At 72.6% G+C, this 111473-nt stretch carries 107 protein-coding genes and 1 pseudogene (2 of these 108 running past the window's edge); 50 read left to right on the plus strand and 58 right to left on the minus strand.

All coding sequences use genetic code 11. From position 1 onward, the window contains the following. From ABT171_RS03230 to ABT171_RS03245, 4 genes are all read right to left on the minus strand, one after another. Window positions 1-236: the beginning of a ketoacyl-ACP synthase III family protein gene (locus tag ABT171_RS03230; RefSeq protein ID WP_351239233.1), read on the minus strand. It extends 808 nt beyond the left edge of the window; only the first 236 of its 1044 coding nucleotides appear in the window; it begins with the start codon at window positions 234-236; the stop codon falls past the left edge of the window. Between the two features lie 25 nt (window positions 237-261). Next, window positions 262-1890, minus strand: a complete 1629-nt coding sequence (cimA, locus tag ABT171_RS03235; RefSeq protein WP_351239235.1) for a citramalate synthase — start codon at window positions 1888-1890, stop codon at window positions 262-264. Window positions 1891-2058: 168 nt separating this feature from the next. Further along, a complete protein-coding gene (locus ABT171_RS03240; protein ID WP_351239237.1) occupies window positions 2059-3810 on the minus strand; it encodes an MFS transporter in 1752 nt (583 codons plus the stop codon). 101 nt (window positions 3811-3911) lie between these two features. Then, window positions 3912-4934 carry a CaiB/BaiF CoA transferase family protein gene (locus ABT171_RS03245; protein ID WP_351239239.1) on the minus strand — a complete coding sequence of 341 codons (1023 nt, stop codon included), beginning with the start codon at window positions 4932-4934 and terminating at the stop codon, window positions 3912-3914. Window positions 4935-5107: 173 nt separating this feature from the next. Between ABT171_RS03245 and ABT171_RS03250 the strand changes: the two genes are divergently transcribed. The 6 genes from ABT171_RS03250 (at window position 5108) to ABT171_RS03275 (ending at window position 11910) form a co-directional block, all read left to right on the plus strand. Further along, entirely contained in the window at window positions 5108-6229 is a 1122-nt protein-coding gene (locus ABT171_RS03250) for an epoxide hydrolase family protein (RefSeq protein WP_351239241.1), read from the plus strand. A gap of 109 nt (window positions 6230-6338) precedes the next feature. Next, window positions 6339-7601: a cytochrome P450 gene (locus ABT171_RS03255; RefSeq protein WP_351239243.1), complete on the plus strand. Its 1263-nt coding sequence runs from the start codon at window positions 6339-6341 to the stop codon at window positions 7599-7601. Next, a complete protein-coding gene (locus ABT171_RS03260; RefSeq protein ID WP_351239246.1) occupies window positions 7598-8626 on the plus strand; it encodes a zinc-binding dehydrogenase in 1029 nt (342 codons plus the stop codon). The genes ABT171_RS03255 and ABT171_RS03260 overlap by 4 nt, the downstream gene beginning before the upstream one ends. Before the next feature lie 39 nt (window positions 8627-8665). Beyond that, window positions 8666-9748: a winged helix DNA-binding domain-containing protein gene (locus ABT171_RS03265; protein WP_351239248.1), complete on the plus strand. Its 1083-nt coding sequence runs from the start codon at window positions 8666-8668 to the stop codon at window positions 9746-9748. 89 nt (window positions 9749-9837) lie between these two features. Continuing rightward, complete coding sequence (locus ABT171_RS03270; protein ID WP_351239250.1) at window positions 9838-10602, plus strand: SDR family NAD(P)-dependent oxidoreductase; 765 nt, start codon at window positions 9838-9840, stop codon at window positions 10600-10602. A 75-nt stretch (window positions 10603-10677) separates the two neighbouring features. Next, on the plus strand, window positions 10678-11910 hold the full coding sequence (locus ABT171_RS03275) for a cytochrome P450 (RefSeq protein WP_351239252.1): 1233 nt from the start codon (window positions 10678-10680) through the stop codon (window positions 11908-11910). 76 nt (window positions 11911-11986) lie between these two features. Here ABT171_RS03275 and ABT171_RS03280 read toward each other — a convergent pair whose 3' ends face one another. After that, entirely contained in the window at window positions 11987-13414 is a 1428-nt protein-coding gene (locus tag ABT171_RS03280) for an alpha/beta fold hydrolase (RefSeq protein ID WP_351239254.1), read from the minus strand. 95 nt (window positions 13415-13509) lie between these two features. After that, window positions 13510-14952, minus strand: a complete 1443-nt coding sequence (locus ABT171_RS03285; RefSeq protein WP_351239256.1) for an MFS transporter — start codon at window positions 14950-14952, stop codon at window positions 13510-13512. 173 nt (window positions 14953-15125) lie between these two features. Here ABT171_RS03285 and ABT171_RS03290 point away from each other — a divergent pair, with 173 nt between their 5' ends. The 5 genes from ABT171_RS03290 to ABT171_RS03310 all read left to right on the plus strand — a co-directional run bounded on the left by ABT171_RS03290 (window position 15126) and on the right by ABT171_RS03310 (window position 18831). Then, window positions 15126-15449 (plus strand): 2Fe-2S iron-sulfur cluster-binding protein, encoded by a 324-nt coding sequence (locus ABT171_RS03290; protein WP_351239258.1) that lies wholly within the window; start codon window positions 15126-15128, stop codon window positions 15447-15449. Beyond that, window positions 15449-16708 (plus strand): NAD(P)/FAD-dependent oxidoreductase, encoded by a 1260-nt coding sequence (locus ABT171_RS03295; RefSeq protein WP_351239260.1) that lies wholly within the window; start codon window positions 15449-15451, stop codon window positions 16706-16708. Before ABT171_RS03290 ends, ABT171_RS03295 begins: the two co-directional genes overlap by 1 nt. 80 nt (window positions 16709-16788) lie before the next feature. After that, a complete protein-coding gene (locus ABT171_RS03300) occupies window positions 16789-17310 on the plus strand; it encodes a hypothetical protein (RefSeq protein ID WP_351239262.1) in 522 nt (173 codons plus the stop codon). A 69-nt stretch (window positions 17311-17379) separates the two neighbouring features. Then, complete coding sequence (locus tag ABT171_RS03305) at window positions 17380-17898, plus strand: hypothetical protein (protein WP_351239264.1); 519 nt, start codon at window positions 17380-17382, stop codon at window positions 17896-17898. A 150-nt stretch (window positions 17899-18048) separates the two neighbouring features. Continuing rightward, complete coding sequence (locus ABT171_RS03310) at window positions 18049-18831, plus strand: VOC family protein (RefSeq protein WP_351239266.1); 783 nt, start codon at window positions 18049-18051, stop codon at window positions 18829-18831. Window positions 18832-18930: 99 nt separating this feature from the next. On the opposite strand, the gene ABT171_RS03315 is transcribed toward ABT171_RS03310, so the two are convergent. The 3 genes from ABT171_RS03315 to ABT171_RS03325 form a co-directional block, all read right to left on the minus strand. Then, window positions 18931-20154, minus strand: coding sequence for a cytochrome P450 (locus ABT171_RS03315; protein ID WP_351239268.1), 1224 nt, complete (start codon window positions 20152-20154; stop codon window positions 18931-18933). A 96-nt stretch (window positions 20155-20250) separates the two neighbouring features. Then, on the minus strand, window positions 20251-21375 hold the full coding sequence (locus ABT171_RS03320) for an acyl-CoA dehydrogenase family protein (protein ID WP_351239270.1): 1125 nt from the start codon (window positions 21373-21375) through the stop codon (window positions 20251-20253). Window positions 21376-21405: 30 nt separating this feature from the next. Then, window positions 21406-21891: an SRPBCC family protein gene (locus tag ABT171_RS03325; protein WP_351239272.1), complete on the minus strand. Its 486-nt coding sequence runs from the start codon at window positions 21889-21891 to the stop codon at window positions 21406-21408. Between the two features lie 259 nt (window positions 21892-22150). Between ABT171_RS03325 and ABT171_RS03330 the strand changes: the two genes are divergently transcribed. The 3 genes from ABT171_RS03330 to ABT171_RS03340 are packed head-to-tail and all read left to right on the plus strand — an operon-like array spanning window position 22151 to window position 24421. Then, window positions 22151-22936 (plus strand): SDR family NAD(P)-dependent oxidoreductase, encoded by a 786-nt coding sequence (locus ABT171_RS03330; protein ID WP_351239274.1) that lies wholly within the window; start codon window positions 22151-22153, stop codon window positions 22934-22936. Between the two features lie 13 nt (window positions 22937-22949). Next, window positions 22950-23507, plus strand: a complete 558-nt coding sequence (locus ABT171_RS03335) for a flavin reductase family protein (RefSeq protein WP_351239276.1) — start codon at window positions 22950-22952, stop codon at window positions 23505-23507. Beyond that, window positions 23504-24421 (plus strand): MBL fold metallo-hydrolase, encoded by a 918-nt coding sequence (locus ABT171_RS03340; RefSeq protein ID WP_351239278.1) that lies wholly within the window; start codon window positions 23504-23506, stop codon window positions 24419-24421. The genes ABT171_RS03335 and ABT171_RS03340 overlap by 4 nt, the downstream gene beginning before the upstream one ends. Before the next feature lie 71 nt (window positions 24422-24492). Here ABT171_RS03340 and ABT171_RS03345 read toward each other — a convergent pair whose 3' ends face one another. Beyond that, entirely contained in the window at window positions 24493-24957 is a 465-nt protein-coding gene (locus tag ABT171_RS03345) for a nuclear transport factor 2 family protein (RefSeq protein ID WP_351239280.1), read from the minus strand. Window positions 24958-25240: 283 nt separating this feature from the next. Between ABT171_RS03345 and ABT171_RS03350 the strand changes: the two are divergent. After that, window positions 25241-25699, plus strand: a pseudogene (locus ABT171_RS03350) (SPFH domain-containing protein); the annotation flags it as partial. A 181-nt stretch (window positions 25700-25880) separates the two neighbouring features. Here the strand turns inward: ABT171_RS03350 and ABT171_RS03355 are convergent. Continuing rightward, a complete protein-coding gene (locus ABT171_RS03355) occupies window positions 25881-27143 on the minus strand; it encodes an MFS transporter (protein ID WP_351239282.1) in 1263 nt (420 codons plus the stop codon). Window positions 27144-27229: 86 nt separating this feature from the next. On the opposite strand from ABT171_RS03355, the gene ABT171_RS03360 reads away from it, so the two are divergent. From ABT171_RS03360 to ABT171_RS03370, 3 genes are all read left to right on the plus strand, one after another. Next, window positions 27230-28204 carry an ArsR/SmtB family transcription factor gene (locus ABT171_RS03360; RefSeq protein WP_351239284.1) on the plus strand — a complete coding sequence of 325 codons (975 nt, stop codon included), beginning with the start codon at window positions 27230-27232 and terminating at the stop codon, window positions 28202-28204. An 82-nt stretch (window positions 28205-28286) separates the two neighbouring features. Beyond that, a complete protein-coding gene (locus ABT171_RS03365) occupies window positions 28287-28775 on the plus strand; it encodes a glutathione peroxidase (protein WP_351239286.1) in 489 nt (162 codons plus the stop codon). Window positions 28776-28843: 68 nt separating this feature from the next. Next, window positions 28844-29725 carry a MerR family transcriptional regulator gene (locus ABT171_RS03370; RefSeq protein WP_351239288.1) on the plus strand — a complete coding sequence of 294 codons (882 nt, stop codon included), beginning with the start codon at window positions 28844-28846 and terminating at the stop codon, window positions 29723-29725. A 132-nt stretch (window positions 29726-29857) separates the two neighbouring features. On the opposite strand, the gene ABT171_RS03375 is transcribed toward ABT171_RS03370, so the two are convergent. From ABT171_RS03375 to ABT171_RS03385, 3 genes are all read right to left on the minus strand, one after another. Continuing rightward, complete coding sequence (locus ABT171_RS03375) at window positions 29858-30052, minus strand: DUF397 domain-containing protein (RefSeq protein ID WP_351239290.1); 195 nt, start codon at window positions 30050-30052, stop codon at window positions 29858-29860. A gap of 188 nt (window positions 30053-30240) precedes the next feature. Continuing rightward, window positions 30241-31098, minus strand: a complete 858-nt coding sequence (locus ABT171_RS03380; protein ID WP_351239292.1) for a helix-turn-helix domain-containing protein — start codon at window positions 31096-31098, stop codon at window positions 30241-30243. Window positions 31099-31350: 252 nt separating this feature from the next. Then, a complete protein-coding gene (locus ABT171_RS03385) occupies window positions 31351-32106 on the minus strand; it encodes a GOLPH3/VPS74 family protein (RefSeq protein WP_351239293.1) in 756 nt (251 codons plus the stop codon). Between the two features lie 181 nt (window positions 32107-32287). On the opposite strand from ABT171_RS03385, the gene ABT171_RS03390 reads away from it, so the two are divergent. Next, window positions 32288-34702: a D-alanyl-D-alanine carboxypeptidase gene (locus ABT171_RS03390; protein ID WP_503073216.1), complete on the plus strand. Its 2415-nt coding sequence runs from the start codon at window positions 32288-32290 to the stop codon at window positions 34700-34702. A gap of 235 nt (window positions 34703-34937) precedes the next feature. Further along, window positions 34938-36848 carry a DUF8823 domain-containing protein gene (locus ABT171_RS03395; protein ID WP_351239295.1) on the plus strand — a complete coding sequence of 637 codons (1911 nt, stop codon included), beginning with the start codon at window positions 34938-34940 and terminating at the stop codon, window positions 36846-36848. Window positions 36849-36868: 20 nt separating this feature from the next. On the opposite strand, the gene ABT171_RS03400 is transcribed toward ABT171_RS03395, so the two are convergent. Next, the gene (locus tag ABT171_RS03400; protein ID WP_351239297.1) at window positions 36869-37708 is read right to left on the minus strand and encodes a hypothetical protein; all 840 of its coding nucleotides are present in this window, start codon (window positions 37706-37708) and stop codon (window positions 36869-36871) included. Between the two features lie 74 nt (window positions 37709-37782). Here ABT171_RS03400 and ABT171_RS03405 point away from each other — a divergent pair, with 74 nt between their 5' ends. The 3 genes from ABT171_RS03405 (at window position 37783) to ABT171_RS03415 (ending at window position 39295) form a co-directional block, all read left to right on the plus strand. Next, window positions 37783-38571 carry an SDR family oxidoreductase gene (locus ABT171_RS03405; protein WP_351239299.1) on the plus strand — a complete coding sequence of 263 codons (789 nt, stop codon included), beginning with the start codon at window positions 37783-37785 and terminating at the stop codon, window positions 38569-38571. A gap of 65 nt (window positions 38572-38636) precedes the next feature. After that, window positions 38637-39035: a hypothetical protein gene (locus tag ABT171_RS03410; RefSeq protein WP_351239301.1), complete on the plus strand. Its 399-nt coding sequence runs from the start codon at window positions 38637-38639 to the stop codon at window positions 39033-39035. A 74-nt stretch (window positions 39036-39109) separates the two neighbouring features. Then, window positions 39110-39295, plus strand: coding sequence for a hypothetical protein (locus ABT171_RS03415; protein WP_351239303.1), 186 nt, complete (start codon window positions 39110-39112; stop codon window positions 39293-39295). Window positions 39296-39308: 13 nt separating this feature from the next. Here the strand turns inward: ABT171_RS03415 and ABT171_RS03420 are convergent, their stop codons facing one another. Both ABT171_RS03420 and ABT171_RS03425 read right to left on the minus strand, forming a co-directional pair. Continuing rightward, window positions 39309-40421: an ADP-ribosylglycohydrolase family protein gene (locus ABT171_RS03420; protein WP_351239305.1), complete on the minus strand. Its 1113-nt coding sequence runs from the start codon at window positions 40419-40421 to the stop codon at window positions 39309-39311. 95 nt (window positions 40422-40516) lie between these two features. Beyond that, window positions 40517-41263, minus strand: a complete 747-nt coding sequence (locus tag ABT171_RS03425) for a TetR/AcrR family transcriptional regulator (RefSeq protein WP_351239307.1) — start codon at window positions 41261-41263, stop codon at window positions 40517-40519. A gap of 109 nt (window positions 41264-41372) precedes the next feature. Here ABT171_RS03425 and ABT171_RS03430 point away from each other — a divergent pair, with 109 nt between their 5' ends. After that, entirely contained in the window at window positions 41373-42398 is a 1026-nt protein-coding gene (locus ABT171_RS03430) for an alpha/beta fold hydrolase (RefSeq protein WP_351239309.1), read from the plus strand. 269 nt (window positions 42399-42667) lie between these two features. Here ABT171_RS03430 and ABT171_RS03435 read toward each other — a convergent pair whose 3' ends face one another. From ABT171_RS03435 to ABT171_RS03450, 4 genes are all read right to left on the minus strand, one after another. Next, window positions 42668-42916, minus strand: coding sequence for a hypothetical protein (locus tag ABT171_RS03435; protein WP_351239311.1), 249 nt, complete (start codon window positions 42914-42916; stop codon window positions 42668-42670). Window positions 42917-42926: 10 nt separating this feature from the next. Further along, the gene (locus ABT171_RS03440; RefSeq protein ID WP_351239313.1) at window positions 42927-43274 is read right to left on the minus strand and encodes a DUF6247 family protein; all 348 of its coding nucleotides are present in this window, start codon (window positions 43272-43274) and stop codon (window positions 42927-42929) included. Window positions 43275-43348: 74 nt separating this feature from the next. Continuing rightward, window positions 43349-44128, minus strand: coding sequence for a helix-turn-helix domain-containing protein (locus tag ABT171_RS03445; protein WP_351239315.1), 780 nt, complete (start codon window positions 44126-44128; stop codon window positions 43349-43351). A gap of 228 nt (window positions 44129-44356) precedes the next feature. After that, window positions 44357-44773 (minus strand): ATP-binding protein, encoded by a 417-nt coding sequence (locus tag ABT171_RS03450; RefSeq protein WP_503073719.1) that lies wholly within the window; start codon window positions 44771-44773, stop codon window positions 44357-44359. Window positions 44774-44877: 104 nt separating this feature from the next. Here ABT171_RS03450 and ABT171_RS03455 point away from each other — a divergent pair, with 104 nt between their 5' ends. Together ABT171_RS03455 and ABT171_RS03460 are read left to right on the plus strand one after the other, a co-directional pair. Continuing rightward, on the plus strand, window positions 44878-45690 hold the full coding sequence (locus ABT171_RS03455; protein WP_351239318.1) for a helix-turn-helix domain-containing protein: 813 nt from the start codon (window positions 44878-44880) through the stop codon (window positions 45688-45690). Next, window positions 45687-45932, plus strand: coding sequence for a DUF397 domain-containing protein (locus ABT171_RS03460; RefSeq protein WP_351239320.1), 246 nt, complete (start codon window positions 45687-45689; stop codon window positions 45930-45932). Before ABT171_RS03455 ends, ABT171_RS03460 begins: the two co-directional genes overlap by 4 nt. On the opposite strand, the gene ABT171_RS03465 is transcribed toward ABT171_RS03460, so the two are convergent. Further along, window positions 45916-48417, minus strand: a complete 2502-nt coding sequence (locus tag ABT171_RS03465; RefSeq protein WP_351239322.1) for a tetratricopeptide repeat protein — start codon at window positions 48415-48417, stop codon at window positions 45916-45918. The genes ABT171_RS03460 and ABT171_RS03465 overlap by 17 nt on opposite strands. 87 nt (window positions 48418-48504) lie before the next feature. Here ABT171_RS03465 and ABT171_RS03470 point away from each other — a divergent pair, with 87 nt between their 5' ends. Beyond that, window positions 48505-49011, plus strand: a complete 507-nt coding sequence (locus tag ABT171_RS03470) for a DUF2165 domain-containing protein (RefSeq protein WP_351239324.1) — start codon at window positions 48505-48507, stop codon at window positions 49009-49011. Here the strand turns inward: ABT171_RS03470 and ABT171_RS03475 are convergent. From ABT171_RS03475 to ABT171_RS03485, 3 genes are all read right to left on the minus strand, one after another. Beyond that, window positions 49004-49570: a hypothetical protein gene (locus ABT171_RS03475; RefSeq protein WP_351239326.1), complete on the minus strand. Its 567-nt coding sequence runs from the start codon at window positions 49568-49570 to the stop codon at window positions 49004-49006. The two genes, ABT171_RS03470 and ABT171_RS03475, sit on opposite strands and share 8 nt — an antisense overlap. Window positions 49571-49629: 59 nt before the next feature. Continuing rightward, entirely contained in the window at window positions 49630-52215 is a 2586-nt protein-coding gene (locus ABT171_RS03480; protein WP_351239328.1) for a bifunctional FO biosynthesis protein CofGH, read from the minus strand. 77 nt (window positions 52216-52292) lie between these two features. Beyond that, window positions 52293-52502, minus strand: a complete 210-nt coding sequence (locus ABT171_RS03485) for a hypothetical protein (protein ID WP_351239330.1) — start codon at window positions 52500-52502, stop codon at window positions 52293-52295. Between the two features lie 152 nt (window positions 52503-52654). Between ABT171_RS03485 and ABT171_RS03490 the strand changes: the two genes are divergently transcribed. Next, window positions 52655-54172 carry a CehA/McbA family metallohydrolase gene (locus tag ABT171_RS03490; RefSeq protein ID WP_351239332.1) on the plus strand — a complete coding sequence of 506 codons (1518 nt, stop codon included), beginning with the start codon at window positions 52655-52657 and terminating at the stop codon, window positions 54170-54172. Here the strand turns inward: ABT171_RS03490 and ABT171_RS03495 are convergent. Continuing rightward, window positions 54159-54677 (minus strand): PadR family transcriptional regulator, encoded by a 519-nt coding sequence (locus ABT171_RS03495; RefSeq protein WP_351239334.1) that lies wholly within the window; start codon window positions 54675-54677, stop codon window positions 54159-54161. The genes ABT171_RS03490 and ABT171_RS03495 overlap by 14 nt on opposite strands. A gap of 57 nt (window positions 54678-54734) precedes the next feature. Here ABT171_RS03495 and ABT171_RS03500 point away from each other — a divergent pair, with 57 nt between their 5' ends. Both ABT171_RS03500 and ABT171_RS03505 read left to right on the plus strand, forming a co-directional pair. After that, window positions 54735-55340, plus strand: coding sequence for a hypothetical protein (locus tag ABT171_RS03500; RefSeq protein WP_351239336.1), 606 nt, complete (start codon window positions 54735-54737; stop codon window positions 55338-55340). Next, window positions 55337-56692, plus strand: a complete 1356-nt coding sequence (locus ABT171_RS03505; protein ID WP_351239338.1) for a carotenoid oxygenase family protein — start codon at window positions 55337-55339, stop codon at window positions 56690-56692. The genes ABT171_RS03500 and ABT171_RS03505 overlap by 4 nt, the downstream gene beginning before the upstream one ends. Here ABT171_RS03505 and ABT171_RS03510 read toward each other — a convergent pair. The 4 genes from ABT171_RS03510 to ABT171_RS03525 are packed head-to-tail and all read right to left on the minus strand — an operon-like array spanning window position 56652 to window position 59528. After that, on the minus strand, window positions 56652-57068 hold the full coding sequence (locus tag ABT171_RS03510) for a hypothetical protein (RefSeq protein ID WP_351239340.1): 417 nt from the start codon (window positions 57066-57068) through the stop codon (window positions 56652-56654). The genes ABT171_RS03505 and ABT171_RS03510 overlap by 41 nt on opposite strands. 27 nt (window positions 57069-57095) lie before the next feature. Beyond that, window positions 57096-57620: a protease inhibitor I42 family protein gene (locus tag ABT171_RS03515; RefSeq protein WP_351239342.1), complete on the minus strand. Its 525-nt coding sequence runs from the start codon at window positions 57618-57620 to the stop codon at window positions 57096-57098. Beyond that, window positions 57574-59139, minus strand: coding sequence for a peptidoglycan-binding protein (locus tag ABT171_RS03520; protein ID WP_351239344.1), 1566 nt, complete (start codon window positions 59137-59139; stop codon window positions 57574-57576). The genes ABT171_RS03515 and ABT171_RS03520 overlap by 47 nt, the downstream gene beginning before the upstream one ends. Before the next feature lie 11 nt (window positions 59140-59150). Then, window positions 59151-59528, minus strand: coding sequence for a hypothetical protein (locus tag ABT171_RS03525; RefSeq protein ID WP_351239346.1), 378 nt, complete (start codon window positions 59526-59528; stop codon window positions 59151-59153). A 145-nt stretch (window positions 59529-59673) separates the two neighbouring features. Between ABT171_RS03525 and ABT171_RS03530 the strand changes: the two genes are divergently transcribed. After that, window positions 59674-60069, plus strand: a complete 396-nt coding sequence (locus tag ABT171_RS03530; RefSeq protein WP_351239348.1) for a nitroreductase family deazaflavin-dependent oxidoreductase — start codon at window positions 59674-59676, stop codon at window positions 60067-60069. Between the two features lie 25 nt (window positions 60070-60094). On the opposite strand, the gene ABT171_RS03535 is transcribed toward ABT171_RS03530, so the two are convergent. From ABT171_RS03535 to ABT171_RS03560, 6 genes are all read right to left on the minus strand, one after another. Next, window positions 60095-61555, minus strand: coding sequence for an aldehyde dehydrogenase family protein (locus tag ABT171_RS03535; RefSeq protein WP_351239350.1), 1461 nt, complete (start codon window positions 61553-61555; stop codon window positions 60095-60097). Continuing rightward, complete coding sequence (locus tag ABT171_RS03540; RefSeq protein ID WP_351239352.1) at window positions 61552-63282, minus strand: N-acyl-D-amino-acid deacylase family protein; 1731 nt, start codon at window positions 63280-63282, stop codon at window positions 61552-61554. Before ABT171_RS03540 ends, ABT171_RS03535 begins: the two co-directional genes overlap by 4 nt. 13 nt (window positions 63283-63295) lie before the next feature. Next, entirely contained in the window at window positions 63296-64414 is a 1119-nt protein-coding gene (locus tag ABT171_RS03545; protein ID WP_351239354.1) for an LLM class flavin-dependent oxidoreductase, read from the minus strand. A gap of 97 nt (window positions 64415-64511) precedes the next feature. Beyond that, window positions 64512-65282 (minus strand): SDR family NAD(P)-dependent oxidoreductase, encoded by a 771-nt coding sequence (locus ABT171_RS03550; RefSeq protein WP_351239356.1) that lies wholly within the window; start codon window positions 65280-65282, stop codon window positions 64512-64514. 10 nt (window positions 65283-65292) lie between these two features. Further along, window positions 65293-66210, minus strand: a complete 918-nt coding sequence (locus ABT171_RS03555; protein WP_503073722.1) for a TIGR03619 family F420-dependent LLM class oxidoreductase — start codon at window positions 66208-66210, stop codon at window positions 65293-65295. Between the two features lie 5 nt (window positions 66211-66215). Then, window positions 66216-67439 (minus strand): amidohydrolase family protein, encoded by a 1224-nt coding sequence (locus ABT171_RS03560; RefSeq protein ID WP_351239360.1) that lies wholly within the window; start codon window positions 67437-67439, stop codon window positions 66216-66218. Window positions 67440-67630: 191 nt separating this feature from the next. Here ABT171_RS03560 and afsR point away from each other — a divergent pair, with 191 nt between their 5' ends. The 3 genes from afsR (at window position 67631) to ABT171_RS03575 (ending at window position 72108) form a co-directional block, all read left to right on the plus strand. Continuing rightward, window positions 67631-70609: an SARP-family global regulator AfsR gene (gene afsR, locus ABT171_RS03565; protein ID WP_351239362.1), complete on the plus strand. Its 2979-nt coding sequence runs from the start codon at window positions 67631-67633 to the stop codon at window positions 70607-70609. A gap of 218 nt (window positions 70610-70827) precedes the next feature. Further along, the gene (locus ABT171_RS03570; RefSeq protein WP_351239364.1) at window positions 70828-71013 is read left to right on the plus strand and encodes a hypothetical protein; all 186 of its coding nucleotides are present in this window, start codon (window positions 70828-70830) and stop codon (window positions 71011-71013) included. A gap of 153 nt (window positions 71014-71166) precedes the next feature. Further along, the gene (locus ABT171_RS03575) at window positions 71167-72108 is read left to right on the plus strand and encodes a putative endonuclease domain-containing protein (RefSeq protein ID WP_351239366.1); all 942 of its coding nucleotides are present in this window, start codon (window positions 71167-71169) and stop codon (window positions 72106-72108) included. Window positions 72109-73066: 958 nt separating this feature from the next. Here ABT171_RS03575 and ABT171_RS03580 read toward each other — a convergent pair. After that, window positions 73067-74740 (minus strand): fatty acid--CoA ligase family protein, encoded by a 1674-nt coding sequence (locus tag ABT171_RS03580; RefSeq protein ID WP_351239368.1) that lies wholly within the window; start codon window positions 74738-74740, stop codon window positions 73067-73069. Between the two features lie 87 nt (window positions 74741-74827). Between ABT171_RS03580 and ABT171_RS03585 the strand changes: the two genes are divergently transcribed. The 3 genes from ABT171_RS03585 to ABT171_RS03595 are packed head-to-tail and all read left to right on the plus strand — an operon-like array spanning window position 74828 to window position 77169. Further along, window positions 74828-75982, plus strand: a complete 1155-nt coding sequence (locus tag ABT171_RS03585; RefSeq protein WP_351239370.1) for a lipid-transfer protein — start codon at window positions 74828-74830, stop codon at window positions 75980-75982. 6 nt (window positions 75983-75988) lie between these two features. Further along, window positions 75989-76399: a Zn-ribbon domain-containing OB-fold protein gene (locus ABT171_RS03590; RefSeq protein ID WP_351239372.1), complete on the plus strand. Its 411-nt coding sequence runs from the start codon at window positions 75989-75991 to the stop codon at window positions 76397-76399. Beyond that, the gene (locus ABT171_RS03595) at window positions 76384-77169 is read left to right on the plus strand and encodes an enoyl-CoA hydratase/isomerase family protein (protein ID WP_351239374.1); all 786 of its coding nucleotides are present in this window, start codon (window positions 76384-76386) and stop codon (window positions 77167-77169) included. The genes ABT171_RS03590 and ABT171_RS03595 overlap by 16 nt, the downstream gene beginning before the upstream one ends. 256 nt (window positions 77170-77425) lie before the next feature. Here the strand turns inward: ABT171_RS03595 and afsK are convergent, their stop codons facing one another. Together afsK and kbpA are read right to left on the minus strand one after the other, a co-directional pair. Beyond that, a complete protein-coding gene (afsK, locus tag ABT171_RS03600) occupies window positions 77426-79774 on the minus strand; it encodes a protein serine/threonine kinase AfsK (protein ID WP_351239376.1) in 2349 nt (782 codons plus the stop codon). Window positions 79775-79952: 178 nt separating this feature from the next. Beyond that, window positions 79953-80696, minus strand: coding sequence for an AfsK-binding protein KbpA (kbpA, locus tag ABT171_RS03605; protein ID WP_351239378.1), 744 nt, complete (start codon window positions 80694-80696; stop codon window positions 79953-79955). 122 nt (window positions 80697-80818) lie between these two features. On the opposite strand from kbpA, the gene ABT171_RS03610 reads away from it, so the two are divergent. Continuing rightward, window positions 80819-81466, plus strand: coding sequence for a TetR family transcriptional regulator (locus ABT171_RS03610; protein ID WP_351239380.1), 648 nt, complete (start codon window positions 80819-80821; stop codon window positions 81464-81466). Window positions 81467-81555: 89 nt separating this feature from the next. Here ABT171_RS03610 and ABT171_RS03615 read toward each other — a convergent pair whose 3' ends face one another. Beyond that, complete coding sequence (locus ABT171_RS03615) at window positions 81556-82008, minus strand: Lrp/AsnC family transcriptional regulator (RefSeq protein ID WP_351239382.1); 453 nt, start codon at window positions 82006-82008, stop codon at window positions 81556-81558. 82 nt (window positions 82009-82090) lie between these two features. Between ABT171_RS03615 and ABT171_RS03620 the strand changes: the two genes are divergently transcribed. Next, a complete protein-coding gene (locus tag ABT171_RS03620; RefSeq protein WP_351239384.1) occupies window positions 82091-82708 on the plus strand; it encodes a LysE family translocator in 618 nt (205 codons plus the stop codon). A 229-nt stretch (window positions 82709-82937) separates the two neighbouring features. Here ABT171_RS03620 and ABT171_RS03625 read toward each other — a convergent pair whose 3' ends face one another. Together ABT171_RS03625 and ABT171_RS03630 are read right to left on the minus strand one after the other, a co-directional pair. Next, complete coding sequence (locus tag ABT171_RS03625; RefSeq protein ID WP_351239386.1) at window positions 82938-83417, minus strand: nitroreductase family deazaflavin-dependent oxidoreductase; 480 nt, start codon at window positions 83415-83417, stop codon at window positions 82938-82940. Continuing rightward, the gene (locus tag ABT171_RS03630) at window positions 83414-84601 is read right to left on the minus strand and encodes an acyl-CoA dehydrogenase family protein (protein ID WP_351239388.1); all 1188 of its coding nucleotides are present in this window, start codon (window positions 84599-84601) and stop codon (window positions 83414-83416) included. The genes ABT171_RS03625 and ABT171_RS03630 overlap by 4 nt, the downstream gene beginning before the upstream one ends. 76 nt (window positions 84602-84677) lie before the next feature. On the opposite strand from ABT171_RS03630, the gene ABT171_RS03635 reads away from it, so the two are divergent. Continuing rightward, the gene (locus ABT171_RS03635) at window positions 84678-85847 is read left to right on the plus strand and encodes a thiolase C-terminal domain-containing protein (RefSeq protein ID WP_351239390.1); all 1170 of its coding nucleotides are present in this window, start codon (window positions 84678-84680) and stop codon (window positions 85845-85847) included. Window positions 85848-85857: 10 nt separating this feature from the next. Here the strand turns inward: ABT171_RS03635 and ABT171_RS03640 are convergent, their stop codons facing one another. Then, window positions 85858-86826 carry a CorA family divalent cation transporter gene (locus ABT171_RS03640; protein WP_351239392.1) on the minus strand — a complete coding sequence of 323 codons (969 nt, stop codon included), beginning with the start codon at window positions 86824-86826 and terminating at the stop codon, window positions 85858-85860. Between the two features lie 167 nt (window positions 86827-86993). On the opposite strand from ABT171_RS03640, the gene ABT171_RS03645 reads away from it, so the two are divergent. Beyond that, window positions 86994-87659, plus strand: coding sequence for a pyridoxine/pyridoxamine 5'-phosphate oxidase (locus ABT171_RS03645; RefSeq protein WP_351239394.1), 666 nt, complete (start codon window positions 86994-86996; stop codon window positions 87657-87659). Between the two features lie 22 nt (window positions 87660-87681). Here the strand turns inward: ABT171_RS03645 and ABT171_RS03650 are convergent, their stop codons facing one another. From ABT171_RS03650 to ABT171_RS03660, 3 genes are read right to left on the minus strand one after another with little or no spacing between them, the layout of a single operon-like run. Beyond that, complete coding sequence (locus ABT171_RS03650; protein ID WP_351239396.1) at window positions 87682-88551, minus strand: GNAT family N-acetyltransferase; 870 nt, start codon at window positions 88549-88551, stop codon at window positions 87682-87684. Window positions 88552-88606: 55 nt separating this feature from the next. Then, window positions 88607-89002: a Zn-ribbon domain-containing OB-fold protein gene (locus tag ABT171_RS03655; RefSeq protein ID WP_351239398.1), complete on the minus strand. Its 396-nt coding sequence runs from the start codon at window positions 89000-89002 to the stop codon at window positions 88607-88609. After that, window positions 88999-89451, minus strand: a complete 453-nt coding sequence (locus tag ABT171_RS03660) for a DoxX family membrane protein (protein ID WP_351239400.1) — start codon at window positions 89449-89451, stop codon at window positions 88999-89001. The genes ABT171_RS03655 and ABT171_RS03660 overlap by 4 nt, the downstream gene beginning before the upstream one ends. 186 nt (window positions 89452-89637) lie before the next feature. Here ABT171_RS03660 and ABT171_RS03665 point away from each other — a divergent pair, with 186 nt between their 5' ends. The 3 genes from ABT171_RS03665 (at window position 89638) to ABT171_RS03675 (ending at window position 93928) form a co-directional block, all read left to right on the plus strand. Next, window positions 89638-90834, plus strand: a complete 1197-nt coding sequence (locus tag ABT171_RS03665; protein WP_351239402.1) for a flavin-containing monooxygenase — start codon at window positions 89638-89640, stop codon at window positions 90832-90834. A gap of 95 nt (window positions 90835-90929) precedes the next feature. Then, window positions 90930-93149, plus strand: a complete 2220-nt coding sequence (locus ABT171_RS03670) for an acetate--CoA ligase family protein (protein WP_351239404.1) — start codon at window positions 90930-90932, stop codon at window positions 93147-93149. Then, entirely contained in the window at window positions 93140-93928 is a 789-nt protein-coding gene (locus ABT171_RS03675) for an enoyl-CoA hydratase/isomerase family protein (RefSeq protein ID WP_351239406.1), read from the plus strand. The genes ABT171_RS03670 and ABT171_RS03675 overlap by 10 nt, the downstream gene beginning before the upstream one ends. A 3-nt stretch (window positions 93929-93931) precedes the next feature. Here ABT171_RS03675 and ABT171_RS03680 read toward each other — a convergent pair whose 3' ends face one another. Next, window positions 93932-94849: a hypothetical protein gene (locus tag ABT171_RS03680; RefSeq protein ID WP_351239408.1), complete on the minus strand. Its 918-nt coding sequence runs from the start codon at window positions 94847-94849 to the stop codon at window positions 93932-93934. Window positions 94850-94931: 82 nt separating this feature from the next. Here ABT171_RS03680 and ABT171_RS03685 point away from each other — a divergent pair, with 82 nt between their 5' ends. Continuing rightward, window positions 94932-95534 carry a flavin reductase family protein gene (locus ABT171_RS03685; protein WP_351239410.1) on the plus strand — a complete coding sequence of 201 codons (603 nt, stop codon included), beginning with the start codon at window positions 94932-94934 and terminating at the stop codon, window positions 95532-95534. Between the two features lie 3 nt (window positions 95535-95537). Here ABT171_RS03685 and ABT171_RS03690 read toward each other — a convergent pair whose 3' ends face one another. After that, window positions 95538-96782: a methyltransferase gene (locus ABT171_RS03690; protein WP_351239910.1), complete on the minus strand. Its 1245-nt coding sequence runs from the start codon at window positions 96780-96782 to the stop codon at window positions 95538-95540. Between the two features lie 108 nt (window positions 96783-96890). Then, the gene (locus ABT171_RS03695) at window positions 96891-98195 is read right to left on the minus strand and encodes an MFS transporter (protein ID WP_351239412.1); all 1305 of its coding nucleotides are present in this window, start codon (window positions 98193-98195) and stop codon (window positions 96891-96893) included. Window positions 98196-98266: 71 nt separating this feature from the next. On the opposite strand from ABT171_RS03695, the gene ABT171_RS03700 reads away from it, so the two are divergent. After that, window positions 98267-99262 (plus strand): GlxA family transcriptional regulator, encoded by a 996-nt coding sequence (locus tag ABT171_RS03700; protein WP_351239414.1) that lies wholly within the window; start codon window positions 98267-98269, stop codon window positions 99260-99262. Here ABT171_RS03700 and ABT171_RS03705 read toward each other — a convergent pair. The 3 genes from ABT171_RS03705 to ABT171_RS03715 are packed head-to-tail and all read right to left on the minus strand — an operon-like array spanning window position 99252 to window position 102394. Further along, the gene (locus ABT171_RS03705; RefSeq protein WP_351239416.1) at window positions 99252-100301 is read right to left on the minus strand and encodes a Zn-dependent alcohol dehydrogenase; all 1050 of its coding nucleotides are present in this window, start codon (window positions 100299-100301) and stop codon (window positions 99252-99254) included. The two genes, ABT171_RS03700 and ABT171_RS03705, sit on opposite strands and share 11 nt — an antisense overlap. Continuing rightward, window positions 100301-101449: an acyl-CoA dehydrogenase family protein gene (locus ABT171_RS03710; protein ID WP_351239418.1), complete on the minus strand. Its 1149-nt coding sequence runs from the start codon at window positions 101447-101449 to the stop codon at window positions 100301-100303. The genes ABT171_RS03705 and ABT171_RS03710 overlap by 1 nt, the downstream gene beginning before the upstream one ends. Window positions 101450-101479: 30 nt before the next feature. Beyond that, complete coding sequence (locus ABT171_RS03715) at window positions 101480-102394, minus strand: SDR family NAD(P)-dependent oxidoreductase (RefSeq protein WP_351239420.1); 915 nt, start codon at window positions 102392-102394, stop codon at window positions 101480-101482. A gap of 85 nt (window positions 102395-102479) precedes the next feature. Between ABT171_RS03715 and ABT171_RS03720 the strand changes: the two genes are divergently transcribed. Further along, window positions 102480-103406, plus strand: a complete 927-nt coding sequence (locus tag ABT171_RS03720; RefSeq protein ID WP_351239422.1) for a cyclase family protein — start codon at window positions 102480-102482, stop codon at window positions 103404-103406. Window positions 103407-103664: 258 nt separating this feature from the next. Here the strand turns inward: ABT171_RS03720 and ABT171_RS03725 are convergent, their stop codons facing one another. The 4 genes from ABT171_RS03725 to ABT171_RS03740 form a co-directional block, all read right to left on the minus strand. Beyond that, the gene (locus ABT171_RS03725) at window positions 103665-104240 is read right to left on the minus strand and encodes an ATP-binding protein (RefSeq protein WP_351239912.1); all 576 of its coding nucleotides are present in this window, start codon (window positions 104238-104240) and stop codon (window positions 103665-103667) included. Between the two features lie 550 nt (window positions 104241-104790). After that, window positions 104791-105657 carry an acyl-CoA dehydrogenase family protein gene (locus ABT171_RS03730; protein ID WP_351239424.1) on the minus strand — a complete coding sequence of 289 codons (867 nt, stop codon included), beginning with the start codon at window positions 105655-105657 and terminating at the stop codon, window positions 104791-104793. A gap of 2 nt (window positions 105658-105659) precedes the next feature. Further along, window positions 105660-106793, minus strand: a complete 1134-nt coding sequence (locus ABT171_RS03735) for an acyl-CoA dehydrogenase (RefSeq protein WP_351239426.1) — start codon at window positions 106791-106793, stop codon at window positions 105660-105662. After that, window positions 106793-107989: an amidohydrolase family protein gene (locus ABT171_RS03740; RefSeq protein ID WP_351239428.1), complete on the minus strand. Its 1197-nt coding sequence runs from the start codon at window positions 107987-107989 to the stop codon at window positions 106793-106795. Before ABT171_RS03740 ends, ABT171_RS03735 begins: the two co-directional genes overlap by 1 nt. A gap of 91 nt (window positions 107990-108080) precedes the next feature. On the opposite strand from ABT171_RS03740, the gene ABT171_RS03745 reads away from it, so the two are divergent. After that, window positions 108081-109589, plus strand: a complete 1509-nt coding sequence (locus ABT171_RS03745) for a class I adenylate-forming enzyme family protein (RefSeq protein ID WP_351239430.1) — start codon at window positions 108081-108083, stop codon at window positions 109587-109589. 49 nt (window positions 109590-109638) lie between these two features. On the opposite strand, the gene ABT171_RS03750 is transcribed toward ABT171_RS03745, so the two are convergent. Next, complete coding sequence (locus ABT171_RS03750; protein WP_351239432.1) at window positions 109639-110193, minus strand: hypothetical protein; 555 nt, start codon at window positions 110191-110193, stop codon at window positions 109639-109641. A gap of 192 nt (window positions 110194-110385) precedes the next feature. On the opposite strand from ABT171_RS03750, the gene ABT171_RS03755 reads away from it, so the two are divergent. Further along, the gene (locus ABT171_RS03755) at window positions 110386-110601 is read left to right on the plus strand and encodes a type II toxin-antitoxin system VapB family antitoxin (protein WP_351239434.1); all 216 of its coding nucleotides are present in this window, start codon (window positions 110386-110388) and stop codon (window positions 110599-110601) included. After that, window positions 110598-111020: a PIN domain nuclease gene (locus tag ABT171_RS03760; protein ID WP_351239436.1), complete on the plus strand. Its 423-nt coding sequence runs from the start codon at window positions 110598-110600 to the stop codon at window positions 111018-111020. Before ABT171_RS03755 ends, ABT171_RS03760 begins: the two co-directional genes overlap by 4 nt. A 58-nt stretch (window positions 111021-111078) precedes the next feature. On the opposite strand, the gene ABT171_RS03765 is transcribed toward ABT171_RS03760, so the two are convergent. Then, on the minus strand, window positions 111079-111473 hold the end of the coding sequence (locus tag ABT171_RS03765) for a PIG-L deacetylase family protein (protein ID WP_351239438.1). 406 nt of this gene lie beyond the right edge of the window; 395 of the gene's 801 nt are visible here — the last part of the coding sequence; the start codon falls outside the window, past its right edge; its stop codon occupies window positions 111079-111081.

Genomic DNA, 111473 nt, shown 5'->3' on the forward strand with positions numbered 1-111473 from the left:
GCGTGCAGCACCAGGTCGACGTCGGCCGGGGCGCTGCCCGCGCGGGCCAGTGCCGTCCGGGCGGCGTGCGCCGCCATCTCGGCGGCGGACTCGTCCGGGGAGTACGCCACCGAGACGGCGCCGGTGGCGGCGACGAGGCGGGCCGGGCACTCGCCCGCGGCCACGGCGTCGTCGATGCGCAGTCGGGACGGGAGACGTACGGAGGTCCCCCGCAGGTAGATGTCTTCCACACGCACAGCCGCTCCAGAGGGTTCGAAGGGGTCAGCCGGCCGGTGCGGCCACCAGGCGCTCGGCGTCCTCGCGCCGCCCCGGCGCGTCGGACAGGGCGTAGTGGACGGCGTCCAGCAGAGCCGTCAGGGCCGCCCCCGTCGCATGCCGGTCCACGCCGACGGTGCCCCAGCGCCGCTCACCGCACTGGAACGACAGCAGGACCCGCACCGAGGGCGGCGTCGTACGGTCCCCGGCGAGTTCCCGGACCGTGTGCCCGGTCAGGCGCAGCCCGGCCAGCTCGGGGAAGACGGGGTCCAGCGCCTGGTGCAGGGCGGCGTCCAGGGCGTGCACGGGCTCCCGGCCGGTGCCGCCGGCCGTGCACGGCTCCCCCGCGACGCGCAGCCGCATCGAGGCCCGCGCACCGCCTCCGTCCCCGTCCCCGTCCCCGTCCAGGGAAACCTGCCAGGACTCCACGGCGAACGGCTCCGGCGGAGTGTGCCCGGCCAGCTCCGCGCGCAGCAGCAGCGCGAAGGAGGCGTCGGCGGCCTCGAAGCTGTAGCCGCGGCTCTCCAGCTCCTTGATCCGGGCCGCGGCCCGGCCCACCGCCTCCGAGCCGGCCCCGACGTCGTAGCCGAGTTCGCGGGCCTTCAGCTCCACGGAGGACCGTCCGCCCATGTCGGAGACCAGGACGCGCATGGTGTTGCCGACCCGGCCCGGGTCGATGTGCTGGTACAGGCCGGGGTCGACGCGCAGCGCCGAGGCGTGCAGGCCCGCCTTGTGGGTGAAGGCCGCCGCGCCGACGTAGGGGGCCGCGGGGACGCCGGGGATCCCGGTGACCTCCGTGATGGCCCGGCCGGTGGGCTCCAGCTCCGCGAGCCGCTCCAGCGGGATCACCTCACGGCCCCGTTTGAGGACGAGGTTCGCCATGACGGTGAACAGGTTGGCGTTGCCGCAGCGTTCGCCGTAGCCGTGCGCGGTGCCCTGGGCGTGCACGGCACCCGCGTCCACGGCGGCCATGGTGTTGGCGACCGCGCAGCCGGTGTCGTCGTGGCAGTGGATGCCGACGGCGGCGCCGGTCATGGCGATGGTGTCGGCGACGACCGCCTTGACCTCCTCCGGCAGCGAACCGCCGTTGGTGTCGCACAGCACCACGGTCTCGGCGCCGGCCTCCGCGGCGGTGCGCACCACTTCCAGGGCGTACTCGCGGTTGCTGACGTACCCGTCGAAGTAGTGCTCGGCGTCCAGGAACACCCGGCGTCCGGCGAGCACCAGGTGCTGCACGGTGGACCGGATCATGGCGAGGTTCTCGGCGAGCGTGGTGCGCAGCGCCCGGTCCACATGCCCGGTGTGGCTCTTGGCGACGAGCGTCACCACCGGCGTCTCCGCCTGCAGCAGCGCCCGCACCTGCGGGTCCTGGGACACGGCGACGTCGGGCCTGCGGGTGGCGCCGAAGGCCGTCAGCAGGGCGGCCCCGAGGTCCAGTTCGGTGCGCGCCCTGCGGAAGAACTCGGTGTCCTTCGGTATCGCGCCGGGCCAGCCGCCCTCGATGAACCCCACGCCGAGGGCGTCCAGGCTGCGCGCGATGGCGAGCTTGTCGTCGACGGTGAGGGCCAGGCCCGCCATCTGGGTTCCGTCGCGCAGGGTCGTGTCGTAGAGCTGGAAACCGCTCTGTCGCGCCATCGTCCCTCCTTCCTGTCGGGCCTGCACTTCGCTGCGCCGGCTTGGGCCAAGACTCGGGCCGGGGGCTTGAAAGGGCCCGGAGCGGGGGTTGAACGCCCGGGCGCTGCAGCCCGGGCATGTCTGAGGGGCCGGGCGGCTGGTTGCCGTCCGGCCCCTCACGGAGGCGGTTCAGGACGCCGGGGCGGTCTCCGGCTCACCCGCCGGCTGCTCCTGGCGCAGGCGCTTGGGCAGGGCGAACATCAGCAGGAACACCGCGGCGGTGACCCCGATGAAGGTCTTGAGCAGGGTCTGGAAGCTGTCGGAGAAGGAGTCGCCGACCTGCTCCTTGCCGTAGGTGCCGACGACCTGCGCCACCTTCGGGTCGCGCAGCGGCTGCACGGTGCAGCTCGCGGGCACCAGGGAGGCGTCCTTCTCGCTCGCCCGGTCGATCGCGCAGGTGCGGTAGGCCGCGGCGATCCTGTCCGCGTCACCCGGGGTGACCCGGGCGCTCGCCACCAGCTCCTTGCGCAGCTGCGGCAGTTGGTGGTCGACGTTGCCCGTGGTGTTGCCGACGATGCCGCCGAAGAAGACCACGCTGATCAGGGCGCCGCCGATGGCGAAGCCGAGCTGGGTGTTGGTGTTGACCACACCGGAGGCCGAACCCGCGTGCTCGTGCGGCACCTCGGAGGTGACGATCAGCGGCAGCGGCGTGGCCACCGTGCCGAAGCCGAGACCGACCAGGAACAGCGGGATCGCGATCTTCCAGGAGGTGACGTCGTGGCCGTACTTGCCGGCCACCCAGATGTACGTGCCCAGGCCGATCATCAGCACCAGGGCACCGACCTGCATCGCCTTGCGGCCGAACTTGGGCACCAGGATCATCACGGACGAGGTGGCCGTGAGGAAGGCGCCGATGCAGAACGGGAGGCTGGTCAGACCGGCCCGCATCGGGGACCAGCCCTGGCCGACCTGCATGTACAGCGTCCACCCGATGGTGAACATGCCCATGCCCGCATAGAAGATCAGGTTCACCCCCAGGCCGGCCGAGTAGCTGCGGGTGCGGAACAGGCCCAGCTCCACCAGCGGCGAGTTGTCCCGGCGCGTCTTGGTGCGCTGCCAGGCGACGAAGCCGGCCAGCACCAGCACCGAGGCGCCCATGGAGACGAAGCCCAGCGCCGGCCAGCCCAGCTCCCGGCCCTGCAGCAGCGGGAAGACCAGCATCACGAAACCGATGGTCAGCAGCACCACACCGCGGATGTCCAGCCGCAGCGCCTGCGGCGCCTTCGACTCGGTGATGACCTTGGCGCCGTACGCCAGACCCACCAGGCCGACGGGCACGTTGACCAGGAACACCAGACGCCAGTCGAGACCGAACAGGTTCCACTCCACCAGCAGGCCGCCGAGGGCCAGACCGAGCGTCGCGGCGAGACCGCCGACCAGGCCGTGCAGCGCGAAGGCGGTGCCGCGTTCCTTGTCGTTGAAGGTGACGTGGATGATCGACAGCACCTGGGGCACCATGACACCGGACGACGCGCCCTGGACCACCCGGGCGACGACCAGTTGCCACGGCTCCTGGGCGACACCGGCCGCGAGCGAGCACAGGGTGAATCCGGCGACGCCGACGAGGAACATCTTCTTGCGGCCGTAGATGTCACCGAGCCGGCCGCCGAGGATCAGGGTCAGGGCGAAGGCGAGCTGGTAGCCCACCAGAACCCACTGGATGGCCGAGTACCCGGCACCCAGCTCCCGCTGCATGGAGGGCGCCGCCACATTGGCGATCGTGCCGTCCAGCAGATCCAGGAAGGCGGAGACGAGCAGCACCAGCAGGGCTGCCCAGCGCCGGGGGTCCAGCGGCCTGTCCCCCGCCGTCGGATCCGCGCCCGCCGTCCTGCTGTCCACCTCCGTCTCGACGGACGGAGCCTGTTCGGACGAAATAGCCATGATGGGGCCTCTCCTATTACTCGGGGGGGTTGTCTGGGGGATGGGTGTGGGGTGGGGCGATGGTGGGCAAACCTGTCGCCCACCGGGCAGGATGACCCCGGTCAGTCGAATTCCGCTGGAGTCCTGCTGAAGCGCGGCGCCGGGGTGGCGGGTCCGCTGCCCCTGGCCCGGTGGTGAGGGTGCTCGGCCGCCTCCGCGACGCTGAGGACCGGCGTCACGCACGCTTCCGTGTCGGCGAAGCGGCGGGCCCAGTCGTCCCGGCTCCGGGTGGCGAACCGGCGGGCGAACACCCGCCGCAGCGAAGGCCAGTTGACCGGGTCGCTCCGGTCGGGCAGCCGCTCGGGATCCAGCTCCAGGCCCGCGAGCAGCGCCCGGTAGAACCGTTCCTCCAGCGCGCCGACGGCCACATGCGCGCCGTCGGAGCACTCGTAGCAGGTGTAGAAGGGCGCACCGCCGTCCAGCAGATTGACCCCGCGCTCGTGCCGCCACTGCCCGCTGTCGGCCATCGCGGTCAGCATGCCGAGCATCGCGCCGGCCCCGTCCACGATCGCGGCGTCCACGACCTGCCCCCGGCCCGAGGTCTGCCGCTCGTACAGCGCGGCCAGCACCCCGGCGACCAGGAACATCGCACCACCCGCGAAGTCGCCCAGCAGATTGACCGGCGGCACAGGGGGCCCGCCGGCCTCGCCGATGGCGTGCAACGCGCCCGTCAGAGCGAGGTAGTTGATGTCATGCCCCGGGGTGCGGGCGAGCGGGCCCTCCTGGCCCCAGCCGGTCATCCGGCCGTACACCAGGCGGGGATTGCGCCCCAGGCAGACCTCCGGGCCGATACCGAGCCGTTCCGCCACGCCCGGCCTGAACCCCTCCACCAGGACGTCCGACTGCTCCAGCTGCCGCAGCAGCCAGTCGACGTCGCCCGGGTCCTTGAGGTCCAGTTCCACCGACCGGCGCCCACGGTCCAGTTCCCCGTGCCAGTCCACGAACGACCGGACGCCGTCGGCCCGGTCGATCCGCACCACATCGGCCCCGAGGTCCGCGAAGATCATGCAGGCGAACGGGGCGGGCCCGATCGCCGCGAGCTCCACCACCCGCAGGCCGTTCAACGGTCCTGTGCCTGTCGACATCGCGGCTCCTCCTCGTCGGAGTGGGCACGCTGCAAGCGGCCCCTGGAACTCCGCCTCAGCAGCACTCGCGCCGCTCTCGAACCGGTACGCCGCCGGCCGGTTCCAGCCGTGCTCTAGCCGGCCCTCCTAGCCTCCGCGGGACACCAGTACGCACCGACCCGGGAGGCCCAGCGATGAGCAGGGACGTCACGCCGTTCCACGTGGCATTCGACGAGGCGGACCTCACCGACCTCAGGGACCGCCTGGCCCGCACCCGCTGGCCGGAGCCGGAGACGGTGGACGACTGGTCGCAGGGCGTACCGCTGGCGTACCTGAAGGAACTGGCCGGATACTGGCGGACCGGGTACGACTGGCGGCCGGCCGAGGCCCGCCTGAACGCTTTTCCCCAGTTCCGCACCGGGATCGACGGACTCGGCGTGCACTTCCTCCACGTGCGCTCCCCGCACCCGGACGCCCTGCCGCTGCTCCTCAGCCACGGCTGGCCCGGCTCGGTGGTGGAGTTCCTCGACCTGATCCAGCCCCTGACGCACCCCGAGGACCCGGCCGACGCCTTCCACGTGGTCTGCCCCTCGCTGCCCGGCTTCGCCTTCAGCGACAAGCCGTCCGCCCCCGGCTGGACGATCGAGCGCACGGCCGCGGCCTGGGCGGAGCTGATGGCCCGGCTCGGCTACGACCGCTACGCGGCCCACGGCGTCGACTGGGGCTCCTTCCTCACCGGCGTACTCGGCGAGACGGACGCCGCTCACCTGGCGGGCATCCACCTGGCGATGCCGTTCGCCAGGCCGCCGCAGGAGCAGGTGGCCCTGGACGACAGGGATCTGGCCGGGCTCGCCGCGCTCAAGGAGTTCCAGCAGAACGAGGGCGGCTACTCGGCGATCCAGGCGACCCGCCCGCAGACCCTCGGATACGGCCTCACCGACTCCCCCGTCGCCCAGCTGGCCTGGATGGCCGAGAAGTACTGGGCGTGGAGCGACCACGACGGCGACCTGGAGAAGCTGATCCCGCGGGACACGCTGCTGGACTGCGTGACCCTGGCGTGGCTCTGCCGCACGGGTGCGTCGTCGGCCCGTATCTACTGGGAGAGCCACAACAAGATGGCGCTCGCACCGGTGCGGGTGCCTGCGGCGCTTTCCGTGTTCCCCAAGGATGCGCGGATGCCGCGGGCCTGGTGCGAGGCCCGCTTCGCGGATCTGCGGCGCTGGACGGACCACGAGCGGGGCGGGCACTTTCCGGCGTTGGAGCAGCCGGAGTTGCTCGTGGAAGAACTCCGCTCGTTCTTCCGCCCGTTGCGCTGAGTGCGCAGGTGCGGCTTCGTCGTGGCCGGTCGCGCCCACGCGGCGGAGCCGCACACGGACCCAGCCCCGCGCCCCTTTCGGGGCGCTTCACCACCGAGGAGTCGTCATCGTGCCGGACGTGCACTCCACCGAGGAGCTGCCTCCCTTCCCCTTCCCGGGGTCCAGTTACCGGGGCCCCGCGCCGCTGTTCGCCCGGCTGCGGGGTGAGCGGCCGGTCGTGCGGGTGGCGTGGCAGGGCGGCGGGCATGCCTGGCTGGTCACCCGGTACGCCGACATCAAGGCCGCCCTCGAAGATCCCCGGCTGAGCCGGGCCGCCGCCTACGCCCCCGGGGCCCCTCGCTTCGACGGGCTCTTCCAGGCGCCGCCCGGAATGATCATCTCTGTCGATCCGCCGGACCACACCCGGCTGCGCGCCCTGGCCGAGCAGGCCTTCTCGGCGGAGCGGATCGAGGCGATGCGCCCCCGCGTACGGGAGCTGGCGGGGCGGCTGCTGGACTCCGCGGAACGCGCGGCGAAGGAGACCGGCGGCCCGGTGGACCTGGTCGCCTCCTTCGCGGCGCCGCTGGCGATGACCGTGATCTGCGAACTGCTCGGCGTACCGGAGGCGGACCGGGGCCGGTTCCACGCCTGGGTACGCCGGTTCGCCGATGTGTCGGCACCGCCCGAGCACAGCGCGGAGGGCGGCAGGAAGCTGGGCGAGTACATCGCGGGGCTGGTGGCCGCCAAGCGGCAGACCCCCGGGAACGACGTACTCTCCGCGCTGATCAGCGCCCGGACCGGCCATGACGCGTCCGCGGCCGGCCGGCTCTCCTTCGACGAGCTGGTGGCCCTGGGCTTCACCCTCCTCGGCGCGGGCTTCGACTCCTCCGCGGGCCAGATCGCCAACTTCACCCTGGCCCTGCTGGCCGACCACCCCGACGCCTGGCGACACCTCGGCGAGCATCCCGAGGACATCCCGCCCGCCGTGGAGGAGCTGCTGCGCACGGTCAACCTGAACGGCAACGACACCTCGGGGCTGCCAAGGATCGCCACCGAGGACGTGGTGGTCGGCGGCGTCACCGTCCCGGCCGGCGACGCGGTCTTCCTCGCCTTCCCCTCGGGCAACCGGGACGCGGCGGTGTTCGACCGGCCCGACCACGTCGACCTGCGGCGCGGGGGGCCCGGGCATCTGGCGTTCGGCCACGGCATCCACCGCTGTCTCGGCGCCTCGCTGGCCCGCCTCGAACTGACCGTCTCGATCGAGGAGTTGACCCGGCGCTTCCCGGGCGCCCGGCTCGCCGTGCCGGAACAGGAGCTGTGCTGGCGGCTGGGCGACGTGAACCACAACCTGCTGGCCCTACCCGTCCACCTGCACTCCCAGGAGCACTCATGACCACCGAGCAGCTGCCCGCGACGAGCCGCGAGATCCGGCTCGCCGCCTATCCCGACCCCGAAGGACCCGTCACCCTGGAGCACTTCGCGCCCGGCGAGTCGCCGCTCGGCGAGCCCGGCGAGGGGCAGGTCGTCGTGCGCAACGACTGGATGACGCTGGGCTCGGTCGCCCGGGACCAGATGAACCCGGACACCAGGCTGCCGATCCCGGTGTTCCAGCCGGGCGTGGCCATGTGGGGCCGTACGGTGGGCACGGTGGTCAGGTCCCGCAGCCCCCTGCTCGCCGTCGGCGATCTCGTCGAGCACTTCAACGGGTGGCGCGAGTACGCCGTCGGCGCCGCCCACGAGTTCTTCAGGCGGGACCGCTCGCTGCTGCCGGGGCCCGAGTACTTCCTCTCCCAGGGCCCGACCGCCTGGCACGGCATGGTCGGCACCGCGGAAGTCCGCGAGGGCGATGTGGTGTTCGTGTCCGGCGCCACCAACGGGGTCGGCGCGCTGGCCGGGCAGATCGCCAGGCTGAAGGGCGCGGCCCGGGTCATCGGCAGCACCGGTTCCAAGGAGAAGACCGGCTTCCTGGTGGACGAGCTGGGCTTCGACGCCGCGTTCGACTACCACGACGGTCCGGTGGCCGAGCAGCTGGCGGAGCTGGCCCCGGACGGGCTGGACGTGGTCTTCGACAACGTCGGCGGCGAGCAGTTCGAGGCGGCGGTCCAGGTCGCGGCGCCGGGCGCCCGGTTCGCGCTGTGCGGGGCGCTGGCCGGGCAGCACGGTGCGGACGCGGGCGGTCATCCCCGGCTCGCGCTGATGTCGGCCATCACCAAGTCACTGACGCTGCGCGGTTTCGCGACGCTGCACACGCCGGACCAGATCGAGGAGTGGAACGCCCGGTTCGGCGCCTGGCTGCGCGAGGGGCGGATCGTCTTCCCGCACACTGTCGTCGAGGGCGGGGTGGCCGTGCTGCCCGAGACCTTCGTGGCGCTGCTGGAACGCAGGTACAGCGGCACCGTCGTGGTGAAGCTGTCCTGACCGGGGCCCCGGTCGCGGGGAGAGAGAGGCGGAGGCGGGATGACCGTACTGGACCGGCGCGCGCTGAACAGGGCGCTGCTGGCGCGGCAGCTGCTGCTCGCACGGCGGCCGGGGTCCGCCTCCGCCGTCCTGGAGCACCTGGTCGGCATGCAGGCGCAGGCGCCCGACCCGCCGTACATCGGCCTGTGGACCCGGCTGGCCGGCTTCGCCGCCGGGGAACTCTCGGAGCTGATCCGGGGGCGTGCGGCGGTGCGTCTCGCGCTGATGCGCGGCACCATCCACCTGGTCACGGCACGGGACTGCCTGTCCCTGCGGCCGGTGCTGCAAAGTTCCCTGGACCGGCAGCTGACCAGCACCTTCGGCCGCCGCCTTGAGGGCCTCGACCTGGACGAGGTCACCGCGTACGGACGCAAGCTGTCCGATGCCGAGCGGCTCACGCTGGGCGGCCTCGGCGCGCTGCTCGCCGAACGCTGGCCGGGGTACGAGCCGTTCGCCCTGGCCAACGTCGTCCGCGCCCGCGTGCCGCTGGTGCAGCTGCCGCCGCGCGGGCTGTGGGGCGAGAGCGGACAGGCCGTGCACGGCACGGCCGAGACCTGGCTGGGCCGGCCCCTGGACACCGGCACCGCGCCGGACACCCTGGTGCGGCGGTATCTGGCGGCCTTCGGACCGGCCACCGTCAAGGACGTCCAGGCCTGGTCCGGGATGACCCGCATCGGCGCGGTCGTCAAGCGCCTGCGGCCCGAACTGCGGGTCTTCCGGGACGAGAACGGCGCCGAACTGTACGACGTCCCCGACGCGCCGCTGCCGGATCCCGCGACGCCGGCACCGGTGCGGTTCCTGCCGGAGTTCGACAACATCCTGCTCGGCCACGCCGACCGCGGCCGCATCCTCACCGAGGAGCAGCGGCGGCTGGTCTTCACCCGCAACGGCCTGATCAGGTCGACGGTGCTCGTGGACGGTTTCGTACGGGCGCTGTGGCGGATCGAGGACGGCGCCCTGGTCGTCGAGCCGCTGGGGCGTGCCCTGGCACGCCGCGACCGCACGGCCGTGGAACGCGAGGGCCGCGACCTGCTGGCCTTCGCGGCACCGGGCCTCACGCACCCGGAGATCCGCTGGGTCTGAACCCGCGCCTGCTCTCCCCGGGCTCGACCGCCGCCCAAGACGCACCCGCTGTACTGGCTCCCTCGGACCGAACCAGAGAGGGAACCGCCATGCCGGACCAGCCCTTTGCGGAGCAGACCGTCGTCGTCACGGGAGGCGGCACCGGTATCGGCCGTGCCGCCGCGCTGTCGTTCGCGGAACTCGGCGCCCGCAGCGTGATCATCACCGGGCGGCGCAAGGAACGGCTCGCCGAGGTCGCCGCCCGGCACGACGCGATCGTGCCGGTGGGCGCGGACGTGACCACCGAGGCCGGCGCCCAGGCCGTCGCCGACGCGGTGGGCGAGCGGGGCGGCGCGCTGGACGTGCTGGTGCACAACGCGGGGATCTTCCGTTTCAGCCCGCTGGCGGCGCTGGACGCGGCCACCGCCCGGGACGTCGTCGAGACCAACGTCCTCGGCCCGCTGCTGCTCACCGGCCACCTGCTGCCCCAGCTGCGCTCCCCCGGCGGCCGGATCGTGCTGGTCTCCAGCCGGGGCGGCCACAACCCGGGCCCGGACAGCTCGGTGTACTCGGCGAGCAAGGCGGCCGTGCACAGCTTCACCCGGAGCTGGGCCGCCGAGCTGGCGCCGCGCGGCATCCGGGTCAACGCCGTCGCCCCGGGCTTCGTACGCACCGAGGCCTACGCGGCCAACGGCCTCGGCCCCGAGCAGGTCGAGGGCCTGTTCGCGGGTGTCGCCGCCACCGTGCCGCTGGGCCGGATCGGCGAGCCCGAGGACGTCGCCCAGTGGATCACCCGCCTCGCGGACCGGGCGAACGAGCTGGTCACCGGCCAGATCATCACGGTCGACGGCGGTCTGGACATCGCCACCCGTTAGGTCCCGGGCCGCTGGCCCGGCATCTGCCGGGCATCCACTCCTTCCGATCCTCCCGTCCTCCCGAAAGGACCCACCGTGACCACCAGTGCCACCGAGGCGGACACACCGGCACCGGCCGCCGAGGCCAAGACGTTCCCGTACGCGCGCACCTGCCCCTTCACTCCGCCCGCGGAGTACGCGGAGATGATCGGCAAGGACGTATCGCAGGTCACCCTGACCGGGTCGGGTCTGCGCATATGGACGGTGACGGGCTACCAGACCATCAAGACGCTGCTCACCGATCCGCGGGTCAGCGCCTCCCGCAAGCACGCCAACTTCCCCTTCTACTTCATCGCCCCGCCGGAGTACCGCACGGAGACGTCGTTCATCGGCTACGACGGCAAGGAGCACAGCTCCACCCGGCGCAAGGCGGCGCTGACGTTCACCAACCGGCAGGTGCAGCGGCTGCGGCCGCGCATCGAGGAGATCGTCGACGACCACCTCGACAAGCTCCTCGCGCTCCAGCCCCCGGCCGACTTCCACCGGGTGTTCTCGCTCGCCGTGCCCATGACGGTGATCTGCGAGCTGCTCGGCATCCCCCAGGACCAGCACGACTTCTTCATCAAGCACGGCACGGCCCTGCTCGGCGGGCACAGCAGCACCGAGGAGCGGCAGGCCGCGATCGTCGAGGTCAACGCGTACATCCGGGAACTCATCCAGCTCAAGCGGCGCGAGCCGGGCGAGGACCTGCTGAGCCGGGCCATGGCCGACTACGCGGAGTCCGGCGAGGAGTACACCGACCGGGACCTGTTCAACATGGTGCGGCTGCTGATGAACGGCGGCCACGAGACCACCGCCAGCCAGATCTCGCTGGGCACGGCCTGCCTGCTGGAGAACCCCGACCAGCTGGAGCTGCTGCTGAACGACCCGTCGCTGGTGAAGCCGGCCGTGGAGGAGCTGGTGCGCTACGCGACCATCGGCGACACGGCCGTACCGCGCGTCGCGCTGGCGGACATCGAGATCGGCGGCCAGGTCATCCGCAAGGGCGACGGCATCCTCTGCCTGGGGCTCGCCGCCAACCGCGACCCGGAGGTCTTCCCCGAGCCGGAGAAGCTCGACATCACCCGGGGCAGCCGCAAGCACCTGGGCTTCGGGCACGGCGTGCACCACTGCATCGGCGCGGACCTGGCCCGCCTGGAGCTGGAGATCGTGTGGAGCAAGCTGTTCCAGCGCGTTCCGACGCTGAAGCTGGCCAAGCCGTTCCTGGAGATCCCGCGCAAGGAGGGTGCCGTCATCTACGGCCTGTGGGAGCTGCCCGTCGTGTGGTGAGACCCGTCCCCGGACGGCGAGGGGCCCGGTACCGCTTCGGTACCGGGCCCCTCGCCCATGCCGGCCGGTGCCGGGGTCAGGCCGGGTCGGCGGCGATGTCCGGGCGCGGGGTGCGGCCCGGGCAGGTGGCGCGGGGGGCCGGCAGCTCGCCGTCGACGAGGTAGCGGTGGACGACGGCGTCGACGTAGGGGTTGCCGCCGAGCACGTACACCTCGTGCTCGCCGGAGTCCTCGACGGTGAGCAGATGGTGGCCGAGGCGTTCCGCCATCGCGACGCCGCCCGCGTAGTGGTCCATCGGGTCACCGTCGGCCTGCACCACCAGGCCCACCGGGTAGCCGTCGCGGACCGGCACGACGGGGGGTTCGGCGGGCTGGAAGGCCCGGAAGGCACCCACCCAGGGCTGGGCGCGCAGCACGCCGTAGCCGTACGGGTAGCGCTCCCGGAACGTCCGCATGTCCTGGTAGTAGACCTCCAGGTCGGCGGGCCAGGCGTGCTCCAGCGTGATGGCCTCCAGGACGCCGCAGCGCAGTGAGCCCTCGCTGTCGTCGGGGCGCCAGGTGCCCTGCTCCTGCAGCAGCCGCCGGCAGGCCTCGGCGTCTCCGGCGGCGGCGGCCTTGTCCAGGTCGCCGACCAGGGTGCCGAGTTCGGCCCACCGGCCGCGGTCGGCCGCGCGGTTGCCGACGGCGCCGTCGAACAGGGTGCGCAGGTGCGGGCCCCGGCCGAGGCCGTCGAGGCGTACGACGACGTCCTCGACCCGGGTGAACACCTTCTTGGGTGCGTCGCCCAGGCCGAAGTGCAGATGGCGGGCGGCCGTCCACTCGGCCCACCGCTCGACGTTGCGCCGCACCGCGTCGCCCTGCCACAGGAACTGCTCGCGCCAGGTCCAGTCGGGGTGGACGCACGAGTCGAGGACGCTGCGGTCGAGGCGGGCGGGGAACAGGGTGCCGTACACGGCTCCGACGTACGCCCCGTAGGCGTATCCGACGAAGTTCAGCTTCTGCTCGCCGAGCACGCCGCGGATCACGTCCATGTCGCGGGCCGTGTTGGGGGTGCTGATGTGGCGGCGCAGCTCGCCGCCGGCGCGGGCGCAGGCCTCCTCGCGCAGCCGCATGTCCTCGGCGAGCTGCGGGAACAGCGCGTCGGGCGGCCGGGAGTCGAACGGGGCTTGGGGGACGGTCACCTCGGCGAGCAGGTTGGTGGAGGCGCCGGTGCCGCGCGGGTCGAAGCCGATCAGGTCGTACACCTCGTGCAGCGGCGTGCCCGCGTACTCGTCGGGCAGCCGGCGGCCGGCGCCCCAGTCGCCGCCGGGGCCTCCGTTGACCCCGAGGAGGATGCCCCGGCGCCGCGCCGGCGCTGTCGCGCGGCGGCGGCTGAGGGCGATCTCGATCCGTTCGCCGCCCGGGTCCGCGTAGTCGCGCGGCACCTGGATCGTCGCGTGTTCGAGCAGCTCGTCGTCGGGGGCCGGCGACCACTGCGGTCGCTGGGCGTAGAAGTCGGTGAGCACCGCGAACCTCCGTTCTGGTCAGGAGGTTCAGCGTCCCGTCGGCGGCTTGAGACATCCTGGACGGCTGGTCGGTCCCGTACGGCGCAGCCGCGTGTCTAGCCGGCCCTGCGCCCCGGCACCGCCAGCGCGGCGAGGAGGCCGAGGGCCGCGAAGACGGCGCCGCCGGTCAGGGCGAGGCCGTAGCCGGAGGCGAGGGCGTGGGGGGTGGGCGCCGATCCCGGGGAGGTCGCCTCGTCGATGCGGTGGGCCGACAGCGCGGCCAGGGTCACCAGGCCGAGGGCGCTGCCGAGCTGGCGCGTGCTGTTGAGCAGTCCGGAGCCCAGGCCCGCCTGGTGGGCCGGCAGGCCGGCGGTGGCGGCGTTCGTCGTCGCGTTGAGCACCGCGCCCATGCCGGAGCCGAGCAGCAGCACGGGGCCCAGCAGGTCCGTGACGTAGGCGGCGTCCGCGTCCGCCCGCGCCAGCCACAGCAGGCCGAGGCAGGACAGCGACAGCCCGCCGAGCAGCACGGGCCGCGGCCCGGTGCGCGGGACCAGCCCGGAGACGCCCCAGCCGCCGAGCGCGATGCCCACCGACAGCGGCAGGTAGCTCAGACCGGTGCGTACGGGGCTGTAGCCGAGGACCTGCTGGAGCAGCAGCGTGAAGAAGTAGAAGGTGCTGAACAGCGCCGCGACGCCGAAGAAGGCGACCAGGTTGGCGGCGGCCACCGAGCGGATCCGGAAGACGTCGAGCGGCACCAGCGGATGCCGGGCGAACCGCGCCTGGATCAGCACGAACAGCCCGAGCAGCGCGGCCCCGCCGGCGAGCGGGGCGAGGACGGCCGCCGACGTCCAGCCGTAGGTGTCCGCCCCGGCGACCGCGCAGACCACCGCCATCAGGCCGAGCGTCACGGTGACGGCACCGGGGACGTCGAGGCGGGGGCGCGGCCCGTCGCGGCGCGGCCCCCGCGGCACGACCCAGCGGACGGCCACGCACAGGACCAGCCCGATGGGCACGTTGACCAGCAGGGTCCAGCGCCAGGACAGCCACTCGGTGATCGCGCCGCCGGCCAGCACCCCGACCGCCCCCGCCGCCCCGGACACCCCGCTCCACCAGCCGAAGGCCTTCGCCCGTGCCCGCGGCCGGGTGAACGTCGTGCCGAGCACGGTCAGCGTGGCGGGCGCCATGACGGCGGCGCCCAGCCCCTGGAAGGCGCGGGCCGCGATCAGGGTCGCGGGGCTGTGCGCCGCCCCGCCGACGGCGCTGGCGAGCGTGAACAGGCCGACGCCGGCGAGGAAGATCCTGCGCTGCCCGAACAGGTCGGCGAGTCTGCCGCCGAGCAGCAGGAAGCCGCACACGACGACGGTGTAGGCGTTGTTGACCAGCTGCAGGTGGTGCCGGTCGAAGTGCAGGTCCCCGGCGATGGCGGGCAGTGCCACGTTGACCACCGAGGCGTCGAGCACGTTCATGAACTGGCCCAGGCAGCAGGCGGCGAGGACGAGCCCGAGCCGCGGCCCGGTGCGGACGGGCGTCGCGGCGGGGCGCACGGTCGAAGCGGTCATGCGGGCACGCTGGGCCCGGACGGTCGACGGCCGATCGCGGCCGGGTCGAGCCGTACGGCCCCGGCCAGCCGCCTAAAGGTGCGCTCAAGGGCGTCTCAAGACCCGGCGCCCACAGTCCCCCTCCGTACGTGTCCGTACGTGAGGGCCGGACGACATTCCCCGAGGAGAGCGCCATGGCCAAGATCACCTATCTGCATCCCAACGGCACCGCCACCGTCGTCGACGTCCAGGCACCCAACACGGTCATGCGCGGCGCGAAACTCCACAACATCGACGGCATCGAGGCGCAGTGCGGCGGCTCCGCGCAGTGCGGCACCTGCCACGTCTACGTCGACGAGAACAGCACCGTGCCGCTGCCGGCGATGGACTCCGTCGAGGACGACGTGCTGTACGGCACGGCCTGCCCCCGCCGGGAGACCAGCCGGCTCAGCTGCCAGCTGCCGGTCAGCGAGGAGCTGGACGGGCTCGTGGTGCACCTGCCCGAGGCGCAGAGCTGATGGCCGCCCGGGGGGTCGTCGTCATCGGCGCCGGGCAGGGCGGCCTGGACACGGCGGCCGCGCTGCGCGCCAAGGGCTACGGCGGACCGGTCACCCTGGTCGGCGAGGAGCCGGTGCCGCCGTACCAGCGGCCGCCGCTGTCCAAGGGCTTCCTCACCGGCGCCACCGGCCACCACGAACTGACGCTGCGCACCGAGTCGTTCTTCGCCGACCAGGACATCACCCTCGTCTGCGGTGACCGGGCCGAGCGCGTCGACGTGGACGTGCAGCGGGTCCGGCTGGCCTCGGGCGGCACGCTGCGCTACGACAAGCTGGTCCTCGCCACCGGTTCCCGGCCGCGCACCCTGCCCGTGCCCGGCATGGACCTGTCCGGTGTGCTGACCCTGCGCACCCTCGCGGACGCCGAGGCCCTGCGCGGCCTGCTGTCCGGGCCGCCCCGGCAGGTCGTGGTGCTCGGCGCCGGGTTCGTCGGCCTGGAGACGGCCGCCACCGCACGCGGCCTGGGCCACGACGTCACCGTGGTGGAGGCGCAGCGCCGCGTCCTCGCCCGCGCGCTCACCCCGCGGATGTCCGCCTGGCTGGCCGGCCGGCACCAGCGGCAGGGGGTACGGCTGCTGCTCGGCGCGGAGGTCACGGCCCTGCACGGAACCGCCGCGGGCGAGGTCGCCGGAGTGCAGCTGCTGGACGGCCGGCGGCTGCCCGCGGACCTCGTGGTCGTCGGCGTCGGCGCGCTGCCCGAGACCCGGCTCGCCGCCGAGGCCGGGCTCCTCGTCGGCGACGGCGTCATCGTCGACCAGTGGCTGCGCACGGACGACCGGTCCGTGTACGCCGTCGGCGACTGCGCCCGTTTCCCCAGCGCCCGGCAAGGGCGCCACATTCGCCTGGAGTCGGTGCAGAACGCATCGGACCAGGCCCGGTGTGTGGCCGCCGCGATCTGCGGCGAGTCCGCCCCGTACACCGCGGTCCCCTGGTTCTGGTCCGAGCAGTACGCGCTGCGGCTGCAGATGGCCGGACTGACCGCGGGGCACGACGAGACGGTGACCGTCGGCGATCCCGACGGGGCCCGCTTCTCCGTGCTCTGTTTCCGCCAGGGCCGGCTGACCGGCGCCGAGTCGGTCGGCAGGCCCGCGGACCACGCCATCGCCCGCCGCCTGCTGGCGTCCGGCACCGGCCCCTCCCCCGCCGAGGCCCGCACCCCGGGCTTCGACCTCAAGTCCTTCGTCATGAGGCCGGCTTCACCGGCCCCGGCGCCCGCATGACACCACCCGCGGACCGGCCGGACCAGAGCACCGGAAACCGGCACCAGCACCAGCACCGGCACAAGAGAGGCTGACCCCACATGTCCGAGACCAGATCGACCACAGTCACCCGTACCCGCCGCACCCTGCTGGCGTCGCTGACCGTGTCCGCCGCGATCGCCGGGGCGCTGACCCTGTCGGCGGCGCCCAGTGGCGCGGCTCCCGCCACCGACTCCCTGGTCGGCACCTGGGACCTCACGGTCTCCGTCACCACCCCGGACGGCGGCACGGCCGTCACCACGCCGCGCTTCGTGTTCGCCCCGGACCACCGGCTGTCGGCGGAGGGCCCCAAGGACAGCGACGGTGTGCCCGCCTACGTCGCCCACGGCTTCTGGAACGAGGACGACCGCGGCGACATAGCGATGTACATCAGCCACAACGGCCGTCCGGACGGCGCCTACCTCGGTGCCGTACAGGCCGAGCACATCGGGCACCTCAGCCGGCACGGCACCCGTTTCAGCACCCACGCCTACGCCTTCACCACCCAGCAGGACGGCACCACTCAGGGCCCCATCCCGGTCAGCGCACAGGCCGTCAAGGTGTCCGACGCCACCACGCGGTGACCCACGCCGCGCGGGCCGGCGCGGCAGGAACGAGTCAGACCCCACCCCCACGTCCGAGAGGTTCCCCCCATGTCTGACACCGGCACGACCACTCCTGTGCGGCCCCGCCGCGCCACCCTGCGAGCCCTCGGCCTGTGGCTCGCCCTGGTGGCCGCGGTACTCACCGGGGCCGCCTCCACCGCCGCCGCCGAGGACTCCCCGGCGGTGTCCCCGGTGGGCACCTGGACCACCGCCGTCACCATCGGCACCGGGCCGGACGCGGTGACCTCGACATCGCACTTCACCTTCGCGGCCGACCACACGCTGACCACGGACGGCGCGCCCGGGCCGGACGGCAGGCCCCAGTACCCGGGCACCGGCTACTGGACGGCGCGGCCCGACGGTTCGTTCGCGTTCTCCATCACGCACGGCGGACCCGACGTGGCCGACGGCGGCGGCACCTACCCGGGCACCGTGTACGCGGTCCACCAGGGCCGGGTCCGCGGCGACACCTTCACCACGACCGCCGTGGCGTTCACCGTCGTCGAGAAGACCGGTGCCCGCCTCGGCCCCATCACGGTCAGCGCGCTGGGCACCCGGGTGTCCTGATCCCCGCGCGGCCCACCGCGTCCTCGGCCCGTGCCCGGCTCCTTCCCCTTGAGCCGGGCGCGGGCCGTTCTCGTCCGCCGCTCCAGCGGACTCCCCTAGCGTGCGCCGTGACACGTCTGTGCACCCCCGTTGCAACGAAATGAGGCAGACATGACCGCATTCGCCGCCGGATCCCCGTGCTGGGTCGACGTCAGCGTCCCCGACCTGGACGCCGCGCGACGCTTCTACGGTGCGCTCCTCGGCTGGACCTTCGAGCCGGGTGACGAGCGGTTCGGCTTCTACACGCCGGCGCTGAAGGACGGCAAGAACGTCGCGGCCCTCGCGGCCGCGCAGGGCGGTGCCCCCGCCGCCTGGAACCTGTACTTCGCCACCCCGGACGCGCAGGACCTGGCCCGGCGCATCGGGGAGGCCGGCGGCAAGGTCGTGGTGGAGCCGACCGCGATCGGCGACGCCGGCACCCTGCTGGTGGCGACCGACCCGGGCGGGGCGCACTTCGGCGCCTGGCAGCCGGGCACCCGTGCGGGGTTCGACGTCCAGGGGGTGCCCGGCTCGTTCTTCTGGCCGGAGATCTACACCCGGGACAAGGCCGCCGTCGACCCGTTCTACGAGACCGTGTTCGGCTTCACCGGGCAGCAGATCTCCGAGGGCCCCTTCGACTTCAAGCTGTGGTTCCAGCAGGGCAACCCGCAGCCGGTCGCCGGCCGCCTGCAGATGGGCGAGTTCATCCCGGCCGACGTCCCCGCGCACGCCCTCGTCTACTTCTCGGTGGCGGACACCGACGAGACGGTGGCGAAGGTGCTGGAGCTCGGCGGCAGTGTGAGCCGTGAGCCGTCGGACAGCCCGTTCGGGCGCTCCGCCCTCGTCGCCGACGACCAGGGCGCCCGGTTCGCGGTGATGGGCCCGGTCAAGGACGCCGGCGCCGCCGCGAGCTGACCGCCGCAGCCCGCGCCGCCGTAGCCGAAAGAGCCGGTCCCGGAACCCCTGGCGGGTTCCGGGACCGGCTCTTGTGTGCTGTCCGCGAGGCGGCTGCGCTCAGTCCCCCCAGACCACCGGCAGGCTGGTCAGCGTGTGGTTGATCTCGCCTACGTGCCAGGGCAGTTCGGACTCGGGCACGGCCAGGCGCAGATCGGGGAAGCGGGTCAGCAGACCCTCGATGGCGATCACCAGCTCCATGCGGCCCAGGTGCTTGCCCAGGCAGTAGTGCAGACCGTGCCCGAAGGAGATGTGCGGGTTGTGCGCGCGGGCCAGGTCGAGGCGGTCCGGGTCGGAGAAGACGGTCTCGTCCCGGTTGGCGGAGGCCAGGGCCAGCAGCACCGCATCGCCCTTGCGGATGGTCACGCCGCCGACCTCGATGTCCTCGGCCGCGATCCGCGGGAACCCGGAGGTGTCGGTGGCGAACAGGTTGACGTGCCGCAGGAGTTCCTCGACGGCCACCGGGATCCGGGAGCGGTCCTCGCGCAGCCAGTCCCACTGGTCGCGGGCGTCCACCAGCAGCGCCAGCACCGAGTTGGCGAGCTGGTTGGCGGTGGTGTCGAAACCGGCGCCGATCAGCGTGAAGCCGAAGGTGACCAGCTCCTGCTCGCTGAGCCGGTCGTCGTTGTCGCGGGCGGCTATCAGCTCGGAGAGCATGTCGTCGGTGGGGTGGGCGCGCTTCTCGGCGATGAGGCCGACGATGTACTCGCTGAGCTTGGCGAGCCCGTCGAGGGACTCCTTGCCGCCGGCCCGCTCGTCGACGGTGGCGAAGGCGCGGGCCCACTTCTCGAAGGTCCGCAGGTCCTCGGCGGGCACGCCGAGCAGCTCACCGATGACGGTCAGCGGCAGCGGCACCGCGAACTCCTGCACCAGGTCGGCCGTGCCGCCGCGGGCCTGGATGCCGTCGAGCAGCTCGTCGCAGACCTTCTGCACGTTGTCCCGCATGCGCTCGATCCGGCGCATCGTGAAGGCGCCGGCCACCAGTTTGCGCAGCCGGGAGTGTTCCGGCGAGTCCAGCGAGATGATCATCTCGGGGGTGGTGTGCATGGTGCCGCCGATCCGGGGGGCGCCCTCGCCACAGGCCATGGCCCGGCTCAGCCGGGGATCGGCGGACAGCTCCCGCACGTCCTGGTAGCGGGTCACCAGCCAGGCGTCCACCCCGCCCGCGGTGCGCACCTTGACCACCGGCCGGGTCTGGCGCAGCTCCGCGTAGCGCGGTGCCGGTCCCCGGTACGACGAACCGGGCAGGGGGTACACATCGGATTCCTGAAGGGCAGTCACCATGACTCCTTCGCTGTAGCCGCCAAGGTCTCCACCACCGTAGGAACCGGTGATGGAGACCAAGTCGGCTGGAACTGGAGCCGGTTGGCGCCCGCGGCCTCAGTCGTCGGCGGGGCCGAGCAGCACCGTGGCGTAGTTCTTGCGGGCCGCGGTGTCGTACTGCAGGGCGACATGGCTGGTGGCCGAGGTGACGTCCCGCCATATCCGCTGCAGGGCGTGCGTCTCCCCGAGGCCGCCGGTGCCGGTGGCACGGACCAGCAGCTCCAGGGCGTCCTGGAGGAGTTCGGCCGAGAAGGTGGCGTTGCGCTCGTTGCGGGCCATCAGCTCGGGCGTGAAGGCGCGTGTGTCCAGGACGCCGGCGTTCTGCTCGACGAGGTGCCGGGCCGCGTCGATGCGCCCGGAGGCCCGTACGAGCCTGGTCTCGGCGGTGACGGTGCGCTTGCGCCCGGTCAGCAGCCCGCCCGCCGCCCGCAGCGCGCCGGCGGCGGCGCCCACCACGGGGGCGATGAAGGTCAGCCCGCCGACGGCCTGGAACGGCACGTTGTGCGCGGGCACCTCGGACGTGGCGTTGCGCCCGCTGAGCATGTCGGCGCGGGCGAACGACAGATGGTCCGGTACGAGGACGTCGTCGACGACGACCGTGTGGCTGCCGGTGGCCCGCATCCCCACGCTGTCCCAGGTCTGCTCGACGCTGAACGAACCCTGCGGCAGCGCGAAGAACCGCAGCTCGGGCGGCCCGTCGCCGTCCGGCTGTGCCACCGCCGCGCACAGCAGCGCCCAGTCGGCGAAGTCGATGCCGCTGACGTAGGCCCAGCGGCCCGCGAGCCGCCAGCCGCCGTCGGCCGGCCGGGCCCGCCCGGCCGGCATGAGCCCTGTGGCGATGACCGTGTCCGGGCTCTCGCCCCACAGCGCCCGGTGCCCCTCGGCGGGCAGGTGGGCGGCGAACCGCGCCGAGTACGCGGCCAGGGACGCGCACCACGCGGTGGCCGCACAGCCCTCGCCGACGGTGAGGACCGCGCGGGTCAGCTCACCGAACGTGCCCTCGCTGCCACCCCACCGCCCGGCCACGAAGTGCCGGGCGAACCCGGCCTCGGTCAGTGCCTCGGTGACGGCCGGGGCGAGCGCGCGCCGCCGGTCCGCCTCGGGGGCGTGCTCGGCCGCGAGCAGCGCCAGCTTGTCGGCGGCGGGGAGCAGTCCTGTTGCGTTGTCGGAGTCGTGTCCCATCCCTGTGACCTCCTGTCGTGACGAGACCGGTCAGACGCCGCGCGCGACGGCCTGCGCGAAGCGCTCCAGGGTCTCCCCCGGGCTGGGGCCGTCCAGGGCGCGGAAGATCCGCTCGGCGCCCTCGCCGTGCCGGTGCAGCTTGACGTGTGCGAGCGACACCCTGGTGTGCGTGGCGTCGACGGGCTCGAAGTCGACCTCGATCTCGCTGGCCCGCTCGTCGTCCGGGATGGACTGCCAGTTGCCGTCGATGCGCCAGGTCATGACGAGCCGGCGACCCGGCTGCCACTCCAGGACGCGGCCCCAGGCGATCTCGGTGCCCGCCACGTCCCACTCGTAGTAGCGGCCGCCGACGCCCGGGTCGAAGGCGAGTCCGGCCCGCTCCTTCTTGACCAGTACGTGGGAGTCCGGCCACCACTCGGCGGGGTGCTCGGTGAACACCCGGAAACAGTCGGCGGGAGTGGCCGCCACGGTCACCGACTTCCGTACGTCGGGGATGGTCTGGGTCTGCTCGGGCACGGGTCCTCCTCGTCAGCGGCTGCACAGGTTCGGCCACGCTGGCGTGCGGGGCTCGACATGTACTGGAGGCCGGGTCGCTCTGCAGGTGGTGCCGCGACGGGTCGTCCTTCGGCTGCCGCGCCGTCGTGGCCGGTCGCGCAGTTCCCCGCGCCCCCATGGGCGCCGTCCGCGCCCGACTCCGGCAAAAGGCGACCGTCGTCCTAGGCCCCGCCGCCACGGTCGTCCCGTCCCCGGCCCCACGACCTCTTGGGAGAGCACGATGACAGAAGCGGGACGACGGGTTGCCTTCGTCACCGGCGCGACCAGCGGGATCGGGCTGGCCGTGACCGAACTGCTGGCCCGGCAGGGGGCGGCGGTGTTCGGGGTGGCGCGTGCCGAGGAAAGCGTCACCGCGGTGGTGAAGCGGCTGCGCGAGGAGGGCCTGGAGGTCTCCGGCGCGGTCTGCGACGTCACCTCCAGCGAGCAGGTGAGGGCCGCCGTTCAGGCGGCGGTGGCCGCGTACGGGCGGATCGACATCCTCGTCAACAACGCGGGCCGGGGCGGGGGCGGCGTCACCGCCGAACTGCCGGACGCCCTGTGGCTCGACGTGATCGACACCAACCTCAACGGCACGTTCCGGGTGACCCGCGAGGTGCTGAGCACCGGGCGGATGCGGGACGGCGACTGGGGCCGCATCATCAACATCGCCTCCACCGGCGGCAAGCAGGGCGTCGAGCTGGCCGCGCCGTACTCGGCCTCCAAGCACGGCGTCGTCGGCTTCACCAAGGCCGTGGGCAAGGAGCTGGCGAAGACCGGCATCACGGTGAACGCGGTGTGCCCCGGTTATGTCGAGACGCCGATGGCGCAGCGGGTCCGGCAGGGCTACGCCGACCACTACGGCGTGAGCGAGCAGGACATGCTCCAGAAGTTCAACGCGAAGATCCCGCTGGGCCGTTACTCCACGCCCGAGGAGGTGGCCGGCCTGGTCGGCTATCTCGCCTCGGACACCGCCGCCTCCATCACCGCCCAGGCGCTCAACGTCTGCGGCGGCCTGGGCAACTACTGAAGGAGCCTGACCGATGACCGACACCGGTGGCACGCTGCTCGCCGAACCCACCACCGACGTCGCCGCCTTCCGGGCCGCGATGGGCCGCTTCCCCACCGGGGTCACCCTGCTCACGCGGGGCAGCGGCGACGACACGATCGTCATGACCCTCAACAGTCTGATCTCGGTGTCCCTCGATCCGATGCTGCTGCTGGTCTCGGTCAAGGCGGACGGCCGGATGCGTCCGCGGATCGTGCGCGGCGGGGGCTTCGCCGTGAACGTGCTCAGCGAGCCGCAGCGCGACCTGGCCCAGGAGTTCTGCCGCCCGGACCGCCCGGCGGGCCGGGCCGCGATGGCGCGCCTCGGCGCGGTCGCGGGCCGGCTCGGCCACGCCGTGATCCCCTCGGCCGAGGCGTACTTCGAGTGCGAGCTGTACGACGAGCACGAGGCCGGCGACCACGTCCTGCTCATCGGCCGGGTGGCGACGGTGCACGACCGGCCCGGTGAGGCGCGGCCGCTGGTCTTCCACCGCGGCGCGTACGCGCACCTCGCCGCCGCGCCGGCCGCGGCGGACCGGGGCAGGGCGGCATGAGCGCTCCGGTCCAGGCACCGCCGTCGCTGGAGCGGGTGGCGGAGGGGGTGTACGCGTATGTGCAGCCCGGCGGCGGATGGTGTGTGAACAACGCGGGTCTGGTGGTCGGCGGGGACCGCGCGGTCCTCGTCGACACGGCGGCCACCGAGGCCCGTACCCGGCGGCTGCGCGAGGCCGTCGAGCGGGTCGTGCCCGGCGGGGTGGACTTCGTGGTCAACACCCACTTCCATGGCGACCACACCTTCGGCAACGGCCAGTTCACGCCCCGGGCGCTGGTCGTCGCCCACGCCGGGACCCGGGCGGACAGCGCGGAGGCGGGTCTGCACCTGCGCGGGCTGTGGCCGCAGGTGGAGTGGGGCGGGACGCCGCTCACCCTGCCCTCGGTCACCTTCGAGGACACGCTGACCCTGCACACGGGCGGCCCGCGGGCCGAGCTGCTCCATGTGGGCCCCGCGCACACCGCGAACGATGTGGTGGTGTGGGTCCCGGAGCAGGCGGTGCTGTTCGCCGGCGACGTCGTGTGGTCGGGTGTCACCCCCTACGTCCTGATGGGCTCGGTCACCGGTTCGCTGGAGGCGCTGCGGCGGCTGCGCGCGCTGGGCCCGCGTACCGTGGTCCCGGGCCACGGGCCGGTCGGCGGCCCGGAGTTGCTGGACTTCACGGAGGCGTACCTCCGGCTGCTCGGCCGCCTGGCCGCGGACGGCCTGCGCGACGGCCTGACCCCGCTTGAGGCCGCGCGGCGCGCCGACCTCGGCGAGTTCGCCGCCCTGGTCGACGCCGAGCGTCTGGTGGGCAATCTGCACCGCGCCTACGCCGAGCAGCAGGGCCTGGCCCCGGGCGCCCGGCTCGACGTCGTGGCGTCCTTCAAGGAGATGGTCGCCTTCCACGGCGGGCTGCCCGCCTGCCACGCGTGACACGCGCACAGGGGATGCGCCGGACGGTCGTACACCGTCCGGCGCATCCCCTGTGCGCTGTCCTCCCGGGCTCAGCCGGCGTGCACGGGCGGCTCCACCGGGGTGTCGCGGTGGATCACCCGGCGCCTGGTGTAGAGCGCGCCGCCCCGGCGCACCAGCTCGTCCTCGACGGTGAAGGTCGGCTCGAAGACGACGTTGCCCTCCCGGTCGGTCTGGGTGACGAGCGAGTAGTACGACACGTGCAGGGTGTCCGCGTCGGCCGGGTCCGGCTCGATCAGCACATGGTCGAACCAGTGCCGTACCGCGATGTCGCGGTAGCGGGGCAGCGCGGCCCGCATCCCCGCGAGCATCTCCTCCCGCCCGCGCTGCACGGCCCCGCCCGCGTGGACGACCTCCCCGTCCTCGGTGAACGTGGCGGCGAACCCCTCGATGTCCAGCGCGTCGACCCGGCGCATCTGCCGTGCGTAGAACGTCCGGACCTCGGCGTAGACCTCCCCGGAGACCTGCGCGTACGTCTTCCTGACCGCCTGGGACACGGCGTCTCCCCTCAGTGACAACGGCCGCCCGGCTGAGGCGGCCCGACCACCCCCACGCTGCCCGCTCCCGCTCCAGGCCCGCTGGAGGCCCGGTCAGCCGGAGGCCGAGTTTTCTTTACGCTTCCCTGACGCCCCGGCCGCATCCGCCGGGCCCCGCCGCGATGTCCTCCCGGTTGTCCTGTACCGGACGAAGGAACGCGTCGGAGATGGGAGTGCCATGGAAGGCACCGTCGTCGCAGTGGTCGTCGTAGTACTGCTCCTGCTGCTCGTGCTGAAGAGCGGGATGCGGGTCGTCAACCAGGTGGAACGCGGGGTGGTGTTCCGGTGGGGCAAGGCACTGCCGGCCCACCGCCAGCCCGGTGTCACCTTCCTCATCCCCTTCGCCGACCGGATGCGCAAGGTGAACGTGCAGGTCGTGACCATGCCCGTGCCCACCCAGGAGGGCATCACCCGGGACAACGTGTCGGTGAAGGTCGACGCGGTCGTCTACTTCCGGGTGACCGACCCGGTGCGTGCGGCCATCGAGGTCCAGGACTACGTCTTCGCCGTCGGCCAGGTCGCCCAGTCCTCGCTGCGCTCCATCATCGGCAAGAGCGACCTAGACGACCTCCTCTCCGACCGGGAGCGGCTGCACGAGGGACTGGCCCTGATGATCGACAGCCCGGCCGCCGGCTGGGGCGTCCACATCGACCGCGTCGAGATCAAGGACGTCCAGCTGCCGGAGTCGCTGAAGCGGTCCATGTCCCGCCAGGCCGAGGCCGAGCGCGAACGGCGGGCCCGGGTCATCACCGCCGACGGCGAGTTCCAGGCGGCCCAGCAGCTGGCCAACGCCTCCCGGATCATGTCCGACACCCCCGAGGCCATGCAGCTCCGCCTCCTGCAGACGGTCGTGGAGGTGGCGGCCGAGAAGAACTCGACCCTCGTCATGCCCTTCCCGGTCGAGCTCCTCCGCTACTTCGACCGGGCCGTCCAGAAGATCGACGCCGACCTCGGCGCGCCCCGGCAGACTCCAGCACCGGCACCGGCACCGGAGAGCGACGGCCGGCCGTAGCCAGCGCCAGCGTCACGCACACCGAGCCCGCCGCCATCACCGTCATCCCCGCGGCGGGCGAGGTGACCTGGGCCACCGCCCCGGCCAGCGAGGCGCCCACGCCCTGCATGGTCAGCATGCCGGAGGAGTGCAGCCCCAGGGCCTGGCCGGCGAGTCCACCGGGGGTCAGGTCCATCAGCCGCTGCTGCTGGACCAGGCTCGCGCCGAAGCCCACGGAGGCGATGGTCACGCACACCGCCGCCACCGGCAGCGGCGGTCGCGCCCAGAACACCAGGTACGGCGTCGCCAGCAGGAGCAGCAGCGGGGTGGCCAGGCGGCGCCGTACCGCGCGCGGCAGCAGCCGGCCGACCGTCACGTCCCCGGCGAACATCCCGAACGCACCGCAGGCGAACAGGGTGCCGGCCGCGTGCGGCGCGTACGGCACGTACAGCGACTCGCAGCCGACGACCATGCCGTTGGGCAGCCACAGTCCCAGATAGGTGAGACGGCGCGGACGGGAGGACCACAGCAGGGCGTTGGTGCGCCAGGTCGCCGACGGGGAGGGGCGGCCCGCGGTCCGGGGCGGGCGATCCGTCAGGCCGAGGCGCAGCACCAGCGCCGCCGTCAGGTACAGCGCCGCCGACAGCAGCAGGCAGACGCGCGGGGAGAGGGCGGCGAGCAGGGCACCGCCGGTGGCGAACCCGGTGATCTGCATGAGCCCGCTCATCATGTTGAACAGCGAACGCCCGGGCAGGTAGCTGTCCTTGCCGAGCACCTCGTTCAGCAGCCCCCAGCGGACCCCGCCGCCGAGCGAGGCCACGAGACCCAGCACCAGTACGACACCGAAGACCGCGCCGACCGGCAGCCCGGGCAGCGCCTGCGCCGCCGTCCCGGCCGCGAAGACCAGCGCGATCGCGGTGAGCGCCGTACGCGGGGGCAGCCGGTCGGCGCCGGACAGCAGGAAGGTGGCGCCGAGCACCTGGGCGAGCGAGGGTCCGAACATGCTCACCGCCGACAGCAGCGGCGAGCCGGTGGCCCGGTAGACGAGGGTGGCCAGGGCCAGCCCGCCGACGGTCTGCGCGGCGGTCTGCGCGGCCGAGCCGAGGAAGAGCGGGCCGAACTCCGGGGTGCGGAACAGGGATCGGTAACGGGGCATGCCCCGGAGTCTCGGGCGGCACGCACACCGCTCGTTATTGTTTCGCAGCAGCGCGAAAGGCCGTACGGCCGTGAGGGGGTGCCCGGATGGGCTGGTGGCAGCTCAACGCGGACACGCTCGCGCGCAGCCGGTTCGTCGTCTCGCCGCTCGCCGAGACCTTCGCCTGTCTGAAGCTGCTGCACGCGGGGGATGCCGCGCATCCCGGTGAGCTGCGGTGGCTGCGTTCCCGTCTCCCCGCCTACCGGGCGCGTCTGCGGGCCGACCCGGTGACGGCGGGGCTGGTACGGGCAGGTCTCGGCCGGCACTGGATCGCCGACTTCCTGACGCCGGCGCCCCGCGGCGGCGAGCGGTTCCCCGACGAGGTGGCCCGCGTGCGCGCGACCCCGCCCGACGCGGCCCGCGCCCATCTGCGCACGGCGCTCGCCGGCCCGCTCCCCGCCGAGCTGGACCGCGACGACCTGCCCGAGCGGGCGGCCGTACTCCTGGAGTGGGTGTGGGAGGAGACCGTACGACCGTCGTGGGAGCGGCGCCGCCGGGTGCTGGAGGCGGACGTGGTCGCCCGGACCGCGCAGGTGAGCCGGGGCGGCTGGGCGGCCGTCCTGGACTCGATCCGCCCCGGACGCACCCGCTGGCTCGGCGGGAACCGCCTCCAGATCAACCTCCACGCGTACCCGCCCCGCGAGATCTCCGGCGCCGAACTGCTCTTCGTGCCGGTGACCGTCCAGCGGGCGGGCTGGGTGGCCTGGGAGGACGGGGTGCGCTACGCGGCGGTCTACCCGTGCGCGGGCGCCCTCGCCGACCCCGGCGTCAGGCCCGTCCCCTCCGCCCTGGGCGCCCTGCTCGGCCCGTCCCGCGCCGAGGTCCTGCTCCTCCTCACCTCCCCCATGAGCACCACCCACCTGACGGCGGTGACCGGACAGAGCCTGGGCTCGGTGGGCCGCCATCTCAAGGTGCTGCGGGAGGCCGGCCTGATCGAACGGCATCGTGCGGGACGCTCGGTGGTGTACACCCGCACGGAGGCCGGGGACGTCCTGACGCGGGCGGCAGGACAGCACGGGTAAGGGGCACGGGGAACCGCGCGGACAACCACGACGGACCCCGGCCGGACGACGACCCCCCGCGCGGAGCGCCTAGCATCCAGGCATGACCACTGTGCTGAACGTCGACATCGACGCCCTGACCGGCGGCCCCGCGAACCTCGCCCAGTACGCCGGGAAAGCCGTCCTGATCGTGAACGTCGCCTCCAAGTGCGGCCTGACCCCCCAGTACACGGGACTGGAGAAGCTGCAGGAACGCTACGCCGCGCGCGGCTTCACCGTGCTCGGTGTGCCCTGCAACCAGTTCCTCGGGCAGGAGCCCGGCACCGCCGAGGAGATCGCCGAGTTCTGCTCGGCGACGTACGGCGTGACCTTCCCGCTCACCGAGAAGGTCGAGGTGAACGGCGAGGGGAGGCACCCCCTGTACGAGCGGCTCGTCGGCTTCGCGGACGCGGAGGGGCACAGCGGCGACATCCGCTGGAACTTCGAGAAGTTCCTGATCGGCCGGGACGGCCAGGTCGTCGCCCGCTTCTCGCCGCAGACCGAGCCGGAGGCGGACGCGGTCGTGACGGCCATCGAGGCCCAGCTCGGCTGAGCCCGGCTTGACCTTGCCCCTGGGGCAGGGCCGAACGTCCCTGTCACCGGGCGGCGAGGATCCGTCCGGTGACGGAGGATGACACGGTGGACGACGACCAGCCTGCCGACGGCCTGCTCACCATCGGTGCGTTCGCCGCGCGGGCCCGGCTGTCGGCCAAGGCGCTGCGCCTGTACGACCGGCTCGGCCTGCTGGCCCCCGCGCACGTCGACGCGGCGACCGGCTACCGCTACTACCGCGTCGGCCAGGCCGAGCGTGCCCGGCTGGTCGCCCTGCTGCGGCAGCTGGACATGCCGCTGGCCCGGATCGCCGAGGTGCTCGGCGCCGAGGGCACCGAGGCCGCCGACCGGCTCGCCGCCTACTGGGCGGACGTCGAGTTGCGGGTGGCGGGACAGCGGACGCTCGCCGAGTACCTCCGTGGACGGCTGTCGGGGAGGAGCTCCGAGATGTACGAGAAGTTCGTGATCGAGACCGTGGACGTACCGGCCCAGGTGGTGATCACCGAGTCACGGCACACCCTGGCCGACGAGCTGCCGACCTGGATCGGCGCGTCGTTCGGGCGGCTGGAGGCGGCGGCGCGGGAGTGCGGCGGCATGACCGGGGCGCCGTTCGTCGTCTACCACTCCGAGGTGTCGATGGAGAGCGACGGCCCGGCCGAGTCGTGCGTACCGGTGGCCGACGAGGCGGCGGCGCGGGAGTGGGCCGCCGCCCGGGGACGGGCCTGGAAGACGACGGTACGGACGGAGCCGGCGGCCCGGCTGGCCTACACGCGCATCACCAAGGCCCAGGTGGCCAACCCGCAGATCCTGGCCGCCTTCGAGGCGGTGGAGCAGTGGATGGCGGGCGAGGGGCTGGAGATGGCCGGCCCCTGCCGGGAGGTCTACTTCGCGGACTGGGACGCGGCGGGCCCGCACGACCCGGTGTGCGACGTGGCGTTCCCGGTGCGGTGACCGGCCGGAGCCGCCGGGCGTGACCGAGCCCCCTCGGCAAGGACGGCGACTGGTCGAGAGGGCTCTTCTGGTGGTGCTTGTGAAGTTGTTTTTCCGGGGAAGGCGTCACTGACGAAGGTCAGGGAGGGCCTCCTAGGCCTTGACCGAGGCCACGAAGGCGTTCCACGCGTCGGCGGGGAAGGCCAGGATCGGGCCCTGGAGGGCCTTGGAGTCACGGACGGCGAGCTCGGCGGCGTTGGCGGGCGACTTGACCTCGACGCAGGCGCCGTTGCCCGCGGAATAGGAAGACTTCATCCACGTCTCCGAAGCGCCCTGAATCAGTGCCATGTCCACTCCTGTTGCGAGTTGCGGTGGTGCGGTTCACGCCAACCCTGTCGTCTGATTGGCGTGATCGACGCTACCGGGCAACTGCCACTGCCGGAGTAGTCGTTCACTCAACCGGATGGCATATTCCAGGGGGCCTTCCATCGAAGCCGACCGACGGTGTACGATCCGGCGCCCTCCGTGACAGCGGCTCATTCGGCGTACTGCTTGGCCACTTTCGCAATGTACTGCCGGGATTGCTCCACATTGAGGGACTGCGCCCGCAGATGTTCGTACATCACCGCGTACCTCTGCACGTCCTGGGCCTTCTCCAGGTACAGGTCGCTGGTGACGCCCTCCAGGTACACCACGCTGGAGTCGGCCGCGTCGGTGAACTCCAGGATCGCGTACTGGCCGTTGAGCCCCGGGTGCGCGCCCACCTCGAACGGCAGCACCTGCACGGTGACGTGCGGCAGCTGGGACATCTCGATCAGGTGCTCCAGCTGCTCGCGCATCACCAGCTTGCTGCCCACGACCCGGCGCAGCGACGCCTCGTCGAGCACGACCCAGAGCCGGAGCGGGTTGTTCTCGGCGGTGATACGTTCCTGTCGGCGCATCCGCACCTGGACGCGCTTCTCGATCTCGGCGGTCGACGTCTCCGGCAGCGCGCCCTGCACGAGGGCCTCGGCGTAGGCGCGGGTCTGCAACAGACCGGTCACCAGCTGGGGTTCGTACACCCGCAGCGACTCGGCGTCGGTCTCCAGCCCGATGTAGACGCTGTAGGGGATGTCCCCGAAGGTGTGCCACCACCCCTGCTGCCGCGAGTCCCGCGCCATCTCCATCAGCGAGTCGACGATCCGCTGGTCCTCGACCTCGTACACCCCGCACAGGTCGCGCACATCGCGCTGGCTGATGCTTCTGCGGCCGTTCTCCAGCCGGCTGATCTTCGACTGCGACACGAGCAGTCGCTCGGCCACCTCCTCGGCCGTCATGCCTTTGAGCTCGCGGAGCCTGCGCAGCTCCTGGCCCAGCCGGCGCCGCCTGACGGTGGGATTGACATTGGACGCCACGGGACGTGCACCTCCGGCTGCCTGCCTGTTGCTTAACACTTTCCGTATCTGCTGCTGAGCAGATTGCCACCAAGGGGCTTTCCACCGCTGGGAAATGGTGGATGTGCGGCGCGTACGCGTCAGTTCGCCATGGCTCGCCACCGGATGAGGCGCCGGGAAGCAGTCGAGCGGGGCGGCGAGACCGCGAAGGGTCTCACCGCCCCGCTCGGACCAGCGGCTCCCGAACCGGGTGTGGGGGACGGGGGTTACGGCTCAGTGGGCCACGGCGCGTGCCATGGATCCACGGTGCGGCTGCATCGGAACCCCGCGTGCGGGTTCCGTCGCGGACCTGACACCGGCCGCGCCCTGCCGACCGGTGGCGGCCGGTCCACGGCGGGGCTGCGCGGCAGCGCCGTTCTGCACGTCCATCACGGCGTGCGCGACAAGGCCCCCCATGGGGTCGTGCCGGATCAGGTCCCGCAACCGGGACCGCGAGGACCTGCCCTCGTTCCCCGGATACAGATGCTTGCCGAGTCCGACGGCGTGTGCCAGGGCGGCGAGCGCCGCGGTCCGCGGGTCCGGCGGTACGCCGGTGCGGATCGCGGAGTCCAGCCGGGCTCGGATCTCCCGGCTGATCTCGTTGTCCGTCGCCTGATAGCGAGTCGTCGGCAGCACCCCGCACATCTGACCGGCCACGGCGTGCACCATGCCGCACCGCTCCAGATGCGAGAGGTAGGTCTGACGGAGCCCCAGCCGGGGCCCGCCGATCCAGTGAACGGCCCGTACGGGAGCGCCACGCCGTCGCAGCAACTCCAACGCGCAGTCCAAAGTCGGATCTCCAGTCGGCCGTGGCACCACCACGGCGATACGATCCCCGTCTGGGGCTATCCGTCCGGCCAGCGCCAGCTCCACTAGCTGTGCACCGGCCAGACCGAGGTCGAGCGACTGCGGCTGCGCAGTGGTACCCGTGGCCGGGTCCAGTGCGAGCAACAGAAGCTCCTCCGGAAGTGTTCTGCGGCTCCTGCCCATCCATGCCTCCCCGCGTGGATGAATGACAGGGTGACCCCTCTCACATTGGTCTGTCGAGGGTGCGTGACCGGTTCGTGAGGGAACCGGCAGGTATGTCGTTCTCGTCTACCGCAGGGGCCAAGCCCTCACACAGGACACTGGTACATGGTTCGGACAGGGCGCGCGCGTGGGCGCGCGGCGCATGGAGGAGGCATCGGTGGCGGGCGAGTCCCCCGACAGGTCGAAGCAGCGTCAGTCGTCGGCAGAACCGACGTCGGGGAGCGCGGGTCCGGTTCCCGAGGCCCGCGATCCGCGCCTCGCGGTCTCCCGCGAAAAGGATTCCCCGTCCGGGGGCGTGGACACCGCGACGACGATTCTGTCGGTACGTGAAACCCCGGAGGAGGACACCGCCCTCCGCGACGCGGTCTCGGCATGGGTACGCACCGCGGACACCCCCGAGAACGATTCGACGGCCACGGATGAGCCGAAGGCCGAGCAGAACCGAGCCGACGACGAGAAGCCCGACGCGGACGCAAAGGCCAAGCCCGACACGGACGCGGACGCCAAGGCCGACGCCGACGCAAAGGCCAAGCCCGACACGGACGCGGACGCCAAGGCCGACGCCGGCGCAAAGGCCAAGCCCGACGCGGACGCAGACGCCGGGCAGGCCACGGACGCGGACGACGAGAAGACCGACGTCGACGCGAAGGCGGACACGGACGCCAAGCCGAACGCCGGGCAGGCCACGGACGCGGACGACGAGGAGACCGACGCCGACGCGAAGGCGGAACCGGACTCCGCGGCCGGCACGGACGGCGACGCAGCGCCTGACGTGAAGACCGAAGCGGAGAACACCGAGGACGGCGACGGCGAAGCCGAGGCGGAGGGAGCCGAGGCGGGCGACGGCGAAGCCGAGGCGGCGGATGCCGAGGACGGATCCGAGGACGCCGACGGCGAGGACGCCCCACAGGGGGCGCCCGCAGTCGACGACGAGACCCGCACGGGTGGTGCGGGTGGGAAGGACACCGACGCCGAAGGCGAAGCCGAGGCGGAGGGCACCCACGCCGCCGAAGCGCCGCAGGCACCCGTCGATCAGCCCACCACCGTCTTCAAGGCGATATCCCCCAAGCCGGCCCCGCAGGTCGATCAGCCGACGACCATGCTCAAGCTCGGCAGCAAGCCGGACACCCCCGACCCCGAGCGCACCAGCAAGTTCGTCGCGCTCAAGAACGACATGGCTCCGGCGGCCAAGCCCACCGCCAGTCCCACCGCCAAGCCGGACGCCACCACCCCCGTCCCCCAGGTCGGCCCCGAGCGCACCACCCAGCAGCCCCTGCCGCCGAAGCCCCCGCTGGACCTCCTGGCGGAGCTGACGAACACTCCCCCGCCCCCGGAGACCCCGGTCCGCACGCTCGTGCGCCGGGTCAAGATCTGGACCCCGCTGGTCCTGCTGCTGGCGATCATCTTCGCGGTCGTACAGACCTTCCGCCCGCTGCCGTCCCCCACCCTCGCGCTCACCGGCAAGGACAGCTACACCTTCGACGGCGGCGCCGCGACCCTGCCCTGGCCGGGTGAGGGCCAGGGCTGGATCGACGTCGCCGGCATCGGCACGATGGGTCACTTCGGCAAGCAGAGCCCCGTACCCATCGGCTCGGTCGCCAAGACCATGACCTCGTACCTCATCCTCCGGGACCATCCGCTGAAGCCGGGCCAGGAGGGCCCGAAGATCGAGGTCGACGCCCAGGCGGAGAAGGAGGGCGGCTACAGCAAGAGCGGTGAGTCCACCGTCAACACCCTCCACGCCGGTGACCGCATCACCGAGAAGCAGGCCCTGTCGGCGGTCATGATCCCCTCCGCCAACAACATCGCCCGGCTCCTGGCGCGCTGGGACGCGGGTTCGGAGGCGGCGTTCGTGAAGAAGATGAACGCCGCCGCCAAGGAGCTGGGGATGACCCACACGACGTACACCGACCCCTCGGGCCTGAAGGAGACCACCGTCTCCACGGCGGAGGACCAGGTGAGGCTCGGACGCGTGGTGGTGAAGAATCCGGCCCTGGTCGCCATCACCAGCGCGGCCAGCTGGACCGACCCCACCGGCCAGAACTGGCCCAACTGGAACAAGCTGCCGTTCCAGATGGGCGCGATCGGCATCAAGACCGGCAGCACCACCGCGGCCGGCGGCAACCTGCTCTTCGCCTCCCGCAAGACGGTCGGCGGGGAGACGGTGACGCTCGTCGGCGCGATCCTCGGCCAGAACAAGGCGCCGATCCTCGACACGGTCAACGCGGTCAGCAAGACCGCGCTGCTCGCGGCCCAGGACGCGCTGACCTCCTCGACGATCCTGAAGAAGGGCGCCGTGGTCGGTTACGTGGACGACCAGCTCGGCGGCCACACCCCGGTCGTGCTCACCAAGGACGTCCCGGCCGTCGGCTGGGCGGGCCTGAAGGTGAAGCTGTCCTTCACCTCCGGCAAGGTGCCGCACAGCGCGAAGGCCGGCACCCGGGTGGGCGCACTCACCGTGGGTGACGGTTCGGCCGGCGCCGTCAAGGTCCCGGTGGCCCTGCAGAAGGACCTGGCCGAGCCCGGCTTCGGCGCCAAGCTGACGCGTCTGGGCTGATCGCGGCACGCCCCGCCCGTCCCGTGCAGCCCGCCGCGGAGCCCCCACCCGGGAGCCCCGCGGCGGGCTGCGTGCTAGCGTCACGAATCGGGGCGGCTCGCCGGTCACGGGACACGACCGCGAACTGAACGGAAAGCGGCCGGGAACACCAGGGGACCGGGCCGGGAACAGAAGCGGCCGGAAGACCACGGACCACGGCCGAGAACAAAAGACGGGACACGGGGAGTGCCTTCAGGTGGCCACAGCGGAGCCGACACGCGCCGACGACGCCGATCCGGGCTCGGGATCCGGCCCGCGAATACGCCTGTCCACGGCTGACCGGGAGCGTCGCACCGACCTCCCGGGCGGTCGCCCCGGCCTGCCCGGCGGCCGGGCCGACCGCTCGGACGGCGCCGCCGGCCCCGATCGTCCCGGTACCCGGCCGCGCCGGCTCGCGAGGCTCCTCGCCGCCGCCGAACCCCTCCGGCAGCGGATGCTCCGCCACCCCGTGCTGTCCATGACGGCCCTCGCGGGGGTCCTGCACATCATCTGGTTCTTCACCTTCGCGAACAGCGGCGGTGATCTCGCGGCCCAGGACGCCTGGGCGGAGTTCGTCGGCCGGCACCCGGACTCGGCGTACAACCTCGCCTGGTACGGCGGCATGCACCCGGTGTCGTACAGCGTGGTGTCGCCGTATCTGATGGCCGTCCTCGGCGTGCGTACGACGATGATGATCGCCGGGACCGTCTCGGCGGGCCTGCTGACCCTGGTCATGATCCGCAGCCGGGCGGTGAGGAACCCGCTGTGGGCCTCGCTCGCCGGGATCTTCGCGCTGCTGTGCAACGCGATCTCGGGCCGGGTGACCTTCGCCCTCGGCACGATGTTCGCGCTCGGCGCCGTCGCGGCCGTCTTCTGCTGGCCGTACCGGTGGCGGTACAAACGCTGGGCGAAGGCGGCGGTGGCCGCCCCCCTGGCCGGGCTCTCCACCATGTCCTCGCCCGTCTCGGGGCTGTTCGTGGGCCTGGTCGCGGTCGCCCTGTTCCTGCAGAAGCGGCGGCCCGGCGCCTGGGCGCTGGGGCTCGCCCCGACGGCGGTGGTCGCCGCCTCCTACTTCCTCTTCCCGTTCTCGGGCACCCAGCCGATGACCATAGGGTCGGTGATACTGCCCCTGCTCTACGGCCTGCTGTGCCTGTTCCTGGCGCCGAAGCAGTGGGTGACCGTCCGGCTGACCGCCGCCGTCTACAGCGTCGGTGTGGTGCTGGTGTGGCTGATCAGCTCGCAGATCGGGTCGAACATCTCGCGGCTGCCGATGCTCTTCGCGGGGGCGACGCTCATCGCCGCGCTGCCGTTCACGGTGCGCAAGTCGCGCAAGTGGTACACGACCGTGCTGGCGCTCCTCGGCTTCCTCGGCTGGATCGGCTTCAAGACGGTCGACGACATCATGCACACGACCCCGGCCGCGTCCTGGGCCCGGGAGCTCGCCCCGCTCGTCCACCAGCTGCAGAAGGCCGGCGCCGAGAAGGGCCGCGTCGAGGTCGTCCCGGCCCGCTCGCACCGGGAGGCGTCCGCGCTCGCGCCGTACGTCAACCTGGCGCGCGGCTGGAACCGGCAGGCCGACATGGAGCGCAATCCGCTCTTCTACGACGACACCCTGAACTCGGCGAACTACCACGAGTGGCTGCAGCGCTGGGCCGTCCACTTCGTCGTCCTGCCCAAGGACGACCCGGACGGCGACGGCGGCGAGCGTGAGGTGGAGCTGCTCCGGCGCGGGATGCCGTATCTGAAGCAGGTCTGGGGCGACGCCAACTGGCAGCTGTTCCAGGTGACCGATCCGACGCCGCTCGCCGAGCCCGACGCGGTGGTGGACCGCGCCGGGCAGGGCGAGATGACGCTGCGGGTGCGCAAGGCCGGGCGGATCCTGATCAGGATCCCGTACTCGCCGTGGCTGAGCATCGTCGACGAGCACGGCAAGAGCCTGCAGGCGCCGCAGGAGACCCGGGCGAAGACGTACGTCAACGTCAACGGGTGTCTGATGGAGACGCCGGAGGACGCCAAGGGCGACAAGTGGACGATGCTGCTGGCGCCGAAACCCGGTACCTACCGGCTGGCGGCGCCGTACCAGCTGCCCCGGGGCACGCCCTGCCCGGACGCGCTGAAGGCGCCCTGAGCCCCGGCACGGCCCGCACGTCAGCGGAGCCGGTCCACATAGGTGTCCGTGCCCGGGATCGTCGGGATGAACGGCGCCACCAGCTCCACCCTGCCGAGGCCGGAGTCGGACACGTCCGCGGCCGGCCCGGTGAAGTGCTCGGTCCAGCACTCCCTCGGGTCGGCCTCCAGGAACCACAGCAGGGTCAGCCGGGTGTCCACGCCCTCGACCTGCCGGACGTAGGTCATGCGGTCGCCGGGCAGCGGGGTGGGCCGGAACACGGTCACCATCGCGGCCGGGGAGCCGGACAGCCGGTCCGGCAGGTGCCGGGCGCGCAGCCACCGCAGCAGCTCGGCCCGCTGCCCGGCCGAGTCGCTGTCGATCACCTCCAGCACCAGCCCGGCGTAGGGGTGGTCCAAGGCGTGGACGTCCCTGGGGCCCGCCGCGCCGTCCCGGTACACCGTCGTCTCGTGGTCCTGGAAGGCCGTGAAGACGTGGGTGCGGTCGTGGTAGACCCGGGCGTCCCGGTTGAGGCGCTTGTTGATGCCGACGGTCCACTTCATGTGGTCGTCGTAGCGCCCCTCGGTGATCCAGTAGGTGGAGAGGTAGCAGCCGGCGGTGACGGGCCGGGCGACGGCGGACTTCCCGGGGTACCGCAGGAGCTGCAGGTCCCGGGTGGCGACCCAGCGCCGGCCGGCGTAGATCCAGGGCATGGCCATCGCGCCGGCGTAGTAGTGGTCGTCCTCGTACCAGCGGTTGTAGGCGTACTCGTGACCGGGGTGCGGCTCGACCATGGTGATCAGGGCGTGGCCCGGGCGGACGCCGTACGGGCCGACGGCGGCCAGCTCGCCGTAGAGCTCGCTGCGGGTGTCCTCGCTCATGCGCTTCCCCTTTCCTGCGGTGCGCCATACTCTGACGCCCCGTCAGATGAAGCGCCATACCGCGGGAGGCACCGATGTCCCTGCTCGCAGGCAAGACCGTGGTCGTCTCGGGTGTCGGCGCCGGGCTCGGCCATCAGGTCGCCGCGGCCGTCGTACGGGACGGCGGGAACGCGGTGCTCGGGGCGCGCACCGAGGCGAACCTCGCCAAGAGCGCGGCCGGGATCGACCCGGACGGCACGCGCACGGCGTACCGGCCGACGGACATCACCGACGAGGCCCAGTGCGCCGCACTGGCGGAGCTGGCGCGGGCGCGGTTCGGCGGCATCGACGCCGTGGTCCATGTCGCCGCCCGGGACTCCCACTTCGGCGGTCTTCAGGACGCGGACTTCGCGACCTGGCAGTCGGTCATCGACGTGAACCTGCTCGGCACCCTGCGCATGACGCGCGCGTGCCTGCCGGCGCTGAGGGCGGGCGGGGGCGGCTCGGTGGTCTTCATCGGGACCCAGTCGGCCGTCGCCGCGCCCTCCCAGGTGAAGCAGGCCGCGTACGCCGCCTCGAAGGGGGCGCTGACCAGCGCGATGTACTCACTGGCACGGGAGCTCGGCCCCCACCGGATCCGGGTCAACACCGTACTGCCGGGCTGGATGTGGGGACCGCCGGTGCAGGCGTACGTCACCTTCACCGCGCAGACGGAGGGAGTGCCGGAGGCGGAGGTCCTGGCCCGCCTGACGGAGCGGACGGCCCTGCCGGAGCTGGCGACGGACGGGGACGTGGCGGACGCGGCGGTGTTCCTGGCCTCCGACCGGTCGCGGGCCATCACCGGACAGTCCCTGCTGGTCAACGCGGGAGAGCTGATGCGGTGAGGCAACGGGCGCACCACCACACGGATGGGTTCTCTATTTTGCTCACATGAGCATAGACTGAGAGCATGACCAACAGCATCCACGAGGTGGACGACGGCACCTTCACCAAGGTCAACCTGCTCGCGCGCGCCTGGAACACGAGTCCGGCAAACGTCGTGAGCAAGCTGATGGAGCACTTCGAGCGGCCGGAGGCGGTGACCCAGGCGTCGGCTTCCGCCAGACCGGGGGTGGCCGTCCACGCCCTGTACGACGGCGTCCGGGTCGAGGGCGCATACGACCCCCTGACCCACGCCCTCACCATCACCGACGGCCCCGGCGCGGGCAGCTACCGCACCCCGAGCGGGGCGGCCAGCGCGGTGTTGCAGGCCGTGAACCCCCAGGTGAAACCGAACCGGAACGGCTGGAGCTTCTGGATCGTCACCGAGACGGGGAGGCTGCTCCAGTCCCTGAGGACCACTCCCTAGCGAGAGGCGAGTTGCGCACACCGTGAGCATGGCTCTACCGTTGCTGGCCCCGAGGCCAAGACAGGAGTCACCACGTGCCCAACGATCCTGGTCCCCTGTTCACCCAGAGAACCGCCCTGATCCTCTTGCTCGGCGCGCTCACCGGCGTCGGGGCCGGGTTCCTGACCCTGCGCAGTGGGTCAGGAGCGGCGGGAGCCGTGCTCTGCGGCTGTGGCGCCTTCGCCGGAGCCGTCGCGTTCTTCCACTCGGTCATCGCCTGACCGGGCGGCAGCCCTACCGCGGATACCGGGCCAGCCACCCCGGAGACGACCCCGCGGGCCCGTGCAACGCCGGTCCCTGGGTCATCTCCATCGCGAAGTCGTCGGCGAGTTCCAGCACCGTGGGGCGGCCCTCCAGCTCCGCCAGCCAGCCCGGCGGGAGGGCCGTCTCGCCGTGCAGGGTGCCGAGCAGACCGCCGGTCAGCGCGCCCGCCGCCGCCGACGGCCCGCTCTGGTTCACCGCCAGACACAGGCCGTGCCGCACGTCCTCCGCCACCAGCGCGCAGTACACGGACGCCGCCAGCAGCCCGTCCGCCGTACCGTCGCCGGCCAGTTCCTCCACCCGCGTCGGACCGGGAATGCCCTGTCGCACCGCCCCCAGCGCGTGCTGCAGCGCGTCCGAGACGGGCTGGTGGCCCGGCCGGGCGGCGAGCAGGGCGAGGGCCCGCTGCACGGCACCGTCCAGGCTGTCGCCCCGGGCCAGCGCGTGCACGATCACGGCGTACGCGCCCGCCGACAGACAGGCGATCGGGTGCCCGTGGCTCTGCGCCGCGCACTCCACCGCCAGCTGCGCGACCAGCTGCGGCTCCCAGCCGACCAGCAGCCCGAACGGCGCCGACCGTGCCACCGCCTCCGGGCCCAGCTCACCGGGGTTCTTCGGCGACTCCAGCGTGCCCATGGTCTCGTCGCCGAACCCGATGAGCAGCGCCCGGGCCGGCTCCCGCCGGGCGTACAGCCACTCCTCGCGCGCGAGCCAGCCGTCGTCCTTGCGCCGCTCGTCGGGCCCCCAGTCCCGCTGGGTGGCCGCCCAGCGCAGGTACGCCCGGTGCAGATCGGTCGGCGGATGCCAGGCGCCGGTGTCCCGGCGCACCTGGGCGCGTATCAGGCCGTCCACGGTGAACAGCGTGAGCTGCGTGTGGTGGGTGACCGTACCGCGCCGTCCGTGCCCGAAGGCCAGGTCGAGCAGCCCCTCGGGGCCGTAGGCGGTCCGGATCTCCTCCAGGGACAGCGGATCGGCGGGACCGCCCAGCGCGTCACCCACGGCGACCCCGAGCAGGGCGCCGCGCACCCGGCTGCGGAAGTCCTGCTGTTCGGCTCGGCCCCAGACGGCGCCGGATGTCGCACCCACGCAGACCTCCTCATGGCACCGTCCGTCCGTACGACGCTAGGCACTGTAATCGACGGGGAACGGTCCATTCACGGGGGCAAATCACCCTCCACGGGTCATTCCCGCCCAGCCATGAGCGCTTCGACTCCGTCGAGGATCCGGTCGAGCCCGAACTGGAGCGGATCGATACCGTTCGGTTCGAACGCGCCCTCGGCCACGGCCTTGGTGAGGGCCGGGAAGCGGTCGGCGTGCCGGGCGAGCAGTTCGGCGGAGAGCCGGTTCCACTCGGCGTCCCGCGTCTCGTCGTGGTCGCTGTGCTGCTGGGCGAGATTGCGGACGAGTCCGATCAGGAGCAGGAAGACCTGGTGGCGCCGGGCCCCGTCGAGTCCGGTGGGCTCCAGGGCGGCGAGCGCCGCGTCCAGCCAGCGCAGCTGGCAGGGCCCCATGATCTGGCGGCGCATCGCGGTGGCGCCGAGGAGCCACGGGTGCGCCGCGTAGACGCGCGCGCACTGCCGGGTCCACTCCGCTACGGCCGCCCGCCAGTCCTCCTCCGGGACTCCGGCCAGGTCCGGCCCCTCCTCCAGTACGGCCTCCACCATCAGCTCGACGAGCTCGGTCTTGCCGGGGACGTACCGGTACAGCGCCATCGCCGAGAGTCCGAACTCGCCGGCGACCTTGCTCATGGATACGGCGTCCAGCCCCTCCCGGTCGGCGAGCTCGGCGGCTGCCACGGCGATGCGCTGCGGGGTCAGCTTCGGCTTGGGCCCCCGGGTGGGCTTCTCCCGCTCACCCCACAGCAGCGCGAGGGTCGCTCGCGGACCGCCGCTCTCGTCCCGGTGCCGCTCCTTGCTCCGTCCGGCCACTGCGCCCCTCCCATCGACTTCGGCGGGCCCGTTGACTCCGCCGACAACTGTATATACCGTAAACCCCACGCCGAACAGATGACGGCGTAAACAGTTTAGGGGGAACACCATGCTGCTGACCTACCGCGCCCTCAAGCGCCGCGCTCTCGCCAGGAAGCTGGCGATCACCACGCCGAACGGCATCGACGAGTCCTCCTACGTCCGCATCGGCGGCATCGACCAGTGGATCTCCGTCCGCGGCGAGGACCGGACGAACCCCGTGATCCTGGAGATCCACGGCGGCCCCGGCGCCTCCAACCTGATCTTCATCCCGCGCACCCGCGGGTGGGAGCGGCACTTCACGATCGTCCGCTGGGACATGCGCGGCGCCGGCCGGACCTTCGCGGCGGGCGGCCCCGAGGGCCAGGGCGAGCTGACCCTCGACCGCCCCTACCGGGACGCCCTGGAGGTCACGCACCACATCCGCACCCGCCTGGGCGTGGACAAGGTGATCCTCCTCGCCAACAGCTTCGGCACGGTGACCGGCCTCCGCCTGGCCCGCAACCACCCCGAGCTGTACGCGGCGTACGTCGGCACCGACCAGAACATCATCGGCGGCGGCCGTGACACCGGTGCCTACGAGGCGCTGCTGGCCCGGCTGGAGAAGGCGGGCAAGAGGAAGCAGCGGGCGGCGATCGAGGCGATGGGCCCGGACCGTTCCGCCTGGTCGGCCCACGAGTGGGCGGAGTACGCGAAGACGGTGGTGACGACCGACCCGTTGACCTACGACACGATGAAGACGGTCGTGATCCGCTCCCTCTGGTTCTCCCCGCTCCACACCCTGCGCGACCTGCGCACCTACCTCAAGGCCCAGACCTTCTCGGAGCCCCTGGGCCCCCAGGCGATGACGATCGACGAGTACGCCGAGGGCACCGCCTTCCGCCTCCCCTTCTTCCTCTTCCAGGGCGACAGCGACGTCCTGACCCCACCGGAACCGGCTCGCCGCTTCTACGAGTCGGTCACGGCCCCGGTGAAGGACTTCGCCCTGATCCGCGGGGCGAGTCACTTCGCGTCGTTCCGCCACCCCGACCAGTTCCTCGACCTGCTGCTGACGAAGGTCCGGCCGGTGGTGACGGGGGACGCGGCGATGCGCTGAAACCCTGGGCGCGGGGGTCAGCCGCCCTCCTGGGGCCGCGCGGCCCGCCTGCGCCTCGGCGCCACCGCCTCGAAGTAGTCGAAGAGCAACGCCCGCTGCTCGGGGCTGTTGGCGGGACAGCACCTCGGCGATGCGGCGGCGGGCGGGGCCCGCCACCTCCTCGATCCCGGCGAGCGCGTCCGGCACCGGCTCGACGACCACCCATCTCCTACAGGTTCGCTCCGGACCTGGTCCCGGCCGCGGAGAGGTGAGCGGACGTCACGGCACGTTCAGCCGTACCACGTGACGTTGCAGACGTAGACGCACTCGTGGCGTGGTACAGCGAGGAAGCTGATGAAACCGCGACCGCCGAGGATGTCGAACTCGCGAAGTCCACCCTCGCGATCGAGAGGCCGGCCCACCTTGACGGCGTCGTGGCCCAGGGCGGCCAGTTCGGTCGCGAGCCGCTCTACCTCCGCCACGACCCCTGGCGGCAGCCCTCCCGTGACGTATTCGGCGCTCGGGTTGTAGTGTCCCAAGACCAGTCCGTCACAGGCCGGCCTCCGCCTCAGCCGCCTCGCGGATCGCGCGGATCTCCGCGATGGCCGCGACAGGGTCCTGCTCCCCGGCATCCACGATGTGCTCCAGTTCGCGCAGGCGAGCAGCCCGTTCCGGATGTCGCTCGATGGCGACGAACACGGCCCAGGAATGCACGAAGGCACGCAGCGGCGCGAGGCTCTGGGTCTGCTGGGCGTTGGTCGTGGCCTCGAAGAGGTGCTGCGTCAGCGCCGGAATCCGACTCGGTGCGATGCGCGCGACCGCCGCCCGCAACGCGTCCGGCGTCAGCTCGGGCATGGGGATCAGCGGTCCGTACGGGCCGTCGGTCTGGGCGCTCACGGTGACCTCCGGTGCGAGTGACTCGGTCCTCGTACGGTACCGGTGGACTCGTCGGTACGCCGGTGACGCGGCGCTCATGCCACGGCCGCCGACGACGCGCGGCAGTCGCGGCACCGGCCCGGCTCAGGGGAGCGGAAGGCCCGGTCGCAGCCGTCGCAGGTCTGGAGCGGGGACGGGCGGTGCTGTGCCGGGCGGGGTGGGGCGGCCGGGAGGCGCGGCGGCAGTTGGGTGGTGAGGCGGTGATGCAGGAAGGCCGCCGGGTGCTTGATCGGGTCCTGCGGTAGGCCGGTCGTCAGGGTGCGCACCACGGCGGTGGACGGCACGCCCCGCTCCAGCCACTCGGAGACGGCCGGCGCCAGGCGCTGGACGTCCCGTTGGGTCAGGAGCAGACGTGAGTCATGGGCCCGGAGCCCGGCGAGCAGTTCGGTGGCCCTGCCGGGGGGTGCGGGAGCCTGGGGCGCCGCCGCGGGCTCGGGGGCGGCAGGGGCGGCAGCGATCGCCGCGGCCCTCGGCCTGTTGTACGAGATCGTCCGGGTCGTCACTTGCCCCGATTGAAGACGCTCCCTGGGGCGCGCGAGGTATCCGTGTTCCTCCAGCTCGCGCAGGGCCGCCGCGATCCGGATCTCACCCTCGGGGAACTTCGCCGCCAGCGTCTTGATGCCGATCGGGGTGCCCTCCGGCAACGACTGGATGTGCAGGGCCAGGCCGATGGCCACCAGGGACAACTCGGGGTGCTGGGCCAGGTGATTGCCGACCACGGTGAAGTTGTCGTGGTGGGGTTCGTTCACGTGGGTGACGCCGGAGGAATGCCGGGGCTTCGGGCGCGCGGGCGCGTTACGCTGCTTGTCAGTCACTGGGAAGCTTTCTCTTCCTCGGTGATCAGGCCCTCGCACTGGGATGGCAGTCCCGGCGGGGGCCGATGCATGTGTGGACGTGGTGTCATCGCTGACGCTGCACCACAACTGCCCCGCCGCGCCAGTTGCGTTGGGCATATTCACCCCGGCGGGTGATCGACGGGGGCGGTGGGGGTGGGTTCGGTTCTTTCCCCGGTTCTTTGGTCTTTGGGGTCGGGAGCCGCCGGGTCATGGACCGCCGCGACCCGGTACGAGTTCGGCCCATACGGTCTTCGCGTTGGCCGGCGCCTCTTCCACGCCCCAGCGGTCGGCGTACGCCGCGACGATCCTCAGGCCCCGGCCGGTCTCCGACCCCTCGGCCACCGGGTCGGGGAGACACGGGACCCGGTCGCCCCGGGCGTCGGTCACCTCGATACGGAGGGTGCCGTCGTCGCACAGCCTCAGCCCGAGCCGGAAGTCCCGTCCCTTGACGCGTCCGTGCAGAACGGCGTTGGCGGCCAGCTCCGCCACCACCTGCGCCGCCTCCTCGAACGGCACGCCCCACTCGTCCAGTTGACGCTCGGTGAGGAGACGGGCGAGACGGGCACCCCTTCGAGTGGCGGACAGCTGGATCCTGAGGCAGGTTTTCTCATTCACGTCACCCAGCGTGGCCGTCCCTCCCTACTCTGAACAGCGACGACCACGGTACGCAGCGTGACTGTCCGGGTGGTTGGCGTGGTCGTACGGCTCGTACGTCAGGAGGGGCGAGGGTGGAGGACGAGGAGGCCGAGGCCGTACTCAGGGCCGTCGGGCGGCAGATCAAGATGTGGCGCGAGTCTGTCGGGATGCGGCAGGCCGAGCTGGGGGCCGCGATCGGGTACAGCGAGGAGATGGTGTCCTCGGTGGAGCGCGGACGTCGGCTTCCCAAGCCGGACTTTCTCGACAAGGCCGATGAAGTGCTGGGTGCGGACGGGAAGTTGTCCGCGATGAAGGAGGACGTGGAGAAGGCTCGGTATCCGAAGAACGTCCGGGATCTGGCCAAGCTGGAGGACGAGGCCGTCGAGATGGGGGCCTATGTCAGCTCTCACATCCATGGCCTGTTGCAGACGGCTGAGTACGCCCAGGCGGTGTACACACTGCGGCGTCCGTCGTACACGGAGGACGAGATCGAGCGGCTCGTCGCAGCGCGCATGGCACGGAAGTCAGTCTTCGCCCGGGTGCCGCGCCCGCTGATCACGTTCGTTCAGGAGGAGGTGACCCTGCGAAGGCCCGTCGGAGGCAAGGACGTACTACGTCGGCAGCTGGAACACCTCCTGGAAGTTGGCAAGTTGCCGCATGTGGAGATCCAGGTGATGCCTACGGACCGGCAGGATCACGCCGGGCTGAGCGGACCCATCCGACTGCTGAAACTCCGGAACGGCAAGACACTGGGACACTTGGAAGTCCAGTTGCACAGCAGAGTGATCAGCGACCCCCGGGAAGTACAGATCCTCGACATGCGCTATGGAATGATCCGAGCACAGGCTCTCCCGCCCCGGGAGTCGATGGCGTTCATCGAGAAAGTGCTGGGAGATGAAGCATGACCACCTCCACGCTGACGTGGTTCAAGAGCAGCTACAGCAGCGCTGACGGCCCCGACTGCGTCGAGGTCGCGCTGGACTGGGTCAAGAGCAGCTACAGCGGCAACGACGGCCCTGAATGCGTGGAGGTAGCCATAACCCCCGCCACCATCCACATCCGCGACTCCAAGAACAAGGACGGCGCCCGACTCACCTTCAGGGACGCCGCCTGGACGGAGTTCCTGGCGTTCACTGCTGATCGCTGACGGCGGCCAGCGCCCTGCCGTGCCACTCCAGGATCCACTCGTCGTGCGGTGACAAGGATTTCGCCCGGTCCAGGGCGGCCAGCGCCGCATCGGGGGAGCCCAGTTCGAGCAGGATGATTCCCCGTCGGCACTCCGCCCAGGGGTACTCCGGCCTCAGCCGGACCGCGCGGTCCAGGTCGGCCAGACCCTCCCGGTGGCGGCCGAGGTTGGCCAGCGACACGCCCCGGCTCGCGTACGCCGACGCGTACTCGGGGTCGAGGGCGAGCGCGCGGTCGTAGTCGGCGAGGGCTTCCTCGTCGCGGCCGGCCACACGGAGGGCGTCACCTCGTTCGCAGCGGCCCCAGGCCCAGTCCGGCTGGAGGGCGAGGGCGCGGTCGAGGTCGGCGAGCTGACGGGCGGGCTCGGCGCGGGCGCGCCATACGCGGGCCCGGCGGGCGAGCGCCCAGGCGTAGTCCGGGTTGAGTTCCAGGGCCTGGTTCAGATCGTCGAGGGCGCTGTCGAGTTCTCCCCGGGCGAGGCGGGTGGCGCCTCGGGAGGCCCAGGCGAAGTCGCTGGCCGGGTCGAGCCGGACCGCCTCGTCCAGGTGCCGGATCGCCTCGTCGTGGTCGCGCAGGATGCGGTGGTACTCGCCGCGCACCGCGTGACTCCACGGGTCGTCCGGTGCGAGCGCCACGGCCTGTTCCATGTCCGCGAGTGCCGACCGGTAGTCCCCCAGCTCGCCGTGGGCCAGGGCCCGGCCACGGTAGGCCCGCGCCAGGCCGGGATCCAGAGCGATGGCACGCGCGAATGCGGTCAGTGCCTCGGCGTACGCCCCGTGGCTCCGCAGCTCGGCGCCCCGGACCGCGTGGGCGAGTGCCCGGTCCGGCTCGTCGAGCGCCGCCCGGTGCAGCAGCAGCCCGAGTGCGGCGGCCACTCCGCCGTTCCCGAGGGCCTGCGTCAGCTCGCTGCCCCAGCGAGCCACGGGCCCCGCGTCGGCGTCCTCGCCCGCGTCCGCGAGGGCCCGCGCCCACCGCTGGGCCGTGGCGTCACCGGCGGCGCAGGCGTGGACGAACTCCCGCAGTGCCTCCGGCAACGCCTCCCGGTCCCCCGCGCACAGCCGGTGGTAGGACTCGGCCAGCCGCAGTTCCCGCCACTCGTCGTCCGCCCACAGCTCCTCGGTGTCCCGCGCCCCTTCGAGTTCACCCCGCCACTGCCCGAACGCTCCCGCCAGCCGCCGCTGCAGCTCCCCCCACCCCCGGGGCGACCGTGCCCGCTGCAGCCGCAGCATCGGCGCCCGTACGACGTCGTGGTACCGGACTCCCCCGCCACGCCCGTCGACGAACGGCAGGCCTCCCAACCAGCTGTACAGAGCGTCGAGTTCGGTCTCCTCGCAGTCCACCACGGCCCGGAACACGTCCGCGTCGAGCCGTCGGGGCACCGCGCAGGCCAGGGCCACCGCCCGCCGCACCGGATCCCGCTCCCACTTCAGGAACCGCTCCACGGCGTCCGCGCTCGGATCCCCCACGTCGCCGGGATCGGCGGGCCTCGCCTCCGCGAGGGTGGAGACGAGGACCGGCAGCCCGCCCGTCAGCCGCAGGACCTCCGCGACGACCGGCTCGTCCCGCACGCCCCGGTCGGCCAGCAGTCCCCGGGCCTCCGCCTCCGTGAACGGCCCGAGCGGCACGTGCGTCACGAAGTCCGCGAAGCCGCCCCAGCGGGCCGTGTCGAAAGGGCGTTGGCCGGCCGTGACCACGACCACGTTGGCGGGCAGCGCTCCGTACCGGTCCGTCGTCATCAGCTCGTGCAGCCACCTGTCGGCGAACGGCCCGATCCTTTCGTACGTGTCGAAGAACAGGACGATCCACGGCACCGAGGCCGCCACCGTGGCCAACTCGTCGAGCAGTCTGGGTGTCAGCTCCCGCTCGGGTGACAGCACCAGTTGCACGTCGTCCTGGTTGCCGAACCGGGCGCTGAGGCCCCGCCGCAACCTCTCGGCGTACCGCGACAGCTGAGCCGGGTCGACCGCGCCCACGAAGGGTCCCGCTCCCGGCAGCATGCTCAGGCCGGCCAGCCCCGCCCGCACCGCCGTCGCCGTCACCGCCGAAGGGTTCTCCGGCTCCGGCTCCAGCCCGGCCATCACCACTTCGGCCTCGTGCCGCCGTTGCCGGTACATGACCAGCGCCTTGTCGAGCTTCTTGAACTCCCGTCCCTGCCGCAGGAACTCACGGCTGATCGACGCCATCACCTCGGGCACGCTCCCCGCGCCCTCGTCGACGTACGCCGTCAGCGCGCCCCGCTCCCGCGCGATCTGTTCCAGCTCCCGCACCAGGAACGTCTTTCCGACACCGGCGTTGCCGTGCACATGGAAGAGGAAGCGGTGGCGTTCGTCCTCGGGGGGCAGGTCCAAGTTGGCGCGGAAGGCAGCCCGTTCGTCGCTGCGTCCGACGAACCCCGCCCGTCTGCGCCGTCCGATCAGCTCCTGCATCGACGGCCGTGCCTGCGCCATGCGTACGCCTTTCCCCCGAACGCGGACTCCTCATTCTGGCGCAATGCCCACGCGCTGGCCTGGCCCGCTCCGCGAGAGAATTCAGCCATGACCACCACCCCCACACGCAACTCCGGCCTCAGGCTTGCCGCCGGTGTGCTCACCGGCATACTCGCCCTCTACATCGCCCTGGTCGCCCTCGGGAACATCACCGACTTCGGGACCAACCAGCAGTTCGTACGGCATGTCCTGGCGATGGACACCACCTTCAAGGACCCCGATCTGATGTGGCGGGCCGTCAGCAGCACCTGGCTCCAGGACACCGCGTATGTCGCGATCATCGTGTGGGAGACGGTGGCGGCCCTGGTGCTGATCCGGGGGACCTGGCTGTGGGCGTGGCGGAAGGACGACCTCGCCCGGCGCTGGTCCACCTACGGGCTGCTGATGCTCCTGCTGCTGTTCGGCGCGGGGTTCATCGCGATCGGCGGTGAGTGGTTCTCGATGTGGCAGTCCAAGACCTGGAACGGGCTGGAGGCCGCGACCCGGATCATCCTGCTCAGCGGTGTCGCCCTGATCGTCAATCTGCTGCCCGCCCGGCAGGGGGAGGCTACTTGACGACCGCCACCCTGGTGCCCTGATCGCCGAAGGACCACAGCGCGGCTCCGTCCTCCTTGTGGAGGCGGACGCCGCCCCGCTTCTGACCGCCGGTCGCCGGCGGCGGCGAGGAGCCGTCCAGGGCGTTGGAGAACGCTATGTTCACGCCCTCGGCCTTGGTGAAGTACATGACGTGCTCGATCTCCACGCCGTCCGAGCCCTTCAGGGACTGGATGCGCAGGGTGACCGAGTAGCGGCCGGGCTGCGGGCTCACCGAGCCCGGCCACACCGTGAACGTGCGGGTCGCCCGGCCCGTCGCGTCCACCAGCCACACGCGCTTCTCACCCACCGAGTACACGATCCGGCGGCCCGTGCCGGAGCCGTCCGGCAGCGCGGGCGCGGCCGGCGCCTTCGGCGTCGTGGGCGCGTGGGCGCTCGCCGACGCGGACGGGCTCGGCTCGGCCACGGCGGCCGTGGGATGCGGCCCGTGGTCCGCCTGTACGGCGAGCGCGACGACGACCGCGGTCGCGCCTGCCGTCAGACCGGTGACCCAGGCCCACGAGGGCAGTCGGGCAGCCACGGGTACGCATCTCCTCCGCTACGGGGCCCCTCGTCAGGTCGGGGGTCGGATCATCGTACTCAGTCCAGGACCGGCAGCAGTTCCGGCAGGTGGCCGTCGGAGGCCTCCGCCGCCCGCTGCCGTTCCCGGGGCACCTCGCCGTAGAGCGTGGTGCGCGGCTTCGCCGGACGGCCGGCCGCCGCGGCCACGGCGACCAGGTCGCGGACCGACTTGTACGAGCCGTAGGAGGAGCCGGCCATGCGGGAGATCGTCTCCTCCATCAGGGTCCCGCCGAGGTCGTTCGCGCCGGAGCGGAGCATCTCCGCCGCACCCTCCGTGCCCAGTTTGACCCAGCTCGTCTGGATGTTGGGGATCCAGGGGTGCAGGAGGAGGCGGGCCATCGCCGTCACCGCCCTGTTGTCCCGCGTCGTCGGGCCCGGCCTGGCGATGCCCGCCAGGTACACCGGGGCGTTCGTGTGGATGAAGGGGAGGGTGACGAACTCGGTGAAGCCGCCCGTCTCGCGCTGGATGCGGGCCAGCGTGCGCAGGTGGCCGAGCCAGTGCCGGGGCTGGTCGACATGGCCGTACATCATCGTCGAGGAGGAGCGGATGCCCAGCTCGTGCGCGGTCGTGATCACCTCGATCCAGGTGGCCGTCGGCAGCTTGCCCTTGGTCAGCACCCAGCGGACCTCGTCGTCCAGGATCTCCGCCGCCGTACCCGGGATGGTGTCCAGACCGGCCTCCTTGGCCGCCGTGAGCCACTCCCGGATCGACATGCCGGTGCGGGTGGCGCCGTTCACCACCTCCATCGGCGAGAAGGCGTGCACGTGCATGCCGGGGACGCGGGACTTCACCGCCCGCGCGATGTCGAAGTACGCCGTGCCGGGCAGGTCGGGGTGGATGCCGCCCTGCATGCAGACCTCGACCGCGCCCACGTCCCAGGCCTGCTGGGCGCGGTCCGCGACCTGTTCGAGGGAGAGGGTGTACGCGTCCGCGTCCGTGCGGCGCTGGGCGAAGGCGCAGAAGCGGCAACCCGTGTAGCAGACGTTGGTGAAGTTGATGTTGCGGGTGACGATGTACGTGACGTCGTCGCCGACCGCCGCCCGGCGCACGTCGTCGGCCACCCGGCACAGTGCGTCCAGCGCCGGGCCGTCCGCGTGGAGGAGGGCCAGCGCCTCGGCGTCGGTCAGCTTCACCGGGTCGTCGGCCGCGGTGCGCAGCGCCTGCCGCACGTCCGTGTCGATGCGCTCGGGCGCCATTCCGGGCGCGGCGGCCTCGCGCAGTGCCTCCCAGTCGCCGTACACCTCGTCGAAGTCGTCACGCCGGTCGGCGGTGCGGCCCTCGGTGTCGATCGTGCGGTGCAGGTCCGTACGGCCGGCCGGTACGAAGGACTCCTCCGGCTCCTGCCACGGGCGGCCCTCGACCGGCGCGTCCGGGAGGGCGAGGCCCGTGGCCGGGTCGGCCAGCGCGCTCACGTGCGGGCGCAGCCGCGGGTCCAGCCAGGGTTCGCCGCGCCGCACGAACTCCGGGTAGACGCAGAGGCGTTCGCGCAGCTCGAAACCGGCCGCCCGGGAGCGTTCGGTGAGTTCCTCGATCTGCGGCCAGGGGCGTTCGGGGTTGACGTGGTCGATGGTCAGGGGCGACACCCCGCCCCAGTCGTCGATGCCCGCGCCGATCAGCCGCTCGTACTCGGAGTCGACGAGGTTCGGCGGGGCCTGCAGACAGGCGGACGGGCCCATGATGTGCCGGGCCACGGCCACCGTGGCGACCAGGTCGTCCAGCTCGGCGTCCGGCATGCCGCGCATCGCCGTGTCCGGCTTGGCGCGGAAGTTCTGGATGATCAGCTCCTGGATGCCGTGGTAGGCCCGGGAGACCTTGCGCAGCGCGAAGAGGGACTCGGCCCGCTCCTCGTAGGTCTCGCCGATGCCGATGAGGAGGCCGGAGGTGAAGGGGACCGAGGAGCGGCCCGCGTCCTCCAGGACCCGCAGGCGTACGGCCGGTTCCTTGTCCGGGGAGCCGTGGTGCGGGCCGCCGGGCTCGGACCAGAGCCGGGTCGCGGTCGTCTCCAGCATCATGCCCATGGAGGGCGCGACGGGCTTGAGGCGCTGGAAGTCCGTCCAGGTCATGACGCCCGGGTTGAGGTGCGGGAGCAGTCCCGTCTCCTCCAGGATCCGGATGGAGACGGCGCGGACGTAGGCGATGGTGTCGTCGTAACCGTGCGCGTCGAGCCACTCGCGCGCCTCCGGCCAGCGGTCCTCGGGCTTGTCACCCAGGGTGATCAGGGCTTCCTTGCAGCCGAGGGCGGCGCCCTTGCGGGCGATGTCCAGCACCTCGTCCGGGGACATGAACATCCCGTGGCCGGCCCGGCGCAGCTTGCCGGGGACGGTGGCGAAGGTGCAGTAGTGGCACTTGTCCCGGCACAGCCGGGTGAGGGGGATGAAGACGCTCTTCGAGTACGTGATGACCCCGGGCCGGCCCGCCTGTTCGAGACCCGCGTCCCGCACCCGGGCGGCGGACGCGGCGAGGTCGGTCAGGTCCTCACCGCGGGCCTGGAGCAGCACCGCGGCCTCGGAGGCGTCCAGGGCGACGCCGTCCCGGGCGCGTTTGAGGGCGCGACGCATGGAGTTCTCGGTCGGGCCGGTTCCGGGGGTCGCGGAAGTCGTCATTCCTTGAGCATACGTTCGGGCTGATCAGGCGGGAGAGCACCCGCCCGGCCCCGTCCCGGGTCGCCGGGGAGCACCTCTCAGTGGAAGGCCAGCCATCCGATGCCGGCGGCGCAGGTGAGGCCGGCGGCGGTCAGGGCGGCGGGCCGGTGGCGGTGCAGCCCGTAGCCGACCAGCAGGGCGGCGAGCAGGACGACGACCGTGCCGACCGTGCCGCGCAGCGGGCCCTGGCTGTAGCCGTATTCGTTGAAGTGCACCGCGATCCACGCGAGCCAGACGATTCTCCTCATGGCGGAAGAGTCTTCCTGGCCCGGTGCCCGCTGCGACAGGCACCCCCCTGGTGATGCACCGTGGCCCCGAACGTCGCGCGCATGACACATTGTGGGGTGCCAATCGCCTCCGGTTCCACAGGAGTTCACGCTCGGACGGGAGAGTGACCACCATGGGTGAAGACACGCACGGCCAGGCTCACGGCATCGGCAGACGCGCACTGTTCGTGACGGGCGCCGCCACTGCCCTTACGTTGGGAAGCGTGAGCTTCGCAGCGGCGGACGGCCGGCACGAGGAGACCCGGACGGTGGGCGGCACCCTGCCCCCCGGCTCCCCCGACTTCGTCTACGTGCCGGTCGAAGTCCCCGCCGGCGTCCGCGAGATCAAGGTCTCCTACACCTACGACAAGCCGCCGGTACCGGCCGGCACCCAGGGCAACGCACTCGACATCGGGCTCTTCGACGAGCGCGGCACCGAGCTGGGCGGCGGCGGGTTCCGGGGCTGGTCGGGCGGCGCGCGCACGGAGTTCTTCGTCCGCGCCGACGACGCGACGCCGGGCTACCTCCCCGGCCCGGTGCGGGAGGGCACCTGGTACGTCGCGCTGGGCCCCTACACGGTGGCGCCACAGGGTCTGACGTACGAGCTGACGGTCACGCTGACCTACGGCGAGGCGGGCACGACCCCGAGGCCGGTGTATCCGCCCTCCCGGGCGAAGGGGCGGGGCCGGGCCTGGTACCGGGGCGACTGCCATCTGCACTCCTGGTACTCCGACGGCCGCCGCACCCCGGCCGAGATCGCGGCCCTCGCGCGGGCGGCCGGCCTGGACTTCATCAACTCCTCGGACCACAACACCAACTCCGCGCACCCGCACTGGGCCGACCAGGCCGGCGACGACCTGCTGGTCATGCTCGGCGAGGAGGTCACCACCCGCAACGGCCACGTGCTGGCGCTCGGCACCGATCCCGGCACGTTCGTGGACTGGCGGTACCGGGCCCGCGACAACCGCTGGGCCCGCTTCGCACGGGAGATCCGCCGCGCCGGCGGCCTGGTCGTCCCCGCCCACCCGCACGCCACCTGCGTCGGCTGCGGCTGGAAGTTCGGCTTCGGCGAGGCGGACGCCGTGGAGGTGTGGAACGGCCCCTACACCCCGGACGACGAGGTGACGCTGGCCGACTGGGACAACCAGCTGGTCGCCTCCGTGCGGCACGGGCGGCCCTGGCTCCCGGCGATGGGCAACAGCGACGCCCACCGCGACCCGGACCCGGTCGGCAGCCCCCAGACGGTCGTCCTCGCCGACGACCTGACCCGGGAGGCGATCCAGGAAGGGCTCCGCGCGGGACGCTCGTACGTGGCCGAGTCGAAGAACGTGACCCTCGCCTTCACGGTGACGGGCGGGCGCGGACAGCAGGCGGGCATCGGCGAACGGCTGGCCCTGGCCGCCGGCACCCCCGTGACGGTCCGGCTGGAGGTCTCGGGTGCCCCGCGCTGCTCGGTGCGTTTCGTCACCGACCAGGGTGTGCTGTTCACCAGCGACCCGCTGCCGGTGTCGGGCACGGGCACGGTCGAGTGGCGTACGACCCCCGCCTGCGCGGCGTACGTACGCGCCGAGCTGCGGCACGAGGCCGCCCTCGGGCCGCTGCCGGGGCCGTTGGCCGCCTTCACCAACCCGGTCTTCCTCACGGCTGTCTGATCTGCCCGGCCGCCCACTCGGCCCACTCCCGCCGCATCGCGTTGAAGCGCAGGCCGTACTCCAGCGCGATGCGACCGTAGACCGAGAGGTTGCCGTCGTCCCAGTCGATGGAGTCGGCGAGCCGCCGCAGCTGCTCGTATCCCGCCTCGGACATCTCCATCAGGCCGGTCAGATAGGTGCGCGCCTGCTCGGGGGTGAGCACCCCGAGGAAGAAGACGCGCAGCAGGATGTCGCTGCGGGTGTTGCGCTGGGGTGCGACCTCGGTCAGCCAGTGGCGCAGCTCCGCCGTGCCCTCGTCGGTGATCGCGTACTCCTTGCGGCCGCGCGGGCCCTCGGCGGCCACCGTGATCAGCCCGGAGCCCGCCAGTCGGGTCAGCTCGGTGTAGATCTGGCTCTGCGTCGCCGGCCAGACGTTGGCCAGCGAGGTCTCGAAGGTCTTCAGCAGGTCGTAGCCGCTGGCGGAGCGCTCCGAGAGCAGGCCGAGCAGTGCGTGTCTGAGGCTCATGCACCCCACCTTACCTTCCACAGTTGACATGTCAGAAGCCGACCTTCTACTTTTGACATGTCGAGACCGGAACCCAAACAGACCGGGGGAACCATGTCGTACCTGCGCACCTTCCTGCCGTGGATCGTCTTCGCCGTCGTCCCCTCGCGGAACTGGCAGTGGGGCGCACTGGCCGCCCTGGTGGCGTCCGTGGTGCTCATCGCCCAGCAGAAGCAGCGCGGCGCCGGTTTCGACGCCCTCGTCATCGAGTGCGGCTCGGCCGTCTTCTTCGCGGCGCTCGCGGCCATCGCCTTCGCCGACCCGCACTCGGGCGTGCACGACTACTCCGCCGCCCTCTCCTCCGGCACCCTCGCCGTCATCGCCGGGGTGTCGCTGGCCGTCGGCCGCCCCTTCACCCTGGGCATCGCCAAGCGCACCACGCCGCGCGAGCTGTGGACGCTGAAGCCGTTCATCCGGGTCAACGTGGTCATCACCGCCGTATGGACCGCCGCGTTCGCGGTGACCGCCGTCGTCCTCGCCCTGCTGGACCGCTCCGGGCACGCCCATTCCACGCCCGCGACCCTGGTCCAGATCGCCGGCTTCGCCGTCCCGATGGTCTTCACCGTCCGCTACGTCGCCCACGCCCAGGCCAAGGCCGGTGCCGCCGGGCAGGTGGCCCGATGACCGCCGCGCCCCGGCACCTCAGCGGCAACTACGCCCCGGTCACCGAGGAACTCACCGCGTACGACCTGCCGGTGACCGGCACCATCCCGCCCGAGCTGACCGGCTGGTACCTGCGCAACGGCCCGAACCCGGCCGACGCCGCCTCCGGGCACTGGTTCTTCGGCGACGGCATGGTCCACGGCGTCCGCCTGGAGGGCGGGCGGGCCGTCTCCTACCGCAACCGCCGGGTCCGCACCACCCGCCTCACCGACGGGACGCGGATGTACGACGACCAGGGCCGCCGCGACCTCACCGCCGGCCCCGCCAACACCCACGTCGTCCGGCACGCGGGCCGCACCCTCGCCCTGGTCGAGACCGCCCTGCCCTACGAGCTGACCCGCGACCTGGACACCAAGGGCCCCTACGACTTCGACGGCCGGCTGCACACCGCGATGACCGCCCACCCGAAGACCTGCCCGGCCACCGGCGAACTGCACTTCTTCGGCTACGGCCTGCTGGAGCCCACCCACCTCACCTACCACCGCGCCGACGCCACCGGCGCGTTGACGCTCAGCCGGCCGATCGAGGTGCCCGGGCCGGCCATGCTGCACGACTTCGCGCTCACCGCCGGGCATGTCGTCTTCATGGACCTGCCGGTCGTCTTCGACGCCGAACTCGCCCTGGCCGGCGGCACGATGCCGTACAGCTGGGACGACGGGTACGGCGCCCGGCTCGGCGTGCTGCGCCGCGACGACCCGCACGGCGAGGTCCGCTGGTTCCCCGTCGACCCCTGCTACGTCTTCCACATCCTCAACGCCCACGACGCACCGGACGGCACCATCGTGCTGCACGTGATGCGCTACCCCGAGATGTGGCGGCGCGCCGCCGACGGCAGCACGCGACCGCAGCGGGCCGTGCTGTGGACGTGGACGATCGACCCGGCCACCGGCACGGTCCGCGAGGAGCAGTGCGACGACCGGCCGGGCGAGTTCCCGCGCGTCGACGACCGGCTGACCGGACTCGCCGCCGGACACGGGCACATGACGAGCGGCACCTCACTGGTGCGCTACGACCTGTCCCGCGGGACCGCCACCGCCCATGACTTCGGGGCCGGCCGCACCCCCGGGGAGGCCGCGTTCGCCCCCGCCGACGGCACACCCGGCGGCCCCGGCTGGCTCATGACGTACGTGTACGACGCCGCCACCGACCGCAGTGACCTGGTCGTCCTGGACGCCGGCGACCTCGGCGCGCCCCCGGTCGCCACGATCCATCTGCCGGCCCGGGTGCCGTTCGGCTTCCACGGCAACTGGCTGGCGGACGCGGTCTTCCCGGTCAGCTCCCCGCGGGCCTCGTCCGCCGGCGCAGTTCGATGACCGTCGCCACGGCACGCAGCCAGCGGGCGGCGGTGTCGTCGGCGGCGACACCGGCCGCCAGCTCGGTGCCGGCGGCCAGCCAGTCGCGTACGACGGCCGCCGCCTCCGGGCGCGGCAGCGGCTCGGCGAGCCCGGCCGCGTAGGCGAGACCGCCGGCACGGACGGTGTCGGCGAGGAAGGCCACCGAGCGCGGCTGGGTGCCGAGGCGGTCGAGCAGCACGGCCGCGCCCGCGACGCCGTCGCCGAACAGGGCGGTGCGCCGGGGGCCGGGCGGTGCGGTGAGGCCGTAGCGGAGCAGGACGGAGATGTCGAGCCGGGCCAGCTCGTCGTCGGTGCGGTCCGGAGGGTGCGGGGCGGGGTGCGATGCGGGGTTCATGTTCCGGTGTCGGTGGTGTCGGCCGGCTCAGCGGACGGTGACGGTGTAGGTGACGCGCTCCGGCGCGGACTGCCGGTACGGCGCGGTCGACGCCGGGGCCGGGGTGCCGCCGCCGTCCTCGTCGCAGGTGGTGGCGAACGTGCAGTGGGTCAGCACGATCCGGGTGCTGCCCTTGCCGGTGGCCTCGAAGGTGAAGGTGAGGCTGCTGCCGGCGCCGTCCATGTGCTTCTCGCGGGAGCCCTGGGTGCTGCGCTGCCCGCGCTCGCGGACCACGGCGGCGTCGGGCCTGGGGCCGGAGAGGTACCAGTGCTCACGGGTGGAGGCGTTCTGGTGGACGGTGAGCGTGAAGCGCTCCCCGACCTTCGCGCTGATGCGGGGGTTGCCGGTGGGGTGGGCGACGGGGGCGGGCTCGCCGGTGCCGGACCCGCAGCCCGCGACGAGCGTGAGCAGCGCGACCGCCAGGGCGGCGCCGCCCGCCGCCCTGCCCCGGCGCAGGCCACTGCGCCTACTTGGCCGTCGGGATGTACACGCTGTACGCGTCGTTGAGTCCACTGTCCGCTGCCTTGCCCATGTGTCCGTTGATGAAGTCGTTCTCGCTGACCCAGGTCGTCGAGCCCCAGGGGTTGTAGACCTGCAGCTTGTCGCCCTCCTGGGCGATGATGGTCATCGCGTGGGCGCCGTCCTTGCCCTGGACGTCGACGGGGACCGGGCGGCCGTCCGCGACCGCCTTCTCGACATCGCTCAGCACCGCCTTGCGGTCGGCGGCGCCCGCCAGGTCGTGGCGCTGGTAGTCGTCGCCGGTGGCGGCGCCGATGGTGGTGTCGGCGATGTGCTCCTGCCCGTCGGGGCCCATGCCGCCCCAGTGGTCACCGCCGTGGCCCTCGGTGTGCAGCCGGTGCTGCTCGGCCACCAGGCGCCGCTTGAAGGCCTCGGCGTCGTCCTCCTGCCCGCTGGGGCCGCCCGTGAGGCCGAGCGCGTAGAGGGGGTCGACGATGGCGCGGGCGGTGACGGTGGACGAGGCCACACAGGTGCCCTCCGCGCCGTTGCCGCCCTGGATCCACCGCTGCCCGTCGAAGGTGACGTAGTCCTTGTTGTTGTTGGAGCCGTCGGGGGCCAGGCCCTCGTCGTCCATGCTGTCCACCTGGGTGACGACCGGCGTGAGATGCCGGCGCAGCCACTCGGGGTCGTGGCCCTGGATCTTGCCCTGGAACTGCTCGATCTCCGCCACGCTGTGCCCGGCGGCCAGGGCCTTCATCAGATACGCCCGCTCCTGCGGGCTGTCCGACCCGGCCAGCATCCGGTCCATGGCGGCCCGGTCGGCGGCGCTCAGCCCGTCCATGCGCCGGCCGGCGCGATCCAGGTCGTGCGCGGTGAGGATCTCGTTCAGCACGGGGTCGCCGTCGACGGAACTGGTCTCGGCCAGTACCAGCTTGTCGACGGCGGTCAGGTTGCCCGTGCCCAGCTTGCGCATGCGGGCCTCGGCGGTCCACCGGTTCAGGTCCCTGGTGACGGCGTGGACGGCGTCGTCGGCGGCGATCGCGGCCTTGTGCATGTCCTCGGCGCCCAGGGAGGCGAGGGAACGGGCCTTCAGCCGGACGGCCTCCTCGTCGTCGTCCTCGTAGAGGTCGTCGAACCAGCCGTCCTTGCTGCCGAGTATCCCGAGTGCCTCGCGCAGCGTCTCCCGCCCGCCGCTGTCCTGGCTCTGGGCGTCCTTGAGGGCGTCGACGAACGTGAGCAGCGCCTGTCCGCCGCCGTAGCAGGCCCGGCTCACCGTGTTGACGGCCCGCCCGGCGGCGGCCACCGCGTCCGAGGCGAGAACACTCGTGTTCCCGGTCCAGACGTCCGGCAGGCCCTTTTTGGCCACCCGGTCGACGCGCTTGTAGAGGTCCCCGAGGTCCTGCTTCTGGTACAGCTTGCCCAGGGACTCCAGGGTCGCCGTGTTGCCGACCGGGGCGGAGACGGCGAGCGCGTCGTTGATGGCGTCGATCAGGTCGTTCTTGCTGTCGGCGCCGGCGATCGTCTTGCACAGCTCGCCCAGCCGCGTGCGGCGGTCACCCGTGGACTCGGTCATCGCCGGCCCCCTCAGTAGCCGGCCAGCGCCGACGGGCGGCCGGCGTGGGAGGGCATGGTGCTGACGAGGCTGCCGTCCCCGACGGCCACGCTGTGGACGCTCGTGTCGACGAGGCTGTCGCTGCCGTGGTACGCGCCCTTCGCCAGCCGTACCTTGTCGGCGAGTTCGTGCAGCGCCGATTCCAGGGCCTTGACCTCCGCCTCCCAGGCGGCGGCGTACGCGTTGAACGCCGCGGCGGCGTCCGGGCCGCCGAGCGCGTCGTCCATGTAGCACATGCCGGGCTGGATGGCCTCGCGGATCTTCCCGGCGTCGTTGCCCGCGGCGTCCAGTTCGTTGGCCTGTCCGGACATCCCGGACTTCACCGTGTAGCCGTCCGAAGACGCGCCCATCAGGCTCCCCCATTGCAATGATCACAACTGCGGGGGAGGCTAACACGCGACAGTTGGCTGAAAGTCGTGGGTCACAGGCCCTGCACCAAGCCGACACACCCTCCCCGTCACGCCGCCGTGCCGTCACACCAGGAGAGCGACCAGCATGTCAGCCCCCGCAGACCGCAAGCACCGCGTGGTGACCGCCTTCCAGCGGCACATCGCCAACCCGCTCAACCGGCGGCTGCCGTTCCAGACCCTCCTGGAGACGACGGGCCGCAGTTCCGGCCTGCCCCGGCAGACCCCGGTGGGCGGCCGCAGGGTCGGCGACTCCTTCTGGCTGGTCTCCGAGTTCGGCCACAGGTCCCAGTACGTCCGCAACATCCAGGCCGACCCCAGGGTCCGCGTCCGCATCGCCGGCCGCTGGCACCACGGCACCGCACACCTCCTCCCCGACGACGACCCGGTGGCCCGCCTGCGCTCCCTGCCCCGCTTCAACAGCGCGGCGGTACGGGCGTTCGGCACGGACCTGCTGACGGTGCGGGTGGATCTGGAGGACTGAGCCGGCCCGGAGGGACCCTGCCCTCTCACCCCGGCCACACGATCGCCTGCACCTCGCTGTACGCGTGCAGGGCGTAGGAGCCCACGTCGCGGCCCACGCCGCTCTTCTTGAAGCCGCCGAACGGGGCCTCCATGTTGCGGCCGACGGTGTTGACGCCGACGCCGCCGGCGCGCAGCTGACGGGCCACCCGGAAGGCGCGGGCCACATCGCCGGACCAGACGTAGTCGATGAGGCCGTAGTCGGAGTCGTTGGCGAGGGCCACCCCCTCCTCCTCGTCCTCGAAGGGCACGACCACGACGACCGGCCCGAAGATCTCCTCCCGGGCCACCCGCATGGCGTTGGTGCAGTCGGCGAGGAGGGCCGGCGAGACGTAGAAGCCCCGCTCCAGCGGGGGCCGTTCGCCGCCGGTGATCAGCGTCGCGCCCTCCTTCCGGCCGAGTTCGACGTACGACTCGACCCGCGCCCGGTGCTCGGCCGAGATCACCGGCCCGACGACCGTGTCCGGCTCCCGCGGGTCGCCGGCCTTCAACCGACCGGCGTATCCGGCCAGTTGGTCCACCAGCCGCTCGTACACCCCGCGCTGGGCCAGCACCCGTGCCGGTGCCGTGCAGATCTGCCCGCTGTAGAAGGAGAAGGTGGTGCCGATGCCGGCGACGGCCGAGTGGAGGTCGGCGTCGTCGAACACGAGCGCCGCGCCCTTGCCGCCCAGCTCCATCAGCTGGCGTTTCATGTCCCGCCCGCACACCTCGGCGATCCGCCGGCCGACCGCGGTGGACCCGGTGAAGCTGACCATGTCGACGTCGTCGCAGGCCACCACCGCCTCGCCCACGGCCACCTCCCGCCCGGAGACGACGTTCACCACGCCCGGCGGCGCCCCGGCCGCCTCCAGGGCCTCGGCCATCCGGTAGACGGAGAGGGGGTCCTGCGGGGCGGGCTTCACCACGACCGTGTTGCCCATGGCCAGAGCGGGGGCGACCTTGCCGGCCGGGTTGGCCCAGGGGTTGTTGTAGGAGGTGATGCAGCTGACGACCCCGACGGGCTGCCGTACCGCCAGGGCGCCCATCACCGCGGCCCTCCCCATCGGCCCGGCCTCGTTGATCTGCGGCGGGACGGCCCACTCGGCGGGTTCCACGCTCGCGTACCGGCGGAACCGGGCGGCGGCCACCCCCACCTGCATCGCCCGGGCGGTCGCCGTGGTCGCGCCGGTCTCCGCGCGCGCCAGTTCGGCGTACGGCTCCATCCGGTCACGGATGAGGCCGGCCGCCCGCCGCAGCACCGCCGCCCGCTCCTCCGGCCGGGTCCGCGACCACGCCCCGAACGCCTCCCGGGCCGCCGCGCAGGCCGCCCGCGCCTGCTCAGGTGAGGCCTCCGGCGCCCAGCCGACCGTCTCCTCGGTGGCCGGGTCGGTCACCGGGTAGTGCCCGCCGTCCGGTTCGACCCACTCCCCGCCGACGAACAGCCGCTGCCCGTCGCTCACCGGACTCACCGCGTACCCACCGTCCGGGTGTCGGTCCCCGACCGCAGCACCTTCCCCGGTACGGCCCCCGTCACCACGTCGTCCCGGATCGCCTCGACCCCGTTGACCCACACGGCCCGCACCCCGATCGCCTCGGAGTCCAGGCGGGGACTGCCACCGGGCAGGTCGTGCACCAGCCGGGCCGGTCCGGCGTCGATCCGCCCGGGATCGAACAGGACGAGGTCCGCATGCCAGCCCTCCCGCACCCGCCCCCGCTCCCGCAGCCCGAACAGCCGCGCCGGATCGTCGGTCAGCATCCGCACCGCCTGCTCCAGCCCGGCCAGCTTCCGGCCGCGCAGACAGTCCCCGAGGAACCGGGTGGTGTACGGCGCCCCGCACATCCGGTCCAGGTGCGCGCCCGCGTCCGAGCCGCCGAGCAGCACGTCCTCGTGCCGCCAGGTCTCGGCGCGCAGCGCCCAGGAGGCCGGGTCGTTGTCGGTCGGCATCGGCCACAGCACCGTACGCAGCTCGTCGTTGGCGCAGATCTCCACCAGGCAGGCGAAGGGGTCCTGGCCGCGCTCCTCGGCGATGTCGCCCACGACCCGTCCCGTGAGCCCCCGGTTGGCCTCGCTGTAGGTGTCGCCGATGACGTACCGGCCGAAGTTCGCCAGCCGGCGGAAGACGCCCGCCTCCTTGGACCGGGCCCGCCGCAGCATCTCCTCCCGGACGGCGGGGTCGCGCAGCCTGGCGATCCGCTCCGGCACCGGCAGTCCGAGGACCGGCCCCCAGCCCGGGATCAGGTTGAGGGCGCAGAACGTGCCCAGGGACATGTTCATCGGGGTGAGGATCGGCATGGTGAGCGCCACCACCCGGCCGCCCGCCTTCCGGGCCCGCTCGCTCGCGCCGAGCTGCCGTGGCACCCGCTCCGGGACGGCCGCGTCGACGGTGAGCACGTTCCAGTTGAGCGGCCGCCCGGCCACCGCGCTCATCTCCACGAGCAGCTCGATCTCGTCGTCGCTGAACTGGTCCAGACAGCCGGCGACGATCGCCTCGATCTGCGTCCCCTCGTGCTCGCCGACGGCACGGGAGAGGGCCAGCAGCTCCGCCGGCCCCGCGTGCCGGGAGGCGACGGGCTTCCCGTCCCCGTCGGAGTGGGTCGACGACTGGGTGGTGGACAGGCCCCAGGCCCCGGCGTCCATGGCCTCGTGCAGCAGCCCCACCATCGCGCCGAGCTGCTCCTCGGAGGGCTGTCCCCCGACCGCGTCCGGCCCCATGACATACCGCCGCAGGGCGCAGTGCCCGACCATGAAACCGGCGTTGACGGCGATCCGCCCCTCCAGGGCGTCCAGATACTCACCGAAGGAGTGCCAGCTCCAGGGCGCCCCCTCCTCCAGCGCCACCAGGGACATCCCCTCCACCTTGGACATCATGCGGCGCGTGTAGTCGGCGTCCCCGGGGCGGGACGGGTTGAGCGGCGCGAGGGTGAAGCCGCAGTTCCCGGCGGCGACCGTGGTCACCCCGTGGTTGAGGGAGGGCGTGGCGTACGGGTCCCAGAAGAGCTGCGCGTCGTAGTGGGTGTGGGGGTCGACGAAACCGGGGGCGAGGACGAGGCCGGCGGCGTCCTCGGTGGTGCGGGAACCCTCGGTGATCCGGCCGACGCGGGCGATACGGCCGTCCCGTATGCCGACGTCGGCGGTGTGGGCGGGGGCGCCCGTCCCGTCCACGACGGTGGCGCCCTTGATCAGGTGGTCCAGCATGCCCGGAACCCCCTCAGACGGCCTGACGGAACCGAGTCGTCCGGTGCACGGGATCCGTGTCGATCCTGGGAATCACATGCTCCCCGATCAGCCGGATCGTCTGCAGCGTCTCCTCCTTCGGCACCCCCACGGGCAGCCCGAAGCTCAGCTGGTCGGCGCCCGCCTGCTCCCACCGCTTGCACTGCCGCAGCACCTCGTCCGGATCCCCGCAGATCAGCAGCTCCTCCTCCACGAGCAGTTCCACGAACTCCGGCGTGTAGGGGGGCAGCGTCTCCGGCCAGACGGGGAACCCCTCGGGCCGCGGGAACGTGTCGTGGTACCGGAACACCAGCGAGGGCAGATAGTGCAGCCCCCCGTGCACGGCGATGTCGATCGCCTCGGCGTGTGTGGGCGCGCAGATCGCGGTGGTCGTCACCATCACGTTGTCGTTCACGAAGTCCCCGACGGGTTCCGCGTCCACGATCGCCGTCTTGTACTGCTCCAGCACCCACTCCATGTCGGAGACCTTCTGGATGCTGAAGCCGAGCACGCCGAGCCCCTTCCTCGCGGCCATGGCGTACGACGGCGGAGACCCGGCCGCGTACCACATCGCCGGGTGGGACTTCCCGTACGGCTTCGGCAGGACCTTGCGCGGCGGCAGCTGCCAGTGCTTGCCCTGGAAGCCGGCGTACTCGTCCTGGAGCCACATCTTCGGGAACTCGGCGATGGTCTCCTCCCAGATCTCCTTGGTGTAGTTCATATCGGTCACACCCGGTATGAACCCGAGGATCTCGTGCGAGCCGGCGCCCCGCCCGCTGCCGAACTCGAAGCGCCCCTCACTGAGGTGGTCCAGCATGGCGACCTTCTCGGCGACCTTCACGGGGTGGTTGACCTGGGCCAGGGGATTGAAGATCCCCGAGCCCAGATGGATCCGCTCGGTCGCGTGCGCCAGGTAGCCCAGGAACACGTCGTTGGCCGACAGGTGCGAGTACTCCTCCAGGAAGTGGTGCTCGGAGGCCCAGGCGTACTTGAAGCCGGACTTGTCCGCCTGGATGACGTACTCGGTCTCCTCCATCAGCGCCTTGTGCTCGGCCAGCGGGTCGGTCTCGGCGCGCTTGCCCACGTATCCCTGTACAAAGAGCCCGAATTCCACGGCGGTTCACCTTCCCCAGTTGTCTGACGCCCCGTCAGACAAGTCCGTCGGCCGACTGTCGCACCGAGCGCCAGGACCGTCAATAGCTGACGGTGAGTCAGATAATGGAGACCCCCGCCAGCCATCCCCCGTCGATCACGAACGGCTGCCCGGTGATGTACGACGAGTCCTCCGAGGTGAGGAAGAGCGCCAGCCGGGCCACCTCCTCCGGCCGCCCGACCCGCCCGAGCGGTACGAGCTTGCGGTACAGCTCGTCCAGCGCCCGGCCCATCTCCTCCGGGTCGGCGCCGGGGTCCAGCCGGGCCGGGTTGGACATCGGGGTGTCGATGGCGCCCGGGCAGACGGCGTTGACCCGGATCCGCCGGGCCGCCAGCTCCAGCGCGGCCACCCGGGTCAGCCCCAGCACCGCGTGCTTGGTGGCGGCGTACGTCCCGACGGCCGCCATACCGGTCAGGGCCGTGTACGACGCGGTGTTCACGATCGTGCCCCCGTCGGCCATCTCCGGCGCCACCGCCTTCATCCCCAGGAAACAGCCGACCTGGTTGACCTGCACGACCTGCATGAACTCGTCCAGCGGGGTGTCCACCAGGGCGTTGAACCGCAGGATGCCCGCGTTGTTCACCAGCCCGTCGATCCGCCCGTACGCCCCCTTCGCCGCCTCGACGGCCTCCCGCCAGCCCTGCTCGGTGCCGACGTCGAGGTGGACGTACAGCGCGCCTATCTCCTCGGCCAGGGCCTTCCCCTGGTCGTCCAGCACATCGGCGACGACCACCCGCGCGCCCTCCGCCCGGAAGAGCCGCGCCTCCTGCTCGCCCTGCCCGCGCGCCGCCCCGGTGACGATGACGACCCGCCCGTCCAGCTTGCCCATGGTGCCCTCCTCACTGCAGCCGGGGTGCGACCTCCGCGCCGAAGAGCCCGATCTGCTCGATGAGTTCGGCACGGCTCCGGCTGCGGAACCGCACCTGGATCTGGTCCACGCCCATCGCCCGGTACGCCCGCAGCGACTCGGCGATCTCCTCCGGCGCCCCGGCGACGGTCCGCCGCCCGACCTCCCAGCCGGGCCGTCCGACGTACAGCGGCTCGGTGATCGCACCGACGGTGAACGGCCTCTCGATGCCGTGGTCCGCGCGCAGTCGCCGTATCCGGGCGATCCGCGCGGGCAGCCGCTCCCGCGGATCCCCCTGGGGCAGCCAGCCGTCGCCCTTGAGCGCGGCCCGGCGTACGGCGGGGGGCGAGGAGCCGCCGACCCAGAGGGGGACGTACGGCTGCGCGGGCCGGGGCCGCTGCCCCAGCCCGGCGAAGTCGTAGAGCTTCCCGTGGTGCTCGGGGAACTCCTCCGGCCCCAGGGCGGCCCGCAGCGCGTCGATCACCTCGTCCAGCACGGCCCCCCGCCGCTCGAAGTCCGCCCCGAGCGCCTCGAACTCCTCCCGGACGTGCCCGGCCCCCACCCCGAGGACCAGCCGGCCGCCGGAGAGGTGGTCGAGGGTGGCGTACTGCTTGGCGGTGACCAGCGGGTGCCGCAGCCCCACGACGGCCACATGGCTGAGCAGCCGGACCCGTTCGGTCACGGCGGCGAGGTGGCCGAGGGTGGTGACGGGGTCGTACCAGACCGTGCTCATGGCCGGGGCGAGCCGGCGCGGGACGCCCACGTGGTCGCAGCAGGCGAGGTAGTCGAACCCGGCGCCGTCCACGGCCCGCGCGACGGCCACCAGGTCCTCCGGACCGGCCCCGGCCTCCCAGCCCTCCGCGAACAGGGTGCTCTGCGCCTGGACGGGCAGCTGCACGCCGTACGCCAGGGCGCTCACCGCCACAGGCCTTCAGGGGTGAGTCCCAGCAGCTCGATGGCGTTGCCGCGCACGATCCGCTCGACCACATCCGCCGCCAGATGCCCCATCTGCGCCTCACCGACCTCGCGGGACTTCGGCCAGGTGGAGTCCGAGTGCGGGTAGTCGGTCTCGTACAGGACGTTGCCGACCCCGATGGCGTCCAGGTTCCTGAGCCCGAAGGCGTCGTCGAAGAAGCAGCCGTAGACATGCCCGGCGAAGAGTTCGGAGGGCGGCCGGGTGACCTTGCCGGCGACCCCGCCCCACCCCCGGTTCTCCTCCCACACCACGTCCGCGCGCTCAAGGATGTAGGGAATCCAGCCGATCTGCCCCTCGGCGTACATGACTCTGAGCTGCGGGAACCGCTCGAACTTCCCGCTCATCAGCCAGTCCACCATCGAGAAGCAGCAGTTGGCGAAGGTGATGGTGGAACCGACGGCGGGCGGGGCGTCGGCCGAGGTGGAGGGCATACGGCTGCTGGAGCCGATGTGCATGGCGATGACCGTGCCGGTCTCGTCGCAGGCGGCGAGGAACGGGTCCCAGTCGTCGGTGTGGACGGAGGGCAGGCCGAGGTGCGGGGGTATCTCGGAGAAGGCGACGGCCCGCACCCCTCGCGCCGCGTTCCGCCGGACCTCCTGGGCGGCCAGCCCGGCGTCCCACAGGGGAATGAGGGTGAGCGGTATGAGCCGGCCGTGCGCGTCCGGGCCGCACCACTCCTCCACCATCCAGTCGTTGTAGGCGCGGACGCAGAGCAGCGCCAGGTCCTTGTCCCGTGCCTCCGTGAAGGTCTGCCCGCAGAAGCGGGGAAAGGTGGGGAAGCACAGGGCGGACTGGACGTGGTTGACGTCCATGTCGGCGAGCCGGGCGGACACGTCGTACGACCCGGCCCGCATCTGCTCGTACGTGATGACCTCCAGCCTGACCTCGTCCCGTTCGCAGCCGACGGCGGTGTCGAGGCGGGTGAGGGGCCGCCGCAGGTCCTCATAGACCCACCAGTCGCCGAGGGGCCCCTCGCTGCTGCCGGGCTCGCCCATGACGGGCTTGAACCGCCCCCCGAGGAAGGTCATCTCCTTCAGGGGCGCACGCACGATCCGGGGCCCGACGTCCCGGTACTTCCTCGGCAACCGGTCCTGCCACACGCCGGCGGGCTCCACGGTGTGGTCGTCGACGGAGATGATCAGCGGGAACTGTGTGGTCTCCATGGCCTCAAGGTAGCGCCGATCTGACGCTCCGTCAGCTATCGCGGACGAACCCCCCAGGGCTGCGAAGAGGGTGTGAGGGCTTTGTGGACTGAGCCGCACCACCCTGCGATCGGCGCCTCCCCCGGCTGACGGAACCGGCCCGAACAAGGCAAACTGACGGAGTTGTTCGAGATGTCGAGGGGGACGAGCGCATGGATGGTGGGCCGCGAGTGCCTGAACAGCGGCGTCCCGGCTCCGTGACCGTCACAGGGCAGGCGGCGCTGCGGTTCGGCGTGCTCGGCCCGGTGCGGGCCTGGCGCGGCGAGGAACAGCTCAGCACGGGCTCCCCCCAGCAGCGCGCCCTGCTGGCCGCCCTGCTGCTGCGCGAGGGCCGCACGGCCACGGCACCGGAGCTGATCGACGCGGTGTGGGGCACCGAGCCGCCGTCGCAGGCGCTGGCGGCACTGCGCACGTACGCGTCGAGGTTGCGCAAGATCCTGGACCCCGGGGTCCTGGTCAGCGAGTCCGGCGGCTACGCGGTGCGCGCGCCGGGCGAGGGCGTCCTGGACCTGGCGGTCGCACAGGACCTGGCGGCGGAGGCGGAGAAGGCCCGCGGCGCGGGCGACCTGTGCCGGGCCCGCGAGCTGCTGAACCAGGCCCTCGGCATGTGGGACGGCGAGGTGCTGGCGGGCGTCCCCGGCCCCTACGCCGAGACCCAGCGGGTCCGCCTGGAGGAATGGCGCCTCGGCCTGCTGGAATCCCGCCTGGACATGGACCTGGAGCAGGGCTGCCACGCGGAGGCGGTCTCCGAACTGACGGCCCTCACGGCGGCACACCCCCTCCGCGAACGCCTCCGCGAGCTCCTGATGCTGGCCCTGTACCGCAGCGGCCGGCAGGCGGAGGCCCTGGCGGTCTACGCCGACACCCGCCGCCTGCTGGCCGAGGAACTGGGCGTGGACCCCCGCCCCGGCCTGCGGGAGCTGCAGCAGCGCATCCTCCAGGCGGACCCGGCCCTGGCAGAGCCCTCGTCCCCCGCGGCGGAACCCGCGGTGGTCCCCGTCCGCCCCGCCCAGCTCCCCGCCTCCGTCCCCGACTTCACCGGCCGCGCGGCCTTCGTCGACGAACTGAGCGAGGTGCTGTCGTCGGCGTCGGAGGCATCGGGGACGACGAGCCGGGTGATGGCGGTCTCGGCACTGGCCGGCATCGGCGGCGTCGGCAAGACGACCCTGGCGGTGCACGTGGCCCACCGGGCGCGGGGCACCTTCCCGGACGGCCAGCTGTACGTGGACCTCCAGGGCGCGGGCCCCCGCCCCGCGGAACCGGAGACGGTACTGGGCTCCTTCCTGCGCGCGCTGGGCACCTCCGACTCGGCGATCCCGGACAGCCTGGAGGAACGCGCCGCCCTCTACCGCTCCGTCCTGGACGGCCGCCGCGTCCTGGTCCTGCTGGACAACGCGAAGGACGCGGCCCAGATACGCCCGCTGCTGCCCGGCACCGAGGGCTGCGCGGCCCTGGTGACATCCCGGGTCCGCATGCTCGACCTGGCCGGCGCGCACCTGGTCGACCTGGACGTGATGTCTCCCGAGGAGGCCCTCGCCCTCTTCACGAAGATCGTGGGCGAGGAACGGGTGGCGGCGGAACGCGAGTCCGCGCTGGACGTGGTCGCGGCCTGCGGCTTCCTCCCCCTGGCCATCCGCATCGCGGCATCCCGCCTGGCGGCCCGCCGTACGTGGACCGTCTCGGTCCTGGCGGCGAAGCTCGCGGACGAACGCCGCCGCCTGGACGAACTCCAGGCCGGCGACCTGGCGGTCAAGGCCACCTTCGAACTGGGCTACGGCCAGCTGGAACCGGCCCAGGCCCGGGCGTTCCGGCTGCTGGGTCTGGCCGACGGCCCGGACATCTCCCTGTCCGCCGCGGCGGCGGTCCTCGACCTCCCGTCGGAGGAGACGGAGGACCTCCTGGAGTCCCTGGTCGACACATCCCTGCTGGAGTCCGCCGCCCCCGGCCGCTACCGCTTCCACGACCTGGTCCGACTCTACGCGCGTGCCTGCGCGGAGAGGGACGAACAGCCGCCCGGCGAGCGGGAGGCCGCGATGTCGCGGCTGCTGGATTTCTATCTGGCCACGGCGGCTCGGGTCTACGCCATCGAACGGCCGGGGGACCGGCTGGTGGATCACTTGGAGCCCACCGAGTATCCGGGGCTGAGCTTCGAGGAGCGGCATCGCGCTCAGGACTGGCTGTACGCGGAGGCGATCTGCCTGCTGGCCTGCGTACGCCAGAACGCGGGCAGCCCCCACACCCTCGCCAGGTCCATCGACCTGTTGTGGTCCGCCCACGATCTGTCGGAATCGGGCGCCAACTCGAAGGAGTACGAGGCCACTGCGAACGCGCTGCTGGACTCCGCACAGTCGATGGGACTTGTGCGAGCGGAGGCCAGGGCCCTGACGACTCTGGTGAACGTGCACCACGTGAGCGGCCGGTTCGCACTCGCCGACCAGGAGGCAGAGCGTGCGACAGCCCTCGCGCAGGAGACCGAGGACCTGCTGCCCGTCTGCTGGACCCGCAATGCCCGAGGAATCATCGCGCTCTACCAGAGCCGCCACGAGGACGGCGAGGAACACCTCTCCCAGGCCATCGAACACTTCCGCATCCTGGGTGACCGCCCAGGTGAGGCCAGTGCCCTGTGCAACCTCTCCCGCATCCACCTCGCCACCGGCCGGACGACGAGCGCGGTCGCGCTCGCACAGCAGGGCATCGACATATACGACGCCATGGGGAACTCCATGCGCGGCGCCAACGCCCGCTATGCCCTGGGGCTGGCGCTCACCCAGAGCGGCGAGCTGGAGTGCGCGGCCGGCCGGCTGCAGGAAGCCCTGGAGGTGTTCCGTGACAGCCGGCAGCGCCTGTGGGAGGGCATGAGCCTGTTCCGTCTGGCCGAGGTCGACCTCACCGCCGGGCGGGCCGCTCAGGCCGCAGCCAACGCCGAGATGGCACTGACCGTGTTGCGCGGCATCGGCGGGGAATGGCGGCGAGGCAACGTCCTGACCGTTCTGGGCCGGGCACTCGCGGGTATCGGGCAGCACGGCCGAGCACGCGTCTGCTGGCAGGAAGCGGTGCGCATCTACGACGAGTTGGGCTCGCCCGAGGCCGCAGAAGTGCGCACACTGCTGCCGCCGGTCCAGGCGGCCTGAGCCCGGACGGAGCCGTTCATCATTCGTTTATCGCCTCGCGGCATCCTCGAAGCAGTCGATCCGCCGCGTCGGGGGGCAGGCGGGTCACCGGAGAGGCCCTCGCACTGACGAACTAGGGTGAGCGGCCCGGAAGGACCCGTCCGGCCGGACTCGGGGGAGTGACCGGACGGGTCCGGCCGATCCACCTACTTGCACCTTCTCAAGGAGAGTTGACGCACATGAGCGACGAGGTCAAGCCGCAGGACCTGCACGCCACCGGCACGAAGGACGCCGCGGTGTCGCCCGCGGACCTGCACGCCACGGATGCGCCCGCGACGCCCCAGGACCTGCACGCCACCGAGGAGCCCATCGAGACCAAGGACCTGCACGCCACGTCGGAGCCTTTCAGGCCGACCAAGCCCTGACCTCCTCGCACGGGGGAACCGGCCGCGACGGCGCCGAGGGGGAGCCGTCGCGGCCGAGGTGTGTCCAGAGGAAGGTCCAGGCCGGCCCAAGGCGCCCCCGCCCGGTTGTCCACAGGGCAAGCGGCAGGTCGCGTTTTCTGCGATCTTGCCTGGGTGGAGCGAAGGGACCTGAGGGCCCTGGCGGACAGGGGTGTCCTCCTCACCGCGCGTGCCGTCGAGGCCGGCTGGCCCCGGCGCTGTCTCACGCGCGCGCTGCGGGCGGAGGGCTGGACCCGGCTCCGGCCCGGCGCGTGGGCCGAGCCGGGCCGGGATCCGGACCTGCTCACCCGGCTCCGGGCCGTGCTCCACCGCGAGCCCCGGCTGATCGTGAGCCACAGCTCAGCGGCTGCTCTCCGGCGGATCGAGATGCTGGGCGGTGGCCGTAAGCCGCCGTTGGAGTTCATCGACCCGCAGCGCACCCTCCGCCGCTTCAGCAGCGACGTACGCGTACACCGGCAGCCGCTCGGTACGGGCGACGTGGTCGAGCGGCAGGGGTTACGGCTCACCACCCCCACCCGAACGCTCACCGACCTGCTCCGGCGCGGTCCGAGGGACGAGGCGGTCGTCGCGGTGGACTCGGCACTGACGTACCGGCGGGTAGGACACGTCCGCCGCGCACCGCTCACCCGGCGGGACGAGATCGCCGCCGCGCTGCAGTCGACAGGGCGGGCACAGGGATCGGTCCGGGCCCGGAACTGGCTGCGCCTGTGCGATCCGCACGCCGGTTCCCCTGCGGAGACCGTGGCCCGACTCCATATGTACGACGCCGGTCTCCATCCCGAGAGCCAGGCCGAGCTGCGCACCCCCGACGGCAGCCGCCGCATCGTCGACTTCCTGTTCAGGCCGGCGGGGCTGGGCGTGGAGATCGAGGGCTACGCCTATCACGGCACCCGTGACGCCCACCGCCAGGACATCGCGCGCTACAACCAGCTCCTGCGGTGCCCGGAGATCCGCAGCCTCCTCCGCTTCAGCGCCGAGGATGTGTTCCACCGCCCTGCCTACATGGTCGAGGAGATCAGGGCCACCCTCGCCGAACTGACCGGCGATTCCGAGTGACCGTGGGGGCCGCCCGCTTCTTTCTCAGTGTCGTGCTTCCGCGAGCCGAGTAAAGGGCGCTCCAGCACGGGGAAGAAGCGAGCGAGCGGCCCGGAAGAACGGGGCCCCGACCGGCGTCACCCCCACCGCCCACTGCGTCGCGAGCCGGGGTGAAGGGGCGCAAGCGGAGGACGGGGGCACGCCGGCAGCCATGGCGGGTGGGGGTGGTGGGTCGTGGGTGGAGGGTGCGGGTGGTGGCGGGGGCGGCGGGGGCGAACGTAAGGCTGCCCCGGCGGGGGCAAGCGCCAGGTTCGCCCGGCGTACTCGGGGAGCTCGGGGCGTTCGGGGCGTTCGGCGCGCTCAGTGACTGGCGCCCGGTGGTAGAGGGCTCGCCGTCGGAGTCTCGGAGTCAGCGATGGCCCGGAGGGGAGAGAGAAGGGGCTGGGACCCGCAATCACCAGGTCAATCGGATGAGTTGGGCCACGCCTCATGCTCAAGTCCTGGCCATCCCATACCCAGCCCGCCCATTACATCCAGTCGTCCGTACCTCCGAAACCGGAGGGACTGGTGGGACTGGTGGGACGAACGGGCACCCCCACCCCCAACCCCACCCCCAACCCGTCAGCCGCCGATCCCACCCGGCGTCCATGCGAGGCGCGACCGCGTCCCTCGTCGACGATGCGAACGCAGCCGACCCGAGGGACCGACGCCGCCCAGCCGGCCACTTTCCCCGGGCTGCCCGCTCGCTTCTCACCCGTGCTGGAGCGAGGCGTGTCAAGGGTGGCCCGGAGGGCCATCGCCGAAGGCGACGCGGGAGTGGAGCGCAGCGGAACGGGAGCGCCCTTGACTCGCCTCGCGGAAGCACGACACTGGCCGAAGAAGCGGGCGGCCCCACGGCAACTGACCAACACCTCGGCATCAACCCCTCCTCCTCACCCCCTCACCCCTTTACTCCCTCAGCCCCTCCCCCCTCAGCCCCTCACCCCCTCCCCCGCAAAACGCCCTTCACCACCTTCCCGCTCGCGTTCCTCGGCAGTTCCTCCACGAACTCGACCAGCCTCGGCACCTTGTAGTTCGCCATCTCGCGGCGGGACCAGGCGATCAGGTCGTCGGACGTCAGAGGCGAACCCCGTCTACGCACCACGAACGCCTTGGCCACCTCACCGAGGCGGGCGTCGGGGACGCCGATCACGGCGGCCTCGCGCACGTCCGGGTGGAGGCCCAGCAGCTGCTCTATCTCCGCCGGGTAGGCGTTGAAGCCGCCGACGATGAACATGTCCTTGATGCGGTCCGTGATGCGCAGGTTGCCCCGCTCGTCCAGGACGCCCACGTCGCCCGTGCTCAGCCAGCCGGCCGGGGAGATCGCCTCGGCCGTCGCCGCCGCGTCCGCGTAGTAGCCCCGCATGACGTTGAAGCCCCGGACCAGCACCTCGCCCTGGGTGCCGGTGGGCACCGGGGTGCCGGAAGCGTCGACCAACCGCACCTCCGTACCGGGGATCGCGCGGCCGGAGGTGGACGCGATCACCGACGGGTCGTCGCCGCGCCGGCACATCGTGACGATGCCGCTGGCCTCCGAGAGGCCGTACGCCGTGAGGACCGTGTCGACGCCCAGTTCGCCTCGCAGGCGTTCCACCAGGTGCAACGGCACCACCGCGGCTCCCGTCACCACCAGCCTCAGCGCGGACAGGTCGTGGGCGTCGCGGGACGGGTGGTCCAGCAGGGACTGGTGGAGGGTCGGCGGGCCGGGCAGCACCGAGACCCGTTCCGCCGCCATGTTCACCAGCGCCGTCTCCACGTTGAACACCGGCTGCGGGATCATCGTCGCCCCGCGCATCAGGCAGGCGATCACCCCGGCCTTGTAGCCGAAGGTGTGGAAGAAGGGGTTGATGATCAGGTAGCGGTCCTTCGGGCGCAGGCCTGCCAGGTCCGCCCAGATCTCGTACGCCCGGAGGGTCTGGGTGTGCGTGATCATCGCGCCCTTCGGGCAGCCCGTCGTACCCGACGTGTAGATGATGTCCGAGAGGTCGGCACCGTCCACCTCCTCCGACCGAGCCCGTACTTCGGCCGCCGGCACCCCCTCCCCTCCCGCCAGGAAGTCCTTCCAGGTCCGGAAGTCCGGCGGCGCGTCCTCCGACAGGACCACCACGTCCTGCAGTTCCGGCAGGCCTGGCAGCGGGCCGCCCCGGTCACCCCGGCCATCCCGAACGCCCCGGCCATCCCGGCCGCCCCCTCCGAGCGGTGCCCCCGGCTCCCCCTTCCCCGCCGCCCTGCGCAAGCTCGCCACGTACGACGTGCCCAGGAAGGTGCCCGTCACGAAGAGCAGCCGGGCGCCGCTGCGGCGCAGTACGTCCGCCGCCTCCGTGCCCTTGAAGCGGGTGTTCAGCGGGACCAGGGCCGCGCCCGCCGTCACCGCGCCGAGGGCCGACACGATCCAGTCCAGGGAGTTGGGGGCCCAGACCGCCACCCGGTCGCCGACCCGCACCCCGCTCGCCAGGCAGGCCGCCGCCGCGCGCTCCACCCGGGCGCCCAGTTCGGCGTACGTGATCCTCGTACGGCCCTCGACCACCGCCTCCGTGTCCGCGTACCGCTCGGCCGACCATCGGACCAGCTCGGGAATGGTGTCCCAGCCACCCCGGTCGTCCCAGTCGCTCATCACCGGCCCCCTGCACCCACCTAGCTGACTGACCGTCAGATTAGCGGTAACCTGACGCCCTGTCAGGATGTCGTGAGGGGGAACGCCGTGGCAGTAACCGGGATCAAGGACGCCACCGCCATCGTCGGGATCGGGCAGACCGCGTTCGCCAAGCACCTCGCGGAGGACGAGAAGACGCTCGCCTGCCGGGCCGTGCTCGCCGCGCTCGACGACGCGGGGATGGCACCCGGCGAGGTCGACGCACTCGCCTCCTACACCATGGAGGAGACCGACGAGGTGGAGCTGGCGAAGGCCGTGGGCTTCGGCGACCTGACCTTCTTCAGCAAGGTGGGGTACGGAGGGGGCGGCTCCTGCGCCACCGTGGCGCATCTCGCCGCCGCCATCGCCTCGGGGCAGGCCACGGTGGGGGTCGCCTGGCGGTCACGGAAGCGCGGCAGCGGGCCCCGGCCCTGGACCAACACCACCGTGCAGCTGCCCACTCCGGCCCAGTGGACCCGCCCCTTCGGCCTTCTGCGCCCGGCGGACGAGATAGCCATGCTCACCCGCCGCTACCTGCACGAGTACGGCGCCACCCGCGATCACCTCTTCAACGTCGCCCTCGCCTGCCGGAACCGGGCCAACCAGAACCCGGCCGCCGTGATGTACGAACGACCGCTGACCCGCGAGATGTACATGAGCTCCCGGTGGATCAGCGAGCCCCTGTGCCTCTTCGACAACTGCCTGGAGACGGACGGGGCCCTCGCCTGTGTCCTCGTGTCCGCGGAACGCGCCCGGGACTGCGCAAGGAAGCCCGTGTACGTCCACGCCGCCGCCCAGGGCCTGCCCGCCCAGCACCACGGCATGGTCAACTACTGGAACGACGACCCCCTCACCGGCCCCGCCTGGACCGCGGCCCGGCAGCTGTGGAAGCACGCCGACTTCACCCCGGAGGACGTCGACGTGGCGCAGATCTACGACGCGTTCACCGCCCTCGTTCCGCTCTCCCTGGAGGGGTACGGCTTCTGCGGGAGAGGGGAGGGCGGGGCGTTCACCGAGGGCGGCGCCCTGGAGATCGGGGGGCGGCTGCCCCTCAACACCAGCGGGGGCGGGCTCTCCGAGGCCTACGTGCACGGCTTCAACCTCGTCACCGAAGGGGTGAAGCAGCTGCGCGGAACCAGTACCGCGCAGGTTCCGGGGGCCGCCACCTGTCTGGTCACCGCGGGGGAAGGCGTCCCGACCTCCGCTCTGCTGCTGAGGAGTTGATCCAGCGTGCTGACTCCCGTCACCGACACCGACGGCGCCCCCTTCTGGGAGTACGCGGCCCGCGGTGAACTGCGCGTCCAGGCCTGCGGCGACTGTCACGAACCCCGCTTCCCGCCCCGCCCCTGCTGCCCGCACTGCCAGTCCTTCTCGGACGAGTGGCGGCTCACCAGCGGGCGCGGGCGGATCTGGTCGTACGTCGTGCCGCACCCGCCGCTGCTGCCCGACTACGCCGAGCAGGCGCCGTACAACGTCGTCGTGGTGGAGCTGGAGGAGCACCCGCGGATCCGGTTGGTGGGGAACGTGGTCGCCCGTGCCGGGGCGCGGCTGGACTCCGTCGATCCCCGGCACCTGAGGATCGGCGCCCGGGTGCAGGCGGTCTTCGGCGACGGCGGGCTCCCGCAGTGGGTGCTCGCGTGAGCACCGTACGGGTGGACGCCGACAAGGACAGCGGGGTCGCCGTGGTCACCCTCGACCGGCCGCACCGGCTCAACGCCGTCGATCTGGAGATGGTCCGCGAACTGGCCGGGGTGTGGCGGGCGTTGCGGTTCGACGACTCAGTGCGGGCCGTCGTGCTCACCGGGAGCGGGGAGCGGGCGTTCTGCACCGGGATCGACCGGGGCGTCGCCGTGCCGCAGCCCTCGTCGCCGTACATGCAGGACGATCCGCTGCTGCGGATCGGGCCGAAGGCGAACGGCCTGTGGAAGCCGGTGGTGGCCGCCGTGTGCGGGATGGCCTGCGGGGGTGCCTTCTACCTGCTGGGCGAGAGCGAGTTCGTCGTCGCCGATCCGGCCGCCGAGTTCTTCGATCCGCACACGACGTACGGCATGGTCAGCGCCTATGAGTCCGTGCTGATGGCCGCGCGGATGCCGTACGGGGAGGCGGCCCGGATGATGCTCATGGGCACCGCCGAGCGGATCTCCGCCCGGCGGGCCCATGAGATCGGGCTGGTCTCGGAAGTCACCGAGCCGGGCGGGGCGTTGGCGGCCGCCGTGCGCTGCGCCGCCGTCATCGCCGGGTATCCGGCGGAAGGGGTGCAGGGGACCGTGCGGGCGTTGTGGGCGGCGAAGGAGGCGGCGCTCGCGCAGGCGTTCACGCAGGCACCGCATCTCATCGCGCTCGGGAACCTGCCGGCCGAGCGGCAGGCGGAGCTGTTCACCGGAAGGCGGCGGGAGTTCCGGCTGCGCTAGCCGTCCCGGCCGACGAGGCGGCCCCGCGCGCCACCGCCCGTACGCGTACCGCCGCCCGGACTCGTCGTACCCCTGCGGCCGTGAACCTGAGCGTGCGCGCCGCCGGCCGCATCGGCATGCCCATGACCTTGTCGGCCGGGCGAAACCACATGGCGGCGGCCGTACGCCGGGGGTAGCGTCGGCCCTGGGACGGCCGCCGTCTGGAGCCCTTCCGTGACACACCGGTACGACGGCCGTCACGCACCCCCGCCGGCCGTCACGCGGTGCGTGCCGTTCCCGTCCCCTTCTCCGCGTCCAGCGCGTACACGCACCGGTCCTTGCTGCACGCGTACACCACCCCGTCCTTGACGACCGGGGAGCCGGTGATCTCGCCGCCCGTGGCGAGCTTCCACCTGAGCCGGCCGTCGTCGGCCTTCAACGTGTACAGCAGGTGGTCCGTGGAGCCGAAGTGGATGCGGCCCTCGGCCACCGCGGGGGCGCCCACCACGTCGCCGCCCGCCTGGAAGCGCCACTTGGGCGTGCCGGTGACCGCGTCCAGGGTGTACAGGCCCTTGCCGCTGCCCACGTGGACGTGCCCGGCCGCCACGAGCACCGGTTCGACGGAGGAGCGGGCCTCGGTGGCGATGCGCCAGCGGTCGCGGCCGTCGGTGGCGTCGAGGGCGTAGACGGTGCCGAGGTAGTCCGCGAGGTAGACGCCACCGCCGGTCACCGCCGGGCCCGGGGTGAAGGCGGGCGGGGACAGGAAGACCGCGGGCGCCTCGAAGTGCCAGCGGACCATGCCGCTCGCCGCCTCGATGGCGAGGACGCGGGTGCCGGCCGAGACGTAGACGTAGCCGTCGGGCGCCGGGGTGAGGCGGACGGGTACGCCGCCGCAGGAGGCGGCGTCGCCGACCGGGTACGACCAGCGTTCCTCACCGGTGCGGGCCTCCAGGGCGCGCAGCCGGGCGTCCTGCCAGACGTAGACCGTGCCGTCGTGGACGAGCGGGCCGGCCTCGGGGGACTCGAAGGCGGTCTGGCAGCCGGCGATCTCCCACAGCTTCTGCCCGCCCGACGCCTCCCAGGCCTGCACGCCGCCGCCGCGGGTGCCGGTGACGACCGTGCCGTGGTCGGCCTTGAGGGAGTACACCCAGGCGTCCGTGGACAGCCGCCACAGGTCGGTGCCCTCGCGGGCGTCCAGGGCGAACAGGGTCGGGCCGTCGGAGGCGTGGATACGGCCGTCCGCGACCGCCATCGACCAGGCGACGTCCCTGGTCTTGAAGCGACGGCGGCCGGTGCCCACGTCCAGGGCGTGTACCTCGAAGGAGGTGACGTAGACCAGGTCGCCGTCGACGGCGGGGGTGCCCCAGACCTCGTTGGACATGCGGAACCGCCAGGGCCGCCAGCCGCTCGCCGGCTCCGGGGGCTGGGGCGGGGCGGGTGGTGCGGCAGGGTCTGCGCCGGCGACGCCGGTGTGCGGGCGGGACCAGCTGGCGGCCAGGCCGGCCTCCGGCGGGGGCGCCTTGACGGCGGCGGCACGGGCGTCGGCTACGCGCGGGCCGGGTCCGATGGGCACCTGGGCGCCGGCCAGCCGGACCGGGCCGGCGTCGGGGAGGGCGGCGGAAGCACCGGCGGGGACGGGCGGGTCGTACGGGGGCGGCGGGGGTACGGCCGAGCGGCCGCCGCTGCGGGGGCCGCCGGTCGGCGCCGGGGCCGGCTTGACGGCGGGCCGGCCGCCGCGGCCCCGGGCCTCGATGAGGGCGACCGCCTTCTCGGGAAGCCAGGCGGAGGCGGTGCCGCTGTCGTCGGAGCCGGAGCCGAAGAGATGGGGGGCCAGCTGGGTCTGGAGGTCGGCCGGGGTGGGCCGGGCGGGGGCCTCCATCTGCATGCAGGCCTCGATCAGCGGGCGCAGTTCGTCGGGCAGACCGGTGAGGTCGGGGCCCTCGCGCAGCAGCATGAAGACGGTCTCGACCGGGTTGGCGCCGTGGAAGGGCGGGTGGCCGGTGGCCGCGAAGACGAGGGTGGAGCCGAGCGAGAAGACATCGCTGGCGCCGGTGACGCTGCGGGAGTCCTTGGCCTGCTCCGGGGACATGTAGGCGGGGGTGCCGACCGCGACGTTCGTCATGGTCAGGCGGGTGTTCGAGACGCCGGATGCGATACCGAAGTCGATCACCCGGGGGCCGTCCTCGACCACGAGCACGTTGGAGGGCTTGAGGTCGCGGTGGACGAGCCCGGCGCCGTGGATGGACTGGAGGGCTTCCGCCACGCCTGCCGCCAGCCAGCGCACCGCCTGGGCCGGGAGCGGCCCGCAGTCGTTCACTATCTCCTCAAGGGAGGGCGCGGGGACGTACGCGGTCGCGAGCCAGGGCACGGCGGCGCGCGGGTCGGCGTCGACCACGGCGGCCGTGTAGAAGCCGGAGACCGCCCGGGCCGCCTCCACCTCGCGGGTGAAGCGGACCCGGAACAGCTGGTCCTCGGCGAGCTCGGTGCGCACCGTCTTGATCGCCACGCGCCGGCCGGACGCCGAGCGCGCGAGATAGACCAGCCCCATGCCGCCGGCGCCCAGCCGGCCCAGCACCTCGAACGGCCCGATCCGCCGCGGATCGTGCTGTGTCAGCTGATCCACCACTTGCCTGCCACCTCCCCGTACGAGCCGCGCCACCCACTTATGTACGCGACCGAAGTGCAGCGTCTCACCACCGCACCGCCGTGGCGGCACGCACCCTGATTCTTCCTGGCCGGGCCGCTGGTTGCGAACCCGGTGAGAATAGGGGTGTCTCCCCACCAATCCTTCCAAACCGGACGGATCAGCGCTGCAGTAGTGCGAAGGACGCCCCCTGATTGTCGGTGACGACGGCCACGCGTCCGTACGACGTCTCGAAGGGTGGCGCCTGCACCCGGCCGCCGAGCCGCTGTACGGCCCCGAGGGCGTCGTCGAGGTCCGCCGCCCTGAAGTGGGCGAGGAAGTGCGGGGGCATCTCGGCCGGGAAGACCTCGGTGACGTGGGCCCGCCCGAAGTCGGGCTCCGCGCCCTCGCCGAAGAGGGCCTCGTGGAAGAGGCCGCCGTAGAAGGCGTTGGCGGCGGCGGTGTCCCGGGTGTACAGCTCGGCCCAGACGAAGGTGCCGGGTTCGCGCCGCCGGCCGAAGCCGCGGTGCCGGCCCGGCTGCCACAGCCCGAACACCGCGCCCTCGGGGTCGGCGGCGAGGGCGGCGACGCCGAGGTCGCCCACCGGGAACGGGGCCATCACCAGCTGCCCGCCGGCCTCGGTGATCCGCCGGCCGAGGGCTCCGGCGTCCGGGGTGGCGAAGGAGACCGTCCAGACCGTGGGCATACGGCCGTCGATCTTGGGGGCCAGCGAGGCGACGGGCTCCCCCTCCAGCCGGGCCCACACCGAGGAGCCGTAGGCGTCCTCGAAGGTCCACCCGAAGAGGTCACCGTAGAACCGCTTGCCGGCCTCGACGTCGGCGAGCTGGGCGTCCACCCAGCAGGGCACGCCCTCCCCGTACGCCTCTGGTGCCTCTTCGTTCCCGGATGCCCTGTTTTCGGCCATGCCGTCAAAGTAACCGGGCCGCGCGCACCGCGCAGACCAGGCACACCATCCTCAGAGCACCCGTGCACCCCATTTGCAGTCGGCCGAATCGCGCTCCGATCACCCGTCGGTAAGCTGACGGCATGACAGGACAAGTGCGTACCGTCGACGGCCGCGTGGCCGGCCGGCGTGGGCAGGCGACCCGGCAGAAGCTGCTCGACTGCCTCAGCGAGATGCTCAGCTCCTCCCCCTACCGGGACGTCAAGGTCATCGATGTCGCCCGGAAGGCGGGTACTTCGCCCGCGACCTTCTATCAGTACTTCCCGGACGTCGAAGGTGCCGTCCTGGAGCTCGCCGAGCAAATGGCGGCCGAGGGCGCGGGATTGACCGAACTGCTGGAGGGCCGGTCCTGGGCCGGGAAGTCGGGATGGCAGACCGCCCAGGAACTCGTGGACGGTTTCCTGGAGTTCTGGCGCAAGAACGACGCGATCCTGCGGGTTGTCGACCTCGGCGCCGCGGAGGGGGACAAACGGTTCTACAAGCTCCGCATGAAGATCCTGAACTCGGTGAACAACTCCCTCTCCGACTCCATCGCCGAGCTGCAGTCCAAGGGCAGGGTCGACAAGGACGTGAACCCGGCGGCGGTGGCCGGTTCGCTGGTCGCGATGCTCGCGGCGGTGGCGGCGCACCAGAAGGGTTTCTCGTCCTGGGGTGTGAAGCAGGCCGAACTCAAGCCGAACCTCGCCCTGTTGGTCCATCTGGGCGTGACCGGGAAGAAACCGAGCAAGTAGGAAGCCGTCCCTTTTTCCGGATCCCAAGTCCTGTCTGGCAGGCGGTGGTTCACTCGCGTTCCGCGCGCGGTGAGCCGCCGCCTGCTCCGCTATGCGGGCAGCGGACGGTCCCGTACCACGTGCTTCATCACCAGCGTCGAGGTCAGCCGCTGCACTCCGGGCAGGGCCGCGAGCCGCTCGTCGTACAGCCGCTGGAAGGCCGCGAGGTCCGCGGTGGCGACCCGGAGCAGGTAGTCGGGCTCGCCGAACAGCCGCTGGGCGTCCAGCACGTGCTCCAGCTCGCCGACCGCCCGCTCGAACTCGGCGACCGTGTCCCGGTCCTCCTGCCGCATCGACACGAAGACCAGCGCCTCGAAGTTCAGCCCGAGCGCCGCCGCGTCCACCACCGCCCGGTAGCCCTGGATGGCTCCGGAACGCTCCAGCTCGCGCAGCCGGCGGTGGCAGGGCGAGACGCTGAGGCGCACCCGGGCGGCCAGCTCGGTCACGGTCAGCCGCCCGTCCTGCTGCAGCTCGGCAAGGATTTTCCGGTCCACGTCGTCCATGGGACAGATCTTCCCCCAGAGTGCGAGAGGAAGGGCAAACTTCGGGAACACTTTCGGGCCATTCACGCCTAATGTCCCCACCATGGACTCGGGACTGCTCTTCTCCTTCCTCGCCGTGGACCTGCTGCTGGTGTGTGTGCCGGGCGCCGACTGGGCGTATGTCATCACGACCGCCCTGCGCGGCCGCCCCGTGTCGCGCGCGGTCGCCGGCCTGGTCTGCGGCTATGCCCTGCACACGGCGCTGGCGACGGCGGGCCTCGCGGTCCTGGTGGCGGGCTCGCCCCGGCTGCTGACGGCGCTGACGGTGGCGGGCGCCGGTTACCTGCTGTGGCTGGGCTGGGGCGTCCTGCGCCGGCCGGCGATACCGGGCGCGGACAGCGCCTCACCGGCCGGGGGCAGGCTCTTCCTCCGGGGCGCCACGATCAGCGGGCTGAACCCCAAGGGCCTGCTGCTCTACCTCTCCGTCCTCCCCCAGTTCCTCACCCTCCGCGGCACCCACCTGCCGGTCCCGGTCCAGACGGCGGCGCTGGGCCTGCTGCACATGGCGTGCTGCGCGGTGGTCTACCTCACGGTCGGCGTCCTGTCCCGCGTGCTGCTCTCCGCGAGGCCGGCCGCGGCGCGCGCGGTGACCCGTACGTCGGGGGCGGCGATGCTGGGGATCGGAGCGTTCTTGCTGGTGGAGCGGCTGGCGACGCTCTAGGGGCTGTCGTCACATTCCCGTCGTTGCCCGAAGGGCGGCCTGGCGGCGTCAGGTGCGTGCTCTGGGGGTCCCCCCGGCCGAAGGCTGGAGGAGTGCCGGGCGTGGACCCGCGTACTGGACGTACTCGGGTCCGCGCCCGGTGCGGCGAGTGGGGGCACCTCCCGCGCCCTTGAGGCAGCGGGGGAGCGTGCATGGCGCCGCCAGGCAGACGGGAATGTGACGACAGCCCCTAGGGACGCGCGGTGATCCGGAACAGCCGGATCTCCCTGGCCACCCGGGCCTGGTACGCGGCGTACGGCGGCCAGAACGCGAGGACCGCCCGCCAGGCCGACGCCCGCTCCTGCCCCGCGAGGAGTCGTGCCGTGACCGGGATGTCCCGGCCCTTCCAGCTGATCGACGCCTCGGGGTGGGCCAGCAGGTTGTGGGTCCAGGCGGGGTGTCCGGTGCGGCCGAAGTTGGAGCCGATCAGGATCCAGCCCCTGCCGTCCTCCTCGGGCATGCAGGCCAGCGGCGTCCTGCGGAGGAGTCCACTGCGGGCGCCGGTGGAGGTGAGGATCACCCCGGGCAGCATCCGGGCGCTGAGCAGGAGACGGCCCCGGGTGAGCCGGTGCACGGCGCGGTCGAGGGCCGGCACCACATGCGGGGCGGCCCTCGCGAAGGCCCGGGTGGACGACACCCGCTGCACGAGCCGCACGCCGATCCCGGTCATCGGACCGCCACCTCGCCGCCCGTGAAGAGACCGGCGGCCTCGGCCGCCCGGTCCCGCAGCCGGTGCACGGGGCCGAACAGCAGCTCGTCCCCGGCCGCCCGCTTGAAGTACAGCTGGGCGTCGTGCTCCCAGGTGAACCCGATCCCGCCGTGCAGCTGGATCCCCTCGGCGGCGGCGAGCCGCAACGCCTCCAGGGCCTGGGCGAGCGCGAGCCCGCCGTCCCGCTCCCCCTGCGCCCCGGCCCACGCGGCGTAGTACGCCGCCGACCGCGCCGCCTGCACCGCCACATGCACATCGGCCAGCCGGTGCTTCACCGCCTGGAAGGATCCGACGGGCCGGCCGAACTGCTCGCGCTGTCCGACGTACTCCACGGTCCGCTCCAGCACCCGCTCGGCCGCCCCCACCGCCTCGCAGGCGAGCACGGCCGCGGCCGACTCCCCGAGCGCGGCGAGAGCCGGCAGCACGTCCGCCTCCTCCTGCCCGAGCAACTCGGCCCGCACGTTCCTCAGTTGTACGCGCCCCTGCGGCCGGGTGGCGTCGAGCGCGGTCTGCCGGGTCCGTACGACACCGGGCGCGTCCCCCGGCACCAGGAACAGCAGGGTCCGGGACCGGGCGAAGCCGCCGGTGTGCGCGGCGACGAGCAGCAGGTGCGCGCTGTGCCCGTCCAGTACCTGGTCGGCCTGCCCGTACAGCCGCCAGTCGCCGTCGGCACGCCGGGCCTGGACCCCGCCGGCCCGTCCGCCGCCCGCGCGGAAGCCGCCGTTGTCGCCGGTCAGGGCGAGGGCGGTGGTGAGGGCGGGGCCGGGGACGGCGAGGGCGGCGGTGCGGGTGCCGGCGGCCAGGCGGGGCAGCAGCGCGGCGCGCTGGGCCTCGGTGCCGAGGGCGAGGATCAGCGGGGCGGTGAGGACGGAGGTGGCGAGCAGCGGGGAGGGGGCGAGGCAGCGGCCGGTCTCCTCGCAGGCGAGGGCCAGTTCGGTGACCGAGCAGCCGACACCGCCGTACCGCTCGGGCAGGGCGAGCCCGGGCAGGCCGAGCCGGTCGGCGAGGGCGGACCACAGGAGGGGGTCGTGGCCGGCCGGGCTGTCGGCGGCGCTCCGCAGCTCCGCCGGGCCGCACCGCTTGTGCAGCAGCTCGCGCAGGGTGCGGCGGATCTCGCCCTGCTCGGCGGTGAGGCGCGTGTCCATGGCTCTTCCCTCCACATCTGACGGGCCGTCATATTAGGAGTCCGGGAACGATATGCACAGGGGAAGGTGGGCTCTGATGACTCCGGGAAGCCGGAAGGCCGCCGTGGTGGGCGTTGCGCTCTCCGACTGCGGACGCGTGGACGACGCCACGCCCTACACCCTGCACGCGCAGGCGGCCCGCCGCGCCCTGGCCGACGCGGGCCTCGGCCGTGAGGTGGTGGACGGATTCGCCTCCGCCGGGCTCGGCGCCCTGGCCCCCGTGGAGGTGGCCGAGTATCTGGGCCTGCGCCCCACCTGGGTGGACTCCACCTCGGTCGGCGGCTCGACCTGGGAGGTCATGGCGGGGCACGCGGCGGACGCGATAGCGGCGGGCCACGCGAACGCCGTCCTCCTCGTCTACGGCTCGACCGCCCGGGCGGACATCAGGGCGGGCCGCAGGACGGGTGACCTCTCCTTCGGCGCCCGCGGCCCGCTGCAGTTCGAGGTCCCCTACGGCCACACCCTGATCGCCAAGTACGCGATGGCCGCCCGCCGCCACATGACCGAGCACGGCACGACCGTCGAGCAGCTGGCCGAGGTGGCGGTCCAGGCCCGGGCCAACGCGGCGCTGAACCCGGAGGCGATGTTCCGCGACCCGATCACGGTCGACGACGTCCTCGCCGGCCCGATGATCGCCGACCCCTTCACCAGGCTGCACTGCTGCCTGCGCTCGGACGGCGGCGCGGCGGTCCTGCTGGCGGCCGAGGAGTACGTACGGGACTGCCGTACGCCCCCCGTCTGGGTCCTCGGCACCGGTGAGCACGTCTCGCACGCGGCGATGTCCGAGTGGCCGGACTTCACGGTGTCCCCGGCGGCGGTGAGCGGCCGCCTCGCCTTCGAGCGGGCCGGGGTGCGCCCCGCCGAGATCGACTTCGCGGAGCTCTACGACGCCTTCACCTACATGACCCTGGTGACCCTGGAGGACCTGGGCTTCTGCGCGAAGGGCGAGGGCGGGGCGTTCGTGGAGGAGGGCCGGCTGCTGGTGCGGGGCGGGGGGCTGCCGGTGAACACGGACGGCGGCGGGCTGTCCGCCCAGCATCCCGGTATGCGCGGGCTGTTCCTGCTGGTGGAGGCGGTGCGGCAGCTGCGCGGCGAGGCCGGCGAGCGCCAGGTCCACGCGGCGGACGGGTCGCTGCCGCGACTCGGGGTCGCCTCCGGGACCGGCGGGTGGTTCTGCTCGTCGGGGACGGTGGTGCTGGGCCGGTGACGGGCCCTCCTCAGTCGTCGTCCCGCAGTCTGCGCCAGATGCGGGTGCGGTGCAGGACGTAGAGGGAGCCGAGCACGGCGACCGCCTGCAGCCCCACGGCGAGCAGCCAGAACTCGTCCCTGGTCTCCAGCCTGTTCGTCAGGAACGTGAAGTTCATGCCGAAGAACCCGGTCAGGAACGACAGCGGCAGGAAGATCACCGACACGATCGCGAGCCGGTTGATCACCCCGTTCTGCTCTCCCGCGACGAGCGAGGAGTAGCTGGCGAAGGCCCGGCGGGCGGCGTCCTGGAGGGACTCGATGTCGGCGAGCACCAGCCTCCCGGCGGCCTGGAACTCCTGGGCGCGCCGTTGCCGCTCCTCGGGGAAGGCCGGACTCATCATCCGTCGGGTGATGATCTCGTCGGTCACCTGGAGATAGGGCAGCAGCGCGTGGTGCAGGAGGGCGGAGCGCCGCCGCAGCCGCGCCAGACGGAGGACGTGCTCGGGGCGCCGGTACTCGAACATGTCGTCTTCGAGTTCCTCGGTCTGCAGCAGGGCCTGCACGGCGGCCCGGCGGAAGGTGGTCAGAGCCTCCTGGAGCAGGAGGAAGAGCACGGCCACGGTGTCTTCCGGCCGCTCGTGCCGCAACACCGCGGTGAAGCTCCTGGCCAGCCCGGCCCGACCCCGGTGCGCGGTGACCAGGAACCGCTCCGTCACCACCACGTGGAGGTGGGCGATGTCGTCCTCGTGGACCACCGGCACGACGAACGAGGCCCGGTCCCCCAGGAACTCGGCCCGCGCGGGCTCGTCCGGCCTGCCGAACCAGTCCAGGTCCTCGGCGTCCAGGCCCAGCTGGCCGGCGATCGGCGTTCCCGGCGCCTGGGCCGGCAGCTCGATGTCGACGAGCAGAAAACGGTCCGCGGCCAGCCGCTCCCGCGCCCCGGAGACATCCGTACGGGTGAGGGTCCCCTCCGGTATCGACACCACCGTTACGATCATCGCCCCTCACCGTCATTCCCGAAGCCCGTGGCTCCGAGCCTCCCCGTGCCCCGGCGTCCGCGCATCCGGAAGCACTCGTGCGCGTCGCGGGACGGCCGCCGAACGGACGACCGGGCTCGGCCGGGCGCGCCCGCGGCGGCGGGCGGCGCGGTGGCGATACTCGGAGCATGGAAACGGATCTTCACGCGCTGCTGAGGTCGCTGCGGGTATGGGACCCGGACGTCACGGACCTGCGCCCGTTCGTCCCGGACACGGCACCGCCGACCCCGCTGCCCCTGTTCACGAGCTGGTTCGCGGACGCGGTGCGGGCCGGGCAGCCGGAGCCGCACACGATGTCGCTGGCCACGGTGGACGGGGAGGGGAGGCCGGACGTACGGATCGTGATGCTGCACGGCGCCGACGCGGACGGCTGGTCCTTCGCCACACACCGCTCCAGCCGCAAGGGCCGGGCGCTGGGCACCCACCCGTACGCGGCGCTGGCCTTCTACTGGCCGGTGCTGGGCCGCCAGGTGCGGGTGCGCGGACCGGTGACGGCGGCGCCGTCCCGGGAGAGCCAGGCGGATCTGCACGCCCGCTCGACGGGGGCGCTGGCCGCGGCGCTCACCGGCCGGCAGAGCGAGGAGCTGACCTCGCTGGAGGAGCTGCGGCGGGCGTCGGAGGCGGCCTGGGAGCGGGCCCGCGAGAACCCGGCCGAGCCGTCCCCGACCTGGACGCTGTACCGGCTGCACCCCGAGACGGTGGAGTTCTTCCAGGGCGACCCGGACCGGCGCCATGTACGCCTGGAGTACCGCAGCACGGAGTTCGGCTGGAGCAGGGCGCTGCTGTGGCCGTGAGGCCCTCCTGCCGGCGCCCCTCTCATCCCTCCGCACCTCCGAACCGCCACACCGTGAAGTCCGCCACCGGCCGGTAGCCGATGCGCTGGTACAGCCCGTTGCTCGTCGGGTTGCCGAGGTCGGTGAAGAGCAGGACCTCCGCGGCACCCGCCTCCCGCGCGGCCCGGCTCACCTCCGCCGTGGCGGCGCCGGCGTATCCCCGTCCGCGCAGGCCGGCCGGGGTGTAGACGGGGGCGATGCGGACCTGGCCGGCCGTTTCGGGGGTGGCTCCGGCCATGGCGAGCGGGGTGCCGTCGGCCGTCTCCCAGAGGGTGACGCCGCCGTAGGAGATACGGGCGTCGGCCCAGTTGCCCGCGTCCTGGCCGACGCTGCCGGTGCTCTTCACGAACTCCTCGAACCAGCGGATCAGCAGGTCCCGGTCGCCCGGCCCGGCGATCCGCGCCCGCCCCTGCGGCCGGGGCTCGGGTGCGGTCAACTCGCCCAGGCGGTAGAGCCGTTGCCGCTGGTCGAGGGCGACCGCCGCGCCGGTGTGCCGCCGCCAGGCCGCCGCGAAGGACTCCGCCGTCTCCTGGGGGCCGGAGACTCCGGGGAGCGGGCGGCCCAGCCCGGCGAACCGGACCACCAGGGCGTCGGCCTCCCGCGGGGTGAGCGCGGTGACGTGGACGGGGAAGGGCGGGGTGTGGATCAGAGCGGCCCGTACCGTGCCGTCGTCCGCTTCCCGCAGGCCGAAGACGGGGGCCTCCTCGCCGTAGAGGTGCAGCCCGCGGCGGCGCAGCGCGTCCGCCACCGTCAGCGGGACCGTGTGCAGGGCGGGACGGGAACGCAGGAAGCCGCCGGCGCGGGCGAGGAACTCGTCCAGGTCCTCGGTGAGATACCAGTCGTCAGGGCGCATACGGCCCGTGATCGGCGCGAGCCCCCGGTCGGGACACCGGTTTTCGCCCAGGACCTCAGCCCTCCGGACGGAACACCGCCTTCCCCTCCACGAACGTCGCACACAGCGCCATCCCGGCCCGCAGGTCCTCCCCGGCACAGCCCACCACCTGCGTCATCATCCGCGGGCCCTCCGCCAGGTCGACGACCGCGGCCACGTAGGGGGTGCGGTCGCGGAAGGGCGGCAGGTCGTTGCGGTGGACCGTGGACCAGGTGTAGAGCGTGGCCCGGCCGCTCGCCTCCTCCCAGGTCACCTCCTCGCTCCAGCAGTGCGGGCAGAACTCGCGGGGGTAGTGGTGGGCCCGGCCGCAGGCCCCGCAGCGGCGGATCAGCAGCCGGCCCCGCTCGGCCGCCTCCCAGTAGGGGCGCGTGAAGGCGTCGGGCTCGGGGAGGTCGTGGCGCGGCGCACTCATCGCCACCACCCCAGCCACGCGTCCAGCGACCACGCCTGCCAGGACATGCCGAAGAAGCCGACGAGCGAGATCAGCGCCATCATCGAGTTCTGGCCCTGTTCCGCCCAGTCATGGATCATCAGGACGAGGTAGACCGCGTTCAGCAGCAGTCCGCCGATCAGGGCCACCGGGGTCAGGAACCCGAGGATCAGGCCGAGCCCGAGGGAGAGTTCGGCGTAGGCGACGACGTACGCCATCAGCCTCGGACGCGGCTTCACCACCGTCTCGAAGCCCGAGCGCACCGGCGCCCAGCGGTGCTTCTCCGCGATATCCGCCGCCCACGCGATGCCGCTGCCCCGCTCGAACCAGGCCTTCTTGTCCTTGTGCCGCCAGCTCTCCAGCCACCACAGACCGAGGCCGATCCGCAGCACCGCCAGCCACTGAGCGCCGTCGAGCCATATCGAGTCCATGGTATCTGACGGTACGTCAGGTACCGGGTGAAGCCCAGCTGTACGGCGGGGCCGATCGCCGTACGGCCACAACCAGGTGTCCTACGTCACCGGCCCCACCCACTTCTCCTACAGCCGTGATCAATCCGCAACCAATTCCGGTCTTGACCGAGACCCATCAACCAAGTGGGTGATTACGCTCCGAGCATGGCCGACTCCCGTTCCGTTTCCGTACCGCTCTCCGCAACCCCCGCCGACCGCCCGGTCTATGTCATAGGTGCCGGTCCGGGCGGCCTGGCCGCCGCCCACGCGCTGCGGGCCCGGGGCATACGGGCGGTGGTCCTGGAGAAGGCCGACCGGGTGGGTGCCTCCTGGCGCGGCCACTACGACCGCCTGCACCTGCACACCACACGGCGGCTGTCCGCCCTGCCGGGCCTCAAGATCCCCCGGAAGTTCGGGCGCTGGGTGTCCCGCGACAACGTGGTGCGCTACCTGGAGAAGTACACCGAGCACCACGAGCTGGAGATCGTCACCGGGGTGGAGGTGTTCCGCGTCGAACGGACCGCGGACGGCACCGGCTGGCTGCTGCACGCCTCCGGCGGCCGCGAGCTGACCGGCAGCGCGGTGGTCGTCGCCACCGGCTACAACCACACCCCGCGCATCCCCGACTGGCCGGGCCTGACGGCGTACGGCGGGGAGTTCCTGCACGCCGGCGCCTACCGCAACGCCGAGCCGTACGCCGGCCGGGACGTCCTGGTCGTCGGCGCCGGCAACACCGGCGCCGAGATCGCCGTGGACCTGGTGGAGGGCGGCGCGGCGCGGGTGCGGCTGGCGGTCCGCACCGTCCCGCACATCGTGCGCCGCTCGACCCTCGGCTGGCCCGCGCAGTACTCGGGCGTGCTGGTACGGCGGCTGCCGGTGGGACTCGTGGACCAGCTGTGCCGACTGCAGGCGAAGGTGGGCGTGCCGGACCTGTCCGCCCATGGCCTGCCCCGCCCGGACACCGGCCTGTACAGCAGGGTCAGGCAGGGCGCCATCCCGGTCCAGGACGTCGGCCTGATCGACGCCGTGCGCAAGGGGAAGGTGGAGATCGTGGCCGCCGTCGAGTCCTTCGAGGGCGGGAATCCCGGGAAGGTCGCCCTCGCCGACGGCAGCCGCATCGAGCCGGACGCCGTGATCGCGGCAACCGGGTACACCCGGGCACTGGAGGATCTGGTGGGGCATCTCGGGGTGCTGGACGGGCGGGGGAAGCCGGTGGCGCACGGCGGCCGTACGCCCGCGCAGGCGCCCGGCCTGTACTTCACCGGGTTCACCAATCCGATCAGCGGCATGTTCCGGGAGATGGCGCTCGACGCCGGGAAGATCGCGAAGGCGGTGGCCGGGCAGCTGCGCACCCGGCGGTAACTTTGCGGGTCCGACCCGTTCCTGACGGAGCGTCGCCTTTGTAATCTGACAGAGCGTCAGTTTACTTTGCTGTCTCACAGGAGCGGGGCGGACCGATGCTTGGATCAACCCACGGCACCCTCACCACCGGCTCCCGCCGGGCCCGGGTCATCGCCTGCGGCGAGCAGCGGCCCGGCCCCGCCGTCCACGACCGGGCCTGTGACCTCGACGTCAGCGGGCGCCCGCTGTACGCGGACGTACCCGACCTCGCCCGTTTCTTCCGGCCCGGCTCGGTGGCCGTGATCGGCGCCTCGGACACGGAAGGACGGCCGAACACCGGGATCACCCGGCAGTTGCTGGCGTGGGCGGAGCGCGTCGGCGCCCGGGTGCACCCGGTGCATCCGACCCGCCCGTCCGTCTTCGGCATCCCCTGCGCCGCCTCCGTCGCCGAGCTGCCCCCACAGGTCGACCTCGCCGTCCTGCTGGTGGCCGACCCGCTGCCGGTGATCGAGGAACTGGCGGAGACGAAGGTCGGGTTCGCGGTCGCCTTCGCCTCCGGATTCGCCGAGACCGGCGAGGCGGGCGCCGAGGCGCAGCAGCGGCTCGCGGACGCCGTACGCCGCTCGGGCCTGCGGCTGCTCGGCCCCAACACCAACCTGAACGCCTTCGAGCACTTCCGGGACGACCTCGACGGGCCCGCCATCGCGCTGATCACCCAGTCCGGCCACCAGGGCCGCCCCGTCTTCGCCCTGCAGGAGCTGGGCATCCGCCTCTCCCACTGGGCGCCCACCGGCAACGAGGCCGACCTGGAGACCGCCGACTTCCTCTCCTGGTTCGCGGAGCAGCCCGAGGTCGGCGCCATCGCCTGTTATCTGGAGGGCCTGAAGGACGGCCGTGCCTTCCTGCTGGCCGCCGACCGCGCCGCCCGCCGCGGGGTACCGGTGGTCGCGGTGAAGGTCGGCCGCACCGAGACCGGCGCGCGTACGGCCGCCTCGCACACCGGCAAGCTCACGGGCGCCGACGACGTGGTGGACGCGGCGATGCGCCAGTTCGGGGTCGTGCGGGTCGACGGCCTCGACGAACTCCAGGACACCGCCGCCCTGTTGGCGCGGGCCCGGGCCCCGCTGGCGGACGGGGTCGCGGTGTACTCCATCTCCGGCGGCACCGGCGCGCACGTCGCCGACCTCGCCGCCGGGCTGGGGCTGCGGTTGCCGCGGCTGTCGCGGGAGCGGCAGGCCGAGCTGCACCAGTGGATACCGGAGTACCTGAGCGTGGCCAACCCGGTGGACAACGGCGGGCACCCGGTCGGCGACCACCGCGGCCGGAAGATCATCGACGCGCTCCTCGCCGACCCGTCGATCGGAGCGCTGATCTGCCCGGTCACCGGCCCCTTCCCGCCGCTGAGCGACAAGCTCGTGACGGACCTGGTCGAGGCGGCGGAGGAGACGGACAAGCTGGTGTGCGTGGTGTGGGGCTCGCCGGTCGGCACGGAGGCGGCGTACCGCGAGGTGCTGCTCGGCTCCTCCCGGGTGGCGACCTTCCGCACGGTGGGCAACTGCCTGCGGGCGGTCCGCGCCTGGCTGGACCACCACGCCTTCGTGAGCGACTACCGCTCCCCCTTCGACGAGGCCCCGCGCACCCTCTCGCCGTCGTACCGCAAGGCGGAGGCGCTGATGCACCCGGGCCGGCAGCTGAGCGAGCACGCGGCCAAACAACTGCTGCGCGCCTACGGCATCCGGGTGCCGCGCGAGCAGCTGGTGACCAGCGCGGCGGCGGCCGTACGCGCCGCGGCCCAGGTCGGCTACCCGGTGGTGATGAAGGCGTCCGGCGCCCAGATCGCCCACAAGACGGAACTGGGCCTGGTGAAGGTCGGGTTGACGTCCGCCAGCCAGGTCCGGGACGCCTACCGCGAGCTGACCGACATCGCCCGCTACGAGGGGGTCCCGCTGGACGGGATCCTGGTGTGCCAGATGGTGGAGCAGGGCGTGGAGATGGTCGTGGGGATGACGCATGACGACCTCTTCGGCCCGACGGTGACGGTGGGCCTGGGCGGCGTCCTGGTGGAGGTCCTGCACGACGCCGCCGTACGCGTTCCGCCGTTCGGCGAGGACCAGGCCCGCGCCATGCTCACCGAACTGCGCGGCCGGGCCCTGCTGGACGGCGTCCGGGGCCGCCCGCCGGCCGACCGCGAGGCGCTGGTGGAGGTGGTCCTGCGGGTGCAGCGCATGGCGCTCGAACTCGGTGATCAGGTCTCCGAGTTGGACATCAACCCGCTGATGGTGCTGCCCCGCGGGCAGGGCGCGGTGGCGCTGGACGCGCTGGTGGTGTGCCGGTGAGCGGGATCGAGCACGAGGTCCGCGACCAGGTCTCGTATGTGACGCTGAACCGCCCGGACGCCCTGAACGCCCTCACCCCGGCCCTCCGCGACCGGCTGATCGACCTGCTCACGGAGGCCTCGGCCGACCCGGACGTCCGGGCGGTGGTCCTCACCGGCGCGGGCCGCGGCTTCTGCGCGGGCGCGGACCTGCGGGGCGGAGCCGGTGGCGACCGGCTCCCGGGCGACGTGGCCCGCCTCCTGCGCCAGGGCGCGCAACGCCTGATCGCAGCGGTACTGGACTGCGAGAAGCCGGTACTGGCTGCCGTGAACGGCACGGCGGCGGGCCTCGGCGCGCACCTGGCGTTCGCCTGCGACCTGGTCCTGGCCGCCGAGTCGGCCCGCTTCATCGAGGTGTTCGTACGCCGCGGTCTCGTACCGGACGCCGGCGGCGCCTACCTGCTCCCCCGCCTGCTGGGCCCCCAGCGGGCGAAGGAGCTGATGTTCTTCGGCGACACGCTCCCGGCACCGGACGCGGCACGCCTGGGCCTGGTCAACCGGGTCGTCCCCGACGCCGACCTGGCGAAGACGACCCGCGACTGGGCGACCCGCCTGGCCTCCGCCCCCACCCGTGCCCTGGCCCTGACCAAGCACCTGGTGAACACCTCCCTGGAATCGGACCGCGCCACCGCCTTCGCGGCGGAGGCCTGGGCCCAGGAGATCAACATGACGACCGAGGACGCCCAGGAGGGCCTGCGGGCGTTCAGGGAGCGGCGGGGGGCGGAGTTCCGGGGGCGGTGAGGGTCAGTCCCCGGCGCGGTCGAGGGTGCGCAGGGTGCCGCCGTCGGGGTCGCCCAGGACGGCGAACAGCTGGGGTGCGCCCTCGGTGCCGCCGACCCACCAGTGGGTGTCCAGGCCGCAGTCGGTGTCGAGGTGCAGGAGGATGCCGGGGCGGTTGCTGCCGTCCGGGTCGGTGTCGGACTTCCAGGTGCCGGAGCCCGCGCAGATCACGTAGTCGTGGGCCGCCCAGTCCTTGTCCGTGGGCTCGCTGGGCAGACTGCGGGCCTCGGCACGACCGCCGGGCACGAGACGCAGCTTGGCGCCGTTCACACCGTGCCAGACTCCGCTGAGCTGCGCGGGGGTCAGTTCGGGCGGCTCGTACTGCGGGACGAGGCCGGTCGCAGAAACCGCGAGCCCGCCACCGAGCGTCAGGGCGAGCAGGCCGGCACAGGCAAGTGCCGAGCGCCACCACAGGCCCCACACCGACCAGGAGCGCGTGCGGACGTAGGTGATGCCGAGCGCGGGCAGCAGGCCGAGGGCGGTCAGGACCGAGGCCGTGGTGACGAACGGCCAGCGCAGGAGAGCCGCTGCCACCGCACCCCAGCCGACGGCGGTGGCCGCCGCCGCGACCGTACGGCAGGCCCACTCCGGCCCGCCGGACCATCGCACCAGCAGCCGGGCGACCACGCTCGCGGGCAGCGTCAGTACGGCGGAGACGAGCAGGCCCAGCGGCGGCAGCAGGAGCGGCGAGAAGACCAGCAGGCAGAGGATCCCCCACGCGCCGCCATAAGTGGTGTCGTACTGGTCCTTGCTGGCCGTCCAGATCCCCCACAGCAGCCCGGCCGCCGGCAGCTGTGCCGCGTTCAGCGGAATCGCGGCGGCCAGGTCGCTCATCAGGGGCCGAATCACCCGGAGCCCCTCGCGTACTTTCTCCCACCCCATGACCGCACCCTATGAAGTGCCCGCACGGAGCCCTTCACCGGACTTCCCATCTGACGTACCGTCAGCTTCAATGGAAGGCGTGATGGGACACGCAGGGGCGGCGGCGGCCGCCGTCCGCTATCTGGGTCCGGGGCCCGTGGAGCCGTTGCCACGCCCGGAGTTGCGGTGCGTGCGGGAGGACGAGCGGGCGCCGGTGGATCCGGGCGAGTTCCGCCGGGTGCTGGGGAGCTTCGCGAGCGGCGTGACCGTGATCACGGCACCGGCGGCGGACCCCTCGGGGCCCCCCGCCGGCTTCGCCTGCCAGTCCTTCGCCTCCCTCTCCCTCGAACCGCCACTGGTCTGCTTCATGGTCGGCCGTACGTCCACCACCTGGCCGCGCATCGCCCGCGCGGGCGTCTTCTGCGTCAACGTCCTCGGTGCCGGCCAGGACGAGCTGTGCCGGGCCTTCGCGGTGAGCGGCGCGGACAAGTTCGCCGGGGTGGCGTACGACGCGGCGCCCGTCTCCGGCTCCCCGCGCCTGACCGGTGCCGCCGCCTGGGTCGACTGCACCGTCCACGCCGTGCACACCGGGGGCGACCACCTGATCGTCGTGGGCCGGGTGAACGCCCTCGGCGCCCCGGAGGAGCCGAGCGACCCGCTGCTCTTCCACCGGGGGCGGTTCGCCCGGCTCGGCCCCGGCCTCTAGGACTCACCTGGGCGCCAGCCGCCACAGCGACGTCACCTCGGCGGCGCGGGCCGCGTGCAGGGGATCGTCCGGGTCGGTCGCGCGCCGGTGGCGGGGGCGGGTGTCCGTGCGGGACAGCACCCTCAGGCCCGCCTTCTCGATCCCTCCCAGCAGCTCGGCGCGGGTGCGCAGGCCCAGGTGTTCGGCCAGGTCGGACAGGATCAGCCAGCCCTCGCCGCCGGGTTCCAGGTGCGCGGGCAGGCCCGTGAGGAAGGCGTGCAGCATGGTGCCGCCGGGGTCGTACATGCCCTGGTCGAGGGTGGAGGCGGGGCGGCCGGGGAGCCAGGGCGGGTTGCAGACGACCAGCGCGGCCCGGCCGGGCGGGTACAACTCCGGACCGGTGACCGTGACGCGGTCCGCGAGGCCGAGGCGCGCGAGATTGTCCTGGGCGCAGGCGCGGGCCCGGGGGCTGAGGTCCGTCGCGATGACGCGGCGCACTCCGCGCCGGGCGAGCACGGCGGCCAGCACGCCGGTGCCGGTGCCGAGGTCGAAGGCGGTATCGCACCCCGGACCGGTACGGCCTGCGGGCGGCGCACCCCGGCCGGTGCCGGAGTCGGGTGCCACGCCGGCAGCGGACGGCGCGTGCGGGCCGGTGGTGGAGTCGGACGCGGTGTCGTGCCCGAGGCCCGTACCGGCCGCGGGCAGCGCGGCCTCCGCCACCAGGTCGACGTACTCGCCCCGCACCGGAGCGAACACGCCGTAGTGCGGGTGGATGCGGGCGTCGCCCAGGGCCGGTACGGGGACGCCCTTCTCGCGCCACTGGTGGGCGCCGAGGACGCCCAGGAGTTCCCGGAGCGGGACGAGGGCCGGGCCGGTCGGGGGGCCGTAGGCGCCGGTGCAGGCGCGGCGGACGTCGGGGGCGCGGCGCAGGGCGAGGCTGTGGTCCGGTTCGAGGAGGACCAGGAGGCGGCCCAGCAGCCGGGCCCGGTGGGCCCGGAAGCGGCGCCCACGGTGGAAGGTCTCGGCCGGCGAGGGGGCCGGTTGCGGTGCCTTGCGGTCGATACGGCGGGACAGCGCGGTCAGCAGCCGGTGGGCGCCGTGGTAGTCGCCCCGCCAGAGCAGGGCGGTGCCCTCGGCCATCAGACGGTGGGCGGTGGCGGCGCGGACGCGGTCGTCGGCGACGATCAGCCGGCGGGGCGGCGGGAAGCCGCTCTCAGAGTGCCAGCGGGCGGACAGGGGGGCGTTCTCGGTCCAGCGGACCAAGGGCACGGACACGGCATGCTCCTCGGGAGGTGGTTCCTGCGTGGGCGGGCACGAGGAACGCGTCGCCGAGGACCATGCCGAGTGTCATCAACTTCCCTTTCTGCAAGCTTCCGTTCAGGATATCGCGGGGACCAGCCCGGCCGGGCGGCGGCGGATCACCAGGGACATCAGGGCCGCCGCCGCGCACAGCGTGCCGGAGGCGTACCAGACGACGTCGTAGGAGCCGAAGACGTCCCGGGCGAGGCCGCCGAGGTAGGCGACGAGGGCCGCGCCGATCTGGTGGGAGGCGAGCACCCAGCCGAAGACGATGGCGCTGTCCTCGCCGTACTGCTCCCGGCACAGGGCGAGGGTCGGCGGGACGGTGGCCACCCAGTCCAGGCCGTAGAAGACGATGAAGAAGAGCATCGGAGGGCGGACGGACGGGCCCAGCAGCATCGGCAGGAACAGCAGGGAGAGACCGCGCAGGGCGTAGTACACCGCCAGCAGGCGGCGCGGCTCGAAGCGGTCGGTGAACCAGCCGGAGGCGATCGTGCCGACCACGTCGAACACGCCGACGACCGCGAGCAGCGAGGCCGCCGTCGTGACGGGCATGCCGTGGTCGTGCTCGGCGGGCACGAAGTGGGTCTGGATCAGGCCGTTGGTGGAGGCGCCGCAGATCGCGAAGGTGCCGGCCAGCAGCCAGAAGGTGCCGGTGCGGACGGACGACGAGAGGACCTTCAGGGTGCGGCGGGCGGCGCCCGTGACCGGTGGCGGCTTCGGTACGAACTCCCGCGCGCCGTACGGGGCCATGCCCACGTCGGCCGGGTGGTCGCGGAGCAGCAGCCAGACGAACGGGACGACGGCCAGGGCGGCCAGCGAGACCGTCACGGCAGCCGGGCGCCAGCCGTGGTGCTCGGTCAGCCAGGACAGCAGCGGCAGGAAGATCAGCTGGCCGGAGGCGGACGCGGCGGTGAGGATGCCGCTGACCAGGCCGCGCCGCTCGGTGAACCAGCGGTTGGTGACCGTGGCGGCGAAGGCCAGGGCCATCGAGCCGCTGCCGAGACCGACCAGCAGGCCCCAGCACAGCCACAGCTGCCAGGCCGCCGTCATCCACACGGTGAGACCCGAGCCGAGTGCGATCACGGTCAGGGCCACCGCGACCACCCGGCGGATGCCGAAACGGTCCATCAGCGCGGCGGCGAAGGGTGCGGTGAGGCCGTAGAGCGCGAGGTTGAGGGAGACGGCCGCGCCGATCGTGCCGCGCGACCAGCCGAACTGCTCGTGCAGCGGGTCGATGAGCAGGCCGGGCAGGGAACGGAACGCCGCCGCGCCGATGATCGTGACGAAGGTGACGGCGGCGACGAACCAGGCGCGGTGCACACGGCGCTGCCGGACGGGCGGGGCGTGGACGGGGGCTGCGGCGGGGCTTGTCTGAGTCACGTCATCCAGCGTCCTTTCTCCCCGCGGACACATCGAGTGGCCCGGAAGACAGCATTCGCTAGGATCGGGCCATGAGTGGTTCCGAGGAGTTCCGTCCGCACCGGGTCGCGGTGCTCGCCCTCGACGGCCTGCTGCCCTTCGAACTGGGCATCCCGCACCGCATCTTCGGCCGTCCGAAGGACAAGCGGGGCCGGCACCTGTACGAGGTGGTGACCTGCTCGGTACGGCCGCCCGGCCCGGTCGAGACGGACGCCGACTTCGCCATCCACGTCGCCCACGGCCCGGAGGCGCTCGCCGAGGCCGACACGGTGATCGTCCCGGCGTCGTACGCGCTGGGCCCGGTCTTCGAGGAGGGCCGGCTCACCGGCGACCTGGCCGCTGCCCTCGCCCGGATCCGCCCCGGTACCCGGCTCGCCTCCATCTGCACCGGCGCCTTCGTCCTCGCCGCCGCCGGGCTCCTCGACGGCCGCCCGGCGACCACGCACTGGGCCCACGCCGAGCGCTTCCAGCGGATGTTCCCGAAGGCCGAGTTGGACGCGGACGTGCTGTACATCGACGACGGTGACGTGCTCACCTCGGCCGGGGTCGCCGCCGGGATCGACCTGTGCCTGCACATGGTGCGCCGCGACTTCGGTGCGGCGGTCGCCAACGAGGTCGCCCGGCTCACGGTCGTGCCGCCGCACCGCGACGGCGGCCAGGCCCAGTACATCGAGCGCCCGGTGCCCGACCCGCAGCTGGCCACGACCACGGCCGCCCGCGCCTGGGCGCTGGGCCGGCTGCACGAGCCGATCCAGCTGCGGGACATGGCCGAGCAGGAGGCCATGTCGGTCCGCACCTTCACCCGCCGGTTCCGTGAGGAGGCCGGGATCAGCCCCGGGCAGTGGCTCACCCAGCAGCGCGTCGAACGGGCCCGGCACCTGCTGGAGACCACCGACCTGTCCATCGACCAGGTGGCCCGCGAGGCGGGCTTCGGCACGGCCCAGTCGATGCGCCAGCACCTGCAGCAGTCGCTCGGGGTGACACCGACCGCCTATCGCCGGACGTTCCGGACCGGCGTCAGAACGTGAGCACCGCGCGGGCCACCCGTCCGGCCTCCGCGTCCGCGCGGGCCTTGGCGAAGTCCTCCACCGGGTAGGCGGCCGTCACCAACTCGTCCAGCAGCAGGCGGCCCTGGCGGTACAGCTCGGCGTAGCGGGCGATGTCCCGCTGCGGGCGCGAGGAGCCGTAGCGGCAGCCGAGGACCGACTTGTCCAGGTAGAGGGAGGAGACGAGGAAGGACGCCTCGGCCGTCGCCGGGGGCACCCCCAGCAGGATCGCCTGCCCGTGCCGGTCGAGGAGGTCGATCGCCTGCCGGACCAGCTCCACCCGGCCGACGCACTCGAAGGCGTGGTCGGCGCCCGTGGGCAGGAGGTCCCGGACGCCGTCCGCCGAGGTCAGGAAGTCGGTGGCGCCGAACCGCCGGGCCATCTCCTCCTTGGCCGGGTCGGCGTCCACGGCGACGATCCTGAGCGCTCCCGCGAGCCGCGCGCCCTGCAGCACGTTCAGCCCGATGCCGCCGGTGCCGATGACGACGACGCTGTCCCCGTGCTCCACCCGGGCCCGGTTCAGCACCGCGCCCACGCCCGTGAGCACCCCGCACCCGATCAGCGCGGCGGACGGAAGGGGGATGTCCTTCGGTATCCGTACCGCCTGTACGGCCTTGACGACCGTGCGCTCGGCGAACGCCGAGTTGGCGGCGAACTGGTGGAGGAGCGTCGTGCCCCGCGTGAACGGCCTCCCCGAGCGCCCGATCGCCTGCCGGCACATCGTCGGCCGGCCGCGGTCGCACTCCGGGCAGGTGCCGCAGTTGGCGAGCGTGGACAGCGCCACATGGTCGCCGGGCGCGACATGGGTGACGCCCACACCGACCGCTTCCACGACCCCCGCGCCCTCATGGCCCAGCACCACCGGCACCGGGAAGGGGATGGTGCCGTCCACCACGGACAGGTCACTGTGGCACAGCCCGGCCGCCGCGACCGCCACCAGCACCTCACCGGCTCCCGGCTCCCGCACCGCGAGATCGTCGACCACCTGCACCTGCTTGCCGTCGAACACCACTCCACGCATCACACGGCCCCCTTGGGCTCCCTGGGCAGGCCGAGCACGCGCTCGGCGATGATCGTGCGCTGGACCTGGTCCGAGCCGCCGTAGATCGTGTCGGCCCGGGAGAAGAGGAACAGGTGCTGGCCGGGGTCGAGTTCGTACGGTGTCGTGGGTGACCAGTCGGCGGGGCCGACGGCGGCCCGCGCCCCGCGCACCTGTACGGCGAGCTCGCCCAGCCGCTGGTGCCAGCCGCCCCACAGCAGTTTGGCGACGCTGGGCGCGCCGGGACCGGCCGCACCGCCGAGGGTGCGCAGGGCGTGCCGGTGCATGGTCCGCAGCTCGGCCCACTGCCGTACGAGCCGGGCCCGTACGACGGGGTCGTGGACCGCCCCGCTCTCCACCGCCGCGCGGACGACGGCGGCCAGCTCCTCCGCGAACCCGATCTGCTGGGCGAGCGTGGCGACGCCCCGCTCGAAGCCGAGCAGGCCCATGGCCACCGCCCACCCGTGCCCCTCTCCCCCGACGACGTGCTCCACGCGCGCGTACGCCCCGTCGAAGAAGACCTCGTTGAAGTCGCTGGTGCCGGTCATCTGCCGGATGGGGCGGACCTCGATGCGGCCGGGCTGGTCCATGGGGACGAGCAGAAAGCTCAGGCCGTGGTGGCGGCTGGACTCCGGGTCGGTGCGGGCCAGCACGAAGCACCAGTCGGCCTCGCGGGCGAGCGAGGTCCAGATCTTCTGCCCGCTGATCCGGTAGCGGTCGCCCTCACGGACCGCTGCCGTCCGCACCCCGGCCAGGTCCGACCCGGCGCCGGGCTCGCTGTAGCCCTGGCACCACAGCTGCTCACCGGCCGCGATGGGCGGCAGGAAGCGGGACTTCTGCTCGTCGGTGCCGTACGAGACGAGGGTGGGGGCGAGCAGGTTCTCACCGATGTGCCCGGAGCGGGGCGGTGCGGGGGAACGGGCGTACTCCTCGGCCCACACGACCTGCTGGGTGAGGGTGGCGGTCCGGTTGCCGTATCCCGCCTCCGGCCAGCCGAGCCCGATCCATCCCGCCTTGCCGAGGGTGCGTTCCCACGTGCGGCGGTCCGTCGAGGGGCCGGCGTGGGCGGCGAGCCAGTCGCGAGCCTCCGCACGAAACGTCTCGTCCTCTTGGCTGAACCCGAAATCCATGGAAATCCGCCTTGGTTGAGGGCCCCCGGGCTAGTGGGCGTTCGGCCGGGTACCACTGCGCGCCGCCGATTCCATCGCCGGGAGCCGGGACAGCATCGGCATCGGATCCACCCCCACCGATCCCGGCAGAAGCTCAGCGATCCGCTCCGGCGTCCAGGCCCCCTCCCCGTACACCGAACGGAGTTCACGCGGCTGTGCCCACACCGCGATCTTCGGCCCCGCGATGGTGTACACCTGCCCGGTGACGCCCTGCGCGGCAGCCCCGTCGGAGAGCAGGTACACCACCAGCGCGGCCACGTCCTCCGGCTCGCCGATCTCGGTCAGCTCCATGGGAACGTTCGCGGACATGCGCGTACGAGCCACCGGCGCCACCGCGTTCGCGGTCACCCCGTACTTGTGCAGACCGAGGGCCGCGCTCCGCACGAGCGAGATGATCCCGCCCTTCGCCGCGCTGTAGTTGGCCTGGGACACCGACCCCTGGTGGTTGCCGCTGGTGAAGCCGATCAGCGTGCCGGAACGCTGCTTCCGCATCACCGCGGACGCCGCCCGGAACACCGTGAAGGTCCCCTTCAGATGAGTGGCGACGACGGGGTCCCACTCCTCCTCGGTCATGTTGAACAGCATGCGTTCGCGCAGGATCCCGGCCACGCACACGACCCCGTCCAGCCGGCCGTACGCCGACAACGCGACGTCCACCACCCGCTGCCCGCCCGCCATCGTGGAGATGTCGTCGGCGACCGCGACCGCCTCGCCGCCCGCCGCCTCGATCTCCTTGACGACCGCTTCGGCGACCTCGCTCGTGGGCGAGGCCCCGTCCACGGAGACGCCGTAGTCGTTGACGACGACCTTCGCCCCCTCGGCGGCGGCCGCCAGCGCCACCGCCCGGCCGATCCCGCGTCCGGCGCCCGTCACGGCGACGGCCTTGCCTGCCAAGAAGTTCCCCACGCCCGGCCCCTTCCCGCTGTTTCTGACGGACCGTTAGATTTTATGACCCGTCAGACAGTCGGAGACAAGCCCCGGGGAGGGCCCGATGTCGCTGCCCGCCGAGTTCCACGAGATCGCCGAGCGCGTGAACAACTGGGGGCGCTGGGGAGCCGACGACGAGATCGGAACCCTGAACCTGATCACGGACGAGGTGGTGCGGCAGGCCGCCGCCGGCGTCCGCACCGGCCGGCGCGTCCCCCTCGCCCTCCCGCTCCGGCAGGACGGTGTGCAGACCGGCGCGATCCCGGGCCGCGTCAACCCACTGCACACGATGGTGCAGATCAACCAGGAGCTGTTCGGGCCGGGCACGGTGGCGTGCAGCGACGACGCGGTGACCATGGGGCTGCAGGCGGGCACCCACTGGGACGCCCTCAGCCATGTCTCGCACTCGGGGAAGCTCTACAACGGCCGCCCGGCACACACGGTCACCGCGCACGGCGGTGCCGAGTTCGGCGGGATCGACAAGGCGCGGCACATCGTCTCGCGCGGGGTGCTGCTGGACGTGGCACGCGCGCGGGGCGTGGCGCGGCTGGAGGGGGGGCACGCGGTCACGCCGGAGGACCTGGAGGCGGCGGAGGAGTTCGGCGGGGTGCGCGTCCGGGCGGGGGACATCGTGCTCGTCCGTACCGGGCAGGTGCAGCTGTATCTGGCCGGGGACCGGCACGGGTACGGCCATCCGTCACCGGGGCTGTCGCTGCGTACGCCGGAGTGGTTCCACGCGCGCGATGTGGCGGCGGTCGCGAACGACACGCTCACTTTTGAGATATTTCCGCCCGAGTCGGAGAATCTCTGGCTGCCGGTGCACGCCCTGGATCTGGTGGAGATGGGGATGCTCCAGGGCCAGAACTGGAATCTCGAAGAGTTGTCCACAGCCTGTGGAGAAGCGGGGCGGTACGCGTTCCTGCTGTCGGCGATGCCCGAGCCGTTCGTCGGCGCGACGGGAACGCCGGTGGCACCCGTGGCCGTTCTCTGAGAAACCCGTGGCCCCGCTGGACCGGCCGGCGGCGCGCCTCCCCCCACGGTCACGCGTACGCGCCGCCCACCGGTGCGACCCACACTCGGCGAGGGCCGCCGTCACCCAAGCCCTCGCCGTCCCCTCGCGGCGAATCGTCGCCCACCAGCGTGATCAGCCGGTCACGGGTCGTCAACGCCGGTACGGGGATTTGTTGCATACGCCCTGTTCGCGGCACCCGCGCACGGATGCACCCCCGGCGCACCACCGCGCCGGGTGCTACACCGCCTCGTAGGCGAGACCCTCGTACGCGGACACTCCGCCCCCGTACGCCACCCCTGCGCTCTGGCCGGGCTGCGCACAGCGGTCCAGTTCGCACCAGATGCTCTTGCCGGGGCCCTCCGGGCTCCAGCCCCAGCGATCGGCCAGGCAGTCCACGAGGGCCAGGCCACGGCCGCCGGTCGCGTCACTGCCGGCGCAGCGCGGCACGGGGGCGCGGGAGGAACGGTCGGCCACCTCGACGCGCACCGTGGCCCCCGCGGGCGGCTCGACGGCGTCCGCCGTCCCGGCACCGGTGACCACGGCGGCATCGGTCGCCCCGGCCGCGTCCGCCGCGGCGGCGTCCACGGCGACGACGGGATCCGCGGTCCCGGCCGTCGCGACGGGCAGCGAGAGCCGCAGCACGGCCGCGTGCCCGGTGTGCACCACGGCGTTGGTCACCAGCTCGGAGACCAGCAGGATCAGGGTCTCGGCCAGTGGCTCGTCGGCCGCTATGCCCAGCCCCGCGAGCCGGGAGCGGGCCCATCTCCGGGCCCGTCCCACCTCCGTGGGGTCGGGCCGGATCTCCAGCTGCACTTGAAGCACCTGCACCGCTCACACCATCCGAACCGGCGGACACATGAACCCGCGCCGACCGGCCGCCACGGCGGATGCCGCGGCGACGATCGCGAGGGCCACGATCGTAGCCATTTTCTGCATGGCCAGGACAACGGCCAGAGCAAGGGTCACGGAACGTGATTCCCTTACGCGACAGCATGGTTGACGTACAGTCACCCCAACAAGCGCTTCGGGCATATTCCCGCGCGAAGGAGTACGCGCGAGGCATACTGTGCGACGCTCGCTCCGGGGAGTCGAACAGGCGGCGACCGAAGCCACAACCGCCCCGCGAGCAGCGGCGCGCACCGCGCGACCCGGCACCGCCCCAAGGGCATCGCCGGCCCGGCTCGTGCTCACAGCCACTCGCATCCCACACAAGGTACCGGAGCGGACGCCCGACTCCGGGCCGTGTCGAGTCCCGCGAAGGACACAACCCGATATCGACGCTCCGTGACACCGGCGTGCCACGATCCGCGACATCCTGGGCCAAGGCTTTGCCGCCGCTGCAGCCCAGAGCGCCGCCGACCCGTCAGACCGCCAGGCCGGCGGCGAGGAACTCCTCACTCTCCGTGCTCCCGCCGCCACGACGCGCGCGCACCCAGGCCCGTTTCAGATGCAGATGGACATCCGCCTCCCAGGTGAACCCCATGCCGCCGTACACCTGGAGGCAGTCGCGGGCACCGCGTACGGCCGCCTCGTCGGCGAGCAGACGGGCGGCGGCGATGTCCGCGGGGTCGGCGGTGACGGCGGCGGCGTAGACCGCGGCACGGGCGGTCTCGGCTCGCACCAGGAGGTCGGCACACAGGTGCTTCACCGCCTGGAAGGAGCCGATGGGGCGGCCGAACTGCTCGCGGGTACGGGCGTGTTGGACGGCGAGCTCGGTCACGCGCACGGCGGTTCCCAGTTGCTCGGCGGCGGTGAGAAGGCCGGCCGCCCCCGCCGCACCACCGCCCGCAGCCGCGCGGTGCAGTGGCGTGAGCGGGTCCACCGAGCGCAGGGGGACGGCACCCTCGGGGTCCCCGAGGACGACGTCCGCCGCCTCCAGCCACTCCACCACTCCCCCGTCCACGGCGGTCACGACCGTCTCGCCGGTGGCCGCGCCCGGGACGGTGCCGGCCGCCAGGTGGGTGGGCACGAGGGGGCCGGGCAGGAGGGCGCGGCCCGCCTCCTCGAAGGCGAGGACCGCCTCCGGCAGGCCCAGCCCGGCCCCGCCGTCCGCCTCGGGCAGCCGCAGGGCGAAGAACCCCGCGTCCCCGAGCGTCCGCCACAGCCGCCGGTCGAGCCGCCCCGGCGCGTCGACGGCCGCACGCAACGCCTCCCGCCCGAACCGCCGGTCGAGCAACTCCCGCATACCGGCCCGCAACGCGCGCTGGTCGTCGCTCAGTTGGAAACGCACGCTCATCTCCCCTTCGGCAGGCCGAGGATCCGTTCCGCCACGATGTTGCGCTGGATCTGCGAGGTGCCGGCGGCGATCGTGTACGACAGGGACGACAGGCGGTCCAGGACCCAGGGGTGGTCCAGGTCGAGGCCGTCCGGGCCGAGCACGTCGGCTGCGGTGTCGTACAGCTCCTGACGGGCGTGGGAGTAGCGGAGCTTGAAGACCGAGCCGCCGGCGCCCGGCACCCCGCCGTTCGCCTCCGCCTCGCTCACGTTCCACTGGGTCAGCCGCCACAGCGCCCGGAACTCCGCCTCCAGCCGGCCGAGCCGGCGGCGCAGCACGGGGTCGTTCCAGCGGCCGTTCCCCCGTGCGGTCCGGGCCAGTTCGCGCAGCACCCGGCGGCAGGCGACGACCTCGCCGACGAAGGCCGTGCCGCGCTCGAAGGACAGGGTCACCATGGTCACGCGCCAGCCGTCGTTCTCCGCGCCCACCCTGCCCGCCGCAGGAACCCGGACCTCGTCCAGGAACACCTCGGCGAACTCCGCCGACCCGGCGAGCGTGCGCAGCGGCCGTACGGTGACGCCCGGCGCGTCCATGGGCATCGCGAGCCAGGTGATGCCCTTGTGCCTCGGCGCCTCGGGGTCGGTGCGGACCAGCAGTTCGCACCAGTCGGCGACCTCGGCGTGGGAGGTCCAGATCTTGGACCCGGTGACCACGTAGTCGTCGCCGTCACGCCACGCGCGCGTGCGCAGCGCGGCGAGGTCGGAGCCGGCGCCCGGTTCGCTGAACCCCTGGCACCACACCTCCTCGCCGCGCAGGATCGGCGGCAGCCAGCGCGCCCGCTGTTCGTCCGTGCCCTCGGCGGCGATGGTCGGGCCGGCGTGCAGCAGTCCGACGAAGTTCGCGCCCACATAGGGCGCGCCCGTCTTCTCCGTCTCCTCCAGGAAGATCAGCCGGGTGGTCGGCGAGGCGTCCCAGTGGACGTGGGCGTACCCGGCGTCGTACAGCATCCGCTGCCAGCCGAGGTCGTACGCCCTGCGCGCGGGCCAGTCGCCGGGGGACGGCTTGGCGGGGAGGGCGGGCAGCACCTTGGCGAGCCACTCCCTCAGCCGGGCCCGGAACTCCTCCTCCTCCGGCGTGTACGACAGGTCCATTACTTGTCGAAGTCCAGGTCCAGCATGCGGATGGCGTTGCCCCGCATCAGCTTGTAGACCGTCTCCTCGTCCAGGCCCTTCACATGGTCGAGGGCGACCTCCTTGGTGTGCGGGAAGGTCGAGTCGACGTGCGGGTAGTCGGTCTCGAAGGTGGCGTTGTCCCGGCCGACCACGTCCAGCGAGGCGACGCCGTGCTTGTCGCGGAAGAAGCAGCAGAAGATCTGCCGGTAGTAGTACGTCGACGGCGGCTCCGGGATCAGGTCCCTGACCCCGCCCCAGGCGCGGTGCTCCTCCCACACGTCGTCGGCGCGTTCCAGGGCGTACGGGATCCAGCCCATCTGCCCTTCGGAGTAGGCGAGTGTGAGCGACGGGAACCTCACCAGGACCCCGCTGAAGAGGTAGTCCGTCATCGAGGCCATCGCGTTGTTGAAGCTGAGCGAGGCCTGGACGGCGGGCGGGGCGTCCGGCGACGCGGCGGGCATCTGCGAGCTGCTGCCGATGTGCATGTTGACGACCGTGCCCGTCTCCTGGCAGACCGCGAAGAACGGGTCCCAGTAGCCGGAGTGGATGGACGGCAGCCCGAGGTGGGTGGGGATCTCGGAGAAGGTCACCGCCCGCACCCCGCGCGCGGCGTTGCGCCGGATCTCGGCGACGGCGAGCTCCACGTCCCACAGCGGAACGAGACACAGCGGGATCAGCCGCCCCCCGCTGTCCCCGCACCACTCCTCCACCATCCAGTCGTTGTAGGCGCGCACGCAGGCGAGGGCGACCTCCTTGTCGTGCGCCTCGGCGAAGGTCTGTCCGCAGAACCGGGGGAAGGTCGGGAAGCAGAGGCTGGCCTCGACGTGGTTGAGGTCCATGTCCGCGAGGCGGGCCTTCGGGTCCCAGCACCCGCGCCGCATCTGTTCCCGGGTGATGCCCTCCAGGGTCATCTCATCCCGGTCGAAGCCGACGGCGGCGATGTTGCGCTTGTACGGGAACTTCAGGTCCTCGTAGATCCACCAGTCGGTCGGCGGACCGTCCGGGTCCATGGTGATCCGGTACTTGCCACCGGTGTAGGCGAGTTCGCCGATGCCGGCGGTGAGGGGCTTCGGTCCGCGGTCCCGGTACCTCTGCGGCAGCCAGGTCGCGAAGAGGTGCGCGGGCTCGATCACGTGGTCGTCGACGCTGATGATGCGGGGCAGTTCGGTGGCCATGGTTCCCCTCCGCCGGACGGTACTTATCTGATGACCCGTCAGATACCATGCCACCTGACGCCACGTCAGCCAAGCCGGTCAGGGGGCAGACATGAACGACACCCCGCACTCCCTGGGCTCCGCCCGCACGCTGTGGGACCTGGTCGTCCGCCGCGCCGCCCTCACCCCCGACCGCCCGGTGCTGCTCCAGGAGGACCGCGCCCTCACCTTCGGCGAGCTGCGCGCGGGGGCCGAGCGGGTGGCGGCCGGCCTGTACGGCATGGGCGTGCGCCCCGGCACGGTGGTGGCCTGGCAGCTGCCCACCCGCATCGAGACCGCCCTGCTGTCCTTCGCCCTGACCCGCCTGGGCGCCGTGCAGTCCCCCGTCATCCCCTTCTACCGGGACCGGGAGGTCGGCTTCGCGCTGCGGGAGTCGAAGGCGGAGTTCTTCGCGGTCCCGGGCGTGTGGCGGGGCCACGACCACACGGAGATGGCGCGCCGGCTCGGCGCGAAGGGGATCTTCGAGGCGTACGACGACCTCCCGCAGGGCAACCCGTCGAAGCTCCCCCCTCCTCCCCCCGAGGGCACCTCCGTCCGCTGGATCCACTGGACCTCGGGCACCACCTCCGACCCCAAGGGCGTACTGCACACCGACCGCTCCCTGATCGCGGGCGGCTCCTGCCTGGCGCATGCGCTGCGGCCCACGGCGGCCGACGTGGGCTCGATCGCCTTCCCGTACGCCCACATAGGCGGCCCCGACTACCTGGTGATGCTCCTGCTCTACGGCTTCCCGGCGGTGATGTTCGAGCACTTCGCCCTGCCGGAGGCGCTGACGGAGTACCGGCGGCACGGGGTCACGGTGGCCGGCGGCTCCACGGCCTTCTACTCCCTGCTCCTCGCCGAGCAGCGCAGACAGCCGGGCGAGAAGCTGATCCCGTCCCTGCGCCTGCTCGCGGGCGGCGGCGCACCGAAGCCGCCCGAGATCTACCACTCGGTGGTCCGCGACATGGGCGTCCAGCTCACCCACGGCTACGGCATGACCGAGGTCCCGATGATCACCATGGGAGATCCGGAGGACAGCGCCGAGAACCTGGCGACGACCGAGGGCCGCCCGCCGGCCGGCATGGAGATCCGGATCGTCGACGGCGAGATCCGCCTGCGCGGCGAGGCCGTCTGCCAGGGCTATCTGGACCCCGCCCAGACGGCCGCCGCCTTCGACTCCGACGGCTTCCTGCGCACCGGCGACCTGGGCCACGTCACGGACTCGGGCCATCTGGTCCTCACCGGCCGCCTGAAGGACGTGATCATCCGCAAGGGCGAGAACATCTCGGCCAGGGAGATCGAGGACCTGCTGGCCGCGCATCCGGCCGTGGCGGACGTGGCGGTGATCGGCCTGCCGGACGCCGACCGGGGGGAACTGGTCTGCGCGGTGGTGGAACAGCCGCCGGGCGCCGCCGAGTTGACCTTGCCGACGGTCGTCTCCTACCTGCACTCGGCGGGCCTGTCGGTGCACAAGCTGCCGGAGCGGGTGGAGGTGGTGGAGGCGCTGCCGCGGAACGACACGCTGCGGAAGGTTCTCAAGTACAAGCTGCGGGAGCGGTTTTCACGACCGTGCCCTTAGGCCGCTCGGGCAACCCACCTCGCTCACGCCCACCTGGGACGGAGCGGGATCAGAACCTGCTCGGGCCGGTGTCGACGAGGTCGCCGGTGGCCGGGTCCATCAGGACCGTCAGGGTGTGGCCGTCCGGGTAGAGGTTCTTGGCGTCGCGTTCCTCCTGCCGGGGATGGCCCTGGAACGACCAGTGGTACTGGCAGCGGTACACCGTCGTGTCTGCTGAGGTGCCGCTGGTGAGCTCACGGCATCCGTCGAGGGATGCGGTGACCGGCACGGTCGGGACGTGGGCGGCCCGCCACTCGTGCACCGCATCCTGGCTCGCCCCCAGTGCGCCTGCCAGGAAGGCCAGCGCCGCCGCGGCGACGACGGCCGCCTCACGCGCCTCACGGCCGTCCCTGCCGCGGAAGGATCCGTGATCCAGCACGAAGACCAGGACCGCGTACGCGCCGACGACAGCGAGATCCGCCTCCCCGTCCTCCCACCCCGTCCCGGATCCCCACGGCCACAGCTGGAACCCGACTGCGCACGCCAGCCCGACCGGCACCACCACCACACCGGCCCACGCCAGAACCCGGCCCACCGACCGGAGCCGGCCTCCCCCGACGCCCATGACTCCCCCCCCTCTCCGCTGCCAGCATCGCACCGACTGCCGACACCCCGGAACGCGCGGTCGGGAATCCACATCGACGCTCACGGCATCGCGCCTGCGCGGGGAGCGCATTCCGCCGGGCCGCGCCCTGGACGCGGTCACATAGATCGAGATATATTGGATGGCACTATTGATATCTATGGAGGTGCATGCATGAGCCGAACCGTGATCGATCTGGACGATCAGCTGTTGGCGGACGTGGCCAAGGCCCTCGGTACCAGCACCAAGAAGGAGACGGTCAACACCGCGCTGCGCGAGGTGCTGGAGAACCGGCGGCGGGCCCTGGCGCTCACCCGCCTACGTGCGTCGGCGGAAGAGGGCGCCTTCGACCTCGACCTCTTCGAGGACAAGGGGAACTACCGCCGGTGAACGCCGCGCAATACCTCATCGACACCAGTGCGCTCGCCCGACTGCTGCGCGGCGACGCCGAGCGGTACGGATGGGACCAGGCGGCAGCCGCCGGGCTCATCGCCACGTGCCCCATCACCGAGCTGGAGTTCTTCTACAGCGCGCGTTCCCCTGCCGACCGCGCACAAGGCATCGAGGACATGCGCCTGCTCTTCGGCTGGGTGCCGGTCGACGACCGCGCCTACGATCGAGCCTGGCGGGTCCAGGAGCTTCTCACCCAGCGCGGACAGCACCGCAGCGCCGGGGCCGTCGACTTGGTGGTGGCCGCCACGGCCGAGTTGCAGGGGCTCACCCTGCTGCACCGCGACCGGGACTTCGAGTGCATCGCCGCCGTCACCGGCCAGGCACTTCAGTGGTACGGCCCTGAAGCCGGCAAGTGAGGCTGGTGCAGGCGGGAGGCTTCGCCGGATGGCTGCCCGTAAGAGCGGACAACCACGGTCACATCGCCTTCCGAGCGCCGTCGAAGATGCCCACCACGTCGGATGATGCCGTGCCCGTGGAGTCGATGAACCATTCCCGGCCGAGCAGGACCCCGAACAGGGGGGCGGGGAGCCGGATCAGTACCCGCATGACGGGAGCCAGACGACCAGTCCCGTTCACCTGGGACTGGTGTGCGGCGAGTGCCGCCTGCTTCTGCCGGGCGAATTTTGCCACGTTCACTCGGTGCGTGATGACAGAGCGCGCGCTATAAGCGGTGCCGGGAGCCACGGCGTCATGTCGGACGGGTAGCCTCAACCAGTCCGCGAACTTCAGAACCCGGGCCACCAGGTCACGCGGAATCGTCGCTTCAAACACCTGCTCCACGCCGGCCAGGATTGCGGCGCGCTTTCCGA

This window comes from Streptomyces sp. NPDC001851, assembly GCF_040297165.1.
In the GTDB taxonomy this organism is placed as follows: Bacteria; Actinomycetota; Actinomycetes; order Streptomycetales; family Streptomycetaceae; genus Streptomyces.

Excerpts from the sequence above, each read along its gene's own strand:
- ABT171_RS03735 (WP_351239426.1), bottom strand. The coding sequence starts at position 106,793 with ATGGACCTGTCGTACACGCCGGAGGAGGAGGAGTTCCGGGCCCGGCTG.
- ABT171_RS03295 (WP_351239260.1), top strand. The coding sequence starts at position 15,449 with ATGGCCGCCCGGGGGGTCGTCGTCATCGGCGCCGGGCAGGGCGGCCTG.
- ABT171_RS03265 (WP_351239248.1), top strand. The coding sequence starts at position 8,666 with ATGACCGTACTGGACCGGCGCGCGCTGAACAGGGCGCTGCTGGCGCGG.
- ABT171_RS03525 (WP_351239346.1), bottom strand. The coding sequence starts at position 59,528 with ATGGGCGCGTCTTCGGACGGCTACACGGTGAAGTCCGGGATGTCCGGA.
- ABT171_RS03465 (WP_351239322.1), bottom strand. The coding sequence starts at position 48,417 with ATGGCGCAGGCACGGCCGTCGATGCAGGAGCTGATCGGACGGCGCAGA.
- ABT171_RS03245 (WP_351239239.1), bottom strand. The coding sequence starts at position 4,934 with ATGTCGACAGGCACAGGACCGTTGAACGGCCTGCGGGTGGTGGAGCTC.
- ABT171_RS03305 (WP_351239264.1), top strand. The coding sequence starts at position 17,380 with ATGTCTGACACCGGCACGACCACTCCTGTGCGGCCCCGCCGCGCCACC.
- ABT171_RS03610 (WP_351239380.1), top strand. The coding sequence starts at position 80,819 with ATGACAGGACAAGTGCGTACCGTCGACGGCCGCGTGGCCGGCCGGCGT.
- ABT171_RS03750 (WP_351239432.1), bottom strand. The coding sequence starts at position 110,193 with ATGGGCGTCGGGGGAGGCCGGCTCCGGTCGGTGGGCCGGGTTCTGGCG.
- ABT171_RS03550 (WP_351239356.1), bottom strand. The coding sequence starts at position 65,282 with ATGGGCAAGCTGGACGGGCGGGTCGTCATCGTCACCGGGGCGGCGCGC.
- ABT171_RS03540 (WP_351239352.1), bottom strand. The coding sequence starts at position 63,282 with ATGCTGGACCACCTGATCAAGGGCGCCACCGTCGTGGACGGGACGGGC.
- ABT171_RS03625 (WP_351239386.1), bottom strand. The coding sequence starts at position 83,417 with ATGACCGGGATCGGCGTGCGGCTCGTGCAGCGGGTGTCGTCCACCCGG.
- ABT171_RS03365 (WP_351239286.1), top strand. The coding sequence starts at position 28,287 with ATGACCACTGTGCTGAACGTCGACATCGACGCCCTGACCGGCGGCCCC.
- ABT171_RS03660 (WP_351239400.1), bottom strand. The coding sequence starts at position 89,451 with ATGGACTCGATATGGCTCGACGGCGCTCAGTGGCTGGCGGTGCTGCGG.
- ABT171_RS03430 (WP_351239309.1), top strand. The coding sequence starts at position 41,373 with ATGCTGCTGACCTACCGCGCCCTCAAGCGCCGCGCTCTCGCCAGGAAG.
- ABT171_RS03710 (WP_351239418.1), bottom strand. The coding sequence starts at position 101,449 with ATGGATTTCGGGTTCAGCCAAGAGGACGAGACGTTTCGTGCGGAGGCT.
- ABT171_RS03485 (WP_351239330.1), bottom strand. The coding sequence starts at position 52,502 with ATGAGGAGAATCGTCTGGCTCGCGTGGATCGCGGTGCACTTCAACGAA.
- ABT171_RS03670 (WP_351239404.1), top strand. The coding sequence starts at position 90,930 with ATGCTTGGATCAACCCACGGCACCCTCACCACCGGCTCCCGCCGGGCC.
- ABT171_RS03300 (WP_351239262.1), top strand. The coding sequence starts at position 16,789 with ATGTCCGAGACCAGATCGACCACAGTCACCCGTACCCGCCGCACCCTG.
- ABT171_RS03500 (WP_351239336.1), top strand. The coding sequence starts at position 54,735 with ATGTCGAGACCGGAACCCAAACAGACCGGGGGAACCATGTCGTACCTG.
- ABT171_RS03530 (WP_351239348.1), top strand. The coding sequence starts at position 59,674 with ATGTCAGCCCCCGCAGACCGCAAGCACCGCGTGGTGACCGCCTTCCAG.
- ABT171_RS03510 (WP_351239340.1), bottom strand. The coding sequence starts at position 57,068 with ATGAACCCCGCATCGCACCCCGCCCCGCACCCTCCGGACCGCACCGAC.
- ABT171_RS03480 (WP_351239328.1), bottom strand. The coding sequence starts at position 52,215 with ATGACGACTTCCGCGACCCCCGGAACCGGCCCGACCGAGAACTCCATG.
- ABT171_RS03460 (WP_351239320.1), top strand. The coding sequence starts at position 45,687 with ATGACCACCTCCACGCTGACGTGGTTCAAGAGCAGCTACAGCAGCGCT.
- ABT171_RS03630 (WP_351239388.1), bottom strand. The coding sequence starts at position 84,601 with ATGGACACGCGCCTCACCGCCGAGCAGGGCGAGATCCGCCGCACCCTG.
- ABT171_RS03310 (WP_351239266.1), top strand. The coding sequence starts at position 18,049 with ATGACCGCATTCGCCGCCGGATCCCCGTGCTGGGTCGACGTCAGCGTC.
- ABT171_RS03410 (WP_351239301.1), top strand. The coding sequence starts at position 38,637 with ATGACCAACAGCATCCACGAGGTGGACGACGGCACCTTCACCAAGGTC.
- ABT171_RS03615 (WP_351239382.1), bottom strand. The coding sequence starts at position 82,008 with ATGGACGACGTGGACCGGAAAATCCTTGCCGAGCTGCAGCAGGACGGG.
- kbpA (WP_351239378.1), bottom strand. The coding sequence starts at position 80,696 with ATGGCCGAAAACAGGGCATCCGGGAACGAAGAGGCACCAGAGGCGTAC.
- ABT171_RS03505 (WP_351239338.1), top strand. The coding sequence starts at position 55,337 with ATGACCGCCGCGCCCCGGCACCTCAGCGGCAACTACGCCCCGGTCACC.
- ABT171_RS03520 (WP_351239344.1), bottom strand. The coding sequence starts at position 59,139 with ATGACCGAGTCCACGGGTGACCGCCGCACGCGGCTGGGCGAGCTGTGC.
- ABT171_RS03645 (WP_351239394.1), top strand. The coding sequence starts at position 86,994 with ATGGAAACGGATCTTCACGCGCTGCTGAGGTCGCTGCGGGTATGGGAC.
- ABT171_RS03580 (WP_351239368.1), bottom strand. The coding sequence starts at position 74,740 with ATGAGCGACTGGGACGACCGGGGTGGCTGGGACACCATTCCCGAGCTG.
- ABT171_RS03635 (WP_351239390.1), top strand. The coding sequence starts at position 84,678 with ATGACTCCGGGAAGCCGGAAGGCCGCCGTGGTGGGCGTTGCGCTCTCC.
- ABT171_RS03740 (WP_351239428.1), bottom strand. The coding sequence starts at position 107,989 with ATGGCCACCGAACTGCCCCGCATCATCAGCGTCGACGACCACGTGATC.
- ABT171_RS03375 (WP_351239290.1), bottom strand. The coding sequence starts at position 30,052 with ATGGCACTGATTCAGGGCGCTTCGGAGACGTGGATGAAGTCTTCCTAT.
- ABT171_RS03470 (WP_351239324.1), top strand. The coding sequence starts at position 48,505 with ATGACCACCACCCCCACACGCAACTCCGGCCTCAGGCTTGCCGCCGGT.
- ABT171_RS03320 (WP_351239270.1), bottom strand. The coding sequence starts at position 21,375 with ATGGGACACGACTCCGACAACGCAACAGGACTGCTCCCCGCCGCCGAC.
- ABT171_RS03340 (WP_351239278.1), top strand. The coding sequence starts at position 23,504 with ATGAGCGCTCCGGTCCAGGCACCGCCGTCGCTGGAGCGGGTGGCGGAG.
- ABT171_RS03490 (WP_351239332.1), top strand. The coding sequence starts at position 52,655 with ATGGGTGAAGACACGCACGGCCAGGCTCACGGCATCGGCAGACGCGCA.
- ABT171_RS03685 (WP_351239410.1), top strand. The coding sequence starts at position 94,932 with ATGGGACACGCAGGGGCGGCGGCGGCCGCCGTCCGCTATCTGGGTCCG.
- ABT171_RS03360 (WP_351239284.1), top strand. The coding sequence starts at position 27,230 with ATGGGCTGGTGGCAGCTCAACGCGGACACGCTCGCGCGCAGCCGGTTC.
- ABT171_RS03655 (WP_351239398.1), bottom strand. The coding sequence starts at position 89,002 with ATGAGTGCGCCGCGCCACGACCTCCCCGAGCCCGACGCCTTCACGCGC.
- ABT171_RS03240 (WP_351239237.1), bottom strand. The coding sequence starts at position 3,810 with ATGGCTATTTCGTCCGAACAGGCTCCGTCCGTCGAGACGGAGGTGGAC.
- ABT171_RS03315 (WP_351239268.1), bottom strand. The coding sequence starts at position 20,154 with ATGGTGACTGCCCTTCAGGAATCCGATGTGTACCCCCTGCCCGGTTCG.
- ABT171_RS03330 (WP_351239274.1), top strand. The coding sequence starts at position 22,151 with ATGACAGAAGCGGGACGACGGGTTGCCTTCGTCACCGGCGCGACCAGC.
- ABT171_RS03385 (WP_351239293.1), bottom strand. The coding sequence starts at position 32,106 with ATGGGCAGGAGCCGCAGAACACTTCCGGAGGAGCTTCTGTTGCTCGCA.
- ABT171_RS03335 (WP_351239276.1), top strand. The coding sequence starts at position 22,950 with ATGACCGACACCGGTGGCACGCTGCTCGCCGAACCCACCACCGACGTC.
- ABT171_RS03290 (WP_351239258.1), top strand. The coding sequence starts at position 15,126 with ATGGCCAAGATCACCTATCTGCATCCCAACGGCACCGCCACCGTCGTC.
- ABT171_RS03285 (WP_351239256.1), bottom strand. The coding sequence starts at position 14,952 with ATGACCGCTTCGACCGTGCGCCCCGCCGCGACGCCCGTCCGCACCGGG.
- ABT171_RS03400 (WP_351239297.1), bottom strand. The coding sequence starts at position 37,708 with ATGAGCGAGGACACCCGCAGCGAGCTCTACGGCGAGCTGGCCGCCGTC.
- ABT171_RS03355 (WP_351239282.1), bottom strand. The coding sequence starts at position 27,143 with ATGCCCCGTTACCGATCCCTGTTCCGCACCCCGGAGTTCGGCCCGCTC.
- ABT171_RS03665 (WP_351239402.1), top strand. The coding sequence starts at position 89,638 with ATGGCCGACTCCCGTTCCGTTTCCGTACCGCTCTCCGCAACCCCCGCC.
- cimA (WP_351239235.1), bottom strand. The coding sequence starts at position 1,890 with ATGGCGCGACAGAGCGGTTTCCAGCTCTACGACACGACCCTGCGCGAC.
- ABT171_RS03270 (WP_351239250.1), top strand. The coding sequence starts at position 9,838 with ATGCCGGACCAGCCCTTTGCGGAGCAGACCGTCGTCGTCACGGGAGGC.
- ABT171_RS03250 (WP_351239241.1), top strand. The coding sequence starts at position 5,108 with ATGAGCAGGGACGTCACGCCGTTCCACGTGGCATTCGACGAGGCGGAC.
- ABT171_RS03260 (WP_351239246.1), top strand. The coding sequence starts at position 7,598 with ATGACCACCGAGCAGCTGCCCGCGACGAGCCGCGAGATCCGGCTCGCC.
- ABT171_RS03405 (WP_351239299.1), top strand. The coding sequence starts at position 37,783 with ATGTCCCTGCTCGCAGGCAAGACCGTGGTCGTCTCGGGTGTCGGCGCC.
- ABT171_RS03620 (WP_351239384.1), top strand. The coding sequence starts at position 82,091 with ATGGACTCGGGACTGCTCTTCTCCTTCCTCGCCGTGGACCTGCTGCTG.
- ABT171_RS03640 (WP_351239392.1), bottom strand. The coding sequence starts at position 86,826 with ATGATCGTAACGGTGGTGTCGATACCGGAGGGGACCCTCACCCGTACG.
- ABT171_RS03700 (WP_351239414.1), top strand. The coding sequence starts at position 98,267 with ATGAGTGGTTCCGAGGAGTTCCGTCCGCACCGGGTCGCGGTGCTCGCC.
- ABT171_RS03720 (WP_351239422.1), top strand. The coding sequence starts at position 102,480 with ATGTCGCTGCCCGCCGAGTTCCACGAGATCGCCGAGCGCGTGAACAAC.
- ABT171_RS03390 (WP_503073216.1), top strand. The coding sequence starts at position 32,288 with ATGGAGGAGGCATCGGTGGCGGGCGAGTCCCCCGACAGGTCGAAGCAG.
- ABT171_RS03495 (WP_351239334.1), bottom strand. The coding sequence starts at position 54,677 with ATGAGCCTCAGACACGCACTGCTCGGCCTGCTCTCGGAGCGCTCCGCC.
- ABT171_RS03680 (WP_351239408.1), bottom strand. The coding sequence starts at position 94,849 with ATGGGGTGGGAGAAAGTACGCGAGGGGCTCCGGGTGATTCGGCCCCTG.
- ABT171_RS03560 (WP_351239360.1), bottom strand. The coding sequence starts at position 67,439 with ATGGAGACCACACAGTTCCCGCTGATCATCTCCGTCGACGACCACACC.
- ABT171_RS03755 (WP_351239434.1), top strand. The coding sequence starts at position 110,386 with ATGAGCCGAACCGTGATCGATCTGGACGATCAGCTGTTGGCGGACGTG.
- ABT171_RS03745 (WP_351239430.1), top strand. The coding sequence starts at position 108,081 with ATGAACGACACCCCGCACTCCCTGGGCTCCGCCCGCACGCTGTGGGAC.
- ABT171_RS03705 (WP_351239416.1), bottom strand. The coding sequence starts at position 100,301 with ATGCGTGGAGTGGTGTTCGACGGCAAGCAGGTGCAGGTGGTCGACGAT.
- ABT171_RS03570 (WP_351239364.1), top strand. The coding sequence starts at position 70,828 with ATGAGCGACGAGGTCAAGCCGCAGGACCTGCACGCCACCGGCACGAAG.
- ABT171_RS03650 (WP_351239396.1), bottom strand. The coding sequence starts at position 88,551 with ATGCGCCCTGACGACTGGTATCTCACCGAGGACCTGGACGAGTTCCTC.
- afsR (WP_351239362.1), top strand. The coding sequence starts at position 67,631 with ATGGATGGTGGGCCGCGAGTGCCTGAACAGCGGCGTCCCGGCTCCGTG.